The sequence below is a fragment of the Actinoallomurus sp. CA-150999 genome (assembly GCF_050942425.1).
Taxonomy (GTDB): Bacteria; Actinomycetota; Actinomycetes; order Streptosporangiales; family Streptosporangiaceae; genus Actinoallomurus.
The window spans coordinates 1,752,121-1,865,045 of the sequence record NZ_CP192063.1; the positions used below are offsets into that span (position 1 = coordinate 1,752,121).

General features: G+C 71.7%; 107 protein-coding genes (2 of these 107 only partly in view). 49 read left to right on the top strand and 58 right to left on the bottom strand.

Features of this window, described 5'->3' with window-relative positions:
• Positions 1-143, bottom strand: partial view of an NUDIX domain-containing protein gene (locus tag ACQP2O_RS08325; RefSeq protein WP_433181441.1) — the 5' end (the start) only. It extends 364 nt beyond the left edge of the window; the window shows 143 of its 507 coding nt (coding positions 1-143); the start codon lies at positions 141-143; its stop codon lies beyond the left edge, outside the window.
• Between the two features lie 224 nt (positions 144-367).
• Here ACQP2O_RS08325 and ACQP2O_RS08330 point away from each other — a divergent pair, with 224 nt between their 5' ends.
• The gene (locus tag ACQP2O_RS08330) at positions 368-2,335 is read left to right on the top strand and encodes a family 20 glycosylhydrolase (protein WP_433181442.1); all 1,968 of its coding nucleotides are present in this window, start codon (positions 368-370) and stop codon (positions 2,333-2,335) included.
• 170 nt (positions 2,336-2,505) lie between these two features.
• Here ACQP2O_RS08330 and ACQP2O_RS08335 read toward each other — a convergent pair whose 3' ends face one another.
• Positions 2,506-3,408 carry a MerR family transcriptional regulator gene (locus ACQP2O_RS08335; protein ID WP_433181444.1) on the bottom strand — a complete coding sequence of 301 codons (903 nt, stop codon included), beginning with the start codon at positions 3,406-3,408 and terminating at the stop codon, positions 2,506-2,508.
• A gap of 58 nt (positions 3,409-3,466) precedes the next feature.
• The gene (locus tag ACQP2O_RS08340; RefSeq protein WP_433181446.1) at positions 3,467-4,252 is read right to left on the bottom strand and encodes an enoyl-CoA hydratase-related protein; all 786 of its coding nucleotides are present in this window, start codon (positions 4,250-4,252) and stop codon (positions 3,467-3,469) included.
• A gap of 349 nt (positions 4,253-4,601) precedes the next feature.
• On the opposite strand from ACQP2O_RS08340, the gene ACQP2O_RS08345 reads away from it, so the two are divergent.
• Positions 4,602-4,769 carry a DUF3117 domain-containing protein gene (locus ACQP2O_RS08345; RefSeq protein ID WP_360880846.1) on the top strand — a complete coding sequence of 56 codons (168 nt, stop codon included), beginning with the start codon at positions 4,602-4,604 and terminating at the stop codon, positions 4,767-4,769.
• 96 nt (positions 4,770-4,865) lie between these two features.
• Positions 4,866-6,341, top strand: coding sequence for a leucyl aminopeptidase (locus ACQP2O_RS08350; protein ID WP_433181448.1), 1,476 nt, complete (start codon positions 4,866-4,868; stop codon positions 6,339-6,341).
• Positions 6,342-6,356: 15 nt separating this feature from the next.
• Here the strand turns inward: ACQP2O_RS08350 and ACQP2O_RS08355 are convergent, their stop codons facing one another.
• From ACQP2O_RS08355 to ACQP2O_RS08390, 8 genes are all read right to left on the bottom strand, one after another.
• The gene (locus tag ACQP2O_RS08355; protein WP_433181450.1) at positions 6,357-7,493 is read right to left on the bottom strand and encodes a hypothetical protein; all 1,137 of its coding nucleotides are present in this window, start codon (positions 7,491-7,493) and stop codon (positions 6,357-6,359) included.
• A gap of 93 nt (positions 7,494-7,586) precedes the next feature.
• Complete coding sequence (locus ACQP2O_RS08360; RefSeq protein WP_433181451.1) at positions 7,587-8,342, bottom strand: hypothetical protein; 756 nt, start codon at positions 8,340-8,342, stop codon at positions 7,587-7,589.
• 245 nt (positions 8,343-8,587) lie between these two features.
• Positions 8,588-9,322, bottom strand: a complete 735-nt coding sequence (locus ACQP2O_RS08365) for a polysaccharide deacetylase family protein (protein WP_433181453.1) — start codon at positions 9,320-9,322, stop codon at positions 8,588-8,590.
• On the bottom strand, positions 9,319-10,659 hold the full coding sequence (locus ACQP2O_RS08370; protein WP_433181455.1) for a polysaccharide deacetylase family protein: 1,341 nt from the start codon (positions 10,657-10,659) through the stop codon (positions 9,319-9,321). The genes ACQP2O_RS08365 and ACQP2O_RS08370 overlap by 4 nt, the downstream gene beginning before the upstream one ends.
• Before the next feature lie 12 nt (positions 10,660-10,671).
• Complete coding sequence (locus ACQP2O_RS08375; RefSeq protein ID WP_433181456.1) at positions 10,672-12,195, bottom strand: polysaccharide deacetylase family protein; 1,524 nt, start codon at positions 12,193-12,195, stop codon at positions 10,672-10,674.
• A 34-nt stretch (positions 12,196-12,229) separates the two neighbouring features.
• A complete protein-coding gene (locus tag ACQP2O_RS08380) occupies positions 12,230-13,534 on the bottom strand; it encodes a glycosyltransferase (RefSeq protein WP_433181457.1) in 1,305 nt (434 codons plus the stop codon).
• 236 nt (positions 13,535-13,770) lie between these two features.
• Positions 13,771-15,069 carry a nucleotide sugar dehydrogenase gene (locus tag ACQP2O_RS08385; protein ID WP_433181459.1) on the bottom strand — a complete coding sequence of 433 codons (1,299 nt, stop codon included), beginning with the start codon at positions 15,067-15,069 and terminating at the stop codon, positions 13,771-13,773.
• A 291-nt stretch (positions 15,070-15,360) separates the two neighbouring features.
• A complete protein-coding gene (locus ACQP2O_RS08390) occupies positions 15,361-16,785 on the bottom strand; it encodes a sugar transferase (RefSeq protein WP_433190968.1) in 1,425 nt (474 codons plus the stop codon).
• Between the two features lie 216 nt (positions 16,786-17,001).
• Between ACQP2O_RS08390 and ACQP2O_RS08395 the strand changes: the two genes are divergently transcribed.
• The 5 genes from ACQP2O_RS08395 (at position 17,002) to ACQP2O_RS08415 (ending at position 22,147) form a co-directional block, all read left to right on the top strand.
• The gene (locus tag ACQP2O_RS08395) at positions 17,002-18,063 is read left to right on the top strand and encodes a glucose-1-phosphate thymidylyltransferase (RefSeq protein ID WP_433181461.1); all 1,062 of its coding nucleotides are present in this window, start codon (positions 17,002-17,004) and stop codon (positions 18,061-18,063) included.
• Positions 18,060-19,013: a dTDP-glucose 4,6-dehydratase gene (gene rfbB, locus ACQP2O_RS08400; RefSeq protein WP_433181463.1), complete on the top strand. Its 954-nt coding sequence runs from the start codon at positions 18,060-18,062 to the stop codon at positions 19,011-19,013. Before ACQP2O_RS08395 ends, rfbB begins: the two co-directional genes overlap by 4 nt.
• Positions 19,010-19,867: a dTDP-4-dehydrorhamnose reductase gene (rfbD, locus tag ACQP2O_RS08405; protein WP_433181464.1), complete on the top strand. Its 858-nt coding sequence runs from the start codon at positions 19,010-19,012 to the stop codon at positions 19,865-19,867. The genes rfbB and rfbD overlap by 4 nt, the downstream gene beginning before the upstream one ends.
• A gap of 2 nt (positions 19,868-19,869) precedes the next feature.
• On the top strand, positions 19,870-21,081 hold the full coding sequence (locus tag ACQP2O_RS08410) for an MFS transporter (protein ID WP_433181466.1): 1,212 nt from the start codon (positions 19,870-19,872) through the stop codon (positions 21,079-21,081).
• Between the two features lie 70 nt (positions 21,082-21,151).
• Positions 21,152-22,147: a hypothetical protein gene (locus tag ACQP2O_RS08415; RefSeq protein ID WP_433181468.1), complete on the top strand. Its 996-nt coding sequence runs from the start codon at positions 21,152-21,154 to the stop codon at positions 22,145-22,147.
• 7 nt (positions 22,148-22,154) lie between these two features.
• Here ACQP2O_RS08415 and rfbC read toward each other — a convergent pair whose 3' ends face one another.
• Positions 22,155-22,751, bottom strand: coding sequence for a dTDP-4-dehydrorhamnose 3,5-epimerase (rfbC, locus tag ACQP2O_RS08420; protein WP_433181470.1), 597 nt, complete (start codon positions 22,749-22,751; stop codon positions 22,155-22,157).
• A 404-nt stretch (positions 22,752-23,155) separates the two neighbouring features.
• On the opposite strand from rfbC, the gene ACQP2O_RS08425 reads away from it, so the two are divergent.
• The 8 genes from ACQP2O_RS08425 (at position 23,156) to ACQP2O_RS08460 (ending at position 30,648) form a co-directional block, all read left to right on the top strand.
• Positions 23,156-23,779: a class I SAM-dependent methyltransferase gene (locus tag ACQP2O_RS08425; protein WP_433181472.1), complete on the top strand. Its 624-nt coding sequence runs from the start codon at positions 23,156-23,158 to the stop codon at positions 23,777-23,779.
• Positions 23,776-24,960: a hypothetical protein gene (locus ACQP2O_RS08430; protein ID WP_433181473.1), complete on the top strand. Its 1,185-nt coding sequence runs from the start codon at positions 23,776-23,778 to the stop codon at positions 24,958-24,960. Before ACQP2O_RS08425 ends, ACQP2O_RS08430 begins: the two co-directional genes overlap by 4 nt.
• A 17-nt stretch (positions 24,961-24,977) precedes the next feature.
• A complete protein-coding gene (locus ACQP2O_RS08435) occupies positions 24,978-25,679 on the top strand; it encodes a WecB/TagA/CpsF family glycosyltransferase (RefSeq protein ID WP_433181475.1) in 702 nt (233 codons plus the stop codon).
• Positions 25,676-26,932, top strand: coding sequence for a nucleotide sugar dehydrogenase (locus ACQP2O_RS08440; protein ID WP_433181477.1), 1,257 nt, complete (start codon positions 25,676-25,678; stop codon positions 26,930-26,932). Before ACQP2O_RS08435 ends, ACQP2O_RS08440 begins: the two co-directional genes overlap by 4 nt.
• An 85-nt stretch (positions 26,933-27,017) precedes the next feature.
• The gene (locus ACQP2O_RS08445) at positions 27,018-27,740 is read left to right on the top strand and encodes a hypothetical protein (RefSeq protein WP_433181479.1); all 723 of its coding nucleotides are present in this window, start codon (positions 27,018-27,020) and stop codon (positions 27,738-27,740) included.
• Positions 27,733-28,581: a class I SAM-dependent methyltransferase gene (locus tag ACQP2O_RS08450; protein ID WP_433181481.1), complete on the top strand. Its 849-nt coding sequence runs from the start codon at positions 27,733-27,735 to the stop codon at positions 28,579-28,581. The genes ACQP2O_RS08445 and ACQP2O_RS08450 overlap by 8 nt, the downstream gene beginning before the upstream one ends.
• 45 nt (positions 28,582-28,626) lie before the next feature.
• The gene (locus ACQP2O_RS08455) at positions 28,627-29,841 is read left to right on the top strand and encodes a cytochrome P450 (protein ID WP_433181483.1); all 1,215 of its coding nucleotides are present in this window, start codon (positions 28,627-28,629) and stop codon (positions 29,839-29,841) included.
• A gap of 219 nt (positions 29,842-30,060) precedes the next feature.
• The gene (locus tag ACQP2O_RS08460) at positions 30,061-30,648 is read left to right on the top strand and encodes an AAA family ATPase (protein WP_433181485.1); all 588 of its coding nucleotides are present in this window, start codon (positions 30,061-30,063) and stop codon (positions 30,646-30,648) included.
• A gap of 73 nt (positions 30,649-30,721) precedes the next feature.
• Here the strand turns inward: ACQP2O_RS08460 and ACQP2O_RS08465 are convergent, their stop codons facing one another.
• A complete protein-coding gene (locus ACQP2O_RS08465; RefSeq protein ID WP_433181487.1) occupies positions 30,722-31,714 on the bottom strand; it encodes a hypothetical protein in 993 nt (330 codons plus the stop codon).
• 4 nt (positions 31,715-31,718) lie between these two features.
• The gene (locus tag ACQP2O_RS08470; protein ID WP_433181489.1) at positions 31,719-32,345 is read right to left on the bottom strand and encodes a hypothetical protein; all 627 of its coding nucleotides are present in this window, start codon (positions 32,343-32,345) and stop codon (positions 31,719-31,721) included.
• Positions 32,346-32,449: 104 nt separating this feature from the next.
• On the opposite strand from ACQP2O_RS08470, the gene ACQP2O_RS08475 reads away from it, so the two are divergent.
• From ACQP2O_RS08475 to ACQP2O_RS08485, 3 genes are read left to right on the top strand one after another with little or no spacing between them, the layout of a single operon-like run.
• Entirely contained in the window at positions 32,450-33,058 is a 609-nt protein-coding gene (locus ACQP2O_RS08475) for a hypothetical protein (RefSeq protein WP_433181492.1), read from the top strand.
• On the top strand, positions 33,055-34,386 hold the full coding sequence (locus ACQP2O_RS08480) for an O-antigen ligase family protein (RefSeq protein ID WP_433181494.1): 1,332 nt from the start codon (positions 33,055-33,057) through the stop codon (positions 34,384-34,386). The genes ACQP2O_RS08475 and ACQP2O_RS08480 overlap by 4 nt, the downstream gene beginning before the upstream one ends.
• Positions 34,383-36,065 carry a hypothetical protein gene (locus tag ACQP2O_RS08485; protein WP_433181496.1) on the top strand — a complete coding sequence of 561 codons (1,683 nt, stop codon included), beginning with the start codon at positions 34,383-34,385 and terminating at the stop codon, positions 36,063-36,065. Before ACQP2O_RS08480 ends, ACQP2O_RS08485 begins: the two co-directional genes overlap by 4 nt.
• A gap of 27 nt (positions 36,066-36,092) precedes the next feature.
• On the opposite strand, the gene ACQP2O_RS08490 is transcribed toward ACQP2O_RS08485, so the two are convergent.
• The 4 genes from ACQP2O_RS08490 to ACQP2O_RS08505 form a co-directional block, all read right to left on the bottom strand.
• Positions 36,093-36,635: a DapH/DapD/GlmU-related protein gene (locus ACQP2O_RS08490; RefSeq protein ID WP_433181498.1), complete on the bottom strand. Its 543-nt coding sequence runs from the start codon at positions 36,633-36,635 to the stop codon at positions 36,093-36,095.
• A 39-nt stretch (positions 36,636-36,674) separates the two neighbouring features.
• Positions 36,675-37,088: a LysR substrate-binding domain-containing protein gene (locus tag ACQP2O_RS08495; protein ID WP_433181500.1), complete on the bottom strand. Its 414-nt coding sequence runs from the start codon at positions 37,086-37,088 to the stop codon at positions 36,675-36,677.
• A gap of 75 nt (positions 37,089-37,163) precedes the next feature.
• Complete coding sequence (locus ACQP2O_RS08500) at positions 37,164-37,808, bottom strand: alpha-ketoglutarate-dependent dioxygenase AlkB (protein ID WP_433181502.1); 645 nt, start codon at positions 37,806-37,808, stop codon at positions 37,164-37,166.
• Positions 37,809-37,917: 109 nt separating this feature from the next.
• Entirely contained in the window at positions 37,918-39,147 is a 1,230-nt protein-coding gene (locus tag ACQP2O_RS08505) for a hypothetical protein (RefSeq protein WP_433181504.1), read from the bottom strand.
• Positions 39,148-39,308: 161 nt separating this feature from the next.
• On the opposite strand from ACQP2O_RS08505, the gene ACQP2O_RS08510 reads away from it, so the two are divergent.
• A complete protein-coding gene (locus tag ACQP2O_RS08510) occupies positions 39,309-40,823 on the top strand; it encodes a S1 RNA-binding domain-containing protein (RefSeq protein WP_433181507.1) in 1,515 nt (504 codons plus the stop codon).
• Between the two features lie 66 nt (positions 40,824-40,889).
• Here the strand turns inward: ACQP2O_RS08510 and ACQP2O_RS08515 are convergent, their stop codons facing one another.
• The 10 genes from ACQP2O_RS08515 to ACQP2O_RS08560 form a co-directional block, all read right to left on the bottom strand.
• On the bottom strand, positions 40,890-41,975 hold the full coding sequence (locus tag ACQP2O_RS08515) for a DegT/DnrJ/EryC1/StrS family aminotransferase (RefSeq protein WP_433181509.1): 1,086 nt from the start codon (positions 41,973-41,975) through the stop codon (positions 40,890-40,892).
• Entirely contained in the window at positions 41,968-42,606 is a 639-nt protein-coding gene (locus ACQP2O_RS08520; protein WP_433181511.1) for an acetyltransferase, read from the bottom strand. The genes ACQP2O_RS08515 and ACQP2O_RS08520 overlap by 8 nt, the downstream gene beginning before the upstream one ends.
• 53 nt (positions 42,607-42,659) lie before the next feature.
• Positions 42,660-44,084 (bottom strand): oligosaccharide flippase family protein, encoded by a 1,425-nt coding sequence (locus tag ACQP2O_RS08525; RefSeq protein ID WP_433181513.1) that lies wholly within the window; start codon positions 44,082-44,084, stop codon positions 42,660-42,662.
• Complete coding sequence (locus tag ACQP2O_RS08530; RefSeq protein ID WP_433181515.1) at positions 44,081-45,307, bottom strand: glycosyltransferase; 1,227 nt, start codon at positions 45,305-45,307, stop codon at positions 44,081-44,083. The genes ACQP2O_RS08525 and ACQP2O_RS08530 overlap by 4 nt, the downstream gene beginning before the upstream one ends.
• Complete coding sequence (locus ACQP2O_RS08535; protein WP_433181517.1) at positions 45,304-46,392, bottom strand: DegT/DnrJ/EryC1/StrS family aminotransferase; 1,089 nt, start codon at positions 46,390-46,392, stop codon at positions 45,304-45,306. Before ACQP2O_RS08535 ends, ACQP2O_RS08530 begins: the two co-directional genes overlap by 4 nt.
• A 5-nt stretch (positions 46,393-46,397) precedes the next feature.
• Complete coding sequence (locus tag ACQP2O_RS08540) at positions 46,398-47,531, bottom strand: glycosyltransferase (protein ID WP_433181518.1); 1,134 nt, start codon at positions 47,529-47,531, stop codon at positions 46,398-46,400.
• Complete coding sequence (locus ACQP2O_RS08545; RefSeq protein ID WP_433181520.1) at positions 47,513-48,466, bottom strand: NAD-dependent epimerase/dehydratase family protein; 954 nt, start codon at positions 48,464-48,466, stop codon at positions 47,513-47,515. Before ACQP2O_RS08545 ends, ACQP2O_RS08540 begins: the two co-directional genes overlap by 19 nt.
• Positions 48,463-49,494: a Gfo/Idh/MocA family protein gene (locus tag ACQP2O_RS08550; RefSeq protein WP_433181523.1), complete on the bottom strand. Its 1,032-nt coding sequence runs from the start codon at positions 49,492-49,494 to the stop codon at positions 48,463-48,465. Before ACQP2O_RS08550 ends, ACQP2O_RS08545 begins: the two co-directional genes overlap by 4 nt.
• Complete coding sequence (locus ACQP2O_RS08555; protein ID WP_433181526.1) at positions 49,491-54,272, bottom strand: DUF4082 domain-containing protein; 4,782 nt, start codon at positions 54,270-54,272, stop codon at positions 49,491-49,493. Before ACQP2O_RS08555 ends, ACQP2O_RS08550 begins: the two co-directional genes overlap by 4 nt.
• Positions 54,273-54,579: 307 nt before the next feature.
• Complete coding sequence (locus tag ACQP2O_RS08560) at positions 54,580-55,173, bottom strand: acyltransferase (RefSeq protein WP_433181529.1); 594 nt, start codon at positions 55,171-55,173, stop codon at positions 54,580-54,582.
• A gap of 19 nt (positions 55,174-55,192) precedes the next feature.
• Here ACQP2O_RS08560 and ACQP2O_RS08565 point away from each other — a divergent pair, with 19 nt between their 5' ends.
• On the top strand, positions 55,193-56,005 hold the full coding sequence (locus tag ACQP2O_RS08565) for a glycosyltransferase family 2 protein (protein ID WP_433181532.1): 813 nt from the start codon (positions 55,193-55,195) through the stop codon (positions 56,003-56,005).
• A 127-nt stretch (positions 56,006-56,132) separates the two neighbouring features.
• Here ACQP2O_RS08565 and ACQP2O_RS08570 read toward each other — a convergent pair whose 3' ends face one another.
• The 3 genes from ACQP2O_RS08570 to ACQP2O_RS08580 all read right to left on the bottom strand — a co-directional run bounded on the left by ACQP2O_RS08570 (position 56,133) and on the right by ACQP2O_RS08580 (position 58,416).
• Positions 56,133-57,107 (bottom strand): glycosyltransferase family 2 protein, encoded by a 975-nt coding sequence (locus ACQP2O_RS08570; RefSeq protein WP_433181535.1) that lies wholly within the window; start codon positions 57,105-57,107, stop codon positions 56,133-56,135.
• Positions 57,108-57,170: 63 nt separating this feature from the next.
• On the bottom strand, positions 57,171-57,737 hold the full coding sequence (locus ACQP2O_RS08575; protein ID WP_433181537.1) for a hypothetical protein: 567 nt from the start codon (positions 57,735-57,737) through the stop codon (positions 57,171-57,173).
• A 25-nt stretch (positions 57,738-57,762) separates the two neighbouring features.
• Positions 57,763-58,416 (bottom strand): O-methyltransferase, encoded by a 654-nt coding sequence (locus tag ACQP2O_RS08580; RefSeq protein ID WP_433181539.1) that lies wholly within the window; start codon positions 58,414-58,416, stop codon positions 57,763-57,765.
• Between the two features lie 106 nt (positions 58,417-58,522).
• Here ACQP2O_RS08580 and sigE point away from each other — a divergent pair, with 106 nt between their 5' ends.
• The 5 genes from sigE (at position 58,523) to ACQP2O_RS08605 (ending at position 63,172) form a co-directional block, all read left to right on the top strand.
• Entirely contained in the window at positions 58,523-59,149 is a 627-nt protein-coding gene (gene sigE / locus ACQP2O_RS08585; RefSeq protein WP_433181541.1) for an RNA polymerase sigma factor SigE, read from the top strand.
• A gap of 159 nt (positions 59,150-59,308) precedes the next feature.
• A complete protein-coding gene (locus ACQP2O_RS08590) occupies positions 59,309-59,872 on the top strand; it encodes an anti-sigma factor family protein (protein WP_433181544.1) in 564 nt (187 codons plus the stop codon).
• The gene (locus ACQP2O_RS08595; protein WP_433181547.1) at positions 59,869-60,945 is read left to right on the top strand and encodes a sigma-E factor regulatory protein RseB domain-containing protein; all 1,077 of its coding nucleotides are present in this window, start codon (positions 59,869-59,871) and stop codon (positions 60,943-60,945) included. Before ACQP2O_RS08590 ends, ACQP2O_RS08595 begins: the two co-directional genes overlap by 4 nt.
• 170 nt (positions 60,946-61,115) lie before the next feature.
• Positions 61,116-62,753: a S1C family serine protease gene (locus tag ACQP2O_RS08600; RefSeq protein WP_433181549.1), complete on the top strand. Its 1,638-nt coding sequence runs from the start codon at positions 61,116-61,118 to the stop codon at positions 62,751-62,753.
• 92 nt (positions 62,754-62,845) lie between these two features.
• Positions 62,846-63,172: a sec-independent translocase gene (locus ACQP2O_RS08605; protein ID WP_433181552.1), complete on the top strand. Its 327-nt coding sequence runs from the start codon at positions 62,846-62,848 to the stop codon at positions 63,170-63,172.
• 207 nt (positions 63,173-63,379) lie between these two features.
• Here the strand turns inward: ACQP2O_RS08605 and ACQP2O_RS08610 are convergent, their stop codons facing one another.
• The 7 genes from ACQP2O_RS08610 to ACQP2O_RS08640 all read right to left on the bottom strand — a co-directional run bounded on the left by ACQP2O_RS08610 (position 63,380) and on the right by ACQP2O_RS08640 (position 69,809).
• Positions 63,380-64,186, bottom strand: coding sequence for a glycoside hydrolase family 16 protein (locus ACQP2O_RS08610; RefSeq protein ID WP_433181553.1), 807 nt, complete (start codon positions 64,184-64,186; stop codon positions 63,380-63,382).
• Between the two features lie 278 nt (positions 64,187-64,464).
• Entirely contained in the window at positions 64,465-65,601 is a 1,137-nt protein-coding gene (locus tag ACQP2O_RS08615) for an Mrp/NBP35 family ATP-binding protein (protein ID WP_433181555.1), read from the bottom strand.
• Between the two features lie 20 nt (positions 65,602-65,621).
• Positions 65,622-66,194 carry a DUF1003 domain-containing protein gene (locus tag ACQP2O_RS08620; RefSeq protein ID WP_433181556.1) on the bottom strand — a complete coding sequence of 191 codons (573 nt, stop codon included), beginning with the start codon at positions 66,192-66,194 and terminating at the stop codon, positions 65,622-65,624.
• Positions 66,191-67,546 carry a magnesium transporter MgtE N-terminal domain-containing protein gene (locus ACQP2O_RS08625; protein WP_433181559.1) on the bottom strand — a complete coding sequence of 452 codons (1,356 nt, stop codon included), beginning with the start codon at positions 67,544-67,546 and terminating at the stop codon, positions 66,191-66,193. Before ACQP2O_RS08625 ends, ACQP2O_RS08620 begins: the two co-directional genes overlap by 4 nt.
• Positions 67,547-67,646: 100 nt before the next feature.
• Positions 67,647-68,159, bottom strand: a complete 513-nt coding sequence (locus tag ACQP2O_RS08630) for a hypothetical protein (protein ID WP_433181561.1) — start codon at positions 68,157-68,159, stop codon at positions 67,647-67,649.
• A gap of 119 nt (positions 68,160-68,278) precedes the next feature.
• Complete coding sequence (locus ACQP2O_RS08635; RefSeq protein ID WP_433181563.1) at positions 68,279-68,965, bottom strand: hypothetical protein; 687 nt, start codon at positions 68,963-68,965, stop codon at positions 68,279-68,281.
• Between the two features lie 427 nt (positions 68,966-69,392).
• On the bottom strand, positions 69,393-69,809 hold the full coding sequence (locus tag ACQP2O_RS08640; RefSeq protein WP_433181565.1) for a hypothetical protein: 417 nt from the start codon (positions 69,807-69,809) through the stop codon (positions 69,393-69,395).
• 216 nt (positions 69,810-70,025) lie between these two features.
• Here ACQP2O_RS08640 and ACQP2O_RS08645 point away from each other — a divergent pair, with 216 nt between their 5' ends.
• The 3 genes from ACQP2O_RS08645 (at position 70,026) to ACQP2O_RS08655 (ending at position 72,544) form a co-directional block, all read left to right on the top strand.
• Positions 70,026-70,970 carry an HpcH/HpaI aldolase/citrate lyase family protein gene (locus tag ACQP2O_RS08645; protein WP_433181567.1) on the top strand — a complete coding sequence of 315 codons (945 nt, stop codon included), beginning with the start codon at positions 70,026-70,028 and terminating at the stop codon, positions 70,968-70,970.
• A gap of 85 nt (positions 70,971-71,055) precedes the next feature.
• Entirely contained in the window at positions 71,056-71,676 is a 621-nt protein-coding gene (locus ACQP2O_RS08650; RefSeq protein WP_433181568.1) for a DUF6758 family protein, read from the top strand.
• Positions 71,677-71,683: 7 nt separating this feature from the next.
• Complete coding sequence (locus ACQP2O_RS08655) at positions 71,684-72,544, top strand: PHP domain-containing protein (RefSeq protein WP_433181569.1); 861 nt, start codon at positions 71,684-71,686, stop codon at positions 72,542-72,544.
• Positions 72,545-72,675: 131 nt separating this feature from the next.
• Here the strand turns inward: ACQP2O_RS08655 and ACQP2O_RS08660 are convergent, their stop codons facing one another.
• Positions 72,676-73,272, bottom strand: a complete 597-nt coding sequence (locus ACQP2O_RS08660) for a TetR/AcrR family transcriptional regulator (protein WP_433181571.1) — start codon at positions 73,270-73,272, stop codon at positions 72,676-72,678.
• A gap of 74 nt (positions 73,273-73,346) precedes the next feature.
• Here ACQP2O_RS08660 and ACQP2O_RS08665 point away from each other — a divergent pair, with 74 nt between their 5' ends.
• Positions 73,347-74,255, top strand: coding sequence for an alpha/beta fold hydrolase (locus ACQP2O_RS08665; protein WP_433181573.1), 909 nt, complete (start codon positions 73,347-73,349; stop codon positions 74,253-74,255).
• Between the two features lie 159 nt (positions 74,256-74,414).
• Here the strand turns inward: ACQP2O_RS08665 and ACQP2O_RS08670 are convergent, their stop codons facing one another.
• Together ACQP2O_RS08670 and ACQP2O_RS08675 are read right to left on the bottom strand one after the other, a co-directional pair.
• Positions 74,415-75,032: a LysE family translocator gene (locus tag ACQP2O_RS08670; RefSeq protein WP_433181575.1), complete on the bottom strand. Its 618-nt coding sequence runs from the start codon at positions 75,030-75,032 to the stop codon at positions 74,415-74,417.
• A gap of 236 nt (positions 75,033-75,268) precedes the next feature.
• Entirely contained in the window at positions 75,269-75,787 is a 519-nt protein-coding gene (locus tag ACQP2O_RS08675; RefSeq protein ID WP_433181578.1) for an Lrp/AsnC family transcriptional regulator, read from the bottom strand.
• A 152-nt stretch (positions 75,788-75,939) separates the two neighbouring features.
• Here ACQP2O_RS08675 and ACQP2O_RS08680 point away from each other — a divergent pair, with 152 nt between their 5' ends.
• A complete protein-coding gene (locus ACQP2O_RS08680) occupies positions 75,940-76,632 on the top strand; it encodes an MBL fold metallo-hydrolase (RefSeq protein ID WP_433181581.1) in 693 nt (230 codons plus the stop codon).
• Between the two features lie 4 nt (positions 76,633-76,636).
• Positions 76,637-77,518 (top strand): RecB family exonuclease, encoded by an 882-nt coding sequence (locus tag ACQP2O_RS08685; protein WP_433181583.1) that lies wholly within the window; start codon positions 76,637-76,639, stop codon positions 77,516-77,518.
• A 210-nt stretch (positions 77,519-77,728) separates the two neighbouring features.
• Here the strand turns inward: ACQP2O_RS08685 and ACQP2O_RS08690 are convergent, their stop codons facing one another.
• Positions 77,729-78,628, bottom strand: a complete 900-nt coding sequence (locus ACQP2O_RS08690) for an oxygenase MpaB family protein (RefSeq protein WP_433181586.1) — start codon at positions 78,626-78,628, stop codon at positions 77,729-77,731.
• Positions 78,629-78,813: 185 nt separating this feature from the next.
• On the bottom strand, positions 78,814-79,683 hold the full coding sequence (locus tag ACQP2O_RS08695) for an alpha/beta fold hydrolase (RefSeq protein ID WP_433181589.1): 870 nt from the start codon (positions 79,681-79,683) through the stop codon (positions 78,814-78,816).
• A gap of 91 nt (positions 79,684-79,774) precedes the next feature.
• Here ACQP2O_RS08695 and ACQP2O_RS08700 point away from each other — a divergent pair, with 91 nt between their 5' ends.
• On the top strand, positions 79,775-80,500 hold the full coding sequence (locus ACQP2O_RS08700; RefSeq protein ID WP_433181591.1) for a glycerophosphodiester phosphodiesterase: 726 nt from the start codon (positions 79,775-79,777) through the stop codon (positions 80,498-80,500).
• Positions 80,501-80,576: 76 nt separating this feature from the next.
• On the top strand, positions 80,577-82,577 hold the full coding sequence (locus ACQP2O_RS08705; RefSeq protein ID WP_433181594.1) for a protein kinase domain-containing protein: 2,001 nt from the start codon (positions 80,577-80,579) through the stop codon (positions 82,575-82,577).
• 142 nt (positions 82,578-82,719) lie between these two features.
• Here ACQP2O_RS08705 and ACQP2O_RS08710 read toward each other — a convergent pair whose 3' ends face one another.
• Complete coding sequence (locus ACQP2O_RS08710; RefSeq protein ID WP_433181596.1) at positions 82,720-84,516, bottom strand: DEAD/DEAH box helicase; 1,797 nt, start codon at positions 84,514-84,516, stop codon at positions 82,720-82,722.
• 407 nt (positions 84,517-84,923) lie between these two features.
• On the opposite strand from ACQP2O_RS08710, the gene ACQP2O_RS08715 reads away from it, so the two are divergent.
• The 3 genes from ACQP2O_RS08715 to ACQP2O_RS08725 all read left to right on the top strand — a co-directional run bounded on the left by ACQP2O_RS08715 (position 84,924) and on the right by ACQP2O_RS08725 (position 88,116).
• The gene (locus tag ACQP2O_RS08715; protein WP_433181598.1) at positions 84,924-85,568 is read left to right on the top strand and encodes a ferritin-like fold-containing protein; all 645 of its coding nucleotides are present in this window, start codon (positions 84,924-84,926) and stop codon (positions 85,566-85,568) included.
• A gap of 276 nt (positions 85,569-85,844) precedes the next feature.
• On the top strand, positions 85,845-87,701 hold the full coding sequence (locus ACQP2O_RS08720; protein ID WP_433181600.1) for a serine/threonine-protein kinase: 1,857 nt from the start codon (positions 85,845-85,847) through the stop codon (positions 87,699-87,701).
• A gap of 238 nt (positions 87,702-87,939) precedes the next feature.
• On the top strand, positions 87,940-88,116 hold the full coding sequence (locus tag ACQP2O_RS08725; protein WP_433181602.1) for a hypothetical protein: 177 nt from the start codon (positions 87,940-87,942) through the stop codon (positions 88,114-88,116).
• 46 nt (positions 88,117-88,162) lie between these two features.
• Here the strand turns inward: ACQP2O_RS08725 and ACQP2O_RS08730 are convergent, their stop codons facing one another.
• The 7 genes from ACQP2O_RS08730 to ligD (ACQP2O_RS08760) all read right to left on the bottom strand — a co-directional run bounded on the left by ACQP2O_RS08730 (position 88,163) and on the right by ligD (ACQP2O_RS08760) (position 93,417).
• Positions 88,163-88,339 (bottom strand): hypothetical protein, encoded by a 177-nt coding sequence (locus tag ACQP2O_RS08730; RefSeq protein WP_433181604.1) that lies wholly within the window; start codon positions 88,337-88,339, stop codon positions 88,163-88,165.
• Between the two features lie 200 nt (positions 88,340-88,539).
• Positions 88,540-88,767, bottom strand: coding sequence for a DUF3107 domain-containing protein (locus ACQP2O_RS08735; RefSeq protein ID WP_360881007.1), 228 nt, complete (start codon positions 88,765-88,767; stop codon positions 88,540-88,542).
• Positions 88,768-88,888: 121 nt separating this feature from the next.
• The gene (locus ACQP2O_RS08740; protein ID WP_360881009.1) at positions 88,889-89,509 is read right to left on the bottom strand and encodes a TetR/AcrR family transcriptional regulator; all 621 of its coding nucleotides are present in this window, start codon (positions 89,507-89,509) and stop codon (positions 88,889-88,891) included.
• A gap of 239 nt (positions 89,510-89,748) precedes the next feature.
• Positions 89,749-89,928, bottom strand: coding sequence for a hypothetical protein (locus tag ACQP2O_RS08745; RefSeq protein ID WP_433181607.1), 180 nt, complete (start codon positions 89,926-89,928; stop codon positions 89,749-89,751).
• Positions 89,929-89,948: 20 nt separating this feature from the next.
• The gene (locus ACQP2O_RS08750) at positions 89,949-91,292 is read right to left on the bottom strand and encodes a dihydrolipoyl dehydrogenase family protein (protein ID WP_433181608.1); all 1,344 of its coding nucleotides are present in this window, start codon (positions 91,290-91,292) and stop codon (positions 89,949-89,951) included.
• Between the two features lie 149 nt (positions 91,293-91,441).
• Positions 91,442-92,338: a non-homologous end-joining DNA ligase gene (ligD, locus tag ACQP2O_RS08755; RefSeq protein ID WP_433181610.1), complete on the bottom strand. Its 897-nt coding sequence runs from the start codon at positions 92,336-92,338 to the stop codon at positions 91,442-91,444.
• 113 nt (positions 92,339-92,451) lie between these two features.
• A complete protein-coding gene (gene ligD / locus ACQP2O_RS08760) occupies positions 92,452-93,417 on the bottom strand; it encodes a non-homologous end-joining DNA ligase (RefSeq protein WP_433181612.1) in 966 nt (321 codons plus the stop codon).
• Between the two features lie 254 nt (positions 93,418-93,671).
• On the opposite strand from ligD (ACQP2O_RS08760), the gene ACQP2O_RS08765 reads away from it, so the two are divergent.
• The 7 genes from ACQP2O_RS08765 to ACQP2O_RS08795 all read left to right on the top strand — a co-directional run bounded on the left by ACQP2O_RS08765 (position 93,672) and on the right by ACQP2O_RS08795 (position 101,728).
• Positions 93,672-94,622, top strand: coding sequence for a Ku protein (locus ACQP2O_RS08765; RefSeq protein WP_433181614.1), 951 nt, complete (start codon positions 93,672-93,674; stop codon positions 94,620-94,622).
• 289 nt (positions 94,623-94,911) lie between these two features.
• Complete coding sequence (locus ACQP2O_RS08770) at positions 94,912-96,423, top strand: DEAD/DEAH box helicase (RefSeq protein ID WP_433181616.1); 1,512 nt, start codon at positions 94,912-94,914, stop codon at positions 96,421-96,423.
• A gap of 608 nt (positions 96,424-97,031) precedes the next feature.
• Entirely contained in the window at positions 97,032-97,946 is a 915-nt protein-coding gene (locus ACQP2O_RS08775) for an alpha/beta fold hydrolase (RefSeq protein ID WP_433181618.1), read from the top strand.
• Between the two features lie 105 nt (positions 97,947-98,051).
• Complete coding sequence (moeZ, locus tag ACQP2O_RS08780) at positions 98,052-99,230, top strand: adenylyltransferase/sulfurtransferase MoeZ (RefSeq protein ID WP_433181620.1); 1,179 nt, start codon at positions 98,052-98,054, stop codon at positions 99,228-99,230.
• A 188-nt stretch (positions 99,231-99,418) separates the two neighbouring features.
• Positions 99,419-100,240 carry a hypothetical protein gene (locus tag ACQP2O_RS08785; RefSeq protein WP_433181622.1) on the top strand — a complete coding sequence of 274 codons (822 nt, stop codon included), beginning with the start codon at positions 99,419-99,421 and terminating at the stop codon, positions 100,238-100,240.
• A complete protein-coding gene (locus ACQP2O_RS08790) occupies positions 100,228-101,424 on the top strand; it encodes a S8 family serine peptidase (protein ID WP_433181624.1) in 1,197 nt (398 codons plus the stop codon). The genes ACQP2O_RS08785 and ACQP2O_RS08790 overlap by 13 nt, the downstream gene beginning before the upstream one ends.
• On the top strand, positions 101,414-101,728 hold the full coding sequence (locus ACQP2O_RS08795) for an MGMT family protein (protein ID WP_433181625.1): 315 nt from the start codon (positions 101,414-101,416) through the stop codon (positions 101,726-101,728). Before ACQP2O_RS08790 ends, ACQP2O_RS08795 begins: the two co-directional genes overlap by 11 nt.
• A 14-nt stretch (positions 101,729-101,742) precedes the next feature.
• On the opposite strand, the gene ACQP2O_RS08800 is transcribed toward ACQP2O_RS08795, so the two are convergent.
• Together ACQP2O_RS08800 and ACQP2O_RS08805 are read right to left on the bottom strand one after the other, a co-directional pair.
• The gene (locus tag ACQP2O_RS08800; RefSeq protein ID WP_433181627.1) at positions 101,743-103,323 is read right to left on the bottom strand and encodes an FAD-dependent monooxygenase; all 1,581 of its coding nucleotides are present in this window, start codon (positions 103,321-103,323) and stop codon (positions 101,743-101,745) included.
• Between the two features lie 48 nt (positions 103,324-103,371).
• Complete coding sequence (locus tag ACQP2O_RS08805; RefSeq protein WP_433181628.1) at positions 103,372-104,268, bottom strand: LysR family transcriptional regulator; 897 nt, start codon at positions 104,266-104,268, stop codon at positions 103,372-103,374.
• Between the two features lie 136 nt (positions 104,269-104,404).
• Between ACQP2O_RS08805 and ACQP2O_RS08810 the strand changes: the two genes are divergently transcribed.
• Both ACQP2O_RS08810 and ACQP2O_RS08815 read left to right on the top strand, forming a co-directional pair.
• Positions 104,405-105,232 carry an inositol monophosphatase family protein gene (locus ACQP2O_RS08810; RefSeq protein ID WP_433181630.1) on the top strand — a complete coding sequence of 276 codons (828 nt, stop codon included), beginning with the start codon at positions 104,405-104,407 and terminating at the stop codon, positions 105,230-105,232.
• Positions 105,233-105,273: 41 nt separating this feature from the next.
• Positions 105,274-105,870 carry an NADPH-dependent F420 reductase gene (locus ACQP2O_RS08815; protein WP_433181632.1) on the top strand — a complete coding sequence of 199 codons (597 nt, stop codon included), beginning with the start codon at positions 105,274-105,276 and terminating at the stop codon, positions 105,868-105,870.
• Between the two features lie 135 nt (positions 105,871-106,005).
• On the opposite strand, the gene ACQP2O_RS08820 is transcribed toward ACQP2O_RS08815, so the two are convergent.
• Together ACQP2O_RS08820 and ACQP2O_RS08825 are read right to left on the bottom strand one after the other, a co-directional pair.
• Positions 106,006-106,302, bottom strand: coding sequence for a hypothetical protein (locus ACQP2O_RS08820; RefSeq protein ID WP_433181633.1), 297 nt, complete (start codon positions 106,300-106,302; stop codon positions 106,006-106,008).
• A gap of 7 nt (positions 106,303-106,309) precedes the next feature.
• Positions 106,310-107,314: an SPFH domain-containing protein gene (locus ACQP2O_RS08825; protein WP_433181635.1), complete on the bottom strand. Its 1,005-nt coding sequence runs from the start codon at positions 107,312-107,314 to the stop codon at positions 106,310-106,312.
• Positions 107,315-107,536: 222 nt separating this feature from the next.
• Between ACQP2O_RS08825 and ACQP2O_RS08830 the strand changes: the two genes are divergently transcribed.
• The gene (locus ACQP2O_RS08830; RefSeq protein WP_433181637.1) at positions 107,537-108,316 is read left to right on the top strand and encodes an alpha/beta fold hydrolase; all 780 of its coding nucleotides are present in this window, start codon (positions 107,537-107,539) and stop codon (positions 108,314-108,316) included.
• A gap of 513 nt (positions 108,317-108,829) precedes the next feature.
• On the opposite strand, the gene ACQP2O_RS08835 is transcribed toward ACQP2O_RS08830, so the two are convergent.
• Positions 108,830-109,786: a type IV toxin-antitoxin system AbiEi family antitoxin domain-containing protein gene (locus ACQP2O_RS08835; protein WP_433181639.1), complete on the bottom strand. Its 957-nt coding sequence runs from the start codon at positions 109,784-109,786 to the stop codon at positions 108,830-108,832.
• A 252-nt stretch (positions 109,787-110,038) separates the two neighbouring features.
• On the bottom strand, positions 110,039-110,524 hold the full coding sequence (locus ACQP2O_RS08840) for a VOC family protein (protein ID WP_433181641.1): 486 nt from the start codon (positions 110,522-110,524) through the stop codon (positions 110,039-110,041).
• Between the two features lie 145 nt (positions 110,525-110,669).
• Here ACQP2O_RS08840 and ACQP2O_RS08845 point away from each other — a divergent pair, with 145 nt between their 5' ends.
• Positions 110,670-111,206: a hypothetical protein gene (locus tag ACQP2O_RS08845; RefSeq protein ID WP_433181643.1), complete on the top strand. Its 537-nt coding sequence runs from the start codon at positions 110,670-110,672 to the stop codon at positions 111,204-111,206.
• Positions 111,207-111,215: 9 nt separating this feature from the next.
• Here the strand turns inward: ACQP2O_RS08845 and ACQP2O_RS08850 are convergent, their stop codons facing one another.
• A complete protein-coding gene (locus ACQP2O_RS08850) occupies positions 111,216-111,986 on the bottom strand; it encodes a rhomboid-like protein (RefSeq protein ID WP_433181645.1) in 771 nt (256 codons plus the stop codon).
• Positions 111,987-112,163: 177 nt separating this feature from the next.
• On the opposite strand from ACQP2O_RS08850, the gene ACQP2O_RS08855 reads away from it, so the two are divergent.
• A protein-coding gene (locus tag ACQP2O_RS08855; protein WP_433181647.1) for an ATP-dependent helicase crosses the window boundary here: on the top strand, positions 112,164-112,925 show its beginning. 2,454 nt of this gene lie beyond the right edge of the window; the window shows 762 of its 3,216 coding nt (coding positions 1-762); the start codon lies at positions 112,164-112,166; its stop codon lies off the right edge, out of view.

Sequence of the window (112,925 nt, forward strand, 5' to 3'; positions counted from 1 at the left end):
GGGAAACCCCAGTACGGACGGTAGTTCGGCTTGACGAGCAGAACCCGCCCGGCCGGGTCGGTGATGAGGCCGCCCGCCGCGACGTACACGGACGGAAGCGAGGCGTACCAGTCCTCGGCCGACAGCCATTCACGTTGCGTCACGTAGCCGACGCTAACGCCTCCCGGCCGGGCGGGATGCCGGAACCGGCCAGGATCGCCGCGAGCTTTTTCCGGCCAGGTCACAACCCCTACGGAGGGCGCGCCGGACTCACCCGTGTTCCCGGTGATCTGGAAGTCCTGCGCAAAGCTGCTTACCATGCCGGGGAATCGATCACATTAGAGCAACTCCCGGGGGTGAGTCGCTCACACGTCGTGGAGGCGATGCCGTGCGCCGGTTCGTCGGAACACTGACCGGAGTCATCCTCGCCGGGGCGCTGGTGCCCGTCGTACCGGCGGCCGGAGCGCCGAGCGGCGCAGCGAATCCCCGCATCGCGGCGCCGAGCAGCGCCGCGAATCCGGCCCCCGTCGTCGTGCCGGGCCTGCGCGAGTGGCACGGCGCGACCGGGACCTGGCGGCCGCGCCAGGGCAGCCGGATCGTCGTCGGGCAGTCCCGGCTGCGCGCCCTCGCGACCCGGTTCGCGAGCGAGCTGCGCGCCGAGTCGGGCGTACGCGTGCCGGTCACGAGCGGCCGGTCCCGCGCCGGCGACGTCGTCCTGTCGCTCGGCTCCGCCGACGCGCAGCTCGGCGACCAGGGGTACGCGCTGAGCGTCGGCAACACGGCGGCTGTACGCGCCCGCACCGAGACCGGCGTGTTCTACGGCACCCGTACGATCCTGCAGGCACTGAAGGCCGGATCCATCCCCCGGGGCGACGCCCGCGACTGGCCGAACCTCCCCGAACGCGGGCAGATGCTCGACGTCGGCCGCAAGTACTTCCCGGTCTCCTACCTCAAGCAGCAGATCCAGCGGATGGCCTGGTACAAGCTGAACCTGTTCCACCTGCACCTGTCGGACTGGAACGGCTTCCGCATCGAGAGCAAGAGGTTCCCCGGGCTGGCGGCCAAGGAGCACTACACCCGGCAGGAGCTGCGCGACCTGCAGGACTACGCCCGCCGCTACGACGTGACGATCGTCCCGGAGATCGACCTGCCCGCCCACTCCGTGGCGATCAGCAAGTACGACCCGAGCCTGGCCTTCACCTGCGACTCTCTGTCCAAGCCGGACACCGGCTGGGAGGGCCACGACGCGGGCGGCTGGACCCTCGACGTCACCAAGGAGCACACCCGGACGTTCATCCACGAGCTCCTCGACGACATCATCCCGATCTTCGACGGGCCGTACTTCCACATCGGCGGCGACGAGATCCCGCTCGACCCGGCCAAGAACGCCTGCCCCGAGCTCGTCGCCTACCAGAAGGCCAAGGGGTACACCGCGCCCGGCGACATCTTCACCGCCTTCGCCAACGAGCTGGACAAGCAGGTCCGCGCGCACGGCAAGACCACCCAGATGTGGCAGTGGTGGGACTACAAGCAGGCCCACGGCGTAGAAGCGAACAAGGACATCCAGGTCAACGAGTGGCTGAGCAGCCCGGTCGCCCGCGCGCAGGCCGGCTACCAGGTGATCGGCTCCCAGGACGGCCACCTGTACGTCTCACCCGGCTTCTCCACCTCGCCCGGCGGCTACGGGTACGCCGACCCCCGTCACATCTACGGCGAGTACGACTTCGTCGCCGCGCCCGGCATCCACGGCTACAAGATCTCCCGGTGGTCGGACAAGGCCGAGCAGAACCCGCCGGAGTGGTTCGACTTCTTCGCCCGCCGCCCGATCGCCGCGCTCGCCGACCGTGCGTGGGGCGCGCCCCGCGACGGCGACTTCAAGGCCTTCCTCGACCGGTACGACCAGGTCGGCCTCCCCGGCGACCGGCCGGCCCTGTCCCAGAAGGGCTGGAAGCTGGTGTCGGCCTCCAGCCAGGAGACCGCGCACGAGAACGGCGCCGCCGCGAACGCCTTCGACAACGACCCGTACACGATCTGGCACAGCGACTGGTCGGCGAAGCTCCCGCAGGAGATCACCATCGACACCGGGGCCGCCCAGCGCCTCGGCGCCTTCCGGTACATGCCGCGACAGGACGGCGGGATCAACGGCCGCGCCGCCTCGTACGAGCTGTACGTGAGCGCCGACGGGCGGCACTGGGGCGCGCCGGCGGCCAAGGGCACGCTGCCCGACACCCAGCTGGAGACCACCGTCCCGTTCAAATCGGTCACCGGCCGCTACGTGCGGTTCCGCGTGCTGAGCGAGCACGGCCCGAGCAACACCTACGCCTCGGTCGCCGAACTCGACCTCTACCGCGGCTGACCGTCCCACGGCGGGGACGCCGGGGCCCGCGACGTCACGGGCCCCGGCATCGGTCACCAACCTCCGGAACCGGTCGGGGGCTCGGAATCGGTCGCCGGCCCCGCGACCAGCCGTCGACCTCCGGAACCGGTCACCGGCGTCCGATCTCCGGCACCGCGCGGCCGTCTTCGTCAGCTGTGGGCGCGGAGGGCTTCGATCAGCCACTCGAACGCCGGGACCGCCGCGGGCTGCGGGGTGCGGCCCTGGACGATCGCCAGCAGCTGCCAGTACCGCTCCACCCGTGCGTCGGTGAACGTCTCGAGCTGTTCGAGGATCCGAGCGCGGTGGGCGGGCGGCGTCTCCGGGGCGACGATCCGGTCGAGGACGGTCCGGCCGGCTGCCGAGCCGGGGGCGACCCCGTCCGCCAGGGCCCGGCTGGCGTGCTCGGCGACCCGGTGGTAGTCGGGGCCGTACTCCAGTTCGTCCGCGCCTTCTCCCGCGACCGCCATCGCGCGGACCCGCTGCCGGAAGTCCTCGTCCTGGACGAGCTCCGCCAGCTCCACCCAGGCGTCCACCTGCTCCGGCGCCGGGTCCTCCGGCAGCTCGGCGGGCAGCTTCCGCATGCTGCGGGCGATGCCCATGGCCGGGGAGTCCGTGTCGATGCCCTCGGTGACGTGGTCGACGAACTCGTCGATGAGTTCCTGCCGTTCCCGTGCGGACAGGCGGGCGAGCCGGTGCATCAGTGCCATCTCCTCGGTCGTCGTCCCCCGGGCCGCCGCCGCGCGCAGCACGGCGCGGCGGAGCCGGAGGGTGCGGATCTCCGCGTCCAGCGCCCGGGCGTGCACGTCCGCGATCTCGGCGAGGGTGGTCCGGCGGCGGAGCACGGCCTGGATCGCGTCCAGCCCGAATCCCAGCTCCCGCAGGGTGCGGACCAGGTCGAGCCGGGCGACGGCGGTCGCGTCGTACAGCCGGTACCCGCCGGCCGAGCGACCGGCGGGCGTCAGCACCCCGGCGTCGGACCAGAAGCGGATCGTGCGCACCGGCACGCCGGTACGCCGAGCGAGGTGCCCGATCGTGAAGAGCTCCTCACTCATGCGAAGACCATGAGGCTTCCAGCGGCTGGAGAGTCAAACCGGATATCGAACACGCAGGTCAGCGGCCTTCGAAGACGGGCTGTTCCTTCTTGAGGAAGGCCTTGGTGGCGTTCGCGTGGTCGGCGGTCGCGGCGCAGGCGTCCTGGAGCTCTGCCTCCTTGGCGAGGGCGTCCGCGAGGCCGGCGGTGGCCGCGTGGTCGAGGGCGGTCTTCACCGCGCCGTACGCGGCCGTGGGCCCGGCGGCCAGCCGTTCCGCGAGCTCCCGTGCCTCCGCTTCGAGCCGGTCGGCGGGCACGACGCGGTTCACCAGGCCGAGCTCGAGGGCCTCGGCCGCCCGTACGGGCTCGGCCAGCATCAGGAGCTCGGTCGCCCGGGCCCGGCCCACCAGCCGCTGCAGCGTCCACGACAGGCCGCTGTCGGGGGCCAGCCCGATCCTGGTGAACGCCGTCGCGAAGGACGCCTTCTCCGACGCGATCCGGAAGTCGCAGGCCAGGGCCAGGGAGAATCCCGCGCCCGCCGCGACGCCGTTGACCGCGGCGATCACCGGCTTGGGCATCTGGGCGATCGCCAGCACGGTCGGGTTGTAGTGGTCCTGGATGGTGCCGGCCAGGCCACGGCCCGCCTCCAGGTTGGCGGCGTGCTCGCGCAGGTCCTGCCCGGCGCTGAACGCCCGGCCGCTACCGGTCAAGATCACTGCCCGCACGGCCGAGTCGTCCCGGGCCCGCTCCACCGCCGCCCGCAGCGCCGTCTTGGTCTCGGCGGTCAGGGAGTTCATCGCGTCGGGGCGGTTCAGGCCGATCGTCGCAACGCCGTCCACCAGGTCGTACCGCACGCTCTCCGCCACGTTCGGCTCCTTTGCCTGCGCCCGGCACCGGGGCGCTCCGTCATCCGAATCCTCCAGGCAACGATCGACGACGCCGGAGGCACCGGGCAAGAGCCGCGCCGGAGGTCGTGGAAATCGGGCCGACCGGCCCCTGGATCCGGGCCCACCGAACCCCCGGATCCGGGCCGCCGTCGGCCGTGGAGACGGTCCCCCGGCAGGTCTCAGCATGATCTCGAAGCTGATCGTTACCACTTAGCGCCCGGAAAACGGGATAATGGACCACCACCAGTTGACTTGAAGCGGCAGACGGGTCAGCGGCCAAAGAAGCCCGGCGGTCCCGCGCGGCCCTAGGCAGGAAGGGGATTCACGCATGGCGGCGATGAAGCCGCGGACAGGCGATGGTCCGCTCGAAGTTACCAAGGAGGGGCGCGGAATCGTCATGCGTGTCCCGCTCGAAGGCGGCGGGCGGCTCGTTGTCGAACTGTCGGCGGACGAGGCAGGCGAGCTCGGGGACGCGCTGAAGAACGTCGTCCCCTAGGACGACGTCCCACCCTGTTCATAGAGGTTTCGCGAAGGCCCCGGCGGACGAGCGCCGGGGCTTCGCTGTCCGTACCGAACCCGTACAGGAGAGACCTTGCCGGTCAACACCCAACTGCACAGCGTCGACGGCACGATCCGGGACTTCGCGACGACCGCCGAGGTCGTCGCCGTGCCGGTTCAGGCCGGTCCGGAGATCGACCCGGCCTACGCGGACGAGCTGACGGGCCTGTTCGCCCTCGGCGCGGCCGACCTGCTCGCTCATGAGGAGGCGAAGGGCGGTCCCGGGGAGATCGTCGCTGCTCCGCTCCGGCTGGGTGACGGCATCACCGACCTGCTGCTGTACGGCGTCGGGGACGGCTCCCCGGCGGCGCTGCGCCGGGCGGGCGCCGCCGTCGCGCGGCGCGGGCGGGGCTGCGCGCACGTCGCCGCGGCCGTGCCGTCCGGCGCCGGCGAGGAGGGCCTCGCGGCGTTCGCCGAGGGACTGCTGCTGGCCTCGTACGACTTTCGCGTCGGCGGCTCGCCGAAGAAGCCGGCCGCCGAGAAGATCACCCTGCTCACGGACGCCGGGGCCGCCGTCGAGCGCGGCGCCACGGTGGCGGGCGCCGTGGCGATCGCCCGCGACCTGGCCAACACGCCGTCCCGGGAGAAGACCCCGCAGTGGCTGGCCGAGCAGGCCGAGCGGCTCGCCGCCGAGTCCGGCCTGACCGTACGGATCCGCGACGAGCGGGAGCTGCGCTCCGGGGGCTTCGGCGGGATCGTCGCGGTCGGCGCCGGGTCGGCCCGCCCGCCCCGCCTGATCGAGCTGACCTACGAGCCGGACACGCCGGACGCCTCCGCGCGGCACGTCGTGCTCGTCGGCAAGGGCATCACGTTCGACTCCGGCGGCCTGTCGCTGAAGCCGAACGAGAGCATGAAGGCCATGAAGACCGACATGGCGGGCGGCGCGGCGGTCATCGCGGCCATGACCGCGCTGCGGGCCCTGCGCGTGCCGGTCCGGGTCACCGGTCTGGTCGCGGCGGCCGAGAACCTCCCGTCCGGGTCGGCCATGCGTCCCAGCGACGTCATCCGGCACTACGGCGGCACCACCTCCGAGGTGCTCAACACCGACGCGGAGGGCCGCCTGGTCCTGGCCGACGCCCTCGCCTACGCCGACGCCGAGCTCGACCCCGACGCGCTCGTCGACATCGCCACGCTCACCGGTGCGGCCAAGATCGCGCTGGGCACGCGGCAGGGCGCGCTGTACGCGACCGAGGACTCCCTGGCCGCCGAACTGCTCGGCGCGGGCGCGGAGAGCGGCGAGCCGTTGTGGCGCATGCCGCTGACCGATGAGTACCGCGAGGCCATCGACTCCGACGTCGCCGACGTCGCGAACGTCGGCCGGGGCGGCTTCCGCGCGGGTTCGATCGTCGCGGCGCTGTTCCTGCGGGAGTTCACCGGGCAGCGGGCGTGGGCGCACCTCGACGTCGCCGGGCCCGCCCGCGCCGGCTCCGACGACGCCGAGATCACCCGGGGCGCGACCGGCTACGGCGTCCGCCTCCTGCTCCGCTGGCTGCGCCCCGACGCGGCCTGAGCGCGCCGCGGCGGGTCACTCCGACCGGCGGAGCGTGTCGAGCGTCCGTAGCGCCGTCGCGTGCTCGTCGGCCGCGTCCCGCAGCTCCTCGACCGACTCGCGAAGGACGCCGAATCGGCGATCCTCGGCAAGGCGGCTGAGCAGGTGCAGCGGGACCACGATCGCCCGGAAGGCGGCCGGCGTGTCGGACCGGATCAGCGGAACCCGGCCGTACAGCGAGTCCGCCATGTCCTGGTAACCCCAGTGGCCCGGCGCCTGCCGGATCAGGGTCTCACCCAGGTAGCGAGCCGCCCCCACGACGAACGGGTCGTCGGCGGCCGAATGGACCGCGTTCCAGTCGGCGAACCGATGGAGGACCTGCCGTTCCAGCACGTCCAGGGAGTCAGCGGTGAAGTCGAAGGGAAAATCGTCGGGCAGGAACCGGGCACGCCACCCGTCGAGCGCGTCGGCCATGTCGGACAGCCATCTGTCCAGGAAGACCCTGGCCGGTTCGGTCATGTTCCGCCGGTCGTCCTGCATGTACCACTCGGCCGTGCCCGGCTCCGCCGTCGGTGGCTCTCCGCGCCGCGGCCGGTCCGCGTCCAGCCCGTGGAAGTCCAGGCCGAACTCGTCCCGAAGCGCCCTGGCCTGCTCCGGCGAGGCGAGGACGTACACATCGTCCTGGCAGGTCTCCCGCTTCTCCCGGAGCAGTTCGTAGAACACGCGCGGATCATCGCCGCCCGGGTCCAGATCGTCGATCTGGTCCGACACCGCCACCTGGTCCACGTAGTCGTCGGACTGGTGCTCGACGTGCCACCAGACCGACTCGCCGTTGCGCAGGAAGTGGAGGTACTCGGCGCCGTCCTCATCGTCCTCGTCGCGCACCAGCACGACGTCGGTGACGACCACCGCACCACCGGTGCACGCCGTCACCTCGTCCGCCAGCAGATACCCGTAGTAGCTCGCCACGTCGTCGACGTCCTCGCCGTGCACCGAGATGGCGATGCCGAACTCGGGGAGCCAGCCGAACAGGTCACCCTCGCTCAGGTCCTCGTCCAGGTGGTCTTCCCGCCACTTGCCGATGTCGGCCAGCACCGCGGCGGCCTTCTCCTCCGTCAGCATGCCCAGCCCGACCATCCGGCCGGCCAGCTCTCGAAGCGTTCTCCTCGCCATAGCGCGGCATTGTGGCATCGTCCGCCGACAGCCCGGCCGCGAGCGTGACGCCGGTTCCGGGGCCGGTGCGGCGTTCCGGCCCCGGAGCCGGCGTCACGCCCGGGTGACGCGGAAGCCGGTGAACTCGAAGTCGCAGTTGTCGCCGCGCAGCCCGACCGCGCCGGGGGCCAGGATCGCCGCGCCCTCGCCGCCGTCGTCGGTGGCGGACAGCACCTCCCGGCCGTTCCGCGCGACGGTGATGGTCACGAGCCCGCCGCCGGACGTCGCGATCCGGACCCGGAACGCCTGCCACCGGCCGTACGGGACAAGGGAGGGGACCTGGCCGAGGGTGACGTACGTACCGCCGTTGGCCTCGCCGCCCGGCAATTTCTTCTTGACGACGATGAGGCCGTCCCGGCGGTTCAGCGAGACGACGTAGAGCTTCTCGGGGCTCTGCCAGCGTAGGAAGACGTGCACGCCGTCGATCTCCGACGCCGCCGCGCGGCCGGCGCCGGTCAGCCCCAGGTTCCGCAGGCGCAGGGAGACCGCCACGTCGCCGAAGTCGCGCCGGCGCGTGGTCATCCGGAACACGCTCGACCCGGTGCTCCGGGACGACCCCGCGTCCGGAACGGTGGCGTCCGGCACGCCCGTCCACGCGACGTCCCGGTGGACGAACAGCGACCCGCTGGTGACGTCCCAGTCCCGGGAGACGTGGGTGCCGGGCGTGCGCGGGTTCCAGTGCGCGAACTCGTTGGTCACCAGGCGGTCCGGCCCGGACAGCCGGGGCGCGAACAGCGCCGGACGCGGCCGCATCAGGACCGCCGACGTGGCCGCCGCGACGACCGTGACCACGACGCCGATGAACACCACCCGGTGGCTCCGCCGGGCCCCTCTGCCCGGGGCGGCCACTCGGCGCGACGGGCGCGCCGCGCCGAGTGGCCCCCCTCGATCCACATGAATGGCGTCTTCCGCACCCCCGTCGTGCCGGTCCGCGCGGACGGCGTCGGACCTGTCGTGCCGGTCCGCGCGGACCGCGTCGGACCCGTCTTGTCGATCTACTCCGAGGGCGTTTCCCGTACGCCCGTCGTGCCGATCCATCGGCGCGTCCTTCCTGGTCAGTCGGTGGCGAGGGCGGTGCAGAACCCGCGTTCGCGGAGCCCGCGGATCACCGTGGGCAGCGCCTGGACGGTGGCGGCGGACTGGCGTACCCCGTCGTGCATCAGGACGACGGAGCCGGGCACCGCCTGGTCGAGGACGGACGCGGCGATGTCGCCGGGCTCGCGGCCCCGCCAGTCGTCGGTGTCGATCGACCAGCGGATGACGCGCAGGCCCAGCAGCTTCGCCTCCCCGTCCACGGTGGCGCTGGTGTTGCCGAACGGCGGCCGGATCAGCGTCGGGGCGGGCGCGCCCGCCGCGGTGATCGCCTGCTGGGTCGCGGCCAGCTGCCAGTCGATCTGCGCCTGGTCGAGGTCGGCCAGGTGCGGGTGATTCCAGCTGTGGTTCTCCACGAGGTTCCCGTCCGCGACCTCGGCCCGGATGAGGTCCGGTCGGGCGGCGGCCTTCTGGCCCATGACGAAGAACGTCGCCCGGACCCGGTAGGCGCGCAGGACCTTCAGCACCTGCGGCGTGTAGATGTCGGGCCCGTCGTCGAAGGTCAGCGCGACCCGTCCCCGCGTGCAGCGGTTGTCGGTCCGCGCCGCCTGCAGCATCGCGTTGGTGACGACCGTACGGGCCTTCTCGGCGCCCGCCCTGCGCGGCGGGGACAGCACGTCGACGGCGAGACCCGCGGTGAGGGCCAGCAGCCCGACCCCCACCCCGAGCTCCGCGAGTGTCCTCTTTGTGAGACTCATGGGTTCGCCGGGTCCGTGATGTCGTAGTCGTCGGTGTAGACGGTGCCGGTGCCCGCGAGCGAGAGGCCGATGCTCAGGCCGGTGGCGCCGGCGGGCACGGCCGGGCTGGTAAAGGCGGGGGTCTTCGTCCAGGCGTTCGTCGCGGGCAGGGCGGGGCCGCTCGTCCAGTACGCCCACGTGCCGGCGGTGGTCCGGTAGTACAGCGTCAGCTTGACCTGCGTGTCGGCCGGCCAGGTGCCCTTGTACCAGACCGACGCGTTGTAGACGTGGCCCGGCGTGGCGACCGGCGCGCAGGTGTTCGCGTCCTGCTTGGTGACGAGTTTGCGGTCGCCGCTGGTCCAGGCCGTGACGTCGAGCTGCTGGGCGTACGAGCCGGTGTGCGCGTCGGTGGTCCGGGTCCAGGTGTAGGTGTTCGTGCCGTATCCGCCGTACTGGAAGCAGGCCGGCAGCCCGCCCGTGGCCGACTCGAGCGACGGGTTCTGGACGAGGTTGCCGTGGGTCGGCGGGTTCAGCGGCGGGCCGTTCACGGGCGGCTGCTGGGCGCCGCCGATCACCTGGTCGACGGTCTTCACCGTCGTGCCGTGCAGCAGCCTGCGCGGGGCGAGCCAGTCGAGGAAGTCCGAGAGCGTGCTCGGGCTCACCGAGTAGGTGTCCGTGCAGGCGTCGCAGACGTGGTGGAAGACGAGCTGCACCCAGCCGCCGCCGTGGTTTTCGGCGTTGGTGACGTAGCCCTTGATGGTCGCCAGGCTCGTGTCGGATTTGATCGAGTCGGGGGTCTGCGTGTTGTACATGTCGGCCGGCGGGATCGTCTCGGCGTACCCGCAGCCGTCGCAGGAGCCGGGCGAGACGACGCCGCCGACGGTCCGGGCGCTGTTGTACCCGCAGTCGTGCGCGATCTGCTCGACGGCGGCGTTCGTCGCGCCGTACGGGTAGGCGAAGTTCTTGACGGCGAAGCCCCAGTTCAGCAGGGTCACCCGGTCGTTGCAGATCTCCCGCTTGGCGTCGTCGGAGGACAGGGTCGTCAGGTCGGCGTGGTCGACGGTGTGGCCGCCGATCTCGTTCCCGTCCGAGGCGAGCGCCGCGATGTCGGCCTGCGTCATGTAGTTGGTGAGGTTGGTCTGGCCGCTGTTGATGTAGAAGACGCCGTGCATGGCGTGGGCCTGGAGGATCGGCCGCGCGTTGGTGAACTGGTCCTTGACACCGTCGTCGAAGCCGAGGGTGACGACGGTCGTCGTCGCGGCGTGCGCGGTCGTGGCGCCGGGCACGGCGAGTGCCGCGCACAGCAGGACGAACAGCGCCGCGAGGCGCGTCGTCGGCGGAGGGGATATGGGGGGCATCGGTCCTTCTCTCTAGGGTTGCGGGGTGAGTGTCGGGGCGGAGTAGACGACGGTCCGGTGGCCGCCCTCGGCGGCGATGGCGAACTTGACCCCGCCTTCGTGGAGCCGAGGGTCGAAGTCCACGCGCAGGCGGCGCCCGTCGACGGTCACGTCGGCGGTGTCGCGGCGGACCTGGATCCGTACGGTCCGGCCGGTCCCGCCGGGTGGGAGGGCGGCCTTGGCGAGCACGACCCGGGCCGCGTCGCCGATCTGCTGGCGGACCACGACCGAGCCCTCCCCGATGAGGACCTCGACCCGGCCGCGGTGGCCCGCGCCCGCCCCGTCCCGTACGGCGATCACGGCGGCCGCGTGGCGGTCCACGCCGGTGAGGCGCGTGCGCAGCGTGTAGTCCACCCACTGGCTGGTGTTGACGTCGCCGAGCATGCAGGTCCCGTAGCCGTCGCTGCGCACGGCGAGGGCACCGGGCCGGTGGGAGCAGGCGGCGAGGTCGCCCATCCAGTGCAGCGGCGCCAGGTCGTGGGGCGGTGCGACCGGCACCGCGCCCCGGACCATCTCCAGCAGGTCGGACACCGACGTCGTCGCCCGGACGCCGATGCGGTCCAGCGTCCAGCGGGGCGACCGCGCGCTGACCGCGTTGACGTGCTCGGTCGGGACGTTCTCGCCGACGAACGCGACGCCGAACCCGGCGGCCCGCAGCAGGCCGGGCAGCTCCCGGGCGAGCGCCGGGGAGTTCCCCGTGCTGCCGGTGTCGCCGAACGGGTACGAGAAGGCGCTCGCGGGCCGCCCGAAGACGTGCCGGAAGAACGCCTGGCTCTTCGCGAGGTCGCTGCGGACGCGGGACCGCCACGCGGACGGGGACTCCAGCCGCCCGTGCACGAGGACCCGGTTGCCGAGCGACGGCGCGAGGTCGCCCGGGACCGGGACCTGCTCGTGCAGCGCGTGCGAGTGCGAGCCGAACTCCCAGCGGCCCGTCGCGCGCAGCGCCTGCAGCTGCCGGGTCGACAGGTAGTACGACGGGGTGCCGGCGGCGACCATCTTCGACGTGGTCAGGAAGGCGACCGCGGAGAAGTGGTACCGCTTCAGCATCGGGTCGACCGTCGTCCAGTCGGTCAGCGTCCCGTCGTCGAACGTCAGGAGCAGCGCCCTCGGCGGCAGGCTGACCGGCTGGTGCGCGATGAGCCGCTCCACGTCGGCGAGCCGCACCGTGCGGTACCCGGCGGCGGCCAGGGCGGCGAGGTGCTCGCCGAACACCCGCCGGGTCAGCGTGCTGCCGGCGTGGTCGTCGTCGGACACCGCGTGGTACGTCAGCACGACCACCGACCCCGGATACCCGGGCAGAGCGGCGGCGGCCCGCGCGGTGGCCGCGTCCAGCCGTACGGGGACCGGGCTCTGCTGCGGCGGGTCGAACGGGCGGCTCGCCGCGACCCACACGACGAGCACGAGGGCGAGGGCGGCCGTGAAGACCGCGCTGTTCACGGCGGAGGTCAGTCGCCCGACCGCCCCGCGACCGGCCGCCGGGCGTATCGCCTCAGCCATCCTGCACCGTCCGCGGCCTCGGCTTGATCCGTGGCTACGGCGGCCGGCGCCGGTCCACCGAACGGGTGCCCCATTTCCCGTCGCGAATGCGGGCGATCGCCCACAACAACTGCGGCGAGAAGGAGATATAGAAGAACGTTCCGAGAAAGGCGTACAACCACAAGCCGTCCTTTCTCAGCATGCGGTACACGAACGCGTACGCCATCGAGACGAGATAGAGGCCGAGGAAATAGATCAGCGGCGAATGCCCTTCCACGACGGCTCGGGCGACGGTGAGGAAGATGACGATGGGGCTGAGCAGCCCGGCGCACGTCTGCACCAGGACGGACGGCAGCGCGCGGGTCCGGCTGCGCCAGATGTGCGCCAGCAGCAGCGGCCCTTCCCGGCTCCAGGACTTCTTCCAGCGCAGTTGCTGCCGGAAGAACTTCCGGTAGGCGTCCGGGACGTCGGTCCACGCCTCCGCCCGTGAGTCGTACCTCGTCACCCAGCCGGCCTTGATGACGCGGTTGGTCAGCGCCCGGTCGTCTCCGTAGGTGCACTGCGTGCCGAGGAACCGCTGGTTCTCCCAGGCGTCGAGGAGGGGTTCGACGGCCGCGCGACGGTAGGCCGCGAAGCAGCCGGAGCAGCAGGTCACCGCGCCCAGGACGGACTCGGCGCTCTTGAGCAACTGGAACGAGACGTAGTAACGCGCCGCCTGCATGCGCGTCAGCGTGTTGGTGTCGGCGTTGCGCGCGTAGGTGAGGCCGGAGATGGCGCCGACCTTCGGGTCGGCGAACCCCTGGACGAGCTTGCGCACCGCGCCCGGGGCCGGCATCGAGTCGGAGTCGACGAAGACCAGGATCTCCGCCGACGTCGCGCGGATGCCGGCCGCCATCGCGGCGCGTTTTCCCTGGTTGTTCCCCAGGTCGACGCACTGGACCGACCCGAGGGGATGGCGGGCGGCCGCCCGCAGCATGTGGTCCCAGGTGTCGTCGCTCGACCCGTCGTTGACGACGACCAGCTCGAGCCGGTCCCGTGGGTAGTCCAGCGCCATGCAGGAGTCGATTGTGCGGGCGACGGCCTCGCCTTCGTTGAAGGCGGGCACGATGATCGCGACCGTGGGCGTGATCCCCGCGTCGCGCGGCGGCCGGTAGAAGGCCGCCAGCAGGAACCGGCTCAGCACGTAGCCGCTGACGGCGATCGTGTACGTCGGGGTGAACGGGTCGCCGCGCAGGAAGGCGACCTTGATTCCCACGTGCCAGCCGATGACCAGGCAGATGACGGTGACGCCGACGAACGCCCCGAGGGACGCGAGCCGCCCAGGCCGGGCTCGGTCCCCTGGGAGGGGTGGCGTGGTCACGAAAGCTCTCCTCATGCTCGAAGGGCAGGGCAGGGCAGGGCAGGGCAAGGCGGGACTGAGCGGGGCAGGGCACGAGACGGCGCCGGCGGTCCGGCTCCGCGATTCGGTGGAGGACGGTCGGGGACGTGATCGCGAGGGCGTGCCGCCCCGCGGCGGTCAGAGGGGGACGCGGCCCGCGCCGGTCAGGCGGTCGGGATTCGGGGAGCGTGATCGCGGCGACACGCCGCCCGCGGCGGTCAGAGGGGGACGCGGCGGCCCGCGCCGGTCAGGCGGTAGGTGGCGTCCAGGACGAGCTGGTCCTCGGGCAGCCAGGACAGGTCCAGGGCCCGGTGCGTGGTGTGCGCGACGACCAGGTCGGGGGTGTCGCCGGGCGGGTCCACGCTGCCGAGGAGACGGCCTCCCGGCAGCCGGAGCTCCGGGACGAGCGGGTCGTGGTACGCGACGTCGGCGCCGGCGGCGAGCAGGCCATCGATGATCTCCAGGGCGGGCGACTCGCGGACGTCCTCGACGTCCGGCTTGTACGTCACGCCCAGCAGCAGGATCCGTGCCCCCGCCAGGCCGATCCCTGCCTCGGACAGCACCTCGCGGACGCGTTCGATGACGCGGCGGGGGCGGCCCGCGATCGCGAACATGGCTTCGGTGACGAGGGGAGTGGGCAGCCGGCTCTTGCGCAGCTGCCACAGCAGGTAGTGAGGGTCGCAGGGGATGCAGTGGCCGCCGGCACCCGGGCCGGGGAAGAAGGGCATGAACCCGTACGGCTTGGTCGCCGCCGCGGTGATGACCTCCATGACGTCGAGGCCGAGCGTCCGGCTGATCTCCGCGATCTCGTTGGCCAGGGCGATGTTGACGGCGCGGAAGGTGTTCTCGAACAGCTTGGTCATCTCGGCCGCGCCGGAGGAGGACACCTCGTGCAGGTTGCCGGTGCAGTGGGCGAGGACCTTGACCGCCTCGGCCGTGCACTGCGGCGTGGTGCCGCCGACGACCCTGGGCACCACCTCGTGGGCGTACCGGTCGTTGCCCGGGTCGATCCGCTCCGGGCTGAACGCGACGAAAACGTCCCGGCCCACCCGGAGCCCGCGCCGCGTGAGCGGCCCGGCGAGCAGGTCGTCGGTGCAGCCCACGTAGCTGGTCGAGGTCAGGATGACGACCTGCCCGGGGACGGCGTGCAGGACCGCCGCCGCGCAGGCCCCCTCGACGGCGGACAGGTCCGGGGTGAGGTGGGCGGTGACCGGCGTCGGCACGCAGATGACCACGGCCCGCGCCCACGACGCGTACGACGGGTCGGTGACCAGCGCGAACGCGTCATCGGTCAGTGCGGCCTCGAGGCGCCGGTGGTCGGAGTCGAGCAGGTCGACCTGGCGCTCCCGGATCCGGGCGAGGCGGTCGGCGCTGGAGTCGATGGCCAGTACGCGGGCGCCCGCGGCGTGGAACGCCAGGGCCGTCGGCAGGCCGACGTAGCCGAGGCCGACGATGGCGACGTCGTACGCCCCGGACGCGGGAGCACGAGAGTCGACGGCCGGTGCGGCGGCGTTCATGCGGTGGTCTCCGCATGGTGACCGACATTTCCGATTAATGCCGCGCGAATCGCCGGCGAGAAAGGTGACGTTCCTCTGATATCCATCTTTCGCCTCACTGAGGGGGTGATTGCCGAAAGGGCGGCAGAAGGCATGTTGTCGTGCCTGATGCCCGGAGAAACCCCGCAAAGGGGTGAGGCGCTCTACGTCACCCGCCGACGTTGCAAGTGCTTGTTCGTGCTAAGTGAATGACGTTAATTAGTGCAAGATGGATAAATCGCCCGCGCGGCCGAGGGAAGCCCCCGGTCCGGGTCAGTAGGCTCCCGAGCCGCGGACCACCGCGGAGAGGGTCTTACAGAGGATCTGCATGTCCAGGGTGAGGGACCAGTTCTCGACGTAGCGCAGGTCGAGCCGGACGGCCTCGTCCCACGACAGGTCGGAGCGGCCGCTGACCTGCCACAGCCCGGTGAGCCCCGGCTTGACCGCGAGGCGGCGGTACACGTCGCTCTCGTACCGCGAGACCTCCTCCGGCAGCGGCGGACGCGGCCCGACCAGCGACATGTCGCCGTGCAGAACGTTGATCAGCTGGGGGAGCTCGTCGAGCGAGTACCGGCGTAGCCACGCGCCGATCCGCGTGACCCGAGGATCTACTTTGAGCTTGAAGAGGACGCCGTCGCCGTCGTTGCTCCCGAGAAGCGCGGGCCGGAGCTTCTCCGCGTCCTTCACCATCGTGCGGAACTTCAGCATCCGGAACACCTTGCCGTCCCGGCCGATGCGCCGCTGGACGAACAGCGCGGGACCGGTGAACCGCAGGAGGGCGGCGATCACGACCAGCGCCGGAGCGAGGACGAGGAGGGCGAGCCCGGCGACCAGCCGGTCGAACAGGCTCTTGACCACCCGTCGGCCGCCCGTCAGTTCGGGGTGGTCGACGTGGAGCAGCGGCAGGCCGGCGATCGGCCTGATCGTCGTACGTGGCCCGGCGACGTCCATCAGCGCCGGGGCGACGAAGAGATCGGTGTCGCCCTTCTCCAGTTGCCAGGCGAGGCGTCGCAGCCGCGCGGCGTCGATCTCCGGGCAGGCGAGGACGGCGACCGTGTCGGCACGGCACACGCCGATCACCCGGACGACATCCTCGAATCCGCCGAGTACCGGAACGCCGTCCAGATCGTCCTTCCCGCTCCCAGGGGGGAGGCAGGCGGCGACGATGTTCAAACCGTGGAACGGTGTCCGCCTGAGTTCGCGGATCAGTTCGGTGACGGCGCTGCGATGGCCGACCACGACACTGCGCCGCATGCACGCGCCGCGGGCGCGCAGGCGGTGCAGCCGCCTGCGCAGGAGATAACGCCCGGTGAGGTCCAGGAAGATCATCAGCGGCAGCGTCACAAGGGCGAAGCCCCGAGCGACCTCCGCCTTGGTGACGTAGGACAGGTTCGTCACCGCTGCGCTCAGTAACAGGCCGACGTTGAGCACGCGCCGGAATTCGTCCGATCCGACGCCGAAGAATCGTGGCTCGTACGCGCGTCCGGCGGCGATGGAGAGAATCCAGATGAATGGCAGACAAATCCCTAGAGCGGCGTCCGGCCAAGGCGTGGATACGGCACCCCAGAAACGTGCGATAAGGCCGACCGCGCTGGCGGTAATGGCGCTGGAGACGTCGATGATGACGAGCCAGCGAATATACGGCGGAATCCAACCATGGCGACCGGTCAGCCGAAAACTTTTTTCTCGTAGGCTGATGGTATCCGCTTGCTCGACAGTCGTCACGACCAGGCCCCGCGATCTTGGTGCGATGTGTTCCTGGGCTGGAGAATGTCAAGCGATGCGGTAGATAGGAAGGGTTTACATCGAGGCCGCATGTGGCCGAGTGTCGTTATCGTGGCGGTTTGCCGTGGCACTGGCCGGACGTGGCCGCGCGCTCGCTTATTTCCTGTTCGGGTATCTAGGTTCACTCTCGTGAAAGCCCTTGTGTTGGCCGGGGGATCGGGCACGCGGTTGCGGCCCATTACCTATACGTCGGCCAAACAGTTACTGCCGGTCGCGAACAAGCCGGTTCTCTTCTACGGGCTGGAGGCGATCCGTGACACCGGGATCACCGAGGTCGGCATCGTCGTCGGGGACACGGCACCGGAGATCCAGCGCGTCGTCGGCGACGGCTCGGCCTTCGGCCTCGACGTCACCTACATCCGGCAGGACGCCCCCCTCGGCTTAGCCCACGCGATCCTCGTCTCCCGCGGCTACCTCGGCGACGACGACTTCGTGATGTACCTGGGCGACAACTTCATCGTCGGCGGGATCACCCCCTTCACCCGGCAGTTCCACCGGGACCGGCCGGCCGCGCAGATCATGCTGACCCGGGTTCCGGACCCGCGCGCCTTCGGCGTCGTCGAACTCGACGCCGCCGGGCGCGTCGCCGGCCTGCAGGAGAAGCCCGAACACCCCAAGAGCGACCTGGCGCTCGTCGGCGTCTACCTGTTCACGCCCGCGATCCACGACGCGGTGGCCGCGCTGAAGCCCTCCTGGCGGAACGAACTGGAGATCACCGAGGCGATCCAGTGGCTGGTCGACACCGGCCACGAGGTCTCCTCCGCCGTCATCTCGGGCTACTGGAAGGACACCGGGAACGTCGAGGACATGCTCGAGGTCAACCGCCTCGTGCTCGAGGGGCTCGAGCCGCGCGGCACGGTCGATGACTCCTGCGAGGTCATCGGGCGGGTCGTGGTCGAGGAGGGCGCGATCGTCACCGGATCGCGCATCGTGGGCCCGGTCATCGTCGGGCGGGGCTCGCGGGTGACCGGCTCCTACCTCGGCCCGTTCACCTCCATCGCCGAGGACTGCGTCATCGCCGACAGCGAGATCGAGTACTCCATCGTCCTGCGCGGTGCCTCCATCAGGGGCGTACGACGGATCGAGGCGTCGCTGATCGGGCACGAGGCCGACGTGACGCTCGCGCCGAAGGTCCCGAACGCGCACCGGCTCGTCCTGGGCGACCACAGCAGAGTGCAGATCTCCTCATGAGGGTGCTCGTGGCCGGAGGCGCCGGCTTCATCGGGTCGCACTACGTGCGGACGCTCGCGGGCGGTGGCTATCCGGGATTCGAGGACGCCGAGGTCACCGTTCTCGACAAGCTCACCTACGCGGGCAACCGCGCCAACCTCGCAGGCGCCCGCTGCACCTTCGTCCACGGCGACATCGGCGACGCCGAACTCCTCGCGAAGGTCCTCCCGGGCCACCGGATGGTCCTCAACTTCGCGGCCGAGACCCACGTGGATCGGTCGATCGCCGACGGCTCGGACTTCGTGGCCACGAACGTGGCCGGCACGCACACGCTCATGCGGGCCTGCGTGGACTCCGGGGTCGAGCGGGTGGTGCAGGTCTCCACCGACGAGGTCTACGGCAGCATCGAGACGGGCTCGTGGACGGAGGACGCCCCGCTCGCGCCGACCTCGCCGTACGCCGCGGCCAAGGCCGGCGGCGACCTGATCGCGCAGTCCTATGCCCGGACACACGGCCTGGACGTCGTCATCACCCGATGCTGCAACAACTACGGGCCCTACCAGTTCCCCGAGAAGGTCATCCCCCTGTTCGTCACGAACCTCCTCCGGGACCGGACGGTTCCGCTGTACGGCGACGGCGCGAACGTACGGGGCTGGGTGCACGTGGACGACCACTGCCGGGGCATCCAGCTCGTCCTGGAGAAAGGACGGACCGGCGAGGTCCACCACATCGGCGGTGACGCCGAGCTGACCAACACCGAGCTGACCGAACGCCTCCTCGACGCCTGCGGGGCGGGCTGGGAGAGCGTGCGGACCGTGGCGGACCGGAAGGGACACGACCGCCGCTATGCCCTGAACGACGACCTCCTGCGCGGCATGGGCTACCGGCCACGGATCCCCTTCGACGCCGGCCTCGCGGCGACCGTGCGCTGGTACGCCGAGAACCGTGCCTGGTGGAGGGCCCTGATATGAGCGCGTGGCTGGTCACCGGCGCGTCGGGCATGCTCGGCGGCGAGGTCGTGAGCCTGCTGGCCGCGGAAGGCGAGACGGTGACCGGGCTCGACCACGCCGGCCTCGACGTCACCGATGGCGACGCCGTACGCGCGACGCTGCGGGCGGTGCGCCCGGACGTCGTCGTCAACTGCGCCGGATGGACGGCGGTCGACGCGGCCGAGGAACACGAAGAGGAGGCGCTGCGCGTCAACGGCGACGGAGCGCGCAACCTCGCCCTCGCCTGCGCGGCGATCGGCGCCCGCCTGGTCCAGGTCTCCACCGACTACGTCTTCGACGGGACCGCCCGCGAGCCGTACGCCGAGGACGCGCCGCCCGGCCCGATCGGCGCGTACGGGCGGACGAAGCTCGCGGGGGAGCGAGCCGTGCTGGCGGAGCTGCCCTCGGCCGCGTACGTGGTCAGGACGGCGTGGCTGTACGGCCGGGGCGGGCCGAACTTCGTCGCGACCATGCTCCGGCTCGAGCGCGAGCGCGAGAAGGTCGAGGTCGTCGTCGACCAGCGCGGGCAGCCGACCTGGACCCGTGACGTGGCCGGGCGCGTCCTGGCACTGGTGCGTTCCGGCGCGGAGCCCGGGATCTACCACGCGACGAGTTCCGGGCAGACCACGTGGTGGGGGCTCGCCCGCGAGATCTTCCAGCTGCTCGGCGCGGACGAGCAGCGGGTGCTGCCGACGACGGCCGACCGGTTCGCGCGTCCGGCGCCACGTCCCGCGTACGGCGTGCTCGGACACGGGTGCTGGGAGCGTGCCGGGCTCGAGCCGATCCGCGACTGGCGGGCCGCGTTGCGCGCGGCGCTGCTCGACGGCCTGGGCTGACGGTGTACGTCTCGGCGGGGCTCGGGAACGCCGCCCGCGCGATGCGCGTCTGGCGGCTCGTCGCGCCCAACATCATCGCCCTGGGAGCGGTCAGCCTCGTCACCGACGTCTCGTCAGAGATGATCACCGCGGTCCTGCCGCTCTACCTGGTCCTGTCGCTGGGCCTCACGCCCCTGCAGTTCGGCGTCATCGACGGCATGTACGCCGGGGTGACCGCGCTGATCCGGCTCGCCGGGGGACGGCTCGCGGACCGGTCACAGCGCCACCGGCTCGTGGCGGGTCTCGGCTACGCCCTGTCGGCGGCGTGCAAGGTGGGCCTGCTCGTCACGGGGAGTTCTCCCGTGGCCCTGGGAGCGGTGCTGGCCGCCGACCGCACCGGCAAGGGACTGCGCACGGCACCGCGGGACGCCCTCATCGCGGCGAGCAGCGCGCCTCGCGACCTCGGGCTGTCGTTCGGGGTCCATCGGACGATGGACACGGCCGGCGCGCTCGCCGGGCCGCTGGCCGCCTTCGCCGTGCTGTGGGCGGCTCCGGGCGCCTACGACGCGGTCTTCGTCGTCAGCTGCTGCGTCGCGGTGTTCGGCGTGGTCCTGCTGGTGGCGTTCGTCCGGGATCCACCGATGCGTGCCCTGCCCCGCGCCGCGATGTCGCTCAGGCCGCTGGGGCGTCCGGGGTTCGCCCTGATGTGCCTGGCGGCCACGCTGCTCGGCGTCTGCACCATCAGCGACGCGTTCGTCTACCTGCTGTTGCAGCGGCGGCTGGGCATCGCGGCCGGGTACTTCCCGTTGCTGCCTTTGGGAACGGCGGCTTCCTTCCTGATCCTGGCGGTCCCGTTCGGCCGCCTGGCCGACCGCGCCGGGCGCCGGGTGGTCTTCCTCGGCGGGCACGTGCTGCTGCTCGGCGCGTACCTGCTGCTGCGCGGGCCGCTGGCCGGAGCGTCGCTGCTCGCCTGCGTGCTCACGCTGCACGGCGCCTTCTACGCGGCCACCGACGGCGTGCTGATGGCGGCGGCCGGCCCACTGCTGCCCGGCCCGGTGCGGGCCAGTGGCATGGCCGTTCTGCAGACGGCGCAGGCGCTCGCCCGGCTGCTGTCCTCGGTTCTCATCGGCGCCGCGTGGACGGCGTGGGGCAGGCCGGCGGCGGTGACGGCCGCGACCGCCGGCCTGGGCATGGCGATCGTGGCGGCGTGGCCGCTGCTCCGGGAGGTCCGATGAGCGAGCCGAAAGGGCGCGACGAGGGAAGGCCGCGTCTGAAGGCGCCCTGGAGGCTGAGCGGGGGGCACGGATGAGCGCGGGAGGGAGTGCCGTCGGCGGGCGTCGTACGTGGGTGGTCCTCGCCGCCGGGGCGCTGCTCGCGCTGGCCGCGACCGCGTACGTGCTGCGGGCCGCCGGCCGGGGCGGTGCGGCGACGGCCCGGCCGGCGGCGATCCGGCTCGATGACCACGGTCGGCTGCTGTTCCGCAACGCGGGCTCGAACGGCGTGCTGGCGTCGGTGCCCCTCGCCCATCCGGGCGGGTCTCGCGTGCTCAGCGGGCTGAACTGCGTGCGGCTCTACGCCTCGGCCGGCACCGGCGTGTGCCTTACGGTGCGGCGCGCCGCCGTTCCCAAGATCTACGCGGTGATCCTGGACCGCGGGCTGCACGAGGTGCGCCGCGTCCAGTTGCCCGGAGCGCCGAGCCGGGCGCGCGTGTCACCGAGCGGGCGCATGGTGTCCTGGACGGTCTTCGTCAGCGGCGACTCCTACACCAGCCCCGATCTGTCGACGCGGACCGGGATCCTCGACCTGCGCACCGGGCGGGTGATCGCGAGCCTCGAGGACTTCACCCTTCTCAAGGACGGGAAGCCCTACCGATCGCCCGACGTGAACTACTGGGGGGTGACGTTCGCCGCCGACGACGACCACTTCTACGCGACCGTACGGACGAAGGGCCGGACCTACCTGGTCGAGGGCGACGTCGCCGCCCGGACGATGCGCACGCTGCGCGAGAACGTCGAATGCCCGTCGCTGTCCCCGGACGGGACCCGTCTGGTCTTCAAGAAGGCGACCGGCGATCCGTCGCGGCACTGGCGGCTGCACGTTCTCGACCTGCGGACGATGGGGGAGATCGCCCTGGCCGAGACGCGGAGCGTGGACGACCAGGCGGTCTGGCTCGACGATCACACGGTGCTGTACGGACGGCTGGACGGCGGGACGACGGACGTCTGGGCGGTGCCCGCGGACGGCACGGGCGCCCCTCGCCTGCTGCTCAGGAACGCCTTCTCGCCGGCCGTGGTGCGCTAGATCGTGCTCACAGGGAGCGGAGTTTCTCCTCGTAGGCCAGGCAGTCGGCGTAGGAAGGGAGGAGGCCGGCCCGTTCGGCCTCGGCCAGGGACGGGGCGGCGGCGTCCTTCGGGGACAGCACCGGCTCGACGCCGCGCGGCCACTCGATGCCGAGGGCGGGGTCGAGCGGGTGCACCCCGTGCTCGCGGTCCGGGGCGTACGGCTCCGACATGAAGTAGACGACGACCGCCTCATCGCTGAGCGCGAGGAAGCCGTGCCCGAGTCCTTCGGCGACGTAGACGGCGCGCCGGGTCCGGTCGTCGAGCCGGTTCACGACCGAGCGGCCGAACGTGGGGGAGCCGGTCCGGATGTCGACGACCACATCGAGGACCGAGCCCCGCAGGCAGGTGATGTACTTGGCCTGCCCCGGCGGCACGTCGGCGAAGTGAACGCCCCGGAGCGAGCCGCGCCGCGACACCGAGCAGTTGGCCTGTCGCATCGTCAGCCGATGACCCACGGCGACGGAGAACCCGGCGTCCTGGAACCATTCGAGAAATGATCCGCGTTCGTCGCCATGGATCTGTGGAGTGAAGAGCCATGCGCCGGCGATGCCGATCGGATCCACTCTGGTTCCCCGTTTCGCAACTTGTGCTGAGGTTTCCGGAATTCGACATTGGCTTATCGGTGCGGCGCTGTCAACGGATCCGTCAGTGAATTCCAAATCGAGCGGAATTCTGGTGAGTCGTTGACGTGCGACTGCCCTCACTGAGCGTGAGTGACTGTCTCGACATCGGATTGTGTTACCTGGTGGGCTGGCCGATCTCGGCCACTATTTCATGCGTTTGTCGTATATCGCCGTACATGTGGCGAAGGAGAGGATGAGCGCGTTCATTTGTCCACCGCTTCGCTGGATCGAGCGATGCCTTTGGCATGCCTTTCGGCTGCCATAAATGTATTAAGGCATGCCCGAATCCCCGGTGCGGGACGGGAGTTCGCGTGGGCCGCCTGCACGAGTTTCGGACCAGTTTTGTGGACGCCCCGAATTCCCTCGGGGCGCGCTACCGGGCCCGCCGATGGGACTGGCTGAAGGCCACGTTTCCGCTGATCGGCCAGATGTCCGTCATCGATCTCGGCGGCACGGCCGACGCGTGGCTGCGGGCGCCGGTGCGCCCGGCGCACGTTCACCTCGTCAACCTCGAAACGCCCCCCGCGGTCCTGCCCGAATGGATGGAGACCGATCTCGCCGACGCCTGTGAACTGCCGGAGACGATTCTCAAGGGATCGTACGACCTGGTCATCTCCAATTCCGTCCTCGAGCACGTCGGAGGACACGAGCGGCGGCAGCGGTTCGCGGACGCCGTACACCATCTCGCCGACCGGCACTGGGTCCAGACGCCGTACCGGTACTTCCCGGTGGAGCCGCACTGGCTGTTCCCCGGGTTTCAGTTCCTGCCGGCCGCGGCCCGGGCGGTGGTCGCACGGCACTGGCCACTGGTGCACACCCCACCCGCGGACCGCGCGACGGCTCTGCGCGACGCACTCGGCGTGGAACTCGTGAGCCGTACCGAGCTGGCGTTCTACTTCCCGGACTCACGGATCCGGACCGAGCGCATGGCCGGGCTGGTCAAGTCGCTGATCGCGGTGAAGGCGTGAAAGGGCCGTCGGAGGGGTCACGGCTCGACCTCATCACCCGGCGTGACCCGGAGGCGGCCGCCCTCGTACGCCGGTTGCTCGACCTGGCCGTGCCGGGCCTGCGCGCGTCCCACGTCGACGGCGAGTTCGTCTTCACCCGGAGAGGCGAGGACGCGCGGCCCGTCGGGCGGAGCCTCCGCTACGCGGCGATCGCCGCGCTCGGCATCCGCGCGCTGCCCCTCGACGAGCAGCGCGTCATCCTGCACGGGGACACGGTCAACGACCTCATCGACGGCCTCATGCGCCGGCTCGGCCGGCTGACGGGCCTGGGCGACGTGGCGCTCGTCTGCTGGGCGGCCGCCGAGGCGGGACACGCCGACCTGCCCTACGCCCTCGACCATCTGAGGCGGCTCGACGCCACCGGCGCTCCCGTGCTGACCGTCGACGCGGCCTGGGTCGTCTCCGCCCTCGTCGCCGCCGGGGTGACGGACGGGCATCTCGAACGCGCCCGCGCGCGCCTGCTCGCCGGCCGCGACGTCCTGTTTCCGCACGCGCTGGACGGGCCGGGACTGGTCCCGTGGTATCGCGCGCACGTCGGCTCCTTCGCCGACCAGGTGTATCCCATCCAGGCCCTCGCGCGGCTCGGCGACCAGGAGGCGCTGAAGGCCGCGGAGGAGGCGGCGGGGATGATCTGCGCCGCGCAGGGAGACGGCGGCCAATGGTGGTGGCACTACGACGCGCGGACCGGCGCGGTCGTCGAGGGCTACCCCGTCTACAGCGTTCACCAGCATGCGATGGGACCGATGGCGCTCCTCGACCTCGCCGAGGCGGGCGGGACCGCGTATGGCGACGCGATCCGCAAGGGCCTGCTCTGGATGGTCCGCCGGCCCGAGACCGGCGAACCACTGGTGATCGACGAGCTGGCGCTGACCTGGCGCAAGGTCGCCCGAGGCGATCCGCGAAAGCTGGTCCGCGGTGTCCGGGCACTGTCGGCACGGCTCCACCCCGGCACACGGCTGCCGCTCCTCGACCGCATTTTCCGCCCGGTCGTGATCGACCGGGAGTGCCGCCCGTATGAGTTCGGGTGGCTTCTCTACGCGTGGCTCACGGCTCACAACCTGGAGGGGCGATGGAACGGGGAACTCAGCAAGGGGGAGCCCAGCAAGGGGGGACTCAGCAACGGGAGCGGCGCCGAGTCCTAGAACTCTGGCTGGACGCCGTGACCGTCGACCAGGCCGTGGCCCGGTGTGTCACGGCCGTCGAACGCCGGGAACGGATCACGGTGGGCTGCGTCAACGCCGCGAAGCTCGTGCGGATGCGGAGCGACCGCCGGCTGCATGCGGCGGTGAGCGGTTGCGACCTCGTGCTGGCCGACGGGCAGTCGGTCGTCTGGGCGAGCCGGCTCCTCGGGCAGCCGCTGCCCGAGCGGGTGGCCGGCATCGATCTTCTCCTCGGACTGCTCGCCGAGGCCGCGGACCAGGGTCGGCGGGTCTACTTCCTCGGGGCGCGTGACGCCGTCTTAATGCGGATGCTCGCCGAGGTCGAGAAGCGGTACCCGGGACTGCAGGTGGCCGGTGCCCGCAACGGATACTTCTCGGCCGGCGAGGCGCCCGCGGTCGCCGAGGCCGTCCGCGACTCCCGCGCCGATCTGCTCTTCCTCGGGATGTCCTCGCCGAAGAAGGAACTGTTCGAGAAGGAGTGGGGGCCGCGCACCGGAGCGTTCGTCATCCACGGCGTCGGCGGGTCCTTCGACGTCCTCGCGGGCGAGGTCCGCCGTGCTCCCGTCTGGTGGCGCCGACACGGCCTGGAGTGGCTCTACCGGGCCATCCAGGAGCCGATGCGGCTCGGCCCGCGATACCTCACGACCAATGTCCAGTTCCTGGCCCTCCTGGCCCGCGAACTGCTCCGGGGCACGTCATGAAGGTCGTCGTCGTCGGGCTCGGGTACGTCGGCCTTCCGCTCGCCGTCCGCTCGGCACAGGCCGGCCACCAGGTGGTCGGGTACGACGTGGACGGGGACCGGGTGAAGGCGCTGGCAGCGGGCGAGTCCTACATCGAGGACATCGGGCCCGAGGATCTGCGGGCGGTGCTCGACGCCGGTACGTTCCACCCGTCCGCCGAGGCGCGGGCGTGCGGTGGCTTCGACGTCGCACTGATCGCCGTGCCGACGCCGCTGCGCGAGGGGCTGCCCGACCTCAGCTACACCGAGGGCGCGGCCCGTACGCTCGCCCGGTACCTGCGCCCGGGAGCCACCGTCGTCGTGGAGTCGACGACCTATCCGGGCACCACCGAGGAGCTCGTGGCGCCGCTCCTGGAGGACGGATCCGGTCTCATCGCCGGCACGGACTTCCATCTCGGCTACAGCCCGGAGCGCATCGATCCCGGCAACACGACCTGGACCCTCGTCACCACACCGAAGATCGTCTCGGGTATCGACGAGGCGTCGCGGGAGGCCGTGCGGGGCTTCTACGACACGATCGTGGAGACGACGGTGCCGGTGCGGTCGCCGCGTACGGCCGAGCTGGCCAAGCTGCTGGAGAACACCTTCCGGCACGTCAACATCGCGCTGGTCAACGAGATCGCGATGTTCGCCCACGGGCTCGGCGTCGACGTGTGGGAGGCGATCGACGCCGCCTCGACCAAGCCGTTCGGATTCATGCCGTTCACCCCCGGACCCGGGGTGGGCGGGCACTGCCTGCCGATCGACCCGTCGTACCTCTCGTGGCGGGTGGAACGGGCCCTCGGCCAGAACTTCCGGTTCGTGGAGCTGGCCAACGACATCAACGGCCACATGCCCGACTACGTGGTCCAGCGGATCAGCACGGCGCTCAACGCCCGCCGCAAGCCCGTCAACGGATCCGGCGTCCTGCTGCTCGGGCTCGCCTACAAGAAGAACACCGGAGACGCACGCGAGTCGCCCGCCGTACGCGCCGCCCAGCTGCTCACCGCCATGGGCGCGCGCGTGAGCGGAGCCGACCCGCACGTCGTCGAGGCCACCCCCGTGGACGGCATCGTCCGCCGGGTCGAGGTCACCCCGGAGGAGCTCGGGGCAGCGGACATCGTCGTGCTGGTCACGGACCACGACGCGTTCGACCTCGACGAGATCGCCCGGCACGCCCCTCTCGTCCTCGACTGCCGGTGCCGCCTGGCCGGCGCCCAGGTGGAGCGGCTGTGACCGGACAACGGCCACGGCCGACGTCCCTTCCACGGCGGACCGTGCCATGGCAAGGTGATGGAGAGCCCGCGACCGTAGGAGACCGATGAGGGTTTTACTTCGTGCCGTCCGTGCCCGGTGGCGGCTCGCGTCGGTCCTGCTCGCGCTCACGGTCGCCGGCCTGGGAGCGGGCGTGGTGATCCTGCCGTGGACCTACGAGGGCGACGCCAACATGGTCTTCCTCTCCTCACGGATCGTCGCCAAGCAGGCCGGCGGCAACCCGTACCTCGTGTTCGCCTCCTCGCTGACGGTGTCCGCCGAGGTCGTGGGACGCCGGTTGATGGACGATCAGACGGTGCAGTCCCTGCGCAAACAGGGATACACCGCCCACTACACGGTCGGCGTCGCCCCCGACTCGGCGGGACCGGTGCTGTCGATCACGGTGACCGGCTCCGATCCCCGCACCACCGGCACGACGCTCAAGGCCCTCATCGCGGCGGTGAACTCCCAGCTCGAGACGCTGCAGAGCGGGCTGAAACCCGACGCGCGCATCACCGCCGACGTCGTCAACTCGACCGACCGGCCGCTCCGTGTCCGAAAACCGAAGATCCAGCTGCTCGGCGAGCTCTTCGCCGTCGCGCTCGGGGTGTCCGCCGGCCTGCTGCTGCTCGTCCAGGCGCTGGCGGATCGCCGCCGCCGCGCCGCCGGCCCGCCGCCCGCGCCGCCACGGTCTCCGGACGTACCGGCCGGGGAGATCGACTACGAGGCCATGTGGCTGGAGAGCCGGCCGGGGGACCCCGGCCACCACAGAGCGGACGACCATGCGTAACCCGATGCTGCGGCGCGCGGGCCGCACGGCGCGGTCACTGTCCGCCGCCCTGACCCGACCGTCCTGGATGCCGCCCGGGCATTTCTACTCCCCGCTGACGGCGCCGTCCGACGTGCGGAGAGCCCTCGAGTGGCGAGCGTCGCTCGCGGCGCCCGGCGTCGACCTGAGAACCGGCGACCAGCTCGCCCTCGCGGAGGCCCTCGCCCCGATGATGGCCGAGCCCTTCGAGGGGCCGCGCTACGCGCCGGACAACCCGATGTACGGCGCCGCCGACGGGGCGGTCTACCGGGCGATGCTCCGTCACCTGCGACCCGAACGCGTGATGGAGATCGGCTCCGGGCACAGCACGGCCCTCGCCCTCGACACCGCGGACGCCCACCTGCCCGGCCTGGAGGTGAGCTGCGTCGAGCCGTACCCGGACCGGCTGCTGTCGGTGCTGCGCGAAGGCGACCCGGTGACGCTCCTGACCCGGCCGGTCCAGGACGTCCCCCTCACCGCGTACGACGCGCTCGGGGCGGGTGACGTGCTCTTCATCGACTCCACGCACGTCGCGAAGGCCGGATCCGACGTGGTCTGGCTGTACCTCCAGGTGCTGCCGCGGCTGGCGGCGGGCGTCGTGGTGCACATCCACGACGTGTTCTGGCCGTTCGAATACCCCGAGGCGTGGCTGCGCGAAGGCCGCGACTGGACCGAGAACTACCTGCTGCACGCGTTCCTCGTCGGCAACGCCGACTGGGAGGTGCTGCTGTTCTCCTCGTGGCTCTGGAAGGAACACCCGGACCGCATCCCGCCCGCCCTGGCCCGCGAGGAACCCGGCTCCATCTGGCTCCGCCGCGTCTAGGGACCGGCGTGTCTGAAGATTTCGCCGACAGTGAGGACCCTCCCGATGACCGACCAGGGTGAGGCCGGCGTCCAGCAGCCTCTTTCGATCGAAAGGCTCCCGGTGAGCGAGGACCGGGACACCGCCTACGCCAAGATTCGCGAGCGGGGACCGGTCACCGAGATCACCACCGGGACGGCGGCCATCTCACGGGAGACGGTCGAGTACGTCCTGCGGCATCCGGAGCTCTTCTCCTCCAAGCGGGCCTACGACAGTGCGGGCAGCCCGGTGCCGATGCTGCCGATCGCGTTCGACCCGCCCGAGCACACCCGCTACAGGCGCCTGCTCCAGCCCCACTTCAGCCCGCGCAGGATCAGGGCGATGGAGCCCGAGATCAGAGCGCTCGCTGTCAGGCTGGTCGGCGATGTCGCCGAGGCGGGCCGCTGCGACTTCGTCTCGAGCATCGCCGTACCGCTGCCGGCGCAGGTGTTCCAAACGATGTTCGGACTGCCGCTCGCCGACCGTGATCGCCTGATCGCCTGGAAGGACGCCATCCTCAGCTCGTCCCCCGAGTTCGGGGCCGAGGCGCCCTCGGAGGCCGCCGGCAGGGCCGCCCGCGAGCTTTCCGGCTATCTGGTCGAGCACATCGCGGCGCGCCGCGTGGAGAGCGGCGGGACCGACCTACTGGCAGTCCTCCTCGCCGACACCGGCGACGACCGCCTCACCGAGCATGAGCTCCTTGGCATGTGCTTCCAGTTCGTCCTCGCGGGGCTCGACACCGTGACCGACGCCCTGTCGAACGCCTTCGCGATCCTGGCCACCCGGCCGGATTTACGGCAGCAGCTCGTCGACGACCCGGGCATCATCCCCGACGCGATCGAGGAACTCCTGCGCATCGACGGCCCGATCCTGACCCTCCCCCGCGTGGCTGTTGAGGACGTGCAGCTGGACGGCCACCGGGTCACCGCGGGTTCCGCCGTCCATGTCGCCGTCGCGGTCGCCGACCGAGACCCCTCGAAGCATTCCGAGCCCGACACGATCGACTTCCACCGCCGCCAGCCTCATCTGGCCTTCGGTATCGGGCCGCACTTCTGCCTCGGGGCTCATCTCGCGCGGCTGGAGATGAAGGTGGTCCTGGAGGAATGGCACCGCCGCATCCCCGGCTATCAACTCGCCGACGGTGTTCGCCCAGCGGCCCTCTGGCCGGCCGGACTGGTCGGCGTCGCCAGTCTTCCCCTCGTCTACCCGGTCGAGCCGAGAGCAAGCCGACCGACCAGGTAACCAGGCCGGTGTCCAGGAGGGTGTGGGAAGTGGTCTGGCGCGGTGGCTCGTCATCGCCGGACCCGGGCACCTCATGTCAGGGCGTTTACTGAGGCGGAAAATCGTCTAGTCCCAGTAAGCGCCCCTGACAGCGCACCCTCGGCCCGCTCGAGCGATTCGCCCGAATCGCCGACATCCGCCTCGTGGTGGGCCGCTCCAGCGCCCGGCACGATGGGACCTATGGCGAAGAACCCCTCGGAATCGGACGGCGCCGGGCTGACCCGGGTGCCGGCGGGGCTCGTGGTCCTCGTCGGCCCACCGGCTTCGGGCAAGAGCAGCTTCGTGCGCGCCCTGATCGCGCGCCGGCAGATCGACGAGGACGCTGTGGTGTCCAGCGACGAGATCCGCGCGGAGTTCGTCGGCACCTCGCCCACCGAAGCGGACTCCGACGCGGCGGACGGCCGGATCTTCGAGGAACGCGACCGAAGGATCGTCGCCCGGCTCGCCGCCGGACGTACAGCGGTCGCCGAGTCCACCAACGTCACCCCGCAGGCGCGCATCCGCCTCATCGCCATCGCCAGGCGCTTCAACGCCCCGGTGACCATGCTGCGATTCGACCCGGACCTCGGCGCTCTCCTCCAGCAGCACGCCGGGCGAGGCCGCACTGACATCACCGCCGCGGACGTCCGCGCCTACGCCGCGGTCATGGCCCGGCATGCCGGGGCCGACCAACTGCGCTCCGAGGGCGCACACGCCGTCCACGACGTCCCCGGACGCCGTCAAGGAGCGACGCCCGCCGAGGCCGCGGCGCACTTCTCGTTCACCTGACATCCCGCCTCGGCGGCCCGCACGAACTTCCGCGGAGCGGCACCAGCTTGATCTTCAACCCGTCCGGCGTGTCTCACGGCGCGGGGACGGGTTCGCCGGTGTCCTCCCAGGTGTTGTCCTTCCACTGGTTGCCGGGGCCGGAGCCGTCCCAGGTGGTGCCCCACCCGAACGCCCCGCCCTTACGGAAGTAGCGGCGGCTGAAGACGTTGCCGACGAACCGGATGTGGTGCGGTCGGCCGTACTTGCCGGCGCCGCCGTACACCGTGTAGCCGCCGCCGGCGAGCAGGTTGCCCTGGACGGTGACGTCGTGGTTGAGGCCGAAGTCCTGGTAGAGCGCCACGGCGGCGGTCTGGCCGCCCGGATTCAGGATGGCGTTGTGCCGGACGACGAACGTCATGCCCGGACGCGGTCCGCTGCCGGAGGCCACGAGGGTCACGTGCGCGCCGGGGAAGTCCTTCGGGTCGTGGAAGTAGGAGTCCTCGATGAGCCCCTGGCTGGTCTGGACGGCCGACATCATGGCGTGGACGTTCACCCGCCGGACCGTGAGGCCGCCCGCGAAGTTGAGCACGCCGAACTCCAGCGGGCGGCCGCCGCCACCGGAGATCTCGGTGTCCTCGACGGTCAGCCCGCCGCTTCCGGCCTCCATGCGCTGCAGGATCGCCCAGTCGCCGGCGCCGATGACCCGGCAGTTGCGGATGGTGACGTTCCTGGCCAGGACCACGATGTCGCCGTGGACCTCCAGCCCGTCGAGCACGGCGCCGTCCGTCGTGACCTTGATGGTTCCGGTCCGTACCTGGAGCCGGGTGCCCGGACGCGGTCCGGTGGTGGCGGCGTCGGGCCAGCGCGATGAGGTGGGGGACGGCGGTCCCGACCTGACCTGGAGCGACGGCGCCGGGGAGCGCGGCGGTGTCGTTCCCACCGCGGAGGCCTCAGGCCGTGCCGCTCCCGGCCGCGCTCCACGGGCGGACGACGAGCCCCGTGCCGCCCAGGCGACGAGTAACGCCGAAACCGACACGGCGACCGCCGCGATGACGATCGCCGTCGTCAAGCGCGCGCGGCCGGTCACGACGTCACCCGTGGGAGTGGAGGAGGCGGCGGAGGCGGAGTCGCGGATGCCGCTCGGCCATGAGGGCCGCGACCAGCATGGCCAGGAGGCCGGCCGCCCCGATCGCGGCGAGCGCGCGCGTACGGCGGCTGACGAGCGGGATCGGCCGGTCGGAGCTCGCCACCACCTGGGTCGTGATGAGCGCGTCCGGGCGGGCCCCGGCCGCCACCTGCCGATCGCGGACGTCGGCGCGGAGGACGCCGATGAGGACGGCGAGCGTGCGGGACGCCTGGGCGGGGTCGCGGGAGTTGACGATCAACGTCACGTACGGCTGGTCGTGGACCGGCTGCTCGTCGTTCCCCCGGTTGGCGAGCACGACGTCGTAGGCGGCGGTGCCGCCCTGGCGGCGTACGCGCGCCGCGCCGTCCTGCGAGTCGAGTGACAGCGCGGTCACCGCGCCTTCGACCACGAGGCTGATGTTGAAGTTCTCGAAGCCGGTCGAGCCCGGCATCAGGAAATTGACCACCGCGCGGGTCTCATATGCGGGCCGCTCGGTGACGAGATGCAACGCGGCACCGGCCGTGACGAATATCGCCAGCAGGACCACCACCGGGTGCCGCCAGAGCAGGAGGGCGAAATCTTGTATGGTCATCGGCTCCTGCCATCTTCTCATACGAATACGTCGGCGGTCCGATAGCGCGAAAGTCCGGCTAAATCTATTGTGGATGGGTCCATGCGGGTGGGGGAACGGGGCTGATGGATCTACTCGGAACTCTTCGCGCTCTGACGCGATGGTGGTGGCTGACGCTCCTTCTCCTGCTCCTGTCGTTCGGCGGGGTCGCGTTCTTCTACACGGTGTTGCCGTGGACCTATCAGGGCACCGCGAGCGTGCTGTTTTTGTCCTCTCCTATTCAGACAAAAGAGGCTGGCGGTAATCCCTATCAGCAGTTCGCCGATTCGCTGCACGTTTCCGCGGAGGCGGTCGGCCGTGCGGTGATGGACGTCCGTACGGTCGAGAGCCTGCGCAGGCACGGCTTCACCAGCGCGTACACGCTGAGCCCGGCGCCGGTGTACGCGGAGCCGGCCCTGGAGGTCGAGGTCGTCGGCGTGAACCCCCGCAACATCCAGTCGACGCTCGACGCGCTGCTCGCGGAGATCCCCCGGCGCCTCGCGACGATGCAGTCCGGGATGTCCGAGCGCGCCAAGGTGCGCACCCGGGTCATCGCGGTGAGCCAGGAGCCGCGGCGCGTGCCGAAGGAGAAGGTGCGGCTGCTCGTCATGGTCGTCGCCGTGGAGCTCCTGGCCTGTGTCGCGCTTCCCGTCGTGGTGGACACCGTGACCGATCGACGGCGGACCGCACGGTGACGGAGGTCCATCGGCCGCTGGCGCGCACGGCGCCGGTCACGATCCTCACCGCGTACGTGCTCATCCTGCTGCTCATCCCATCGCAGTACGCCATCAGCTCGCTCGGCGCCGCGGGCACTCCCGCGGGCGTCCTCGCCGTGCTCTACTTCCTCTGGTACTGCTTCGCCTGGCTGAGCCCGCGGTCGGCCGTCGCCCGCGAGCGGCAGCCGCTGCGCCTCGCGATCGCTGCCTTCCTCATCGCCGTGCTGCTGAGCTACGTCATGGCCATGACGAGGCCGCTGCAGGTGCTGGAGGTCAACGGCGCCGACCGCGGTCTCATCATCGCCGCCGGCTGGGCCGGCATCGCCCTGCTGACGGCGGACTGCGTCGAGCGTGTGGACAATCTCGAGGTGCTGCACCGCCGCATGTCCACGATCGGCGGGCTGCTGGGCGTCGTCGGGATCACGCAGTTCTTCACCGGCCTCGACCTGGCCCGCTATGTCCGTATCCCGGGTCTGGTCCAGCAGGTGCACATCTTCTCGTCCGTGCCGCGCGACGAGTTCAACCGGCCCGCCGGAACGGCCATCCATCCGATCGAGTTCGGTGTGGTGCTCGGGCTGCTCCTGCCGCTGGCCATCCATGGCGCGCGGTACGCGCCGGAGGGACGCCGGGGGATCCGGTGGACGCAGGTCATCGTCATCGCCGCCGCGATGATGATGACGGTCTCGCGGTCGGCGGTGCTGGGCGCGTTCATCGCGCTGGTGGTGATCCTGCCCACGTGGGACGCCGGATCCCGGCGCCGCGCGTACGCGGTCATCGTGTGCTTCGGCGCGGCGCTGTACGTCCTCACGCCGGGGCTGCTCGGCACGATGAAGTCGCTGATCACCCACATCGGCAACGACAGCAGCACGAACTACCGGACGCACGACTACGACGCGGCCGCGCACTACTTCGCGCGCAGCCCGTGGTTCGGGCGCGGATTCCAGACGTTCCTGCCGCAGTTCTACCGGATCTTCGACAACCAGTACCTCGTCACGCTCGTGGAGATGGGGGCGGCCGGCGTGCTCGCCCTGCTCGGCCTCTTCGGCACGAGTTGGTGGCTGGCGCGGCGGGCCCGTGCGATGAGCGACGATCCGCGGGTCCGGCACCTGGCCCAGTGCCTGGCCGCGTGCGTCGCCGTCGCGGCCTTCAGTTTCGGAGTGTTCGACGCCGGGTCGTTCCCGATGACCTGCGGCCTGACCTTTCTCATCCTGGGCTGCTGCGGCGCCCTGTGGCGGTTGCTGCGGCCGGGGTCCGCGGCGGAGCCGTCCGCCGCCTCGCGGTCCGAACTCACCCGGAGCACCCAATGATGATCACATGCGGCGCGTTCCTCGCGGTCTCCGGCCGGACGGCGGAGGCCCCTTTCGGACCGGAGTCGGCGAGGCTGCCCTTCCCCGGCGGCGTCGTCTGGGCCACGGGCGAGCCGCGCCCCGGCACGGGCATCGCGCTGTCCCTGGGGCCGCGGGACCACGCGAAGGGGGCGCTGGCCTCGGGTGATCTCGCGGACCGGCTGAGGTCCGGGGACGGCCTCGGCGACATCGCGGCGCCGTACGCCGCCGTGCTCGTCGACGGGGGCACCGTCACGGCCGCCACCGACCATCTCGGACTTCGCCACATCTACGGGGTGCGCGGGGAGGGCTGGGCGGCGATCTCCACCTCGGCACGGCTGCTCGCCCGGATCGCCGGGGCTCCGCTCGACCTTCGGGCACTGGGGGCGTACCGGCTCATCGGCCACCATCTGGGCGTCGCGACGCCGTACGAGGGGGTCACCAAGCTGCCGGCCGCCCACCGCTGGCGGCTCACCGGCGGGCGGCTGCACGAGGAGCCCTACCCGGTGCCCGTCTCCGAACCGGCGGCCGATCCGGTCCGGAACACGGCGCGCGTCCTCCGCGACGACGTGGAACGCGGGCTCGACGAGCATCCCGACGCCGTGCTGCAGCTCTCCGGCGGCCTGGACTCACGCGTGCTCCTCGCAGCCGTCCCGCCGGACCGCCGGCGCGGGCTGCGGGCGCTGACGCTCTCCTCGGCCGAGAGCCGGGACCACACGGTCGCCACCCGCCTGGCGGAGGCGTACGGCCTGCGGCGCGACGTCATCGACCTCGGCGGCCTGGCCACGCTCGACCCCGCGGAGGCGTACGACCTCGTGCACCGGGCGGCGCTGCGCAGCGACGGGCTCGGCAGCCCGATCGCGTTCGCCGTGCTCGACTGGGCGGAGGCGCAGGCCCCGGGTGAGCCGCGGATCAACGGTTTCGGCGGGGAGACGGCCCGCGCCTTCTACTATCCGGCGCAGCGGCAGCACCATCGGCCCACCCCGGCGCTGGTGGAGCGGCTGGCGAGGTGGCGCGTCTTCACCCTCGAACCGGCCGACCCGGCGATGTTCGCCCCAGAGTGGGCGGCCGAGACCGAAGCGGCCACGCTGGCCATCCTCCGGGACGTGTTCGCCGCCTACGACACCGACTGGCTGACGGCCACCGACGAGTTCTACGTACGGGAACGCGCCCATCGCTGGGTCGGCGCGACGCTCACGGGAGCATGCCTGCGCTACGTGACGCTCAGCCCGCTGCTGCACCCCGAATTCCTGGCCGCCGCCCGGTCGCTGGCACCGGAGGACAAGCGCGGGTCGCGGTTCAACGCGCGCGTGCTGATTGAACTCGACCCCGAACTCGCGAGGATCCCCCTCGACACGGGGATCCGGCCGGACACCCTGCCGTCGCGCGGCCCGCTGCGCTCGTCGTACGACTTCGCGCGACGGGCGAGCCGCAAGGTCGGCCAGCGCGTCCGGAACAGCGGCAACCCCGGTGTCGGCGTGCCGACCGTCACCGAACTGCTCGTCCGCCACTGGCGGGACAATCCGGACCTGCTGGAGCCGGTCGCCGCCACCGGCCTCATCCGCGCGCAGTGGCTGGAGGAGATGCTGAGCGGCACCCGCCGCCCCGGCGAGGCCACCGCCGCGTTCCTCGCCATCCTCGAGATCGCGGCCCGCCCCTGACCGACCCAGCCTGGGGCGGAGAGGTCCTCACCACCGTCGGTGCACGGCTGCCTTGGTGCCGGTCACCAGGCTTGCGGGCGGAACGTCATCGGCGACGACCGCGCCGGCGGCGACCACGGCATCACGGCCGATGCTGACGCCGGGCAGGATCGTGGCGCCGGCACCGATCCACACGTTCTCCGCCACGTCGATGGGCGCACCGGTGAGGTACAGCCGCCGCTCCTCGGGATCGACCGGATGGCCGCTGGTGATGAACGTGACCTTCGGGCCGACCATCACGCGCTCGCCGAGCCGGATGCCCGCGTAGTCCAGGAACGTACAGTTCTGGTTGATGAACACGCGCTCGGCGAGGTCGAGGTGGAGGCCGTGGTCCGTGTAGAAGGGCGGATAGATCGTGACTCTCGCCGGCAGCGGCTTGCCGAGGATTTGTTGGAAAAGTTCTGCTTTGCCCGCTTTGTCCTCGAAGGGGAGAACGTTCAGGCGGGAGGTGAGCTCGGTGACCCGCAGGACCCTCTCGGCCATGGCCTGGAATTCGGCGCTGTGGATGCGCATGAGACGGTCGCTGGACATGCCACGATCCTTTCTGGTGTACCGGTAACTGGATAAGACTCACGCGGCGCCGATGCGGTCGCGTGCCCCGACGAGCGTGGCCACGTCCGCGGAGTCCGCGAGGGTGTCCAGGAGTACTTCGTCTCCGAAGTGCGGGCCTGCCGCGTCGATGCGTAGGTCGAAGTCGGTGGCGAGCTGATCGTAGAACTCCGCCCATTCGCTTCGGGGCGCGATCCCCGGCACCCATATCCGGTGCTGACGCAGCTGCGGTGGCGTCAGTCTTCGCGCGGACGCGAGCGGATGTCCGGGGCCGACGAGAAGTTCCAGCGGGGAGTCGAACGCGTGGATCATCTGCACGTCGGGCGGCAGTGTGGCCGGGTCGGTGACGGTACGGAACGAGGCGTCGACATCGCCTGCTTCGACGGCGGCGACCGCCACCCGTTGTGGCTTGCCGACGGTCGGTTGTTCGACCACGCTCCAGCATGGCCGTTGTGATTCAAGCACCCAACCATCGGTTGTCGCGAGGAGTCAATTCAAAAGCCCACAAGGTCAGGCGGGCGGCATCAGATCGCTCTCGCTGATGGTGTACGTCAGCATGGGGTAGATGAAGTCCGTTTCATTGTTCTCACGGCGCCGTAGTCGGTAAAACTCGCGCCTCTGCTCATCGTCGGCCGAAATGAGGCGCGCACCCTGCGGGAGGTATGCGTGTCCGTCGCGAAACCGAACGAGGGTCTTTGACGTTCGAAAGGTTACGCCCAGCCATTGGTTATCTGCCGTCCGGCCGGGCGTGTCCAATACGATTTTATGCCTGAGTCGCCGATTCGAGTCGACAGAGAACGCGACGACACTGTTGTGGGCGAGGGGGATCTCGAACTTCTCGCCATCGGACCCCTTTGATTCGAAGATCAGCTTCCTCGGCGGGCCCGCTTCGGGATGTTGGTAGCAGGAGAAGACGGCGATGAACGACTCGCCGGCCAGATCGAGGGCTTGGTCGGAATGGCTGCCCATGGTTTTGTAGGCGTTCGTGTAGTTCTCTATGAGGGCGTTGTTGAAGCCGACCGAAAGTGCCGCACGTTCTTGAATCTGTTGCGCCAGCCGTTCGTGCACCGACCGGAAACGCTGCGTCGGGCTGCTGTATCGAGTGGTAGTACGTACGAGAGGCACACCACCCGCCTCGTCGATCTTGGTAAGCACGGCGCCTCGCCGGCCTTTTCCTACGTCTTCCAAGTGGGCCGACGCGGACAGCTCCGCAAAGAGATCCTCCTCGGTTGGAAAAGCGCACGAGAGGATCTCATCCGAGATCCTAGGCTCGGGGGGCAACGTAGTCTCCCGTGTTCATGCTGAAGAGGAATTCGTCGCCGTAGTCAATGAAGGACGAGGTCCTGTTCTCCTCGGCGTACAGCCTGCGCAGCTCGTTCATGCCGGCCGGTGTGGGCGGCTCCATCTTCACCAAATCTCCCGCCACCTTGAGGAACGTGTGGCCGTTCTTGTGAACGGCTTCGGCGCTCGAACAGCGCACCACGTATCCCAGGCGGGTCGGGAGCAACTCGGCGTCCAACGTTGAGGGCCGGATTTCGTGTGTATACCGGCGGTTGGTGGACAGCGGCATGAAGAACACGGAGCCGGGGTAGAGGGTCAGGGTGAACTGCGAGGGGAGCGCGACCCCGTCGCGTTCTTCGGTCGGCTCCTTGAGGCGAAAGTGGAGTTTGGTCAGCCCGCTGGCACTCTTCACACCGTAGTCGAAGGCGTCTTCGGCCAGGGGCTGCAGCTTGTCAAGCCGGTCATAGAAGGTGCAGAAGGCCATGATGCCATTGACGGGCATGTCCTTGGTCTTGTCGGCATGGGCCGAGATCTTGGCCTTGGACTGCTTGCGCTCGGCCGTGGCAGGGGTGTTGTGGTAGATCTGAGCGAGGACATGATTCAGCGGTGCCTGGTCCCGGAAGACGGCGGCGGCCTCGCGGTTCAGAGCCTCGACGATGTGCGTGTCGGTCGGGCCAAAGCTCTCGGTCGGGCCCGAGAGATTCGTGGAGCACCGGAGCAGGCGGAAATGTAGTTCGTCACCGTTTTGTGTGACGGGCGTCAGATAGATTCCGCTGCGATGGGCTGTTCCGGGCTTGGTGGACTCCGTCAGGGACTGGAACGCGTGCTCCGCACGGATCCGTCCGAAGTGATCGGCGTCGAGTCCGAAAAAGCGGCGGTAGTACACGCCGACGCCGTGTACGCGGAGGGGAACTCGGCCGAGGTCGACGAGGGTCCAAGGTTCGTCGACGTCCTCGCGGTAACCGTGTGATAGCTCCCGGATAACGAATACCCGGGCAGCCTCATGCAGTTGGCGGCTGCTGATCCCGGATATATCGCCACACAGATAGACGGTCTTCTGCGTGAGGTCGGGCGAACCAGAAGCAAGGTCTTCTGGCGTGATCGTGGACCCGAAGAATTCTCTGATGAAGTAATTATCCTGCAAGGTCGAAGGCGCGACCAAGATGTTGCGCGCATCCTCGATGCAGGCTTCTTTTGGCTCTGTTGTGTACATCAAACCGTGATGCTCTCACGGGGCTTGACAGCGGGCAACGGGTTCTGCTGTACGCGCGGTGTGTGGAGTTGCTCGGCGTCTGTAGGCTGCGCGCATGATCGCTTCCCTCGTCGACCCGCGACCGGCCCTTGAGGCGACTTTGAGCCGCGCGGGGCGCTGACATGGCGCCCTTCGTGTACCGGATCACCCCATACGCCCCCGCTGAGTGGGAGGAGACGGACCGCGGCAGATCGGTCGTCCCGTATCACTCACGGGAACGCATTGCCGCCGCCTGTGTCGCGGCGGCGGCCGGATTCGCGCTCGACGCCGGTGTCGACCAATTGGCGATCGACAACCCGATGCTCGGGGGCTTCTTCTCCTTCTCCGTCCGGGCGGACAGAGGAAGGCACGGCCTGTCCGGGCTCTTCCCCCACGGCTTGGCCGGCTACCACGACGGTGCGCGCGTCCCGCTCGCCGCCGGGCTCGGGCTGCTGCGCGCCATGGTGCTGCGGGACGGCGCCTGGTGCCGACTGCACACGGAGAACAGATTCTTCCTCCACGTCGGCGACAAGGACGACGTCTACGTCGGCAGTGATCGGCCGCAGGACGACGCCGTGGTGCGCACCCGCGCACTGGGGTTGTTCACCGAACCGGTCGTACGGTCCCCCTACGACCCGGCCTTCGACGAGACGGACATTCAGCGGCCCGCAGATGACGCCTTCTGGGGCGAACTGGACGGCCTGGTCGCCGAGCACGGCGAGGTTCTGCTGGAAGAGCTGTACATCGGCAACGCCCGCCGCTGGCATCGCCTGACCAGCGCAAGAGAGGTCAGGGCCGTCCGCCCGGGGCTGACCCCACGGGCCCGGCTGACGGTGTGGCCGGGCCTCACCGAGGACATCGAGGCGATCCGTGCCGCCGTCGTGGGCGGCGAGCGCCTCGAACTGCTCGTCGAGCAGAATCCCGACGGAGGCTTCGGCCCGGTGCGCATCGCCGAGCCGTGGATGGGCAGGTCCGATGCCGCCTACCCGGCGATCACGGCCGGGCCGGGTCGGCGGGCCGCGCTGGTCCCGCTGGATCCGGGCGAACGCCGCCCGCTGCTCGCCGGGGTGCTCCCGGACGCCGACGGCGTCCTGCGGGCACGGTGGCGCACCAACCGCACCCAGGCCGACGAGCGGCGGTCGCTGCTGGACTCGCTGCGGGTCGGGGACGTCGTCACCGGCACCGTCGCGACAGGCCTGGACGACGTCGGTGTGCACGTGGACCTGGACCATGAGCTGGGTCGCGGTCTCGGCTTCCTCCGTGTCCCCGAGATGTCCTGGGAGCACTTCGACTCGGTGGACGACGTCGCCCCCATCGGCCGGAAGATCCGCGCCGAGATCCTCGACATCGACTGGGGGCGGGAGCGGGTGAGCTTGTCCCTCAAGGCGCTTCAGCCTGATCCCTGGCGGCTGTACGCGGAGGTTCATCAGGTCGGCGAGACGGTCCCGGGCACCGTCACCAGGCTGGTGCCGTTCGGCGCGTTCGTCCGCGTCGCGGAAGGCGTCGAGGGCCTGGTCCATCTCACCGAGCTGGCCGACCACGGCGTCGATGACCCCGAGGAAGTGGTGGCGACAGGCGACGAGGTCATCGCCGCCATCCTCGCCATGGACCTGGATCGCCGCCGCATCAGCCTCTCCCTCAGAACTCACAGAGAGTGAAGATCCAGCCGGTGCCAACGAGGCGTCCGGACGTAAGGAAACGGTGGGCGCCTTACGGCGCGGGCGCTACAGGGCCTTGCGGAGGGCGGTGGCGACGTGGTCCTGCTGTTCCTCGGTGATGTGCGGGAACATCGGCAACGAGAGGATCTCCGTCGCCGCCGTCTCGGTGACGGGGAAGTCTCCGGGGGCGTGTCCCAGGTCGCGGAAGGCCGGCTGCAGGTGGAGCGGAACGGGGTAGTGGATGCCGGTCCGGATCCCCATTCCGGCCAGGGCCCGCGCCACCTCGTCGCGGCGGGGCACGCGGATGACGTACAGGTGCCAGACGTGTACGTTCCCGGTGGCCTCGGCGGGCAGCGTGACGTCGGAAAGGCCGTCCAGCAGCGCGGCGTAGCGCGCCGCGGCGACGCGGCGGCGCTCGTTCCAGTCCGCGAGGCGGCGCAGTTTCGCGCGCAGCACGACCGCCTGCAGGGTGTCCAGGCGTGAGTTGAAGCCGAGCGTCTCGTGGCGGTACTTCACCTCGCTGCCGTGGTCGCCGAGGAGCCGCACCGCGCGGGCCAGGTCGGCGGAGTCGGTGAGCACGGCTCCCGCGTCGCCGTACGCGCCGAGGTTCTTGCCGGGGTAGAAGCTGGTCGCGGCGAGCCGGCCGAAGAGGCCGCGGCCGTCTTGGGACGCGCCCTGGGACTGGGCCGCGTCCTCCACGACGGGGATCCCGTGCGCCGCGATGGCGGCCATCGGCGGCAGCTGGCCGTACAGGTGCACCGGCACGATCGCCGCCGTCCGCGGCCCGATCGCCGAGCGCAGCAGGCGGGGTTCGAGCAGCAGATGATCGACGTCGACGTCGACGAGGACAGGACGCGCGCCGGTTCGGACGACCGCCTCGGCGGTCGCGACGAACGTGTTCGCCGGGAGGACGACCTCGCGGTCCGGGCCGCACCCCAGCGCGCGGAGCGCGAGTTCGAGCGCGTCGGTGCCGTTGGCGACGCCGACGCAGTGGCCCGCGCCGGAGAAGGCGGCGTACTCCCGCTCGAAGGCGCCGACGTCGGGCCCCTGGACGAACGCGGTGGTGTCGAGCACCCGGTCGAAGCCCGCCCGGATCTCGCGCGCGACGTCGGCGTGCGCGGCGGCGAGGTCGACGAAGGGGACGTCAGGCATGACGGTGCTCCTCGGAGACGTGGCGCAGGTAGCGCGCCGGATTGCCGGCCCAGACCTCTCCGGCCGGTACGTCGCGCGTGACGACCGCGCCCATGCCGACCAGGGCGCCTTGGCCGATCGTGCGGCCCTCCCGTACGAGCGCGCCGGCGCCCAGGTAGGCGCCTCGCCCCACGTGCACGCCTCCGGCGAGCCGGACTCCCGAGGCGATGGTGACGAAGTCCGCCACGACGTCATCGTGCGTCAGGGTGACGTGCGGCATGATCGCGACGTGCGCGCCGACGCGCACCGACGCGGTGAGCACGACCTGCGCGAGCAGCACCGAGCCCGGGCCGACCCGCGACGACGCCGACACCCAGGAGGTCGGGTGCACGAGCGTGGCGTAACGCTCGGGCGGCAGGCCGAGCCGGTCGACGAGGCGCGCCCGGACACCGTGGTCGCGCGGGCTCCCGACGCACACGACGACCTGGGCGCCGGGCGGGACCTCCTTGGTCCCGCCGAGCACCGGGACGCCGTCGATGTCCGTGCCCTGCTTCGCCGGATCGTCGTCCAGGAAGCCCAGCAGCCGGTCGCCGGCGAACTGCGCGGTCTCGCGCGCGAAGCCGCCCGCACCGACGATCACCAGATCACGCATGTTCGGTTCCTCGCACTTCCGTGAGCACACCCAGCATTCGGTCGCCCAGGAGATCACGCATGTTCGGCTCCTCGCAGCTCCCTGAGCGCGCCCCGCATCCGGTAGACCAGCAGCCCGGTCGCGGCGACCGCGACGGTGCCGGCGACGGCGAGGGCGAGCAGGTCGAAGGGGATCGCGCGGTGGACCAGCACGGCGGCCGGCCCGACGACCGAGGCGACCAGCACCGCCGGCGCGACGCGGGCGCCGACCGCGCGGACGCCGATGCCCACCCGGCGCAGCTGCGTCAGGTACAGCGGCAGCGGCACGAGCGCGGCGACGGCGGCGTGCGCGGCGGCGGCCCCCGCGATGCCGTCCAGCCGCGCGCCGACGATCAGCGCCGGCACCAGGACGGTCAGCCAGACGACCTGGATCGTGAACACCGCGCGGGTACGGGCGAGGACCACGAAATAGTCGTACATCAGCTCGAAGAGGATCCGGAGCCCGCCGAGCAGCGCCAGCCAGAACAGGGCCGCGGCGGCGGGTTCCCACCGGGGCCCGTACACGAAGCGGACCAGCGGCCCGGCCGCCCCGCCGAGGAGCAGGCACACCGGCAGGGTCACCGCGGTGAGCAGCCCCGCGGTGGACAGGAACGTGCGCCGCATCGCTGGGGCGTCGTGCTGGAGGCGGGCGAAGGCCGCCGGCGCGACGCTGCGGACCGGTTGGGAGAACATGCCCACCGGCCAGTTCGACAGGTTGAAGGCCAGCACGTAGAAGCCGAGCGCGGTGGGGCCGAGCACGTCGCCGACCACGAACTGGTCCACGCCACCGACGGCGAAGACGACGACGCTCGACCCGGCGAGCGGCAGCCCGAACCGCAGCAGCCTCCGCGCCACCGCGCGGTCGAAGCCGAACCGCGGCGGCTCCGGAGAGAACGCCACCAGCAGCACGCCCGAGCCGACGGCGCCCGCGAGCCGCCCGACCGCCAGGCTCATCGCTCCCCAGCCGGTGAGGGCGAGCACGACGGACACGGCCGCCCCGCCCCAGCTGTTGACCTGGTCGGCGATCATCTTGCGGTCCTGGCGGAAGGCCCGCTGCAGCATGGCCGCCGGGGTGGCGACCAGGCCGTCGACCAGCACGCTGAGCGTGAGCAGCCGGATGACTCCGGTGGCGGCGGGCGCGCCCATCGCCGCCGCGAAGGCGGGCGCCCCGGCGAAGCAGCCCGCGTAGACCAGCCCGCTGGAGATCACCGAGATGGTCGCCACGGTCGGCGCGATCTCCCGTGGCTCGCCGGGCCAGCGCACGATCGCCAGGCTCACGCCGAGCTCGTTGAAGCTCAGCACCGCGAGCAGCGCCACCATCGCGACCGCGAAGACACCGAACTCCTTCGGGCCGAGGACCCGGGCCAGCAGGATGCCGATGGCGAGTGTGCCGAACCGCCCCAGCATCGTGTTGAGGAAGCTCCATCCGAGGGCGCGGGACGCCTGCCGGAACAGCGTCATCGCGCGCCCACGGGCGAGCCCTGCCCGCTCCCCGCGACCGCGTTGAAGTCGTCGCGCGCGGCCGTGCCGCGCAGCCGCCGGTAGCGGCGGCGGAGCTTGTACGCCAGCACCCGCCCGGCGGTGCTCGCCGGCTCATGGGCGAGTGGGTGCCAGGCGAGGGCATCGCGGTAGATCTGCTCCTGGACGCGCGCCGCCCGCCGGAGCCCGAAGCGCTGGACGACCAGGTCCCGGCCGTACGCGCCCAGCTTCGTGCCCCGTTCCGGGTGGGCGACGAGCTCGCGAAGGATCGTCGCCAGCCGGACGGACCCGTTCCCGTCGCCGAGGCCGTACCAGCCCTGCTTCAGGAACCGGCCGCACGACTCCGGCGTCAGCAGCTCGAAGAAGCCCCGCTCGCCCTGGACGATCAGCGGGCGGGCGAAGGCGAGCGCCCGTAGCGCCGAGCCGCCCATCGCCAGCGCGACGGACGCCGCGGCGTACGCGGGGCGTGGATCGTCGAGCCGCCCGGTGAGGACGACGGCGCGGCGGCCGAGAGCGGCGTTGACCCGCGCCGCGCGGGCCTCGACGGCCGGCCGGGCCGGGCCGTCGCCGACGATGACCAGCCGGATCGGCAGCTCCCGGCCGAGCTCGCCGACGACGTCGACGGCCGTGAGCACCCCTTCGAGCTTGAGCTCCTGGACGAGCCGGCCGACGACCACCACGTCGAACTGGTCCTCATCGAGCGCGAACCGTGCCCTGAACTCCTGCGCCGGGTGCCCCGGCGCGTTGGCGTCCACGTCGATCGGCGGCTCGATGAGATGGACCGGGCCCGGCCGCCCTCCGGCCGTGCGTTCGCGGAGCTCGTGCGTGCCCACCACGAGCGGCAGCGACGCCGGCAGGAACGGCGCGACGGACATCGACATCACCGTGCACACGGCCGCCGCCCGCCGGCCCGCCGCGTAGAACGCCTCGATCCCGGGCGGCCACTCGTACCCGTGGACGACGTCGTACCCGCGCTCGGCGACCAGCCGGCGCAGGAGCCGTACGGTCGCCGGGGAGGGCCGTCGCCGGCCGGCGTCCAGGGGCAGGTGTTCGAGGCCGAGCGAGCTCACCCGTTCGACCAGCGGGCCCGGCTCCGCGATCACGGCGACCTCGTGGCCGAGGTCGCGGACCGCGGCGGCCAGTTCGATCGCGTTCAGCTGGCTGCCGCCGATCTCCATCGCGTGCGGGTAGACCAGGATCTTCACCGCGCCTCCGCGATGACGGAGACGACCCGGTCCTGCTCGGCGTGGGTCATCTCGTGGAACAGCGGAAGGATCAGGGAACGCCGCGTCAGCCGTTCGGTCACCGGGAGATCGGCGGTCGTGCCGGCGTAGGCGGGCTCGAGATGGGCGGCCATGATGCCGCGCCGGGCCGAGATCCCCTCCTCGGCGAGCCGGGCCAGCAGGGCGTCGCGGCCGATGGGATGGTCGTCGGGCAGCACGATCCAGAACGACTGGTAGTTGGTCTCGCCGTACGCCGGGTCGCGTGCGGTTTCATAACCGGGCAGCAGTTCCTGGTATCGCGCGGCCAGGGCACGCCGCCGCGCGATGATCTCGTCGAGGCGTTTCAGCTGGACGAGCCCGATCGCCGCCTGGATGTCGGTCATCCGGTAGTTGAAGCCGGTTTCGGAGTACTCCTCGACGATGGCCGTCCGGCTGGCGTGCCGTTCGGCGGCGCTCACGCTCATCCCGTGCTCGCGCAGCCGTCGCGCCCGCCGTGCCCGGTCGCCGGAGCGCGTGGTGAGCATGCCGCCCTCGCCGGTCGTGATCAGCTTGCGCGGGTGGAAGGACCAGGCGGCGATCTCGGCCCCCGCGCCGACCGGCCCGCCGCGATAGGTCGAGCCCGCCGCGCAGGCCGCGTCCTCGATCACCGGGACGCCGAGCGCGGTGATCTCGTCGAGGTCGCACGGCACGCCGGCCTGGTCGACGGCGATCACCGCGCGGGTCCGTGCGGTGATCGCGGTCTCGACGGTCTTGGCGGTGACGTTGCCGGTGGCCGCGTCGACGTCGGCGAATACCGGGGTGGCGCCGCAGTACCGCACGGCGTTCGCGGTGGCGATGAACGACAGCGACGGCACGACGACCTCGTCCCCGGCGCCCACGCCCACGAGCAGGAGGGCCAGGTGCAGCGCGGTCGTGCACGACGACGTGGCCACGCCGTGGCCGGCGCCGACGCGGCCCGCGAACGCGCGCTCGAACTCCGCGACCCGTGGCCCCTGCGCCACCCAGCCGGACCGTACGGCCTCGGCGGCGGCCGCCGCCTCCTCGTCGCCCAGTACGGGCCTGATCACCGGTATCAATCGTTCTCCAATCCGAGCAGGGCGGCGAGGTCGCGAGCCCGCCGGGACCAGGTGTGCCGCTCCGCGAAGCCGCGTCGCCGCGCCTGGAGCTCCGGTGTCCGGGGCACGGCGAGCTCCTTCTCGACGGCGGCCGCGAAGCCGTCGTGGGTCGCCGTGCGCACGAGGTCCGTGCCGAGCCATGCCGTCGCCGGCAGGTCGGTCGAGACCACGCCGCGGCCGGCGGCGAGATAGTCGAGGGTCTTGATCGGGAAGCTGGCCCGGTTGAAGTCGCTGGTCGCGTACGGTGTCAGGCCCACGTCGATGACCTTCAGGTACGACGCCAGCTCCTCGGCGGGCTTGCGCCCCGTCCAGCACACGTTCGCCCGCGCGACCAGGGCCGCGAAGCGCGCCGGCTGGTACGACGGGTCGTGCGGGCCGACGAGTAGCAGCGGGCGTCCGGAGCCCGCGACGGCCTCCAGGAGCGTGAGGTCGATCCGCGCGTTGATGTGCCCGACGAACCCGGCGACCGGTCCGGTGAAGGACCCGGGCACGTCGCCGGGCCACGGCGCCGCGTCGGCGTCGACCGGTGTGCAGCCGTTGGGGATCACCACCGCTCCCGCGAGCCTCTCCCGCAGCACGGGGGAGACGACCGCGACCGCGTCGGCGCGGGCGAGCTGCCGGGCCTGTGCCGCGCGCAGGTGCCGCGCCGACTGGCCCAGCAGCGCCGCGCCCGCCACGAGGTCGTCGGTGGCGTAGTACACGGCACGCGCACCCGGCACGGCGCCGAGCAGGTCGCCGGGGCCCGCGACGACCACGGCCGGCACGCGCATCCCGAGCCGGGCGGCGGCACGACGGGCCGCCCGGCGGATGAGCGCGTCGGTGACGTGGCGCATGCCGGGGCGCTGGGCACCGGGCAGCACGCGCGGGGTGAGCCACCACAGGCCCGCGCGCACCTCACGCAACGCCGGACCGCGCAGCGACGCCGCGAGGTGCGGGTGGATCAAGGGGGTCAGCACCGAGCGCGGCGGGTCGACGTACAGGACGGGCGTCAGGGCGGCGAGCTCATCGGCCATGCGCCGATCCGTGCCCGCGACCCCGTCGTAGCCGGTGCCCCCGAAGTAGACGACCAGGCTCACCGCTGCGACCGCCACCAGCGGACGAGCCGGCGCAGGCCCTCGTCCAGGCCGATCTCGGCCTTCCAGCCGAGGCGTTCCTCGGCCTTCGACACGTCCGCGAGACGCCGGGTCACCGCGTTGACGGTCCGGGCCGGGCCGAACTCGAGCCCGAGGTCCGCGTCCATCGCCCGCAGCAGCGCCTCGGCCAGCTCACGGAGGCTGGTCTCGGTGCGGCTGCCGATGTTGAACACCTCGTCGGTGACGTCGCCCTCGGCCGCCAGGAGGTTCGCCCGCGCGATGTCCTCGGTGAAGACGAAGTCCATGGTCTGGGCGCCGTCGCCGAGAATGAGCGGCGGCCGGCCGGACTCGATGCGCTCCATCCAGCGGATCAGCACCTCGGTGTAGAGGCCGTGGATGTCCATCCGCGGGCCGTACACGTTGAAGTAGCGCAGGGCCACGTAGTCGAGGCCGTGCGTCGCGTGGAAGCTGCGCAGCAGTCCCTCGTTGAACGTCTTCGCCGCGCCGTACAGCGTGTCGTTGGCGTACGGGTGGTGGCGCTCCGGCGTGGGGAACTCCTCCGCGAGGCCGTACACGGAGGCCGAGGAGGCCGCGACGACCTTCCGCACCCGGCGCTCGGCCGCCGCCTCGACCACCTCGTAGGTGCCATCGACGAGGACCTGCAGCGCGAGCCGCGGCTCCTCCGCGCACTGGGTGATGCGGATCGCGGCCTGGTGGAAGACCACGTCCACGCCGTCGAGCAGCGACCGTAGGAGCGCGCCGTCACGGATGTCGCCGTCGACCACGCGTACCCGGCCGCTCTCCCGCGCGCCGGCGAGGTTCTCCGGCCGGCCGCGGACGAAGTTGTCCAGGACGACGACGTCCGCGCAGCCCGCGGCGACGAGCTGGTCGACGATGGTCGAGCCGATCGTCCCGGCCCCGCCGGTGACGAGACAGCGGCTACCTTCGATCACGCGTTCTCCTTCGTTGGGATGGTCGCGCCGCCGCTCGCGATGCTGCGCGACGCCGCCTCGAGCAGGGTGATCACGCGGAGGCCGGCGCGGCCGTCGGTGAGCGCCGGCCGGGACTCGTTGATGGCGGCCGCGAATTCGGCCATCACCCCGCGCAGCGCCTCCTGTTCCGGCAGGGCGGGAACGTGGATGTCACCCAGCCGGTAGGAGATCAGCGCCTCCCGGCGCTGGTCGGGACCCTGGGGGACGCGGTCCACGCCCCGGTCGTGCACCGAGACCCGGCGCAGCGGGTCCAGGTCGTCCCATACGACCGTGCGCCGCGACCCGCCGATCACGGTGGTGCGGATCTTGGTCGGGCTGAGCCAGTTGACGTGGACGTGGGCCATCGCCCCCGACGTCAGCCACAGCGTCAGGTGCGCCACGCAGGCGCGGCCCGCGTCGATGGGGTCGCTGGCGTGGGCGGCGACGGCGGCGATCCTCTCCGGGAGCACGAAGTCGAGGATCGACAGGTCGTGCGGCGCGAGGTCCCACAGCACGTCGATGTCGGACTGCACCAGCCCGAGGTTGATGCGGACGGAGTCGACGAACTGCACGTCGCCGAGTTCACCGCCGTGGATCAGCTCGCGGATCCGCCGGACCGCCGGGGTGTAGCAGTAGGTGTGGTCGCACATGAGCACGCGGCCGGTCCGGTCGGCCAGGTCGACGAGCTTGCGGCCCTCGGCGGCCGACATCGTGAGGGGCTTCTCGACGAGCACGTGCTTGCCCGCTTCGAGCGCCGACCGTACGAGGTCGAAGTGGGTGGCCGCCGGTGTCGCGATCGCGACGGCGTCGACCGCGGGATCGTCTAAGACCGCTTCGTAGGACGTCGTGACCCGGACCGTCGTGTAGGCGCCGAGCACGGTGCGCGCCCGCTCCTCGTCCAGGTCGCACAGCCACTCCAGCCGCAGAGCCGGGGTCGCCTGGGCGGTCCGCACGAGATTCGGCCCCCAGTAGCCGGCCCCGATGACCGCCAGTCCCACTGCGTCCGTCAACGGTGTTCTCCTTCGCGTGGTGTGGTCGACAGCGTGGGCGCCGGCGGCGTCGGCGTCGGGCCGTTGTCCGGAGTGCCGGCCCGCCGCGCCGCCGACGGCGCCGTCGTGGTGAAGACGACGTCGACCCAGTAGTTCGCGGTGCTCGCGTTCGGCGGGAAGCCTCCGGCGCCGTACCCGTAGAGGCCGCCGGACTGCAGGGCGTGCAGCGGCGGGGCGTCGACGCCCGCCCCGGCGAGCGCGGCGGAGTCGGCCGCGTAGTGGCCGTTCGGCGCGAGGTAGGACACCACGTAGGTCGTGTTCGCGGCGATGGAGACCGCGGTGGAGAAGTGCGCCTCCTGCCAGCCCGCCGCCGACTCGCCGGAGAACGTCACGGTGGCCAGCCGGGTGCCGTCGGCGGCCCACAGGGTGCCGGTGTGCGTGCCGGTGTTGCCGGGACCCTTGTAGAACCGGACGCCGGTGACCCATCCGGCGGTGTCGGAGGTGAATCTGACGCCCAGCTCCACCGAGTTCGGGTCGTCCACGTCCGGGACCTGCGGGATCGCGCTGTCGGCCCAGATCGAGCACGGGCACGTGCCCGGGGTCGGCTGCCGCGCGGTGGTGAACGACCAGGTGTACGCGGCCGTCATCGTGTTGCCGGCGACGTCCTTGGCGCCGGTGACCTTCACCGTGTACGCGGTGTTCCAGGCCAGGGCACCGGTCGGCTGGAAGGTGGCGGTCCTGGTCGCGGAGTCGTACGTCACGGTGCCGGTCACGGACGGGGTGACCGCGAACTGGACGGTGCCGCCCTGCACCGCCTCGTCGAACGTGGCGGAGATGCCGGTGCCCGGCGGCACGCTCGTCTGGCCGTCGACCGGGTTCGCCGTGTCGACCGTCGGCGGTGTGACGTCGCCCGGCTGGGCGGTCGAGAAGACGGGGTCGATCCAGTAGTTCGACGCGCCGTAGGACTCGTTCGGGAAGCGCGTGCCCGAGCCGTAGGAGTACAGGCCGTTGCCGCCCGACGCGTCGCTCGCCGGAGCGTGCAGCGGCGCGTTGTCCAGGGGGTTCCAGAAGTAGCCGCCGTCCGCCGCGTAGTGGCCGTTCGGCGCGTGGTACGAGGCGACGTATGGCGTGCCGGCCGTGACCTGCACCGGCCCGGAGAACGCCAGGGTCTGCCAGCCCGACGCCGTCTCGCCGGTGAAGGTGCCGGTGGCCAGCCGCGTGCCGCCCGTGGTCCAGAGGCTGCCGGTGTGCGTGCCGGTGTTGCCGGCTCCCTTGTAGAAGCGCACCCCGGAGATCCACCCGCCGGTGTCCGGGGTGAACCTGACGCCCAGCTCGACCGAGCCGGCGTCGCCGGCCGAGGCCGTGACGGGCGCGGCGTCGCTCGGGAAGAGCGTGCACGGACACGATCCGCTCGTGGTGAACGACCACGTGGTCGTCCCCTGCATCGCGTTGCCCGCGACGTCCTTCGCCCCGCTGACGCTCGCGGTGTACTTCGTGCCCGCCGCGAGCGGGCTCGACGGCGTGAACGTGAGGACCCTGGACGCGGCGTCGAACGCGGTGCTGCCGGCGATCGCGGTGCCTCCGGGATTCTTCAGCGTGAACGCCGGTGACGAGGGCTGCACGGCCTCGCTGAAGGTGACCTTCACCGGGGCGCCCGCCGGAACGCTCGTCGCGTTGTTCGAAGGGTTCGTCGACGCGACGGCCGGGGGCGTGGTGTCGGGCGGCAGGGTGAAGACGACGTCCACCCAGTAGTTCGTGGTGTTGTAGCTCTGATTGGGGAAGGCGTGCGCGCCGTAGGCGAACACGCCGTCGGCCCCGTCGGCGACGGTGTGCAGCGGCGGGTCGTCGACCGCGCGGCTCAGGCCGCCGCCGTCGGCGGAGAACCAGCCGGTCGTCGTGTGGTACGACGCGACATAGGTCGTGCCCGCCGTCACCGCCACCGGCGAGGAGAAGCGGACCTCCTGCCAGCCGAGCGTCGACTCGCCGGAGAACGTGGCCGTGGCGAGCTGGGTGCCGCCTGCGGTCCAGAGCGTGCCGGTGTGGGTTCCGGTGTTGTCGCGTCCCTTGTAGAACCGGATCCCGCTGACGAAGCCGTTCGTGTCCGGAGTGAACTTGACCCCGAGCTCCAGCGCGTTCGGGTCGTTCACGCCCTCGACGGACGGCGCGGTGTCGTCGGCCCAGATGCTGCACGGGCACTGACCTGCCGCCGGTCGTGGCTTCGCGGTCGTGAACGAGTACGAGAAGGACGTCATCGTGTTCCCGGCGGCGTCCTTGGCACCGGTCACCGTCGCCGTGAACGTCGTCCCGGCGGGCAGCGAGCCGGTCGGCACGAACGTGAGGCCGGTGCGCGCGGAGTCGAGGGAGGTGCTGCCGGCCACGGCGGTGCCGCCGGAGTCCTTGAGGGTGAACGACGCCGGCCCTGTCTGTACCGGCTCGCCGAACGTGACCGACGGCAGGACGGCCGTCGGCACGCTGGAGGACCCCGTGTAGGGCGTCGAGTCGATCACCCCGGGAGGCGTCGTGTCCGGCGGCTCGACGGTGGCGAACACGACGTCGACCCAGTAGTTGCCGCCGTTGTAGGTGGTCGTGGGAAAGCCGGCCCCGCCGGCGTGGTAGACGCCGTTGCCGCCGTCGGTGCCCGCCTTCAGGCCGGTGAGCGGCGGGGAGTCCTTGGGCTGGTAGGCGAAGTACGCGGCGTCCGCGGCGTAGTGCCCGGCCGGTGCGAAGTAGGACGCGACGTAGGTCGTGCCGGCGGTGACGTGGATCGGCACCGGGAAGGTGACGGACTGCCAGCCGGTCGAGGTCTCGTTCGTGAACGTCGCGGTGGCGAGGCGGGTGCCGTCGGCCGTCCACAGACTGCCGGTGTGCGTGCCCGTGTTGCCGGTGCCCTTGTAGAAGCGCACGCCCGTGACCCAGCCGTCGACGCCCGCGCGGAACTTGACGCCCGCCTCGAGCGGAGTGGCGTCGCTCTCCGCCGGGGTCGCCGGAGTGGCCGACTGCCCGAACAGCCCACAGGGACACGTGACGTTGACGGTCCGCCCGGAGCCCGGCGTCTCGATGTTGCCGCTGTCATCGGTCGCGCGCGTCCTGATCGTCACCGGGCCGGCGCCGGTCGCGTCCCACGAGTAGGTCCAGGTGGCGCGGCCGTTCGCGGGATGCCAGGTCGTCCCGCCGTCGGTGGACACCTCGACACCGCCCACCTGCCCACCGACGTCGGAGGCGGTGCCGCTGATCGTGACGGTCTGGCCGTTGGCGATGCTCGCGTTCGCGGCCGGAGCGGTGACCGTCGAGGTCGGCGCCGTGTGGTCGGTGGAGGCCGTGGCCGCCTTCAGGTCGCTCTGCAGCGTCAGCGGCTGGACGTTCATGTCGGCCAGCAGGTTGATCGTGGCCTGCCGCATGCTCGGGTCCGGGGCCGTGGGCGCGCCGTCGGGGCCGTCGTGGACGGCGTCCAGCCCCCACGACCACTGCACGGTCCCGCCGCCGAAGACGAGCGCGCCGCTCGGCGCGCGGTAGAGCGTCAGGTGGTGGGTGGCGGTCCCGGGGGCGACGTTGACGCCGAAGTCGACGAGCTTCTCGGGTACGTCGGCCGTCGTGGAGGACATGTCGATGAGCCCCGCCGGCCGGGATCCGTTGTCCAGGTCCTCGTCCCACTCGTAGCCGAGCGTCAGGTCGGGCAGGGTCAGGGTCGCGCCCGAGGACTGGCTTCCGGCCGGGGTGTTCCGCCAGAACCGCATCTTCCCGTCGGCCGCCGGCACCTTCATGGCCACGCCACAGCAGTTGACCGTCCAGATCGTGCCCATCAGGCCGTTCTCCGGGCGGCCGCCGTCGGCCGGCGGGCTGAACCGCGGATCCCGCCAGCTGCCCGTCCAGGTCCCGGTGGGATCGGTCTGCGCGTTGTCCCTCGTCGACTTGTACGTCACCAGGGTGCGGTACGGCGTCGAGGTGCCGTCGGTGCTGGGTTCCCAGCGGGTCTTCCAGAACACCGAGTTGCCGCTGAAGAACCCGAGGTGCACCCCGGCGTCGCGCGCGGCCTCGACGTTGGCGCGCTCGCCGGCGGACCAGTACTCGTCGTGCCCGACGGACAGGAAGACCTTGTGGTTCTTCAGGAGCGAGCCGCGCTGGTCGGCGTCGATGCTGCTCAGATACGTGACGTCGTACCCCTGGGCCTCGAGGAACCGCACCATCGGGTACTCGTTGGCGAAGACGAAGTCACGGCCCCAGGGGGTCGACTCGCGCGTGTTGAAAGGGCGGTTGTAGCTGACCTTGACCGCCCGGCCCGGCGCGGCCGTGCTGTCGCCGGCGTAGAGGCTGTTGCCGCCCCAGCTGTTGTACGCCTGCCAGGTGGTGTCGGAGGTCTTGAAGACGACGTCCGAGTGGCTGGCGTCGTTGCGGACCACGAACACGATGTGGTTGTCGTCGTCGGTCCCGTCGGTACGGGAGATGTGCGCGAAGTAGATCCCCGAGACGGCGGTGGCCGGTACCGGCCAGCTCGCCGAGACCTTCCAGCTGCCGCAGTCGATCAGCCCGGTGGCGTCGTCACTGAGACACGATGGCTGCGGCTGCGGGAGGGAGGCCGACGGGGTGATGCTGGCGATCTTCCGGGCGCCGTCGCCGCCGTAGTAGCCCATCCGGTAGATGTCGATCGAAAAGCTCCGGGCCGGGGTATTGACCTTGAAGTGCACGGTCTCCCCGGCGTTCACGCTGAATTCGGCGGCGTAGCCCTCGATCGTCTGGCCGCCGCCGGAGATCTTGTCCCACTCCGTGCTCGGTGACCCTTGTTTTGTATTCTCGCAGGCCACGAGATTTCCGCCGGAATCGCATGGGCCGGCCGCGTGCGCCCTCGATTCGGTGATCGCCATGATGAGAAACGCCGCGGCCGCGAGGAGCAGTCCTCTGACTAACAGCCTCAACCCTGAACTGGCCATGATTTCCCCCGGCTGAGCGGAAGCCAAAAAACGGATTCCTTAACCTCCGAAACCCGCGTCCGCCAACGCCGCGCGGTCAGATCGCCAAATGAAGCAGTCCTCGGTAATGCGACTCCGAATATACGGTGGAAAGCGAGGCCTGGGTTGTCCGCATTCGGCCTTGGCGCAGTGGAGCGCCGGGTCATCCTTCCGCGGGGCTGAGGCGTCCGTCGCTCTCCGTGTAGTGATCGCCCGTACGCGGGCACCGCCAGCGCCCGCCGCCTTCGTCTTCCAAGGGCTCACCGGCGTGCCCGACCCAGCCGATCCGGCGCGCCGGCACGCCCGCCACCAGCGCGAAGTCGGCGACGTCCCGTGTCACGACCGCGCCCGCCGCGACCAGCGCCCACCGGCCGATGATCCGGCCCGCCAGGACGACCGCCCGCGCGCCGACGGCGGCGCCCTCCTTGACGATCACTCCATGGGCCTCCCAGTCGTCCGGGCGCTTGAGCCTGCCGTCCACGTCGGTCGAACGAGGGTAGGGATCATTGGTCAGAACGGCGGCGGGCCCGATGAAGACCCCGTCCTCCAGCTCCGCCGGTTCGTAAACGAGCGCGTAATTCTGCAGCTTGACGCGGTCGCCGATACGCACGCCCGGCCCGACGTACGCGCCCCGGCCGACGATGCAGTCCTGGCCGAGGCGGACGTTTTCCCGGATCTGGGCGAGGTGCCAGATCGTCGTGTCCGCGCCGATGTGCGCCGTGCCGTCCACATCGGCCCCTGGGTGAATGCGACTCATGCGCGCCATAATCGCTTCTGTGGTGAGCGTCGTCATCCCCGCGCACGACGAGGCGCGGGTCATCGGCCGGTTACTCGCGCGCCTCGCGGGCTCCGGCTTCGACATCGTCGTCGTGCCCAATGGCTGCACCGACGGCACCGCGGACGTCGCCGCGTCCTTCGGTGTGCGGGTGGTCACGTCGCCGGAGGCGTCCAAGGCGGAGGCACTGCGCCTCGGCGACCGCGCGGCCCGCGGGTTCCCCAGGCTGTACGTCGACGCCGACGTCGAGCTGGGAGCCGATGACGTGCGGGCCCTGGCGGCCGCTCTCGACCGGCCGGGTGTGCTCGCGGCGGCGCCCGCGCGCGTGCTGGACCTGACGCGACGGCCGTGGCCGGTCCGCTGGTACTACGACGTCTGGACCCGGCTCCCGGAGGTGCGGCGCGGGCTCTTCGGCCGCGGCGTCATCGCGGTCGGCGCCGACGGGCACGCGCGCCTGGCGCGGCTGCCGGGCGTCATCGCCGACGACCTCGCCGCCTCCCTCGCGTTCGCCGCGGACGAGCGCGCCGTCGTCGAGACGGCCCGCGTGCTGATCCACCCGCCGCGCACGTGGGGCGACCTGCTGCGCCGCCGGACCCGCGCCGTCACCGGCGTCGCGCAGCTAGAGGAGGCGGCACTCGACCAGGCGGGCGGCTCCGCGCGGACGAGCGTGCGCGACCTGGCGGCGATGGCGGCACGGGATCCGCGTCTCCTGCCGCGCCTCGCCCTCTTCCTCACCGTGACGCTGCTCGCCCGGTGGCGCGCCCGGCGGGCCGGCGCCGCCACCTGGCAGCGCGACGAGAGCAGCCGGGAATAGGGATGTCTCCCAGAGCGGGGCTGTGAGACAGGCCGCGATCGGGCCGCGCGCCGCTACGGGCGGGACCCCGAACCGGGCCGGCCGCCAGTCCGCGCCGTCGGGCGGCCCTGTCTCTACGGCCGGGCGGCTACGGGCGGGACTGCGAACCGGGCCAGCCGGCGGTCCATTCGCGGCGCGCCGCCCACAGGCCCCGCCAGTCCGCGCCGGTGGCCGTCGGGCGGCCCTGCCGCTGCGGCCGCGCGGAGACCAGGCGACTCAGCAGCGCGCGTAAGAGCACACCGAGCGTGAGGAGGCGCACGCCCGCGCCGCGCCGCCCGTACGGCAGGTGGCGCCGCAGCACGGTGACCTTCCCGGTGAACAGCAGGACGAGCTTGCGCACGCTCGACGACGAGGCGCCGACCTCGTGCCGGTACTCGGCGCGCGCGGTCACCATCGGCCGGAAACCGGCCTTCCGCGCCCGCAGGCACAGGTCGGCGTCCTCGCCGTACATGAAGATCGACCGGTCGAAACCGCCGAGCTCATCCCAGAGAGCGCGGTCGACGAGCATGAATCCGCCGGTGACGATCGGCACCTGCCGTTCCTCGTCCGTCCAGGGGCCGGGCACCTCGGGGTCGAACACGCGACTGCCCGGGAAGGCCGAGCCGAGAAGGAGCGCGAAGCACAGCGTGGACCAGAACGTCGGGCGGCCCCACCAGGAACGCGGGTCCGGCGTGCCGTCCGCGAGCATGCTCCGGCCGCCGACGATCCCCGCCCGCGGATTGCGGCGCGCGCACGCGAGGAGGGCCGCGAGGCTTCCCGGGGCCGGTACGGCGTCGGGGTTGACGAACCACAGCAGCCGGCCGCGCGCCCGGGCGACGCCGGCGTGGCAGGCGTAGGCGAAGCCGCCGTTACGGTCGTTCTCCACGACCATCGCGTCCGGCGCCGCGGCACGGGCCGCGTCCGCCGTGCCATCGCCCGAGGCGTTGTCCACGATGATGAGCTCGGCGGAAACGCTGGCCGACGCCTTCCGTACGGCCTCCGCGCACTCGCCGATGTACGCGGCGCTGCGGTAGGTCACGACGATGATCGAGACGTCCGGGTCGGAGTGAGGAGCACCGGCCATGCCAACCCTCCCGGGATGACGCGGTCGCGCATCCCTGCCGACGGGAGCGTACCGCCGTGGTGTTCACCGCGACCGGACGTCGGCGGTGGGGACGCCGCGACGGTGGATCTCGGCGAGGATCGTCGCCAGGTCGGTGTCCCAGCCCGGCGAGACCTCGACCGACCAGTGGAGAGTCGCCACTCCGGGGACGTCGTCCAGGCCCATGGCCAGCAGTTCCGCGCTCGGCGGGGGCGAGGAGCCCTCGGCGCGCTCTTCGGTGGGCAGGAAGGTCACGTGCTGCACCACCCGCTGCCGGCCGCGCGGAAGTTCCCGGCTCCACACGACCACCGCGGCCACCTCCGGCCAGGGGAGCCGACGGTCCCGCGAACGGGACCACGGCCACGCCGCCGGCAGGCGCACCCCCGCGTCGTTGACCTCCAGCACCGGGCGGCCGCTCAACGCTCGCCCGGCCGCGACCACGAGCCCCCCGCCGAACAGCGCGATCCCCGCCACGCCGACGGCCAGGGCGATCATGCCGCCGACGGCCGTCACGTCCCGCGCCCCGCTCACCGCGAACGCCACCGACACCGCCACCAGGACGAGCGTCCCGGCCGCCGCGACGACACCCTGGGCCGAAGCCCGCGACCGCACCGCGATCACGACGGCGGGAGCGCGGTCACCGGCTCTTGACGGCGACGAGGAGACCGTCCCCGACCGGCAGCAGCAGCGGCACGAGGCGGTCGTCGTCGCGGACCATCCGGCCGAGCGTGCGGATCGCCACGGTGTCCGGCTCGCGGTTGGACGGGTCGGCCACCCGGTCGCTCCACAGGGCGTTGTCGAACGCCACGACGCCGCCGGGCCGCAGCAGCCGCAGCGCCTCACCCAGATAGTCGGGGTACTCGTGCTTGGCCGCGTCGCAGAACACCATGTCGTACGCGCCGTCGGTGAGGCGCGGCAGCACGTCGAGGGCGCGGCCGGCGATCAGCCGGGCGCGCGAGGTCGGGAAACCGGCCGCGGCGTACGCCTCGCGGGCCAGCCGCTGATTCTCCGGCTCGACGTCCACGCTCGTGAGCACGCCGTCGGGACGCATCCCGCGCAGCAGCCAGATGCCGGACACGCCACATCCGGAGCCGACCTCCACGACCGTGCGCGCGCTGATCGCACTGGCGAGGAGGCGCAGCGCCGCGCCGCCCGCCGGTCCGATCGGGGTCGCTCCGACGTCCAGTCCCCGCTGCCGGGCGTCGCGCAGCGGCTCGTCCTCCGGGAGGTATTGCTCCACGTAGGCCAGGGTGGCCTTGACCGCGTCGATGACTTCCTCCTTGGGACGCATGAGCCTGCAGGGCAAACACTAGTACGGAGGGGGAACTCCGCCGCGTACCGTCACGTTCTTCAGAGGGCGTGGCTACGGCTAGGCGCGAAGGAAGAAACGGGGCAGTATGTCGGTGGCAGAACTCGTACGTGAAAGGGGAGCGCCGGTGCACGACCCCGGCATCGCCTGGACTCCTCCGACGTGGGACGAGATCGTGCGGGAGCACTCCGCGCGCGTCTACCGCCTCGCCTTCCGGCTCACCGGCAACCCCCACGACGCCGAGGACCTCACCCAGGAGGTCTTCGTCCGGGTGTTCCGATCCTTGGCCAACTACCAGCCCGGCACGTTCGAGGGCTGGCTACACCGCATCACCACCAACCTGTTCCTCGACCAGGCGCGGCGGCGTCAGCGGATCCGCTTCGAAGGGCTCGCCGATGACGCGGCCGAGCGCCTGCACGGACCGGAGCCCACGCCCGCCCAGGCCTACGACGACAAGAACCTCGACGCCGACGTCCAGGAGGCGCTCGACTCCCTCGCGCCCGACTACCGGGCCGCCGTCGTCCTCTGCGACATCGAGGGCCTGTCGTACGAGGAGATCGCCGCGACGCTCGGCGTGAAGCTCGGCACCGTCCGCAGCCGGATCCACCGCGGCCGCGCGCAGCTGCGCGCCGCCCTGGAGCACCGCGGCCCGCGGCGCGCCGCCGCCCCGTCCAAACGGCTGGGTCTGGAGCCTCCGACCGAGGAGGCGTCATGAGCGTGCGCATCGCCGGCACGGCGCGTCCGGTCACCCCTCCGGCGCCGGGAGGTCGCCCCGAGTGGGTCGGCCGGGCGAAAAGGGAGGCCCCATGAGTGAGCGGAGCGAGCGAATCGTGAGCGCAGCGCGTCCGGTCACTTCCCCGGCGAAGGAGGCCGCATGACTGGCCACCTTGGGGAGCGGCTCACCGCGCTGATCGACGGGGAGCTGGGCCACGACGAACGTGAGAAGGCGCACCGCCACCTCGCCGGCTGCGCGGACTGCCGCGCCGAAGCGGAGGCGCTGCGCGGCCTGAAGAAGCGGCTCCGGGCGCTGAACGACACGATGCCCTCCGAGGCTCTCCTACGCCGCCTGGAGGCCATGGGTGAGCCGGGGGACCCCCTTCCGCCACCCGTCCCCCGACTGCCCGGCCAGGCCCGGCCTCCGGCCGCCGCCCGGCCCGCCGACATCCGCCCCTCGCGGGCGCGGCCGTCCGACAACCGTCCCCGCCGTGCCGCGGCGACGCGCCGGCGGCTGCCGCGCGGGCGCTACCTCGTCGCGGGCGCGGCCGCGTTCGCCGTCCTCGGCGTCGGCACGGCGGCGTTCGCCGCGGGCGCCGATCCGGACCGCCTGCCCCGCGTCTCCCCGTCCGTCGAGCAGTTCGCCGTCGAGCACGCGTTGACCTCCGGGGACGTTCCGCTCACCGATCCGCGGCCGGCGGTCACGGCCGGCGAGCACCCGTGAACCACCGGGCCTCGCATCGCGCGTGGCTGGCGGGCGGCATCGCCACCGCGCTGCTGATGCTGTGGTTCGTATCCACCGGCGACACCGCGAGCGGCGCCCGGCTGCGCTCCGACCCCGAGGCCCTGCGGCTCCTGCGCGCCGCCGAGGGGGCCGCGAGCGACACCTCGTACGAGGGTGTGCAGTACATCACCTCGTGGAGCCGCAGCGGCATGTCGACGACGTCGCTGGTCAACGTCGCCCACCTGCCCGGCCAGGGCACCCGGATGCGGGTGGAGAGCACCACCGCCGAGCAGGGCGGGCAGATGTTCGAGACCGCCGACTCCCAGCAGGGCCGGGGCGGCCTCACCGGCTACACGCCGAAGATGCTCGACCTGCTCGCCCGCAATTACGCCGTCGTCCGTGCCGGCGAGGGTCAGGTCTGCGGCCGGCCCACGACCATCATCGAGGCGCGCCGTAGCGATGGCACCGCCGCCGGCCGGTTCCACATCGACCGGGCCACGGGCCTGATGCTGCGCCGTGAACTGCTCGACCAGCAGGGCCGCGCGGTGAACCTCACGTTCTTCACCGAGATCCGGCCGTCGCCGCCGAAGACGACGGTCCTGATGGCCTCGGCGGCGCCGCAGACCGTGGAGACGCCGTGGACCCACCGGCTCGCCGGCGCCGACCTGGGCGCCCTGCGCTACCGCGGCTGGCCGGTGCAGTCCACCCTGCCGGGCGACCTCAGCCTGTACGACGCGCGCCAGCTCGACAGCCACGCCCCCGTCGTGCACCTCAGCTACTCCGACGGGCTCTCGGTCGTGTCGGTGTTCGTCCAGCGCGGCACTCTCGACCCCGCGAGCGTCGCACACTGGCACAAGACCACCCGGGGTGGCCGCACCGTCTACCTCCGCGACACCGTCCAGCAGCGCGCCGTGTGGGCCAGCCGTGGCTACGTCTACACGATCCTCGCGGACGCGCCGCCGCCGGTCGTCGACCGCGCCGTGGCGGCCCTCCCGCACGGCGACACGGGCTTCTGGGGGCGCCTCGGCCGAGGACTGAACCGGCTGACATCATGGGCGAACCCGTTTGACTGATCGGTGAAGATCGCGTTTTGTAGGGCGTTCTGGGGGAAGCGGGCACCGGTGGAGCAACACCGCGACGCGGAAGGTTCCCCTTGCCGGGTCGCTTATGCTCGCCACATGCCTCGCCCGCCACTGTGGAGCGCTGAGACGAAGTCCATGCGCGGTACGCAAGGAGCTTGGTGATGACGGATGACAGCCGCGCGCCCGGGGGACCGACGCCGGACGACGGGCGTGCGCTTGGGCCGAACACCGGGGATGACGACACCGCCCCGAGCCTGACGGACAAGCTGCTGGTCTCCGGTCCGCCACGACACGAGGGCATGGCGCCCCCGGACCCGGGAGCGACCTCGCCGTACGGCGCGGAACCCGCGAGCCAGGCCGGTTCGCCGGGCGGCCCGGGAGCGGGCGGCCCGATGAGCCCGCCCACCGTGCCCGCTCAACCGGGCCACAGTGGTCAACCGGGTCAGCCCGGTCAGGGCGGTCAGCCGGGTCCCTTCGGTCAGCCCGGCCAGCCTGGTCAGCCGGGCCAGCTGGGCCAGCCGGGACAGGGTGGCCAGCCGGGTGAGCCGACGCCGACCCGGCCGTATTTCGCGCCGCACCACCAGCCGCACCCGTCCCCGACGCCGTACGCCTGGAGCGCGCAGCCGGGCCCCGGCGGCTCCGGCCCCAACTGGGCGCCCGTGCCCCCCACTCGGCCGAACGAGCGGTCCGGCCCGGTCATGGGGATGTTCCTGGCCGTCTCCTTGGTGGTCGCGCTCATCGCCGGCGCCCTGGGGGCCGGCATCGGCGTGATCGCCACCCGCGGCGACGGCAACAAGTCCGTCGACCTGGGTTCGGGCGCGACCTCGACCGGGGCCAAGAACCGCGATCCGGGGTCCGTGGCCGGGATCGCCAAACGCGTCGTCCCCAGCGTCGTGATGATCAAGGTGGCGAACGGCACCGAAGGCGGTGCGGGCACCGGCTTCATCGTCAACGGCGGCTACATCGTGACCAACAACCACGTGGTCGCCCCCGCCGCCCAGGGCGGCTCGATGCAGGTCGTCTTCAACGACGGCAAGACCACTTCGGCGACCATCGTCGGCCACGATCCCAACTCCGACATCGCGGTGATCAAGCCCGGTTCCCTCGACGGCCGCCCGTCGCTCGTCCTCGGCGACTCCGACGGATTGGCCGTCGGGGACCCGGTCATCGCGATCGGATCGCCGCTCGGTCTGGCGGGCACGGTCACCACCGGCATCGTCAGCGCCCTGAACCGGCCGGTCACCACGAGCGGCGAGGGCGGGGAGTCCGCCTACATCAGCGCGGTGCAGACGGACGCCGCGATCAACCCCGGCAACTCCGGTGGCCCGCTGGTCGACTCCCAGGGACGCGTGATCGGCGTGAACTCCGCCATCGCCACGCTGGGCGGCCAGGACCTCGGCGGCCAGAAGCAGCAGAGCGGCAGCATCGGCCTGGGCTTCGCGATCCCGGCCAACCAGGTCAAGCGGGTCGCCGAGCAGCTGATCAAGGGCGGCAAGGTCACCCACCCGATCATCGGCGCCTGCATGGACATGTCCTACCAGGGCAACGGGGCGCGGATCGCGACGACCGGCTCGAACACGCAGTGCAAGGGCGGAACGATCACCCCGGGCGGCCCGGCGGAGAAGGCCGGGCTGAAGCCGGGCGACCTCATCACGTCCTTCGCCGGGAAGCCGATCGGCGGGGCCGACGAGCTGATCGTGGCCATCCGCAGCAAGTCGCCCGGCGAGACGGTGCCGGTCACCTACGTCCGTGCCGGGCAGAACAAGACCGTCCAGCTGACGCTCGCGGCCGGCAACTGAGGCCGCCCTCGGGGGGAGACCGCCGATCCCGGCCCGGTTAAGCTGGGGTCGGCGGCTCCGCGGACGAGCGGTGGCCACCATCAGGAGGACGGGTGTTCGACGTAGGGATCGGCGAGGCGGCGGTCCTCGTGGTGCTGGCCGTGATCATCTTCGGCCCCGACCAGCTCCCCAAGGTCGCGGCCCAGGCGGGTCGTGCCCTGCGGCAGCTGCGCACGATGGCCAACAGCGCCAAGGAGGATCTGCGGGAGGGGCTGGGCCCGGAGTTCGCCGACTTCGACATCGCGGATCTGAACCCTCGTCGCTTCGTCACCAAGCACCTGCTCGACGACATGAACGACTTCGACGCGCGAGAGTCGGCGGAGGAGGAGCCCTTCCTGCCGTACGGTGAGCGCCCGCCGTTCGACCCCGAGGCCACCTGAGCCACGCCACCGCCCGCAGGCGCGGGCGCCGGGCTCGGACGCGGCGGGCACGATGACCCGCGCGCCGGCGCGAGCGTCGCCGTACGGCGCGTTCAGACTCGGATACGGCGGGCACCATGACTCGCGGGCGCGGCGTCGCCGTGCGGCGCGTTCGGACGTTCCGCCGGGCGGGCGTCACGGCTGACGCGCGGGCGTCCTGCCGCAGGCTCAGCGCATGGCGGCGGGGGCGCGGAACACCCGGACCCAGTCGACCTCCATGGTCACGCGCGGCGGCGTGCTCGCCATGCGGTGGAAGCCGTCCGCGGTCTCGTTCCGCAGGTTGAGGTGCATGTCCGCCCGGTTCGGCACGAACGGCCCCTGGTAGCTCCACACCGTCTTGCCGTCCACCTGGTACGTCAGCCGTCCGGGCAGCCAGTCAACGGCCACGGTGTGCCACCGGGTGAAGTCGACATGGACGATCTTCATCAGCTGCCGGTCGTCCGCGCCGTGGTGGAGGAACAGCCCGCCCGTACGCCGGGTCCCGTCGATGATCTCGGCGAAGTCGATCTCGGCCCACTCCGGGGCTCCGAGCCGCGTCGGCCACAGGAACGCGGTCGCGGAGTACCCGCTGCCGGGGTCGGCCCGGATCCGCGCCTCCCAGCGGCCGTATGTCTGCGCGAGGCGGGAGACGACGCCCGCGGACTGGTCCTTGCCGCCGTAGAGCCCGCCGACGAGCCGCAGGCGCCCGCCGGACACGTGGACGCCGGCGGGCGAGCCGGGGTGGGAGACGGCGTTCGGCGCGTTGTAGACCTGCCACTTACCCGGGTCCAGGCGGTCGCCGCCGAAGTCGTCGGACAGGACGGGAGCACCCCACGGCCCGTACGACCGCCGGGGCGACGGCCGGGTGAGCCGCAGCGCGTCGGTCGAAACGGCCGTCGGCCTCGTCGCGGTGCCGGACGGCGGGACCGCGGTGCCGGCCGGCGAGGCGGCGGGCGGCGCGGCGGTGTGCCCGCGGCCGCTGGACGAGCATCCCACCGCCGCGATCGTTAAGAGCACGACGGCCGTACGGGCGTGACGAGGTGCCATGACCACACGAAACCACGCCGGTACGGCCGGTCAAGCGATGACGCGCCCAATGGCATGAGCGCGGGATCTCGTTCGCGGCGGGGTGCGCTCTGGGCACCGCGCAGCCGGACGGAGATCCGCCGGACGTGCCCTGGGCCGGTCTCGAAGTCCCCGTCCGCGGCGAGCGGCGTCCACCTGGACACCGCGCAGTAGGACAGCGGGGCTTCGAGACAGGCCGTGGGAGCCGGTCAGGCGCGGTTGGGGCTCAGGCCGAGCTGCCGGCCGCGCAGGCTCTTCGCGCGGCCCGAGAGCTTGTCGGCGATGGCCCGCAGCTCCTTGGAGGCCGGGGCGTCCGGGTCGTCCAGCACGATCGGCCGGCCCTCGTCGCCGCCCTCCCGCAGGCGCACGTCGATCGGGACCTGGCCGAGCAGCGGCACGGACGTGCCGAGCGTCCGGGTCAGCGCGTCGGCGACCGTCTGCCCGCCGCCGGAGCCGAACACGTCGACCGGCTCGCCGCAGTGCGGGCAGGGCAGGTAGGACATGTTCTCGATCACGCCGGCGACCGTCTGGTGGGTCTGCGCGGAGATCGCGCCCGCGCGCTCGGCGACCTCGGCGGCGGCCTGCTGCGGGGTGGTCACGACGAGGATCTCCGCCGAGGGCAGCAACTGGGCCACCGAGATGGCGATGTCGCCGGTGCCGGGCGGCAGGTCCATGAGCAGGACGTCGAGGTCGCCCCAGTAGACGTCGGCGAGGAACTGCTGCAGCGCGCGGTGCAGCATCGGGCCGCGCCAGACGACCGGGGCGTTGCCCTCGGTGAACATGCCGATCGAGATGACCTTCACACCGTGAGAGTTCGGCGGCATGATCATCTGCTGGACCTGGGTCGGGCGGCCGGTGACCCCGAGCATGCGGGGCACGGAGTGGCCGTAGATGTCGGCGTCGACGACGCCGACCTTGCGGCCCTGCGCGGCCATGGCGGCCGCGAGGTTGACCGTCACCGACGACTTGCCGACGCCGCCCTTGCCGCTCGCCACGGCGTAGACCTTCGTCAGGGAGTTGGGTTTGGCGAAGGGGATCTCCTTCGGCGCCTGCCCGCCGCGTAGTTTCGTCTGGAGGGCGGAGCGTTGCTCCTCGCTCATCACGTCGAGGTCGACCCGTACGCCGGTGACGCCGGGGACCTTGGAGACGGCGGCGGTGACGTCGCGCGTGATCGTGTCACGGAGCGGGCAGCCGGCGACCGTGAGGAACACGCCGACCGTCACGTTGCCGTCGGCGGCCACGTCGACGCCCTTGATCATGTCAAGCTCGGTGATGGGGCGGCGGATCTCCGGGTCGTTCACCGTCGCGAGCGCCGCGGTCACCTGCTCGATCGTGGGGGAGGCCATGCGTACATGTTATTTAGTGGTCAACCGCCGGGCGAACCCAGCTCGCCCGCGCCGGAGGTTCGGTGATCGCGCCACTCGGGTTCCGGGCGGTGGTGGCCGTCGAGTTCCTTGAGCAGGTGCGCCAGCTCGTCGCGGATCCAGTCGCGGGTGGCGACCTCGTTCATCGCCATCCGCAGGCTCGCGATCTCCCGGGTGAGGTACTCGGTGTCGGAGACGCTCCGCTCGTTGCGGGCGCGGTCCTGCTCGTACTGCACCCGGTCGCGGTCGTCCTGGCGGTTCTGGGCGAGCAGGATCAGCGGCGCGGCGTACGACGCCTGCAGCGACAGGATCAGGGTCAGGAAGATGAAGGGGTACGGGTCCCAGCGCAGCCCGGCCGGGGCGAAGGCGTTCCAGGCGAGCCAGATCGTGATGAACGCCGTCATGTAGACGAGGAACCGCGCCGTTCCGAGGAACCGCGCGATCCGCTCGGAGAACTGGCCGAACGCCTCCGGGTCGTAGTAGAGCCGCGGCGAGATCGTCCGGCGGTACTCCAGCGGCTGGTCGAGACGTCCGAACCGCCGCTCCTCGCGGCTCCTGCCCAGGGCGGTGCTCATCGCCGTTCCACCCTTCGCTCACCGTCGCCCACCGCGCTGCGGAGGGCCTCTTCCTCTTCGTCGGTCTCCTCCACCGGGGCGTCCATGACGCTCTCCCGCCAGTCGTCCGGCAGCAGGTGGTCGAGGACGTCGTCGACCGTGACCGTGCCGAGCAGATGCCCGTCCTCGTCGACGATCGGCACGGAGACGAGGTTGTACGTCGCCAGGTAGCTCGCCACCGTCTCCAGCGAGCGCGACGGCCGCAGCGGGTCCAGCTCGGTGTCGCAGATGGCGCTGACCAGGGTCGGCGGGGGCTCCCGGAGCAACCGCTGGAAGTGGACGGTGCCGAGGTAGCGGCCGGTCGGCGTCGCCGTCGGCGGCCGGCACACGTACACCTGCGCGGCCAGTGCCGGGTTCAGGTCGGAGTTGCGGATGAGGGCGAGGGCCTCCGCGACGGTCGCGTCGGGGGACACGATCACCGGTTCGGTGGTCATCATGCCGCCCGCGCTGTTGTCGGCGTAGGTGAGCAGGCGGCGCACGGGCGCGGCCTCCTCGGGCTGCATCAGGGCGAGGAGCTGCTCGCGCTGCTCGGCGGGCAGCTCGCCGAGCAGGTCGGCGGCGTCGTCCGGGCCCATCTCCTCCAGCACGTCGGCGGCCCGGTCCACGCCCAGCTCGCCGAGGATCTCGACCTGGTCGTCCTCGGGCAGCTCCTCCAGGACGTCGGCGAGCCGCCGGTCGTCGAGCGCGGCGGCGACCTCGACCCGGCGCTTGGCCGACAGCTCGTGCACGACGTTCGCCAGGTCGGGGGCGCGCATCTGCTCGAACGCGGCGATGAGGTTCGCGGCGCCCTGCTTCTCCTCGACCGTCGTCAGGCCGCTGACGGCGTCCCAGTCGACGACGAACGTCTCGCCCCGGCGCCGCCGCAGGCTCAGGCGGGCGCCGTGGCCTCGCCCGGCCGCCGGGCCAACGCGGCGTACGGCCACCTTCGTGATCAGCCAGTCGCGGGTCCGGGTCTGCTCCATGCCCAGATCCAGGACGATCGCCTTCTCGCCGTCCTCCTTGAGTTCGACGGTCCGGTCGAGCATCTCGCCGAGAGCCAGGGTCTCGGACTCGCGTTTCTCGAACCGGCGCATGTTGATGCGCCCGTCGAAGATCACGGCGCCCGCGTCGATGTTGGTCACCCGGGTGATCGGCAGGAAGACGAGACGATGCGGCGGGACCTCGACCACCAGGCCGAGCACACGCGGCGGCCGCGGCGGCGGGCGGAGCGCGACGACGACGTCGCGCGCGCGGCCGATCTGGTCTCCTGCGGGGTCGAACACCGCGATCCCCGCCAGGCGCGCGACGAACACCCGCGACGGCGTTCCGGTCATAGCTCGAAGGCTATCGATACGCGTCCTGTCTCCAGGTAAAGGGCGATCTATTCCCGGGGAGCCGGGAGATGACGCGGGCCGATACGAGCGGATTCGGGGGTCATCGGTCCGGGCGGCGGCGTCGTCCGCCGACCATGAAGGGCGGTTTGCCGACGGACGTCGCGGGGCTGGGCACCGGGCGTACGGCGGCGTAGCCGGCGGGCATCTCCCCGGGCGACTCGGTGACCTCGCCGGTGGGCGTGAGCCGCATGACGAACGCCTCGTGGGCCCAGCGCTCGGTCTGCGTCTCGCCGTCCGGGGCGTTCAGGCGCTCCTTGGCCAGCAGCGGCACCACCGCCTCCCACTCCTCCGACCCCGACTCGACCTCGCTCACGGCGGCGACCCAGGAGACGAGACGGCCGCCCTTGTCCTTGCTGCGAACGGTCACGGTGACGCGCTCGGCCTCCGGCAGGCCCGGCAGCGGCTGCTCGATGCCGCCGGTCACGACGTAGGCCGCCCCGTCGTGCCAGAGGTGCCAGGCGGCGCGCGGCTGGGGGAGGTCGGGCAGGGCGAGCCAGATGAGGCCCGACCGCTTGGTGGCCTCCTCGACGAGCGGGTTGGTGGGATCGCTCATGGACCCCACCTTTTCACGACACGGGGCCCGCTGTCGGCGGGCCCCGTCTCCTCGTTCGGACTCAGAGCTCACACGGAATGGACTGCCGTGCTCGCGGTGCCCATTCCGCGCGCGGGCTCTCAGCCGCGGGTGATCTCCCAGGTGGTGTTGTCACCGTGCTGCTGGGTCCAGAAGATCCGCCAGTCGCCGTGGAACGGGTGCGGGTTCTTGGCCCCGAGGAGCCCGGCGACGGTCGGGTCGCCGTCGGACGTGTGGATACCGGTGATCTCGTTGTCCCCGTCGTTCTGGAAACCGTTGCCCTGCGCGGACAAGGCCGAGTCGACGGTCGCCGACGGGTCGCGGCCCTCCGCCAGGAACCGCACCGGCTGCCGGCCCTTGGCGTAGTCGGCGTTCAGGTCGAACAGGTACGCCGAGTCGAGCAGGCCGCGCTGGGTGTGCAGCGAGTCGCCGGCGTCCTCGACGGCGGCCACGTGGTCCCGGTCGAGGAACGAGATGTTGTCCAGGCCGGTGTGCGCCTGGTCGCCGTTGAAGAAGATCGTCAGCTTGCCCTGGTCCGCGGCGGGGTCGGACTGGCTGAGCTTGTAGATCCCGCCCCAGCCGCCGTACGCGCCGTTGGCCTTGCTGCTCGCGTTCGTGTCGCCGGTCTCGGTGAAGAAGAACTCGCGGAAGTCGACGCCCGGCCGGAACACGCCGTTCTCCGGGCGCTTGAACGGCGTCGCCTTGGCGGCCTTGGCCAGCGCGTTCGCGTCGAACGGGGTGCTGGAGGCGTCGCCCTGGTGGAGCGTCACCCAGCGGGTGTCGAACACCGTCCCGTACGTGTGCAGGTCCTTGGTGTCGTCGGAGAAGATCGCACCGGTCGGGCATTGACGTTTCTGTAGTTAATCGCGTACTCTCCGTTACTGGCCTGAGATGTCCGGTGTGATGTCGGTGTGCGGGGCCCCCGCTCCACCAGAGAGATGGTTCGGGGCCTCTCCGTATGCCGTTGGTCGCACCGGTACGACCAGGTTGCAAGGGAGCCCGCCGCTCTGGAAGTGGACCGCACGCGGGACGTGCGTCGCCGTCCGAAGTTGGAATGCGGGGGACCAGTGCGCCCAAGACCGTTCGGGGCGTGCCGCTGCGCGGGAGCCGCTCGCGCTCAGTGCTGAGGAACGGTTCCACGTCGACCCGTCGAAGGCGGGCAGGTCCGTGCCGTCGGTGGTCTTAGTGGCAGGCAGCGTGACGCGGTGCGCCGCGTCACGCTCCTGGGGCAGGGAGTGCGTGCCGTAGTCGTAGTCGGCCGGCGTCGGCGCCGTGCAGGCCGCGCAGCCGCAGGTAGGTGTTCTTGTCCGGCTCGGTCTTGGTCGCCTCGACGCCCCGACCGGGGGACTGGACGGCGCCGGGCTGCGGCAGCATCGGGCCGTCCGCGTGGTAGCCGTAGTACTGGACCTCCCCGGCGGGGTTCTCCAGCCTGTTCGATCCCTGCGCGACCGCGTGCTCCGTCAGCCCGGGCGAGAGCGCGTTCGGGGCGGCCGTTCCGGCAGCCTTGGCGACGGCGGGCACCGACACCCAGCCGTCGACGCCACTCGCGGCGCTCGCCGCGGTCGCGCCGAGCGCGACCACGGCGCCCATGGCCAGCCCGACCGTGGCGACGCGCCTTGTAACGTGATTCATGGTCCTCGCTCCATCCCGCTCCCCGATGGTGGGGGCGGCCGGAGTCAATCCACGACCGGCGTCATCCCTGTGGCGCGACGGTGTCCCGCCGATGAAACCGGTGAGCCGTGCACCTGTCTGACGGCGAGCAAAAGGCCAGGTCAGGCGTTTTTCCGTCGAGTTCGGCGGTGCCGTGAAGCCGCGTGGGCGGCGGCGACGCGGATACCATCCGGAACCATGCCGACGCGCGCCCGCCGCAGCACCCTCGCCGTGCCCGCCAGCAACCCGCGGTTCATCGAGAAGGCCCGAGGGCTGCCGGTCGACGCGTTCTTCCTCGACCTGGAGGACGCCGTCGCACCGTCCGCCAAGGCGGACGCCCGGGCGAACGCCGTGGCCGCGCTGCGCGACGGCGGGTGGGGCGACCGGGTGCGCGTCGTCCGGATCAACGACGCGACGACCGGGTTCGCCTACCGCGACGTGATCGAGGTGGTGGAGGGGGCGGGAGCCGACCTCGACTGCCTGATGCTGCCCAAGGTCACCTCCCCGGACCACGTCGTGTGGCTCGACGTCCTGCTCACCCAGATCGAGCGGGCGACCGGCCTGCCGGTCGGCCGGATCGGCATCGAGGCGCAGATCGAGGACGCCCGGGGGCTCACGCGCATCGACGAGATCGCCGCCGCGTCCCCCCGGCTGGAGACGCTGGTCTTCGGCCCCGGCGACCTGATGGCCTCGCTCAACATGAAGACGCTGGTCGTGGGCGAGCAGCCGCCCGGCTACACCGAGGGCGATGCCTACCACCACGTCCTGATGCGCATCCTCATCGCCGCTCGCGCCCGTGACCTGCAGGCCATCGACGGGCCGTACTTCAACGTCCGCGACGCGGCGGCCTTCACGCGGGCGGCGCGGCGCAGCGCCGCGCTCGGCTTCGACGGCAAGTGGGTCCTGCACCCGGCCCAGGTGGAGGCGTGCAACGAGGTGTTCTCCCCGGCCCAGGAGGACTACGACCACGCCGAGCTGATCCTCGACGCGTACGACCACGCCACCCGGGTGGAGGGTCGCGGGGCGGCGATGCTCGGCGACGAGATGATCGACGAGGCGTCTCGGAAGATGGCCCTGGTCATCGCGGCGAAGGGGCGGGCGGCCGGATTGCGGCGCACGAAGGAGTTCTCCCCTCCCGCGTAGCATTGAGTAAAGACGCCAGATCACCATTTTTTGGCCGTCCGGAAACCTTGACGTGGCCACCGCGACAGCGGGACCGTGAAACACCATGAGGGCCGCGCCCATCTGCCCGCGGTGCCGCGGGCCCGTCGCCCCGCCGAACGTCTGGTCGAGCGCCTGGACCTGCTCGACGCACGGCGAGGTCTGTCCCCTGCGCCCGCCCCGCCGGCCCTGCCGGGAGGGGCTCGAGGCGACGCGTGCCGAGGCGCGGGTCCCGGTCTGGACGCCCTGGCCCGCGCCGCTCGGCTGGCTGGTCACCGGGTTCGCCGACGCCGGCGACGAGCGGTCCGGAAGCCGGGCCGTCGCGGTCGCGCTGTCCGGCCCGTCACCGGTCGGCGGCCTGGCCGACCTGATCCTCGTCGCCGAGGAGCCCGGCATCGGCCTCGGCGCGTCGTACGCCGGACTGCCCGGCCCGGACCCCGGGCACGGATTCGGGACCTCGGCGCCCGACGCGAAGGTCGACATCGGCGGGCATCCGCTGCCGCTGTGGGCGCTGCCCACCACCGAGACGGCGGCGTTCGCCGGCGAGGCGCTCGGCCACTGGCTCTGGGCCGTCCTGTGGCCCGTCTCGGCGGGGGCGCTCATGCTCGAGGACCTGCGCCTGCGCGACCTGCGCGAAGCCGATCTCGACCTGCCGTACGGAGCCGCGTGTCCCCGGCTGGGTGCATGATCGGACCGTGCGCATCGACCTGCACTCCCACAGCTCGGTCTCGGACGGCAGCCAGCCGCCCGCCGACGTCGTCCGCCGCGCGCACGCCGCGGGCGTCGACGTCCTCGCCCTGACCGACCACGACACCGTCGCCGGCCACGCCGAGGCCGCACGCGCGCTGCCGCCCGGCATGACCCTCATCCGCGGCATGGAGCTGTCCTGCCGCCTCGGCGGGCGCAGCCTCCACCTGCTGGCCTACCTGTTCGACGCCGCCGAGCCGGAGCTCGCGGCCGAGCGGCGGCGCATCCGCGAGGACCGGGCGCACCGGGCGCGCGGCATGGTCGAGCGCCTGGGCCGGCTCGGCGCGCCGGTCACCTGGGAGATGGTCCAGCGCGTCACCGGCGAGTCCGTCCCCGGACGGCCCCACGTCGCCCGCGCGATGGTCGAGGCCGGGGTGATCTCGACCATGGACGAGGCGTTCACCCGCGAGTGGATCGGCGCGGGCGGCCGCGCGTACGTCGACCGGTACGCCCTCGATGCCGTCACGGCCGTCGGCCTGGTCCGCGAGGCGGGCGGCGTCCCCGTGATCGCCCACCCCCGGGCGTCCCGGGGCGGCTACCTGTTCACCGACGAGGAGATCGCGGGCCTGGCCCGCGCCGGACTGGGCGGCATCGAGGCCGGCCACCCGGAGCAGACGGACGCGGACCGCGCCCACCTGCGGGCACTCGCGGCGGACCTGGGGCTGTTCACGACCGGCGCCAGCGACGACCACGGCGAGGCGACCGGCCACCGGCTCGGCGCGGAGACCACGTCGGCGGAGGCGTACGAGGCACTGCTCGCCCAGGCCACCGGCGCGGGCCCCGACGTGGGAGGACGCGGAAGCTCGTGACCATCGGCGGTCGCCGCGCGCCTGCCGGCCCTCCTCGCGCGGCGTACGCCGGGGTCGCGCTCTCGCGCTGGAGCCGAGCACCCGGCCGACAGTGACTGGGCCACCGCCCGAGCGGTCGCCGCGTCCTGTGATCACGTCGTCAGCCGGGCGAGCTGATGGTCGAGGGTGTTCAGGGCCTGGTCGGCGGAGCCGTGTCCCAGGAGCAGGGTGGTGGTCAGCCCGCTCACGAGGGCGAGGAGGATGTCCGCCTCCGTCTCCGCGTCGAGGTCCGGCCGGAGCTCCCCGTCGCGGACACCGGCCCTGATCTGGTCGGCCACCGCCGTGACCAGCAGGGCCTGGCCTCGCCGGTAGGTGGCCGCGAGGTCCGGATCGCCCAGCGCCCGGATGAACACCGCGATGCCCACCAGGGACTCCGTCCGGCCTTCGGGCTCCAGCGGCAGCAACGCGACGAGGACGGCGCGTAGCAGTCGTCGCGGGGTGTGCGGCGGCGGGGTTCTCGCCACACTCCGGCGTACGCGCTCCTCGATGCGCTCCCGCAGGCGCCCGACGGCGAACCCGACCAGGTCGTTCTTGTCGCGGAAATAGTGCTGCACCAGGCCGATCGACACGCCCGCCTCGGCGGCCACCTCCCGCATGCTCACCGCCTCCAGGCCGCGATCGGCGGAGATCCGCCACAGCGCCTCGGCGATCTGCCGGCGCCGCTGATCGTGGTCGACCTGTTTCGGCATGCCGAATCCTCCCCGGGGTGTCGCCGGATATCACCTATCGTTACGATACGATCATATTGCGAAAGGTGGTCCGGATGTCCCGCGACAAGGTCGGCGGCTTCACCACGCCCGAAGGCCGCAGCCGGTTCGACCGGGTGTACGACGAGGGGATGCGGCTGCTGCCCCGCCCCGCGGAGGTGCACGACGTGCCGACCGCCTTCGGGCGGGTGCGGGCGTACCGCTTCGGCGAAGGCGGGGGCGGGGGCGCCCCCATCGTGCTGCTGCACGGCACGGGAGGAACGAGCGTCATGTGGCGGCCGAACGTCGCGGCCCTGGCCGAGAAGCGCAGCGTGTACGCGATCGACCTCCTGGGGGAGGCCGGCCGCAGCGAGCAGACGGCGCCCATCCGGGGAGCCGGCGACCAGGCCGCGTGGCTCGCCGCCGTTCTGGAGGGGCTCGACATCCCAGCCGCTCATCTCGTGGGCGTGTCCATCGGCGGCTGGATGGCCTGCAACCAGGCCGTACGCGCGCCAGAGCGCGTCGCGTCGATCGGTCTCCTCGACCCGATCAACACCCTGGCACGGATGTCCCTCGGCCTGATCCTCCGGACGATCCCCGTCGTCCTGCCGCTCACGTCGGGATGGGCGCGGCCCAGGTTCCTGAGCTGGATCGACGGCCAAGGGCAGACCCCCGAGGACGACCCCGTGGGACGGGTGATCAGTGCCGGCATGCGGGACCACCGCGCCGCCATGCCCACCCCCGCCTACTTCACCGACGAGGAGCTCCGCTCCATCGCCGTGCCCGCGCTCGTGCTCGTCGCCGGACGCAGCGCCGTGCACGATCCGCAGCGTGCGCTCCGCCGCGCCGAGACCCTCATCGGCGACGTCCAGGCCGAGCTCTGGCCGAACGCCACCCACGCCATCTCCGGCCAATGCGCCGACGAGGTCAACGCCCGGGTGCTGCGCTTCGTCGACGACGTCGACGGACGGTCACCCGGTTCCTGAGCGCCGGAACACGGACCCGAGGGCGCGATCCGCCCAGGCCGGCCGCCGCACTCCCTCCGCGTCGGCCGCTCGCGGGGCGACAACCGCTAGCGGGGCGAGAACTGCTCGCGAGGCGGCGGCCGCTTACGAGGTGGCGGGCGCTTACGAGGCGGCGGGCGCTTACGAGGCGGCGGCGCGGGCGAGCATCAGCGCCGCGAGGACGGCGAACAGCGCCGCGGACAGGCCGGTGAACGCGCCCTGCCCGCGGTGGCCGAGACGCCGGCCCGACCGCGCCACCACCAGCGCGACGACCGCCTCCAGGCCGGAGGCGACCACGAACCAGGTGACGGTGAAGACCACCAGGCCGGACGGGTCGGCGAGGTGCTGGGCGCGAAGCATCGCCGGCGTGCCGGTGGCGAGCCAGAACGTCCACGTCAACGGGTTGGCCAGGTTCGCCGCGACGCCCTTCCAGAACGCCCACCCCTCGCCTTCCGGCACCGTCTCCTTCCGCCACAGGCGGACGGCGTCCCGTCCGGCGCGGCCGGCGAGCCAGAGGAAGAACGCCGCGCCGACGAGCGCGACCCACAGCGTGGCCTGGGCGACGGCGGCGATCACCCACGCGAACGCCAGCGCCGGCAGCAGGAGGACGACGTCGGCGACCGCGGAGCCGAGGATGACGCGGAACGCCGGGCCGAAGCCGCGCGTGGCGGCCTCGTTCAGGATCGTGACGAAGATCGGCCCGACGGACAGCGCCGCGCCGGCGCCGAGCAGCACCCCGAGCCAGATGACCTCGCCCATCAGCGCTCCTTCGCCGCGTCGGTGACGAGCGGGTTCCCGAGCCAGATGACCTCGCCCATCAGCGCTCCTTCGCCGCGTCGGTGACGAGCGGGTTCCCGAGCCAGATGACCTCGCCCATCAGCGCTCCTTCGCCGCGTCGGTGACGAGCGGGTTCCCGAGCCGGACGACCTCGCCCATCAGCGCTCCTTCGCCGGGTTGGTGCCGAGCAGGGTTCCCGGGCCGGACGATCTCGCCCATCAGTGGTCCTCCGTCGCGTCGGCCGTCCGGCCGGAGTCCCGGGCCTCGGCGACCGGGCCGAGCACGGCGGTCGCCGTCACGTCCTTCACGGTCTCCAGCGCGATGGACGACACGGTCCGCGTGACGCCCGGGATGCCGCGCAGGTCCGCCAGCAGGCGACGCAGGGTCTGCGGTGACGCCGTCCGCACCTTCAGGATGTAGCTGTCCTCGCCGTCCACGTCGTGGCACTCCAGCACCTGCGGATCGGCCCCGACGATCGACTCGAACGGCTGCTGCTCGTCCGCGGACGCCTTGAGGCTCACCCGGACGATGGCGACGAGCCCCTGGTCGAGGGCCGTCGGGGCGATGAGGGCGGTGTAGCCCTGGATGATCCCCTCCCGCTCCATGCGCTTGATCCGCGCGTACACCGACGGCCCGGTCAGGCCGACGGTCTTGCCGATGGCGGCGTGCGTGGCCCGCCCGTCGGCCTGCAGCCGCCGCAGGATCGCCAGATCCGTCTCGTCGACCGAATCGTTCACAGATCAACTCCTTCGCGAATGTTCAATAGAGTCCGCAGCATAGATCGGCAATGTTTCATTGGCGTTTCGCGGTGTATCGCCGACGGCTCTATGCGGAGCCCGGATCGGCCGCGTGCCGCACACCAGGCCCGGGAAGTCGGTAAGGTTTCGGTGTGGACGCGCGTATCGACAAAGTGGTGACGTCGGGCAAGGTCACCGTTGACGACAACGAGTACGACGTCGAGAGCAACACCTACATCGTCGGAGACGACGACGAGGTGATTGTGATCGACCCCGCCAACGACGCCGAGGCGATCCTTAAGGAGATCGGCGAGCGGGAGGTGATGGCCGTCATCTGCACCGACGGCCGCGATCATCACCTGGGCGCCGTGCTCGAGATCGCCGAGGCCGACGAGGAGGAGGCGGCGCCGATCGGCGTGCACTCGCGGGACCGCCTCCTGTGGCGTCAGTACTTCCGGGCCCTCGCCAAGAAGGAGGAGGACTCGGAGTTCAAGGACCTCCAGCCCGACATCGACATCGAGGACGGCGGCATCTTCGAGATCGCCGGCGCCCAGCTCGAGGTGATGCACACGCCCGGGCACACCCCCGGCAGCATCTGCCTCTACAGCGAGCAGCTCGGCGTGCTGTTCTCCGGCGACACCCTGCACAAGGGCCGCCCGGGTCGGGTCGGCGAGGAGTACCACGACCTCCAGGAGCAGCTCAACTCCATCGGGTCGCTGCTCGGGCCGCTGCCCAAGGACACGCGGGTGCTGCCCGGCCAGGGCGACGAGACGACCGTCGGCGACGAGGACTCCCAGTGGGAGAGCTGGTTCGCGCTCGCGCAGGAGCCGAGCTCCGAGGACTGACGCCATGGCGGCCGAGCAGCTCGGTTTCGAGGGGATGCCGAGACGGCTCTACCCCTGCACGCCCTCCCGCCTGAACACCTGGCTCGACTGTCCGCGCCGCTATCGGATGACCTATCTCGACCGGCCCAAGCCGGAGAAGGGTCCGCCGTGGGCGCACAACAGCGTCGGCGCCAGCGTCCACAATGCCCTCGCCGGCTGGTGGCGGCTACCGCTCGACGAGCGTACGACCGAGGCCGCCGGCCGGCTGCTCGACCGGGCCTGGCTGAGTGACGGCTTCCGGGACGACGCCCAGGCCGCCGAATGGCGGCATCGCGCCCGGGAGATGGTGCTCCGCTACGCCGCCGGGCTCGACCCGGCGGACGAGCCCGTCGGCGTCGAGCGCACGGTCTCGATGAAGACGCACGTGATCACCGTTCAGGGGCGGATCGACCGCCTCGACCGGCGCGGCGACGAACTCGTGGTCGTCGACTACAAGACCGGTCGCCGGCCGCTGACCGCCGACGACGCCCGCACGTCCCTGGCGCTCGCGCTGTACGCCGCCTCGGCGCGCCGCATGATGCGGACCCCGTGCCGCCTCGTCGAGCTCCATCACCTGCCGACCGGCGAGGTCGCGGTCTGGGAGCACACCGACGACTCCCTCGACCGCCACCTTCGGCGCGCCGAGCAGATCGCCGAGGAGTGCGGCGAGGCGGACGAGTGGTTCCGCGCCACCACGCGGCCGGCGGACGTCGCGATCCCGCCGGAGCGTCGCCACGAACGGTTCGACGAGAGGTTCCCGCCCCAGCCGGGACCGCTGTGCGCTTGGTGCGACTTCGCGCGCCACTGCCCGGAGGGCCGGGCCGCCGCCCCCACCCGCGACCCCTGGTCCGCGCTCGCGTCCGACTGACCTGCGAGAGGCATTACTCCTCAGCGGGTTCATGCGGACCGTGAAAGTACGTGCGGCCATTGATCCGGACGGGGAGGCGCACCGCGTGCGGGCTCGTTGAGGTCCACGGCGTCCCGGTCCACTTCGAGCTCACCGGAGGACGCCTGGCGCAGTGCTTCGTACACGTCGAACGACCTCGGTGGCAGCCCTGGAGCGTACGTGAGACGCGCCCTAGGCGGCGGCGGGGTTGGGCCAGCGGCGGGGGTCGCGGAGGCCCTGCAGGCCCTTGCCGAGGTCGTAGCCCTCGGCGGCGAGGCGCTGCCGGGCGGCCTCGAGCATGTCCTTCGTCGCCTGCTGGAACGACAGGTCGTGGACCTTCTCCGGGAGGGTGTTCATGGCCAGCCGGAACGATCGCAGCGCCGCCGTCACCGCCGGCTGCGGGATCTCCGGCAGGACGCCGTACATCCGCCGGGCCCAGGCGGGCAGCGAGTAGTAGCACAGGGCGCCGAACGGGACGTACATCGGCTTGCCGGCCGACAGCCACCGCATCTCCTCGGGCAGCTTCGGCCACAGCAGGAAGCGTACGGTCGAGCGGGCCTCCGGGGTGACCTTCAGCCGCGGGCGCATCTCCGCGAAGAAGGCCTCCAGCTCCGCGAGACTGCCCGGCACGTCCTCCTCGTGCAGGCCGACGTAGGCGGCGCTGCGGCGCTGTTCGGCGAGGTAGCGGTCGGCCTGCCGGTCGGTGAGCCGCAACCCGGCGCGGCGCGCGACCTCGAGGTAGGAGGAGACCTCCGCACAGTGCACCCACAGGAGCAGCTCCGGGTCGTCGACGCGGTGGAGCCGCCCGGTGTCGGGGTCCTTGATCCGCAGTGAGCGGTGGATGTCCCTGACCCGGCGGCCGAGACGGTCGGCCTCTTCGCGCGTGCCCCACGTGACGACGCCGACGAAGTCGGCCGTGCGCTGGAGCCGGCCGATCGGGTCCTCCTGGAAGTTGGAGTTCTGCCATACCCCGCGCATGGCGATGGGGTGCAGGGCCTGCAACATCAGGCCGCGCACACCGCCGATCCACATCGACCGGTCGATGTGCACCTGCCAGGTGACGCTCTGCGGGGGCTGAACCGTCGCTGCCATGGGGTCAGCGTAAGCGATCAGTTACATGAGACGCCAGGTGTTTCTTGTCTCAAAGACGTGTGATCTTCGCCGAGGGCGCGGAGACGCGATCGTGTTCCCGGCCTCACCGACGCCGCAGGCGGCGCGGGGAGCGCGGCCCCGGCGCGCCCGTCTCGTACCGGCCGATCAGCGGGTACGCGGCACCGTCAGGCGCGCTCGGCCTCGTTCCAGAAGGCGGTCAGCGCGCTCGCCGCGGTCTCCGGGGCCTCGACGGCGGGTGAATGGGCGGCCCCCGGGATCACGACCTTCCGGGCGCCCAGGCGCTCGGCCATCGCGGCCTGTTCGCGCGGATCCCACCCGTCGTCGTCCTCGCCGTACAGCACGAGAACCGGCAGGTCGGCGTCGTCGGCGACCTTGGTGAGGTCGTCCACCCGGTCGGGGCAGGACAGGACCTCCTGGGCCATCGTCATCAGGCCCGCGGGGGAGTTCATGAACATCCGCCGGCGCAGGAACGCGACGATCTCGGGAGGGACCCCCTTGGCGATCACGTCCGGTTCCATGCGGGTCGACCAGATGTGTTCGAGGCCGACCTTGGGCAGCGCCGCGAGCAGCACCCGGCCCTCGACCTCCCGTGAGCCGCCGATCGCGGCCGGTCCGGAGCTCATCAGCGTGTACGAGGCCAGCATCGCCGGATCGGCGATCACCGCCTCGCGCGTCACCAGCCCGCCGAACGAGTGCCCGACGAGGTGGACCTGGTCATCGAAGTACTCGAGGACGGCGACGATGTCGGCGCCGAGCGCGGCGCAGCTGTAGGCCGACGGATCGTCCGGTCCCGGAGTCTCGTGCTGGCCGCGCATGTCGAGCGCGACGACGCGGCGCCCGGCGCCCGCCAGGGTCTGCAACACCGCGATGAAGTCCTCTTTACTTCCGGTGAACCCGGGGACGAGCAGTGCCGGAGACCGCTCGCAGACACCAGAGCCCGGAAGTGCCTCGAGAACGGCGAATGTGCCGCGCGACGTGTGGATCTCCGTGCGACGGACGCCGGGAGGCAGGGTAAGGAACCGGGGCGTACTCACTGGCAGGAGCTTACTTGCCCATGGGGCTATCGACACCATCATAGCGATTTGGGTGGTACTTCGCTGGGTGTCGCAAAGGTACTCTCGTGGCATGACGGCTGCCGTCTCCGCCCACAAGGGCGGATCCGAGGTCGCCCGGGCCGCCACCTGGGAAGCGTATGAGAGCGCCCTCACCACCGGGGCGGAGTACGTCGAGTTCGACATCCGGCGTACGCGTGACGGCGAGTTCGTCGTCTTTCACGATCGGCGGGTCGCGAATCACCCCGTGGGCGGGCTGACCTATGACGAGCTGTGCGCCGTCGCCGGTCACCGCGTCCCCCGGGTCCGCGACGTGATGGCCCTGATCGCGGGCCGCGCGAAAGGCCATCTCGACCTCAAGGAGGTCGGCGACGAGGACGAGATCATCACGCTCGCCCTCGACCTCCTCGGTCCGGACGGTTTCGTCGCCACCACGCTCGAGGACTCCTCGATCGCCCGGATCAAGCGGGAGTTCCCCAACGTCACCGCCGCCCTCTCGCTCGGCCGCAGCCTCCGTGAGGTCTCCTGGCTCTCGAAGGCGCCGACGCGGATCCAGGAGCTGTACCCGCTGCGCCGCATGCGCGAGTGCGGCGCCGACTGGCTCGCGGTGCACCGCCGGCTCGCCCGCGCGACCGTCCTGCGCATGTGCGGCCGGCTCGGCGTCCCGGCCATGGTGTGGACGGTCAACGACGAGCCGCGCATGCGCAGCTTCCTCCGCGACGAGCGGGTGACGGTCCTCATCACCGACCGCCCGCGTCACGCTCTGCGCCTGCGCCAGGCGGGCGCCAACCCGGCCTGATCCGGGGGCCGACGGCCGGTATCTCCACTAACCTGCGTGATCATCGGGTTTCGGGGATACGGAGGGCCGGAAGATCATGCCGCTCGACGACCGGGTCGGCTCTCTGCGGGCGGGTGACCCGGCCGAGCTGGGCCCGTACCGCCTCCTCGGGGTGATCGGCCGCGGCGGAATGGGCACGGTGTACCTCGCCGAGTCGGCCTCCGCCGAGCGGGTGGCCGTCAAGGTGATCAATGGCGACTTCGCGGACGAGCCCTCCTTCCGCGACCGGTTCCGCCGTGAGGTCGCGGCGGCCCGTCGAGTCCGCAGGTTCTGCACCGCGCCCGTGCTCGACGCCCAGGTCGACGGCGATCCGCTCTACATCGTCACCGAGTACGTGGCAGGGCCCGACCTCGCGAAGTTCGTCCGGGAATCCGGCCCGATGAACGGCTCGAGCCTCGACCACCTCGCGGTCGGGGTGGCGACCGCCCTCGGCGCCATCCACGGGGCGGGGATCGTGCACCGCGACCTGAAACCCGCCAACGTGCTGCTGTCCCCGATGGGGCCCCGGGTGATCGACTTCGGCATCGCCCGCGCCCTCGACAGCCTGACCGAGGCCACCGGCACCGGCGAGATCATCGGTACCCCGGCGTACATGGCGCCCGAGGTCATCCAGGGCGAGCGGGCGACGATGGCGTCCGACGTGTTCGCCTGGGGCGCCGTCGTCGCCTTCGCCGGTACGGGCGCCGCGCCCTTCCCCGGCGCGATCCTGCCCGCGGTGCTCTACCGGATCACGCACGGAGCGCCGCTGCTCGACGGCCTGGACGACGCGATACGGCCGCTGGTGGAAGAGGCACTGAACAAGGACCCGGCCCGCCGCCCGACCGCGCAGGAACTCCTCACCGGACTCGTCGGCCCCGCACGGCCCCCGACCGCGCCGCCGCGAACCGACTCGAGCGCCCGCGACACGCCGGGCGATCCCGGGGGCCTCGAGCCCGCCGGTGCTGCGGATGGGGCCCGCCTGTCCCCGGACGGTCCAGGAGGCCCGGAGACCGCCGGTCCCGCGGACGCGGCCCTCCCGTCCCCAGGCGATTCGGGGAGCTCGGAGAGCGTCGGCTCGGGGGATGTGACGCGCCGGTCCCCGGGTGGTCCGGTGGGCTCGGAGGCCGCAGGTTCGGCGGATGCGACGCCTCCGTCCCCCGGTCTTTCCGGAAGTCCGGAGAGCGCCGACCCGGGGGATGCGACGCGCCCGTCCCCTGATGGCCCCGGGAGCTTGGAGACCTCGGCTTCCGCCAGGACTCCCCGTGCGTCGGCCGTGGCGATCGGAGCGGCGGGTACCGGACCGGCGCCGGAAGCGGCCGTACGGGGCTGGTCGCGGTCGCGGCGCCTCGCCTGGATCGGTGGGACCGGTGCGGTGGTCGCCGCCACGGTCGGGTCCATCGCGCTCTGGCCTTCCGATGGCCGGTCCCAGGGAGGGCGGACGAGCCTCGCCGCCGTCTACACCAGCGAGTTCGCGCCGAACGCGCGGACCTGGGACGTCGACAAGGACACCTCCTACGTCGGCGGCCGCTATCGCATGAGGGCCGAGGGCAGGATCGGCAACGATTCCAAGCCGGCGCCGTACCCGTCCAAGAACCTGCCGGCTCGCATGGAGGCGGACGTCGATGCGAAGGTGGTCTCCGGACCGGGTGACGGCATGCTGGGCCTATGGTGCCGGGGGCCGGACTACCGGATCCTCGACGGTTACGTGTTCCTCGTCCGGCGTGACGGTCACGGCGCGTTCATTCGCAAGGTGACCGCCGGGGGCTCTCAGACGCTCGCGCAGGTGCCGCTGGCCACGGGCTACGACACGAAGGACGACGCGGATGAGCGACCGCCGGCGGCGAACCGTTTCGGGGTCCAGTGTGAGTCCGACGGGGCGAAGGTCCGTCTTCGGCTGTCGCTGAACGGAATGTTCACCGTTGAGGCCACGGACACCCATGACCCGTTGGCGCTCGGGCAGACGGGACTGGTGGTGATGCGGGGCAGCGGAGCCCACGGAGGCCGGATGATCGTGGACTTCGACGACTACGAGATCTATCGGATCAGCGGCCCACGCTGAGGCACGTCACCGGCCCGGCCTCCCTCGAAGGGGACGCGTCACCCGATCGGTCCGGTCACCGGACGCGCGCCGCCCGGCCGCCTCGGTCGAGGGCACGAATAAGGGGCGTGACCGATGACCACGCCCCTCTTCAACCGCGCGCTCAGCCCGTCCGGGCGCGCCGCTTCTTCCGGGCCGCCGGGCGGACCGGCTCGGCGAACTCCGGCAGGTCGTCAGCGTCCGCGAGCGCCGGCGGTGCCAGGAACTGCACCATCGGGATGCCCGCCGGGCTGATCAGCACCGGGGCCGCCACCGGCTCGGCCCGCTGCGCGGGCGCCTCGGCGACCGCTGGTACCGGGTCCGGCTCGAACGGAGACACCGGGCTCGCCGGGGTTTCGGGAACATCGGCGGTCTCGTGGTCCACGGCCGGTGCGACGGGCGCCTCCGAGGCGCGCCGGCGAGTGCGGCGCGGGGCCGTGACGGCCTCGGCCGGCTCCGGCGAGACCTCGACCACGGGCGCTGCCACCTCGACCGCAGGCGCCGTCACCTCGACCGTGGGCGTCGCCGCCTCGACCGCAGGCGCCGTCACCTCGACCGTGGGCGTCGCCGCCTCGGCCACCGGTGCCGTCACCTCGGCCGGGTGCGTGGCCGGGTCCGGCTGGCGGCGGGTGTGCCGCCGTGCCGTCTGGGCGGCCGTGGCCGCATCGGCCTCGTGCGGCGTCGGTCGGCCGCCGCGGGTGCGCTGGCGGGAACGGGTGCGCTCCCGGGTGGCACGACGCGGCTCTTCTTCCTGCCGTTGGTGCGACCGGGAACGACCGGTCTCGCCGATGTCCTCGACCTCCTCGGCCTCCAGCCCCGCACGCTCCCGCTGCGCCTTCGGCAGGATGCCGGTGACGTCGGACGGGATGTCGAGCACCTCGTACAGGTGCTCGGAGGTGGAGTAGGTCTCGGCCGGCTCCGCGAAGTCCAGGTCGAGCGCGGTGTTGATCAGCTTCCACCGCTGCAGGTCCGCCCAGTCGACGAGCGTCACCGCGATGCCCTCTTTGCCCGCCCGGCCCGTACGGCCGATGCGGTGGACGTAGGTCTCCGCGGCGTCCGGGCACTCGTAGTTGACGACGTGGGTCACGTCGTCGACGTCGAGGCCGCGGGCCGCCACGTCGGTGGCGACGAGCACGTCGATCTTGCCGGCGCGGAAGGCGCGCAGGGCGCGCTCACGCTGGCCCTGGCCGAGGTCGCCGTGCACGGCGGCGGCGGCGAACCCCCGCCGGGTGAGGTCCTCGGCGACCCGGTCGCAGGCGCGCTTGGTCTGGCAGAACACCATGGTCAGGCCGCGCCCGCGGGCCTGCAGGACCCGGGAGAGCAACTCGGGCTTGTCCATCTGGTGCGCCTGGAAGACGTGCTGCACGACCTGCGGCGTGGTCTCGGACTCCTCGTGCGACTCGGCCCGCACGTTGGTGGGCCGGGTGAGGTACTTCCGCGACAGCGCGACGATCTCGCCGGGCATGGTGGCCGAGAACAGCATCGTCTGGCGACGCTCGGGCACCTTGGCGACGAGACGCTCGATGTCGGGCAGGAAGCCGAGGTCGAGCATGCGGTCGGCCTCGTCGAGGACGAGCACCGAGACCTGGGACAGGTCGAGGTACTTCTGCTTGACCAGGTCGAGCAGCCGGCCCGGCGTGCCGACGACCGCCTCGACGCCGTTCTTGAGGGCGTCGATCTGCGGCTCGTACGCGCGGCCGCCGTACACCGACAGCACGCGGCTGCCGAGCTTGCCGCCGGCGACGATCAGGTCGTCGGTGACCTGGATGGCCAGCTCGCGCGTCGGCACGATGACCAGGGCCTGCGGCTTCTTCCCGCCGTGCTCGATACGCTGCAGCAGCGGGATGCCGAAGGCCAGGGTCTTGCCGGTGCCGGTGCGCGCCTGGCCGATGATGTCGTGCCCGCCGAGGCCGATGGGCACGGCGAGTGACTGGATCGGGAACGGTTCGACAATGCCCTCTGTTTCGAGGGCGTCTGCTATTTCGGGGACAACCCCGAGATCACGAAAGGTCGTCAGGGCCTTCAGCCTCCCAGTGTGCGGGGTCCGCTCAACGCCGCGGGCGCACCGTTACGGTGGCGCGGCGAGCCATCTCGCGGTCGCGATTCATGCGCCGTCTCCGGCAGGGCTCTCGGGCACCCGCCGGTCGTCGCATTCGTTCGCGCCTTCGCGCGGGAGGGACCAGCCGTCAAATTCTTCCTCAGGAGTGACCGGGTATGGGGTCGCGCTCTGCAGCGACCGGTCACAGTTCGCCACGCAGTGTAGCTGGCGGGGGCCGAATTCAAAAGCCCCGCTGTAGTCGTCAACGCCGCCGCGTACGATTTCATTTCATGGTTTCGGCCGGAGCGACGCCTCGATCCCGGTCGGTCGAGCTGTACGGCCTGCTGGCGTGCGTGCGGTTGACCGCGTTCGAACAGCGCGCGGCGGACGCGGGGCGGGCGGTGTCGTACGAGGACACGGTGGTCCTCGCCGGCCTGGCGACCGGCGCGTTCGCGCAGTTCGAACTCCTGCGGGACCGGCTCATCGAGGCGGGTGCGGATCCGTACGAGGCCATGCGCCCGTTCCAGGAGGCGATCACCGCGTTCCACGAGCGCACGCGTCCGGCCGACGCGATGGAGGCGCTGACCAAGGTGTACGTCGCCGACTCCATCGTGGCCGACCTCTACCGCGAGGCGGTCGAGAAGGCCGACTTCGCGACGCGGACGGTGGTCCATGAGACGTTGGCCGATTCCGGCCATGCCGAGCTCCTGCGAGAACGCCTGCGCGCCGCCGCGGAGAACGATCCGCGGCTGGCGTCCCGGCTGGGGTTGTGGGCCCGGAGGCTCGTGGGCGAGACGCTCAGCCAGGCCCACGCGCTCGCGGAGGGGCACCCCGCGGTGGGCGCGCTCTTCGGCGAGGAGGACGTCGCGACGATGTTCGGCCGGATCGTCGACCGGCATCAGGCCCGGATGCGGGCGATCAACCTGCGGGGCTGACGGCCGATCCGCGGAGCCGTTCGGCCTCCCGGCTCCCGGGATCACCGGCGGACGGGCGGGCCGCGTCCGCCGAGCCGGCGGCCTCCGATTCGGTCACTGTGCGTGACCGGGGATGCCCGCTCGCGGGACGGGTTCCGGCACCACGCGCCGCCCTGTGGATCGGCCGATGGAGCCGACCGCGTGGCGTTGCTTCCAGTCACGCTGTGTCTCCAGTACCTTCCCTCCGGGCATAGGAGGACGAATTTGGGCGACTGGGCGCTTCCCGGCTATACGGAAGTGCGTGAGCTTGGGGAAGGCGGCTTCGGCCGTGTGGTGCTCGCGCGACACGAGGACTCCGGGACGCACGTCGCGGTGAAGTACCTGACGGCGAACCTCCTCTCCGATCAGCGATTCCTCACCGGCTTCCGGGCCGAGGCACAGATACTCCGGCATCTGGACAGCCCGTACGTCGCGCGCCTGTACGACTTCGTCGAGTCCCCGCAGGGCGCGGCGATCGTGATGGAGGCGGTCGCCGGGATCTCGCTGCGGGCGCTCCTCAAGGAACACGGCCCGTTCGAGCCTGAGGCGGCCCTGACGGTGCTCAAAGGCTCCCTCCTCGGGCTGAGCACCGCCCACGAGCGAGGCGTCGTCCACCGCGACTACAAGCCCCCGAACGTCCTCGTACGCGACGACGGCCAGAGCAAGCTGATCGACTTCGGGATCGCCCTGCGTACCGGGGAGGTCGGCGACATCCTCGGCACGCCGCCGTACATGGCGCCCGAGCAGTGGCAGGGCGCGCCCGCGACCCCCGCCACCGACGTGTACGCCGCGACGTGCGTCTTCTTCGAGTGCGTCACCGGCCATACCCCGTTCCGCGGCGACAGCACACAGGCGTACCGCGCCCAGCACACCAACACCCAGGTGCCCCTGAGCGACCTTCCGGAGGCCGTACGCGGGCTGGTCGCCCAGGGCATGGCCAAGCACCCGGCCGAGCGCCCGGCGGGCGCGGCGGCGCTCGTGACCGAACTGGAGCAGGCGGCCACGACCGCGTACGGGCCGGATTGGGAGTCCAACGGGCGGCGACGCCTGGCAGAGGCGGCCGCCGGGCTGGCGGCGCTCCTTCCCTTCGCGGCGCTGCTCGCGAGCGGCTCGGGAGCACCGGCGATCGGCGGCGCGGCGAGCGGCGCGGGCGCGGGCGGTGCGGCCGGGGCGGGCGGTGCCGGGTCCACGGCCGGTGGGGGAGCGGCGGGCGCCGGAAGCGGCGCGGGTCACGCCACGGGCATCCTGCAGGGGACGGGAAGGGCGCTGCTGTCGGGGACCGGGGCGAAGGTGGGCGTGGCGATCGCCGGGGCCATCGTCGTGGGCTCGGCCGGGACCGCCGCCGTCGTCGTCGCGGGCGGGGGCCACCCGGCGGCGAAACCGACGCGTCCCGCGGCCGTCGTCCAGCCGGTCCGCGTGAACGTCGCGGCCTCCACGACGACCCTCCGCAAGGGCCGCACCATGATCACGCGGTACGTCCAGGTCAGCGGGCTGAAGAACGCCGCCGTCCAGACCAAGGTCAACAAGGCGCTGAGGACGCAGGTCGACCGCACCATGGCCGGTTTCAAGCCGGCGTTCGTCATGCCGACGAGCCAGTCCGACAGCGCCCCGACCGGAACGCTCCAGTCGGCCGCCACGGTGGGCCTGGGCGGTCCGAAGCTGCTGTCGGTGACCTACACCTTCGACGACAGCAGCGGCGCCAACCGCCTGATCCCCGTGAGCTCCCAGTTCACGCTCGTGTTCGACCTGTCGACGGGCCGGCAGCTGGGAACCGCCGACCTGCTGCTCCCCGCCGCGCGGACGAACACCGGCGCACGGGCCCTCGCCCGGATCATCGCCCCGAGCGCGCACGGAGGGGTCTGCCTCCCCGGCACACCCCTCACCGGGCACGCTCTGGGCGTCGCGCTGGAGGTCGCGCCGACGGCGACCGGCATGACGTTCACGATCCGCAACTGGATCGACCTCGGCTGTCCGCACGCCGACGTGGGCCGGGATTTCAACGTGCCGTACGCGCGCCTGGGAGCGTACGTCCGCCCGGAGATCGTGACGGCCGCCAAGGCATCGAAGCCGGGGACAGGGACAGGGACGGCCTCACCCACTCCGACGCACTCCTGAACGCGGGAGACGGCCGCGCCCGCGCCGATGTGCGCGGCGGGGATGGCCGGCGTCGGCGTGCGCGGCGGGGATGGCCGGCGTCGGCGTACGCGGCGGGGATGGCCGGCGTCGGCGTGCGCGGCGGGGATGGCCGGCGTCGGCGTGCGCGGCGGGGATGGCCGGCGTCGGCGTACGCGGCGGGGATGGCCGGCGTCGGCGTGCGCGGCGGGGATGGCCGGCGTCGGCGTGCGCGGCGGGGATGGCCGGCGTCGGCGTACGCGACGGGGTGGCCCGCGCCGACGTACGCGACGGGGTGGCCCGCGCCGACGTACGCGGCGAGGACGGCCCGCGTCGGCGTGCGGGCCAGGACGGCCGTGCCCACGCGCGCCTGGACGTGCGACGAGGCCCCCGCCGGGGGAGCGGGGGCCTCGTCTGAGGATTCGGTCGGCTGCGTTCGCTGAGGTCGGCTCGGACCGGCTCGGTCAGGACACGCCGCGGCGCGATCCCCAGCGGCCGCGGCTGATCAGCGCGACGCCGGCGGCGGCCACCAGGACCGAGATGATGAAGGCGATGATGCTTCCCGCCCCGAGCGCGTTGGCGATGAGGCCGCCGATGAGGGCCCCGGCGATGCCGATCAGGATCGTGAGGGCGATGCCCATGGGGTTCCGGCCTGGTACGACCAGACGCGCGAGAGCCCCGATGATGGCGCCGATAATGATGAACCAGATTATTGTCATCAGCATTTCTCAGACCACCTCCTGCCGGATGGATTCCGGCGCTTCGGATTCGCGCGGTCTGTATGCCCTCGATCGAGGGACTCATTCCAATCTTTGTGGAAAGTCGGAACGAGCCCGTTCGATCAGTATGAACCGAAGCCGACGCTGCGCGTCTCCGACTCGTCGATCTCCACGTAGGCGAGCTTGGCCGCCGGCACGACGACCCGCGCGCCGTTCTTGCTGCGCAGTGTGAAGACGCCGTCGTCCTCGGCGACCGCGTCGTTCACCGCGCGCTCCACCTCATCGGCGGACAGCGAGGTCTCGACGACCAGCTCCTTGGCCACCGACTGCACACCGATTCGCACCTGCACGTTGTTCCCTCCGTCGGGGGGCGGGGCCACGACCGTCCGTGGCGTACGTCTGGACCGATCCGGCCCACCCGCACTATCGCACGGCCGGCGGGGAGCCGACGCCCCCGGCCGGGGGCCTGGCTCAGGTGGTGCGGGGGAAACCGCCGATGCCGCGCCACTGCAGGCGCGCGATGAGGTGCTCGGCCTGCTCCTTGGAGATCGTGCCCTGCACGGACAGCCAGTAGCGCGCGCTGACCTCCGCCATGCCGACGAGGCCCATCCCGAGCAGGTGGGCCTCGTCGCTGGAGACGCCGGTGTCCTCCTGGATGACCTGAGCGATCATCTCGGCGCACTGTTGGTTGGCGCGGTCCACCCGGGCGCGTACGGGGGCGACGTTGCGCAGATCGGACTCGAAGACCAGGCGGTAGGCCTGGCCCTCGCCGGCCACGAAGTCGTAGAAGGCCTCGATGGTCCGCTGGACCCGCAGCTTGTTGTCCGGTGTGGAGGCCAGCGCGTCGCGCAGGCGCTGGACGAGCCCTTCGGCGTGCTCGTCGAGCAACGCGAGGTAGAGCTCGAGCTTGCCTGGGAAGTGCTGGTACAGCACCGGCTTGCTGACGCCTGCCCGTTCGGCGATCTCGTCCATCGCGGCGGCGTGGTAGCCCTGCGCGACGAATACCTCCTGGGCGGCACCCAGGAGCTGCCGGCGGCGGGCCAGCCGCGGGAGCCTCGTGCCCCGGGGGCGGGCGTCCGGGGTTGCGGTCACCTGAGTTCTCCGATCACCTGTCCGGGCGACGCCGTGGCGCCGCGCACGTTGAGGCCTACCATCCTACGACCGGGTAACGTCGGATCGGCGGAAAGCCGTCACCGGGACTTCCACTTCGGCGCCACGGTGCGTCTCCGGGGTGGCGTCACGGTGCGTCTCCGGGGCGGCGCCGCCGCGGATCTCCGCGGTCGCGCCGCCGTGCGTCTTCACACCTGCTCTCCGAGAGGCCGTTCGCGCCGTCACCGGTAGTCGTCCTCGTCGAGTTCGACCTCGAACCCCTGCTCCGCGGCGTCGGCCTCGTCGACCTCGACCGGCAGCGTCGTGGGCCACCGGCGTTCGCCCTCACGCACCGCGACGTGCTGCTCGGCGGCGTCGGCCTCGGCGGCCTCGAGGCTCAGTTCGATCCCGTCTTCGGACATGGTCTTCCCCCCAAGGAAGCTCAGAGCTGCTCGGCCAGCTCGCGTAGGACCGGTTCGATGGCCTCACCGTACGTCGGGAAGGCGTGGACGACATCGGTCAGAATGCTCAGCGGTGTCTCGGCCCGGATGGCCAGCGTGATCTCGCTCATCCACTCCTCGGCATAGAGTCCGACGGCGGCGGCGCCCACGAGGACGCCCCGCGCCCGGTCGGCGTACACCTCCACCCGGCCCCGGTCGTCGTCCTCCACGGCCGCGCGGGCGGTCCCGGCCAGGTCGTACCCCGCCGCGACGAGTTCCAGCCCGGTCGCGGCCAGCGGGGAGACGCCCACGGCGTACACCGACGGCGTCGTGTAGACCGCGCGGGGGATCGCCCGGTAGTCGGCCTCCCGGCGCTTGCCGAGGACGTTCGAGACGAGCACTCCGGACTGGTAGTTGGCGGCGTGCGTGTAGGGCGCGACGCCGGTCACGTCGCCGGCCGCCCAGACGGTCGTGCCGTCGGTGCTCGTCTCCTCGGTGAGGAGGGCCTTGCAGATGGCGTCGACGGCGATGCCGCGCTCCGGGTCGAACCGGACGCCGACCGTCTCCAGGCCCAGGTCGGCGACGCGCGGGCGGCGGCCTGCCGCGATGAGGATGCGGTCGGCGTCGATGTGGTTGCCGTCGGACAGCCGCAGCCGCAGGCCGGTCTCGGTGCGCTCCGCGTGCGTCGCCGCGACGCCGAGGCGCAGGTCGGCCCCCCTCCGGCGGAGCGCGTCGGCGAGCGTCTCGCCCACGAAGGGCGCCTCGGCCGCCAGCAGCCGCTCGGCCTGCTCGACGAGCGTGACCTGCGAGCCGAACGCGGCGTAGATCTGGCTGAGTTCGCAACCGACCGGGCCACCGCCGAGCACCACCAGCCGTCGCGGCAGGTCGGGCCGGGTCAGCGCCTCGTCACTCGTCCACGTGGGCACGTCGTCGATGCCCTCGACCGGGGGCCGCACCGGCTCGCTGCCGGTCGCCACCACGAGGTCGGTGTAGCCGTACTCGGCGCCGTCGACCTCGACCACACCGGGACGCACGACCCTGCCGCGGCCGCGTACGACGGTCACCCCCGCCTCGGCCATCTGCGCGGCGATGGCCGCGTCGTCGAGATGACGGGTCACCTCGTCGCGCCGCGCGACCGCGTGCTCCCAGGTCTCGCCGAGCCGGGCCGAGTGCAGCAGCGTCTTGGAAGGCATGCACGCGAAGTAGGGGCACTCCCCGCCGACCAGGCGGTTCTCCACCAGCGCGACCGACCGGCCCGCCCGAGCCAGCTCGGCGGCGATGTTCTTGCCGGAGCCCCCGCCCAGTACGACGACGTCGTAGCGCCTGTCCTGCGCGTCGTCCGTCACCTGATCATCCTTCCCATTCCACGCGGCATGCGCGTGTCACCTCCACCGGTGCCCACGGCTTTCCGGTGCCGTGGCCACCGCCCCACGATTGTGGACCCACCGACCAATGGTGACGCACCGGGCACCTTCCGTGTACGCATCCCGAAGGTTCACGGCAGCTTTTGACGAAGCGTCAAGAGCGGTTCGAGGAGGTCACCGTGCCGGTCGACGCGCTCGAGCACCTCATCGGGCCCGAATCGCAGCTCCGCGTCGGACTCGACCTCGTCCCACGTCACCGGCGCGGAGACGGAGGGCTCCTCGGCGGCTCGCAAAGAGTACGGCGCGACCGTGGTCTTGTGCCGGTTGTTCTGGCTCCAGTCGACGAAGACCTTGCCGGATCGAAGCCTCTTCTCCATCCGGCTGACGACGAGGCGCGGGTGCTCCTTCTCGAGTCTGCGGGCCGCCTCCTTGGCGTACGCAGAGGTGCGCCCGTCGGAGGTCTCCTCGATCGGCACGTACAGGTGCAGGCCCTTCTTGCCGCTCGTCTTCGGGAACGACCGCAGCCCGTCGGCCTTGAGGAGGTCGCGCAGCAGACAGGCGACCCGGCGCGTCTCGTCCACCGAGGCCGGTGGGCCCGGATCGAGGTCGAAGACCAGCAGGTCCGGCTCGTGCGCGCCGCCGCGCGGGCCGACACGCCACTGCGGGACGTGCAGCTCCAGGGCGGCCAGGTTCGCGCACCAGACCAGGGCGGGAAGGTCGTCGACGACCACGAAGTTCACGGCCTCGCGGCTCCCGCCGGGCGTCGGCAGGCGGACCGTGCGGACCCAGTCGGGGGTGTGCCCGGGCGCGTTCTTCTCGAAGAACGACTCGCCGTCCACACCGTCGGGGTAGCGCAGCCGCGTCGCCGGACGGTCCTTCAGGTGAGGCAGGATGACCGGCCCGATCCGGGCGTAATAGTCGATGACCTCCCCCTTCGCGAAACCGTGCCGGGGGTAGAGGACCTTGTCGAGGTTGGACAGCGTCAGCCGCACGCCGTCGACCTGGACGCTCGTCTTCGTGCCGCTCACCAGCTCTCCTCGGGTTCGCCGAGCCGATGCGACACCACGTTCGTGCGCAGACTCGCTCAGGGCGATCTCCCCGGCGTCGCGGGTTTCAACCGCGCCTCGGCGCGCCTGCCGTGTCAGGGCTCCGGGTGGACCTCTTCGGGGTTCAGGTCGGGGCGCAGCCCGCGCCATGACGCGTGGAGCAGCATTCCGTCCAGGGTCCAGCGAGAGAACTCCACCTCGCCCACGAGCCAGGGCTCCACCCAGTGCGCCCTGCGGGCGTACTCCCGGGGGACCTCCTCGGCGTACGGGCTGGTGGGCCGCTCCAGCGGAGTGAGGATCTTGTGCAGGTCGTCCAGCGCCGCGTCCGTGAAGCCGGTGCCGACGTGCCCGACGAACCGCAGGCCGCCGTCCGCGTACACGCCGAGCAGCAGCGACCCCACGCCGCCCTCCCGGCGGCCCTGGCCCTCCTTCCAGCCGCCGATGACGACGTCCTGGGTGCGGAAATTCTTGATCTTCCGCCAGTAGTCCACCCGGTGGCCCGGGCGGTACGGCGAGTCGAGCCGCTTGGCGATCAGACCTTCCAGGCCTTGTTCCTTCGTGTAGTCGAGGAGTTCCTGGACCTGGTCGACGGCCGAGCCGGGCAGGTACGGCGGGGCCTCGATCGGCCCGGCGGCCAGCTCGAGCTCGTCGAGCAGGGCACGCCGGTCGCGGTACGGCATGTCGTACAGCAGATGACCGTCCAGAAACGTCAGGTCGAAGGCGACGAAGTGCACCGGGACCTGGCGGATCAGCCGGGCGTCCGGACGGTCGACGTGCATCCGGTGCTGCAGCCGCTGGAAGCTCGGCAGGCCGCGTTCGTCGAAGGCGACGACCTCGCCGTCGACGACGGCCGTCTGGTCGGGCAGGAGATCGGCGAGGGCCTGCAGCTCGGGGTAGCGGCCGGTCGCGTCGAGGCCGCGGCGGCCGACGGCGCGCACCCGCCCGCCGGAGACGTACACCATCGCGCGTACACCGTCCCACTTGAGCTCGAGGCCCCAGCGGTCGGCGTCGTCCGGCAGCTCGCCCGGGGACGCGAGCATCGGCTGGACATTGGAGGGCATGGGGTCACCCATACGATCTTTTCTGCCCATCCGGCCCGTCCCTGACGCCACGGGCCGCCCCGGATTCGCCGATCATTCATCGCCCCGGCCGAGACCGGCCGTGTTCCTCCGGAAGGGGCTGTGGTTTCGTGGAAGAGACGCGAGAACAAAGGTTCCACCACGCGGACGGCGCGGAGCCGGACGTAGATTCGGATCGATCGCATTCCGGGGCGTCGGAGCAGGTAGATCGACACGCCGGAGGGTAAGGACACCTCATGCGCAGCATCTGGAAAGGCGCGATCTCGTTCGGGCTGGTCACGATCCCGGTGAAGCTCTATTCCGCGACCGAGCAGCGCGACGTGGCGTTCCATCAGGTCCACCGTGAGGACGCGGGCCGCATCCGGTACAGGCGCGTGTGCACCAAGGACGGCGAAGAGGTGCCGTACTCCGACATCGCCAAAGGGTACGAACTCCCGACCGGGGAGATCGTCGTCCTGACCGACGACGACTTCGCCGAGCTTCCGCTGTCGACCAGCCGCCGCATCGACGTCCTGCAGTTCACGCCGGAGGAGCAGGTCGACCCCATCTACTTCAACAAGACCTACTACCTGGAGCCGGACGCGCAGGGCGTCAAACCGTACGTCCTGCTGCGCGACGCCCTCGAGGACTCCGGCAAGGTCGCCGTGATCAAGGTGGCGCTCCGGCAGCGCGAGTCGCTCGGCACGCTGCGGGTACGGGACGGCGTGTTCGTGCTCGAGACGATGCTGTGGCCGGACGAGATCCGCGAGGCCGACTTCCCCTTCCTCGAAGAGGACGTCGACGTGCGCTCGCAGGAGCTCCAGATGGCCGCGTCGCTGATCGACACCATGACGGGCGACTTCGAGCCGACCGACTACAAGGACCAGTACCGCGAGGCCCTGGAAGCGGTCATCGAGGCGAAGATCCAGGGCAAGGAGGTCGTCGCGCCCGAGGCCGAACAGGAGGTTCCGGCGGCGGCCGACCTGCTCAGCGCGCTGCGGGCCAGTGTGGAGGCGGCGAAGAAGGGCCGCGCCGACAAGGGCGACGGCGAGCCGCGCAAGGCCGCCGCGAAGTCGGGTTCGCGCGGCGGCGAGGACGGAGCTGCCGCGAAGAGCGGACGGGGGGCGGCGAAGACCGGCGCGGCGAAGAAGACCACCGACACCAAGTCCAAGCCCAAGACGAAGACCGGGACCCGCAAGACGGCCTGACCGAGCAAGGGAGGCTGACCGGACAAGGAAGGCTGACCGGACAAGGAAGGTTGACCGAACAGGGGAGGTTGACCGGACAAGCCGGTCCGGACCCGCGCAAGACGGTCCGACCCGAGCGGAAAAGCGACCCGCCGGGTCGGGAATGAACCGTCCCCGGGGCGTGTTGGGACCCCATGTAAGCTCTGTGATTCCTGTTCAGGCGCGTTCTCGCGCCGACGGCCGGCTTGGAGTCCGCAATCCCCCACTTTGCGGAACCTCTCGAGGCGGGCCATTTCCGAGAGGTTCATTCTTGACTGACGTTTCGTCGACCCTGCCCACTTTCGCCGAGCTCGGCCTGCCGACCCCTTTGGTGTCGGCGCTCGAACGCCGCGGCATCACCGCGCCGTTCCCCATTCAGGCCGCCAGTGTCCCCGACGCCCTCGCCGGGCGGGACCTGCTCGGACGAGGGCAGACCGGATCGGGCAAGACGCTCGCGTTCGGCCTGCCGGTGCTGGCCGGGATCGCCGGCGTGCAGGCCGCTCCCAAGCGGCCCCGCGCGCTCATCCTCGTCCCCACCCGTGAACTCGCCATGCAGGTCCAGGACGCCCTGGCCCCGCTCGGCCGCAGCCTCGGGCTGCACGCCAAGACCGTCGTCGGCGGCATGTCGATGCCCAAGCAGATCCAGGCGCTGCAGCGCGGCGTCGACCTGCTGGTCGCCACGCCCGGACGGCTCACCGACCTCATCGAGCGCGGCGCCTGCTCGCTCCAGGACGTGCGGATCACCGTCCTCGACGAGGCCGACCACATGTGCGACCTCGGCTTCCTGCCGGCGGTCTCCAAACTGCTCGACATGATCCCGTCCGACGGGCAGCGGATGCTGTTCTCGGCCACCCTCGACGGCGACGTCGACAAGCTCGTCCGCCGTTACCTGCACGACCCGGTGACCCACTCGATCGCCCCGGCCGCCGCGCCGGTGGAGACCATGGACCACCACCTGTTCATCGTCGACCGCGCCGACAAGCAGAACGTCATCGCCGAGGTCGCCGGCCGCGAGGGCCGTACGATCATGTTCGTCCGCACCAAGCACGGCGTGGACGCGCTGGCCAAGAAGCTGGCCCGGGTCGGCGTCCGTGCGGGCGCCCTGCACGGCGGCAAGACCCAGTCGGCTCGCACCCGCACGCTGGCGGACTTCCGCGAGGGCAAGGTCGGCGTGCTGATCGCCACCGACGTGGCCGCCCGCGGCATTCACGTCGACGACGTGAGCCTCGTCGTGCACGTCGACCCGGCCGCGGACCACAAGGACTACCTGCACCGCGCGGGCCGTACCGCCCGGGCGGGCGAGCGCGGCACCGTCGCCACGCTGGTCGCCCACAACGAGGTGCGCAACACCGAGCGCATGATGCGGCGTGCCGGAGTCCGGGCGCTGCGGTCCAAGGTCGTCGCCGGCGACGAGGCTCTCGTCCGGATCACCGGGGCGCAGCCGCCGAGCGGCATCCCGGTCGAGCCCGACCCCGAGCCGCGGCCCCAGCGCCGGGGCCCGCGTCCGGGTGGCCGTCGTGACCGGCGCCCCGGCGGGCGGTTCGAGAGCGGTGGGAGCTCCCGGCAGGGCGGCCGCTTCGAGGGTGAGCACCGCGAGGCGCGCCAGGGCGAGCACCGCGACGGCGAACGCCGCGAGGCGCGTCACGGCGGGTACCGCGACGGGGAGCGCCGTGACGGCGTCCGGCAGCGGCGGGACGGCCGTTCCGGCGGCCCGGGCGGTGCGCGTTCCGGCGGCGTCCGGAGCGGGTCCGTACGCCATGATGGGAGCCGCGCCGGCGCCTGACCGCACGACCGCCGGCACCTGACCGGTACGACGACCTCCGGCCCGCGCCCGGCAACGGCGCGGGCCGGAGGTGTCTGTTGACGGGCCCGCTCACTACCGCCGTACGCCCCGGGCCCGGCAGTGAGGTCGCTCGCGAGCCCGACCGCCGAGCCCAGCCGCGACGCTCGCCAGGCGCCGCAGTGAGCCCGAGCCCGAGCCCGAGCGTGACGTTCGCCGGGCGTCGCAGTGAGGTCGATCCCGACCGCGACGCTCGCCGGGTGCCGTAGTGAGCCCGAGCCCGAGCGTGACGTTCGCCGGGTGCCGTAGTGAGAAGGCTCACGCAGGTTCGGTGGCGCAGCGCTCACCGGGTCCCGAGCCAGGACGCTCACCAGGCCCGATATCGCAACGCTCACGAGGCCCCGCACCGAGCACGGTGCGGGGTCTCGTTCCTTAAGATCCGGTCAACTCGGGCGAGGGCCCCGATCGGCCGCGGGTATCGTTCACAGTGATTTGACCTTCTCCCGTCGCTGGACGGGAGATTTCTACTCCTCGCGCAGGAGGGCAGAAGAGAGGAGGCAGCGGCGGCTCCTCTCCGACCTACGGCCGGAGGCTCCACGCCGCGTGCAGGGATGACCACACCGATCCCGAAGTGGCCGGGTGAGCTGTTCCGGCTGGGCGACCGCGAAGTTTTCGTGCGTACGGCGACGCCCGGCCGCGACGACGCCGAGCCGGGCCTGTTCGTGCACGGACTGGCGGGCTCCTCGGCCAACTGGACCGACCTGATGGGGCTGTTGTCCGACGAGGTCGCCGGAGACGCCGTCGACCTGCCCGGATTCGGGAACTCGCCGCCGCCGCCCGACCGCGACTACTCCGTCGATGCCCACACGCTCACCGTCGCGCGACTGATCGAGAAACGCGGCCGCGGACCGGTCCACCTGTTCGGGAACTCCCTCGGCGGGGCCATCGCGACCCGTCTCGCGGGCACCCGCCCCGACCTGGTGCGCACCCTCACCCTGATCTCGCCCGCGCTGCCCGACCTGAGGCCGAGGTCCGGTCCCGCGCGGATCCTGGCCGCCACCATGCCCGGAGTGGGGCCGTGGGCGGTCCGGCGGCTGGCCGCGCTGCCCGCCGAGCAGCGGGTGCAGGGCACGCTGGACATGTGCTTCGCCGACCCGACCAGCCTGCATCCCGACCGGGTGATGGAGCTCGTCGAGGACGTACGCCACCGGGACGGGCTGCCCCACCACGCCGAGGCGCTGCTCGCGTCGTCGCGCGGCATCGTCACCGCGTACATGCGGCGCTCGCTGTGGCGCTACGCCGCGCGCGTCCTCGCGCCGACACTGGTGATCTACGGTCGGCACGACCGGCTCGTCGACCCGCGCATGGCGGCCCGCGCGGGCCGGGTGTTCAAGCGCTCCCGTGTGGTCGTGCTGCCCGACGTCGGCCACCTCGCGCAGGTGGAGCGCCCCGAGGCCGTGGCGCGGGAGTTCCGGGCGCTGCTGGACGACGCCCACCTGCGCCTGCCCGACATCGCCGCGGGCTGATCCGGGTTCGGCCGTTCCGCGGGAATGCGGACGGGCATGACAGAGTTGTCATCAGTTCAGGACGACGGCGTCCGCACCGAAACCCAGCACGCGCAGGAGACAACCGTGTCGTTGCCACCCCTGGTAGAGCCCGCGAGCGAGCTCTCCGTCGACGAGGTCCGGCGCTACTCGCGTCACCTGATCATCCCGGACGTCGGGATGGCCGGGCAAAAGCGGCTGAAGAACGCCAAGGTGCTGTGCGTGGGCGCGGGTGGTCTCGGCTCCCCGGCCCTGCTCTACCTCGCCGCCGCCGGCGTGGGCACCCTCGGCATCATCGACTTCGACGTCGTCGACGAGTCCAACCTGCAGCGCCAGATCATCCACGGGCAGTCCGACGTCGGCCGGCCCAAGGCCGAGTCGGCCGCCGCCTCGGTCCGCGAGATCAACCCGCTGATCAACGTGATCGTCCACAACGAGGCGCTGTCCAACGACAACGTCATGGACATCTTCAGCGGCTACGACCTGATCGTCGACGGCACCGACAACTTCGCCACGCGCTACATGGTCAACGACGCGGCCGTGCTGCTCGGCAAGCCGTACGTCTGGGGCTCGATCTACCGGTTCGACGGTCAGGCGTCGGTCTTCTGGGCCGAGCACGGGCCGTGCTACCGCTGCCTCTACCCCGAGCCGCCGCCGCCCGGCATGGTGCCGTCGTGCGCCGAGGGCGGCGTGCTGGGCGTGCTGTGCGCGTCGATCGGCTCGATCCAGGTGAACGAGGCGATCAAGCTGATCGCCGGGATCGGCGAGCCGCTCGTCGGGCGCCTGATGATCTACGACGCCCTGGAGATGACCTACCGGAGCGTCAAGGTCCGCAAGGACCCCGAGTGCCCGCTGTGCGGCAAGAACCCCACGATCACCGAGCTCCTCGAGGACTACGAGGCGTTCTGCGGCGCGATCTCCGACGAGGCCGCGGACGCGGTCAAGGACTCCACGATCACGGCGACCGAGCTGAAGGGCCTGCTCGACACGGGCGACATCTTCCTGGTCGACGTCCGTGAGCCGAACGAGTACGAGATCGTCAACATCCCCGGCGCCACGCTCATCCCGAAGGGTGAGTTCCTGTCCGGCGCGGCTCTCGAGCGGCTGCCCCAGGACAAGCGGATCGTGCTGCACTGCAAGTCCGGCGCCCGCAGCGCCGAGTGCCTCGCGATCGTCAAGGACGCCGGCTTCTCCGACGCCGTCCACCTCGGCGGCGGGGTGCTGGCCTGGGTCAACCAGATCGAGCCGGCCAAGCCGACGTACTGATCCACAACCGGGCGGCACCGCCCGGTGAGCCGGTCCGCAGGCGGCGACGCCGCCTGCGGACCACGCCGATCTCCGGCCGGTGGAACGCCCAGGCGGAGCGCCGTCGGGATGTTCCCCTTGGCCTCACTGGGCCACCCACGCCTCGGTTCTGACCAGATGCGAGGGATGGGCCAGTAACCTTTTCAGATATGGCGCGAACCTCCGATCCGAGCTGGCCGACGACCGGGCCCGGCGGATGGGGGGCATGGCACGGGCCGGACGAGCCTCCGCCCGAACCGGTGCCCTGGTACGCCCGTCGCCGCCTGTGGCTGGTGGTGGCGGTGGTGACGACGGTCGGCTATCTCGTCGTCGGAGTCCTCTCCACCGCCCGGGTCTACTGGGAGTTCCACCGCAAGCCGACCCAGTGGGAGCTGTACCGCGCGGCCGGCGAGGAGGTCCGGAACCGCTGGCGCACCTGGTCGGCCGAGAAGATCTTCCCGGCCTCCGTCCCGTACACCTCCGAACAGGGCGGGATCGAGCACGCGAGCCGGGTCGGCATCGCCCCCGAGACGGGATGCGCCACCGGCATCGACGCCGCCCCCGCCGCCGTCCTCGCCAAGTACGGCTGCCGCGCGCTGCTGCGGGCCACCTACGTCGACGAGATGCAGGGCATCATCCTCACCGTGGGGATCGCCGCGCTGGACGACGAGCGGGCCGCCGGCCTGGCCGACGAGGCCCTCGCGCCGCCGGACCCCGGCAAGCCGGGTCCGTTCCTGCACGCCCTGGCGTTCCCGCGGACGATCGCCGCCCGGTTCGACGACCCCGCGCGGCAGTTCGCCGCTACGGGCCGGGCCGGGCCGTACGCCGTGCTCACGGTGGCCGGGCAGACCGACGGCCGGCCCGTCGCGGCCGTCCGCAAACCGCACACCGGCTGGTTCCTGCTCGCGCCGGAGATCGGCCGCAACATCGCCGGCGCCCTCGCGCTCCCCGTCCAGCCGGACTGCTCCGAGAAACGAGAGTGGAAGTGCTGAGGGCCGCGGCGGCGGCCGCCGTGGCGCTGACGGTGGCCCTGCTCCCCGCCACGGGGCGCGCCGACTCCGTACGCGACCGCGAGCAGTGGGTGCTCGACGCCCTCGGCGCGCCGCAGGCCTGGCAGACGACCAAGGGCAAGGGCGTCACCGTCGCCGTCCTCGACACCGGCGTCGACGGGTCCCACCACGACCTCACCGGCACCGTGAACGCGGGCCCCGACTTCATCAGCGACGTGGCGCCCGACCCGGGCCGGCTCCACGGCACCTGGATGGCCTCCCTGATCGCCGGGCACGGGCACGGCTCGAACGCCGGGGTGATCGGGGTGGCCCCCGAGTCGCGCCTGCTCTCCCTGCGGGTCATCGCCGACCCGAGCGAGAAGGGCTACAAGTCGTTCCGCGACAGCCCGGAGTACCGCGCGGCGCTGCCCAAGGCGATCCGCTACGCGGCGGATCACGGCGCCGACGTGATCAACATGTCCCTCGGCGGGCCGAGCGCCGGCCGCGAGGAGCGCTCCGCCATCGCCTACGCGATCTCCAAGGGCGTCGTCGTGGTCGCCTCGGCCGGCAATGACGGCGACCGCAAGACCGACAAGGACGGGTTCACCCGGCTGTCCTACCCCGCCGCGTTCCCCGGCGTGATCGCGGTGGCGGCGATGACGCGGCGTGGCGTCCCGGCGAAGTTCTCCGACCGCAACGCGAGCGTCCAGGTCGCGGCGCCGGGGGCCGACGTCGTCGGCGCCGGCCCCGGCAACAGCTACTGGATCGGCGAGGGCACGAGCCAGGCGGGAGCGCTCGTCTCGGGCGTCGTCGCGCTGATCCGGTCGCGCTACCACGACCTGCCGCCCGCGCTGGTCGCCCAGGCGATCACCGCGAGCACCAAGGGCCGCCCGGCCGCCGGGTACGACGCGTCGGTCGGCTTCGGCGAGGTCAACGCCGCGGCGGCGCTGACCGCCGCGGACCGGCTGCAGGGCTACCAGGTCACCGGAGGCACCAAGACCGGCCGGTTCGACGACGGGCCGACGCAGCCGGTGCAGGTCGAGCGGCATCCCCCCGGCCTGGTCATCCTGGGCGGCTGGATCGGCATCGCCGCGATCTTCGGGTTCGCCGGGGCCCTGGCGACCACCGTGCTGTACGTCCGGCGCGTACGGGCCCGGCAGCAGTCGGAGGCCGACGGTGCACGGTGACCCCACCGAATTCGCCGAACGCGTCCTCGACGTCGTCGAGCGCATCCCGCCCGGCCGCGTCATGACGTACGGCGACATCGCCGAGTTCCTGGGCGAGGGCGGACCACGGCAGGTCGGCCGCGTGATGGCCCTGTGGGGCGGCGGCGTGCCCTGGTGGCGCGTCATCCGGGCCGACGGCTCATTCCTGCCCGGCCACGAACAGCGTGCCCTGAAGCACTACCGCGCCGAGGGCACGCCGCTGCGCGACACCCGCGTCGACATGCGCCTCGCCCGCTGGACCGGCGAGCCCGCCGAGGCGGACTGACCGCCCGCGCTCGATCAACGGGTGGGCGTCGCGGGCGAGAGGTCGCTGGGCTCGGCGGCGCCGAACCACCGCTCTGCGGCGGCGTCCAGCGCGTTCCTCTCCTCGGAGTCGAGATCGGCGGACTCCGACGCCCACGCCACATGGCAGTCCGGCCGCAGCAGCAGCACGGTGACGCCGGCGTGGGGGCCCGAAGGAGAGCCGGTGACGATGTCGATCCGGGGCCGCCGGTGCGCCAGGGTCCGGGCCGCCGACGCGTGTTCGGTCAGGTCCACCAGCAGGGGGCGCGCGGTCCTGGTCAGCTCGGCGAGCCGCACCGTCCCATCGGGGGTGTGCACGTCGAGGTCGGGAGCGAGCCGGCCCACGAGCGGGTGGGGTGCCGTATCGCCCATGTCGTACGCCAGGTCGTCGCCGGCGATGAGACCGGCGACGCGGCCCACGGCGCCGGGGTCGCCCAGCAGTTCGGCGAACAGCCCGCGCAGTGCCGTGACGTCGTCGCCCGGGGCGGTCAGCGCGCCCTGGGCCTGACCGGCCGTGATCATGCGTTCGCACGCGGGACGCCGTTCGGTCTCGTACGTGCCCAGGAGCCCCTCCGGGGCCCCGCCGCGGAGTTCGGCGGCGAGCTTCCAGGCGAGGTCGACCGCGTCCTGCAGGCCGAGGTTGAGCCCCGAGCCACCGGAGGTGTTGATGTGCGCGGCGTCGCCGGCGAGGAAGACGCCCCGGTCGCGGAAACGGGTGGCGACGCGATTGTGACCGCCGTTCAACCGTCGCAGCACGTGCGGCCCCGGACCGGCGGGCGCGGCGAGCGGCACGTCGACGCCCAGGACGCGGCGGATGCTCGTGCGCAACTCGTCGAGGCTCATCGGATCGTCGTGCTCCGGCCGGTCCCATTCCGCGGTGCTCACCAGAGGCGGGTGCCCGGGGAAGGGCGCGTAGGAGAACGTCCCGTGGTCGGTCCGGTGGGCCAGGAACGGCGGGACCGCGCCGTGGCCGGGGATGTCGAGGCCGCCGGTCGCCGGATCCACCCACGCGTCCGGAACGGTGGCGTGGGCCGTCCGCGTGGTCACCCGGTCGTAGGTGATGCCGGGGAAGTCGATGCCGGCCAGCTTGCGGGTCGCGCTGTGCGCTCCGTCCGCGCCGACCAGGTACCGGGCCCGCACCTGGTAGGTCCCGCCCGGGCCCGCCACGTCGGCGGTGACCGCGTCGTCGTCCTGCGCCAGTCCGACGAGCCGGTGCCCGCGCCGGATGTCCACGCCGAGTTCGGCGGCGCGTTTCTCGAGCACCTGCACGAGGCGGTGCTGCGTCACCGGCAGGCCGTAGACCGAGTGATCTTCCAGCACGCTCAGATCCAGGGGCAGCGCGGCGAACATGAAGGCGGGGCTCGGTCGCGGCGGTCCCGGCCGCCCCGACAGCGGCTCGTACAGGCCGCGGTGGTCGATCATCCGCACCACCTGGCCGAGCAGCCCGTTCGCCTTCGGCTCCGTGCTGGGCTCCGGCAGGACCTCCAGCACCACCGGACGGACCCCGGCCAGACTCAGCTCACAGGCGGCCATCAGCCCGGTGGGACCGCCGCCGACGATGACGACGTCGATGGACATGGGAGTACTCCCTCACATGCGAAAACAAGGTACGGTACGTACCGTACCTTATATTTCGGCCAACGCGGTTCGCGCCAGGTCGCGTAGCCAGACGTGTGCGGGGTCGGTGTCATAGCGCTGGTGCCATGACAGGAACACCGGGGCCGGCGGAAGGTCGAGCGGCAGTGGGAGCAGGGCCAGACCGAGATCCGCGGCCACCGAGCGCGTCGTGGACTCGGGGGCTGTGACGAGGAGGTCGGAGCCCCTCACGAACTCGAGCGCGGCCGCTTCGGTGGGTGCGGTCGCCACCACACGTCGGGTGAAGCCGAGGCGTTGGAGGGCGTCGTCGAGGGCGCTGTGAAGCCTTCCGCGCCGTGAGACGGTGATGTGCTCGGCGGCGGCGTACCGCACGGCGGTGACGGTCGTGACACGGGTGAGCGGGTGGCCCCGCCGTACGACGACGACGTGATGGCTCTCGGCCACCCGATCGGCGCGAATCTCGGGTGCGGTCGGGCGGTCCGCGTTCGCGGCGAGGTCGACCTCGCCGCGACGCAGCTCGGGGGTGTCGATGCTCGACTCCGCGATGAAGCGCAGACGCACCCCCGGCGCCTGTTCGCGCACGGCCGCGAGAAGCGGGGGCCCGCTGTGGGCGACGAGTGCGTCGTGCCAGCGGAGTGTGAAGGTGCGCTCGAGTGTCGTCAGGTCGAGTTCCCGGCTCGGCGCCAGCACGCCCTGGACCTGCTGCAGCAGGTCGTGCACCTGTTCCCGGACGGCGATCGCGTACGGCGTCGGAGTCATCGTGCGCCCTGTGCGCACCAGAATCTGGTCGCCCGTCGTGCGCCGGATCCGGCCGAGGCTCCGGCTCATCGCGGGGGCGGTGACGTGCAGGCGCTCGGCCGCTCCGGCCACGCTGCCCTCCTCCAGGAGAGCGTCGAGCGCGGCGAGCAGATTCAAATCCAATTGCATGAGAGTCATGCTAGGCATGCTTTACATGCACTTGAAGTTAATGGTGGGTCCTCCTACCGTCGAGACGCGGGTGCGAAAAGGCCCGCGGCTTCCCGTAGTTCGGCCACATCCCCCCAGCTCAGATGGGAGTACCGCCATGCCCGAGTCGATTCAGAACCCCGGTATCGCCGCAGCCGCCGCGTCCGATGCCGACCTGCTCGCGCAGACCACGAACGCCGTACGCGCGGCGGGTTCGGCGCTGCGGGAGCGCTTCGGCGACGTGGCCCACCACCAGACCCGCGAAGAGCTGATGCGTGCCCTCGCCGCCAACGACGCCGTCGCCCTCGACATCCTGCGCCCCCGCCTCGCACCCCTGCGCCCGGACGCCCGCTGGGTGGACGAGGAGCTCGCCGGCGGGGCCCTGCCCCCCGGCGAATGGTGGGTCGTGGATCCGGCAGAGGGCAACGTCAACCACCTGCACGGCCTGCCGGAGTGGGCGGTGACCGCCACCCTCGTACGCGAGAACCAGCCGGTGCTCACCGCGGTCCACCTGCCGTTGACCGGCGAGACCTACACCGCGCTCGCCGGCGCCGGCGCCCACCTCGACGGCTGGCCGCTGCACGTGTCCCAGACCGCCGACCTCGGCCTGGGCCTCGTGGCCACGAGCCAGGCCAGGCCGGACGAGGACGAGAAGGTCGTGCGGCGCATCGGCTCCTCGATCACCGCGATGCTCCTCGACGCGCTCGTGGTGCGCACCTCTGTGCCCGCCACCCTGCACCTGCTGAACGTGGCCGCGGGCCGGATCGACGCCTTCTGGCAGTTCGCCGGGGCCCGTGCGGACCTGCTTCCCGGGGCACTGCTCGTCGCCGAGGCCGGCGGACGGATCTCCGACGCCGAGGGCCATCTCTGGACCCCGCGGAGCGAGAGCTTCCTGGCCACCGCGCCCGGCGTGCATGCCGACGCCGTCGCCACACTCTCCCGATGACCACCCACGACGACCACACGCACCAGAAGGACTGACGCAGCATGACCAAGATCACCGTCCTCGGCAACGGCCGCGTCGGCGGCAGCCTGGCCACGGCTCTCACCCGGGCGGGGCACGAGGTGACCGTGGCGGACCGCTCGCCGGGTTCTGCCGCCGACGCCGCCCGGACAGCGCAGATCGTCATCAACGCCACGCCGGGTGCCGGCTCGCTGGAGCGGCTCGGCGCGCTGCGCGAGGAACTGCAAGGCAAGATCCTCGTGGATGTCTCCAACGCCACCGTCGACGGACCGGACGGACTGCCCGCCGACCTGCTCTATCCCGGATCAAGCCTCGCGGAGCAACTCCAGGACGCGCTCCCCGACACGCGCGTCGTCAAGACGCTCAACACGATGCTCTACCCGGTGATGACCGCGCCCGCCACGCTCGCCCAGACGCCGACCGCGTTCCTCTCCGGCAAGGATCCGGAGGCCAAGCAGGTCGTCCGCGAGCTTCTCACGGACCTCGGCTGGCGCCAGGAGTGGATCACGGACCTCGGCGGGATCGAGACGGCGCGGGCCGCCGAGGCCATGATCCTCTTCGTACCGCACGTGATCCGATCCAGCGGATTCGCGCCCTTCGCCATCTCGATCGCCCGTTGACAGCCCGACGCGCCTCTGCGGCGTCGTGCGCCGACGCAAAGCCACTGTTGGCCCTCATGACCTGCGCTACGACTCCCCGGTGCAGGCGTTCACCCGCGTGGTGACCGCCGACGTCGAGGTCGATGACGTCCGTGCTCAGTCGGCCTCGCTGTGCAGGGCGGCCGCCCGGGATCGGGCGGCCGCCATGGCCTCGTGGTAGCGCGTCTCCCAATCGGGGGCGTCCGCCGGGATCTCGGCGACGACCTGACGGCCCAGCTCCCGCCCGCCGGCGACGTGCCGGACGAGCACGACGGTGACGCCGTCCCGCAGTTCCGTCGCGGGCTCCCAGTCCGGTCCCCGATCCGGCTCGGGCCGGCGGAACGCGGCGATGAGAAGCGCGGCCAGCAGGACCGCGAGCAGAAGCACGACGGGGAGTGCCAGGACGCGCATCATGAGCCTCCTATCCGGTCGGGATCGCCACCCGGTTGTTCCCCGGGGCGTACACCGTGATGCCCTTGGGCAGCGCCTTCAGCTTCTCGATGTCGGCGCACGTCGGGCACTTGTTGTAACCGTCCTGGCGGGCCCGGTTGGCCTCCGCCTCCGCGCGGGCCTGCGCGACCTGCGCCTGCGACTCGGTCACCTTCGCGAACGCCGCCTGCGCGCTGTCCACGGCCTGCTGCACCGAGGCGGGCAGCGTGATGCGCGCCAGGTTGAAGTGCAGGTTGGTCAGGAAGGGGAACCCGAGGGTCTGCTGCAGATCCTGCTCCAGGCTCGTGTTGATCGCGTCCTGCACCTTGGCGATGTTGGCGTTGTTGCTCTGCGCCTTGAGAGACGTCTGCTGCTGCTTGCCGCCCGAGTTGTTCTGCACGAGCGCGCAGGAGGACACCAGCTCGGCACAGCGGAAGCTGTTCACCTGGGTGCGCAGGTCGTTCTCGATCACGGGCCGGATGATCTGGTCGAGGAACGCCGACCATCCCTGATCGCCGTCATAGGCGTAGCGGGCCTTCCCGTCCGCGCCGGTGAACTTCCGGGTGCCGAACTTGTCGTCGAACTTCCGCAGCGTCGCGTGGTCGAGGTTCAGCGTGAAGTAGAGCGTGCCCTCGATCCCCATGTTGACGCCGTCGCTGCTGGGCACCGTCACGACGTCCACGCCCGTACGGTCCCCGCGTCCCGAGTCGGAGGTGATCGTGTAGAACCGCTGCTGCGCCGGGTACTTGTGCATGTGCGACCACCACCCGATCCACGTCAGGCCCGACCCCGGGTCGACGATCTGGCGGATCTTGTTGTTGTCGAACATCCCGCCGTTGCGGACGACCGCCACCTCGCCCCCGGAGGTGCGCTCGAACGACCCGAAGAAGCCGTTGAGCGTCGGCACCGCGACGACGAGGAGCACCACCGCTGCCACGATCGCCTTCGGACGGCTGACGCGTCCGGAGGGCCGCGGAATCTTTTTCGAACCGGCCACCGACACTCCTGCACAAAGCTGGAAACGGAATAAATGCGCAACTAAGACGTACCGCCCCAGACCGCGGTTCCGAAAGGTGCCCTCCAGCCCCCGGCGGGCAGGGGTGAGCGCATGACCGCTTGTGGCCTGAGTCAGCCCATCCACCTCGGGGTGTCTTCGATGATCAACGGCCGGTGCGTTGGGAGTCTGGCTACGGCATGGAGATCGAGAGACAGGGGCGTCATGGCGGTCACAGTTACCCGTGACGGTTTCACGCTGTGGTACGAGGTGAAGGGCGACGGTCCGGCCGTCATCTTCCCGTCGAGGATGCGCAGCGAGCACGTCACGCTCGCGGACGCGCTGGCGACAAGTGGGTATCGGGTGGTGCGCTACAAACCCCGGCAGGTCGTCGGCGTGATGGAACCCGAGAACGAGGCAGGCGGCCCGTGGGAGCCGACGAAATGGGACCGCTTCCCTACGGACGTCGAGATCGCTGACTTACATGCCGTGGCGGACGCAGCGGACGTGGGTGATTTCGTGCTGGCCGGGTACTCCGGCATGGCCGCGCTGGCGGGTTTCCTGGTGGGCGCCACTGATCGGGCGGTCGGCCTCATGGTCGGTGGTTTCCCGCTGCTGGCAGGAGCGGACTACTGGCTCGGCTATGTCGAGGGTGCCCGCACGGCCCTGATGCAGGCCGGGCTGCAGGACAAGGCGGACGAGCATCACCTGGGCATCTTGATGTACCGGGAATGGGCTAATCGTGATGATGCCGAGGTTCTGGCGGCCCTCAAGGGGCCAAAGATCGTCTGGTACGGCTCCGCAGACGGCGAACCCGGATGCCGGATGTATGACTACGTGGGAGGCAGTGCCATCGCACGCCGCGTCCGCGACCGTTCCGTAGAACTGCGTCAGGCCGGGTTCGAGGTCATCGAGTTCGAGGGGCTGGACCACATCGCCGGCTTGGCCGAGGCACACCTGGTCGCCCCACGGCTGACGGCCGCGCTGGCTACGACGGCCTGGTAAGACATCCGGCGCGGCCGGCCATCGCCCCCGGCGGGTCAGCGACCTGCGCCGCTGGGGGCGGCGGCCATCCGCGCCGCCACGGTGTTGACCGAGACGCGCCATGTCGGCCTTCAGCCCCGCGGCTGGGCCAGTTCCTCACGCTCGGACTCGCTCAGCCCGCCACCACGGCCCCGTACGACCATCACCTCGCCGTCGTTCTTGACGTCGCAATGCGGAGCAACCGGGCAATATCCGGTCGCTACCGGCGGCGAGGTGTCCATGTCGACGGCAATGTGGCAATGGTGGACGGCCGCTGACGGCCGTCCGCGTCGCAAGCGAAAACACGGTGACAGCGGGGTCGCCGCCGCGTAGGTCGCGGACCGAGGGGACGCCGGACGCGCCGGGGGTGCGAGGCGGCGTCCCTGGAACCACGCGCCGCGTCGGAGGCGGCTTGACCGGCCGCGGCGACGACGGCGGCCCGCTCACCAGGGAGAGCCGACCGATGATCGCGGCGCGGAGATCTGAGACCGCGCGTCACCGGCCGGGTCGGGACCGTTCGATGCGCGCGGTGCTTCGAGCGAAGGCGCGGCGGATACGGGCGGCGCATTCCTGCGGGTGTTCGGTGACCTGCCGCCAGGTGAGGCGTACGACCGTGAAGCCCATCTCCTCGAGGCGTTCCTGCTTGAGCTTCTCCGCCCGCAACCTGTCCGGAGCGGTGTACGTCAGCAGGCCGTCGGCCTCGGCGATCGTGCGGGTGTCCGCCCAGAGGAAGTCGACCTCGGTGAAGATCTCATCGTCCTCGCCGACCAGGACACCGACCTCGGGCGGCGGCAGCCCCTGCTCGGCGAACATCACCCGGGTGATCGACTCGAACGGGCTCCGTGCGCGGGGATTCGCGAAGTCGAGAACGGCTCTGGCCCGCTCGATCCCCGGCCACCGCCCGCAGTCCCCAACGATGCGGCCAAGCCCCTCCTTGGTGGCCCGGCCAAGGAAGAGCGCCGAGTCCGCGACGACGACTCCCTCGCGGAACCGCAGTGTGCGCGCCAGGTCCACCACCGTCCGCGCAGGTGTCGTCAACCGGACTCCCCGCACGAGCCGCAGGTGATCGGGCGGAAGGCCACAGCGCTCGACTTGGATGCCTCTGGTCTCGCCCCGGCCGGGCGCGTCTGGCGGCCGGGTCAAACTGACGACGTCGAGCGGTGCTTCCACCATCTCGATGCCGTGGATCCTGGCGGCGGAATGGTGACTTCCGGCGGCGTCCTGCCGGCGGAACGACAGGATCGCCGCCGCGACGTCGATGGTGTGTCGGCCGATGGAGTCGGCGGCCTCCCAGCGGGCCCTCGTCACGTAGACGCCACGCCGGCGACCGAGCCAGATGCCGGAGGTGAGCCGATCGCGGATCGCCCGCGGGCCGTACCCGACCGCGAGCGCCTGCCGCCGGGTGAACACCCCACCCTGTGCCGCGGCCAGCGCCGCCAGTTCCTCACGCACCTCCGCAGCATCACCCCGGACAGAAGGCTCCGGGGGGGCGGAGGAACGGAAATGTGGACGACCACCCGGTCCCGGCCCGGCAGCCACCCGCGCCGGCGGGCTCTGCCGTCGGTGTTGCCGTCACAATCCCGTCGAAACGGGCCGCGTGGGGGCTACACCGACGGCAATGAGTCGATGCCGACGGCGAGGTGACCGCGGCGACGGCAAAGGTGGGAACGAAGCCAGGACCGGCTGCTCGCGTCCGGTCGGCGGTTACAAGACCTTGGTGCCGTACATCTCGCCCAAAGGGTCGGCTAGCAGTTCGATGCGGGCGCCGTCGGGATCGCGGAGGTAGAGGGACGAGCCGCTCTCGGCCTGGTACGGGACGCCGGCGGCGTCGAGCCTGTCGCGGAGGCGTTCCCACGTGGGGCGGTCGACGGAGATGGCGAGGTGGTGCAGGCCGCCCAGCACCTCGGCGTACGGGCCGAGGTCGAGGCCGGGGAAGTCGAAGAAGGCCAGCAGATTGCCGTTGCCCAGGTCGAAGAAGAAATGGGTCGAGCCCTGGTAGTCGCGGTTCTCGATGACCTCCGTCAGCGGGAACCCCAGGATCTCCTGGTAGAAGCGGACGGTTGTTTCGACGTCCGAGGACAGCAGCGCGACGTGATGCACGCCGGACGCCGCACTGGCCGCCCGGTCGGCGTGCAGGTACGCCTCGCGGATCCGCGCCCGTTCCGCCTCGATCGCGGCCAGGTCGACCATCGTCCACCTCACACGTTGAGAACTTCCACCATCGAGCGATCTACCCGGAGCCGTCCACCGGACACACGCCTTTGGGGTGTCCGGTGGATCTTGTTCGTGGCGCAGCCGGACGAAGATCCACCGGGCACCCCCTAAAATCCGGCGTATGCGGCGGACGAGCAGCACTGTGGTCGTGGTCGCGGGGGAGGGCGCGGACAAGGTCGTGTCCGGGCTCGCGGCCCTGCACAACGTACGCGCCCTCGTCGCGGGGGACCGTTCACCCGCCGAGCTGGCCCAGGCCATCTCCGGCGCCGGGACGACGTATGTCGTGCACGACGCCGATCCGCTCGCCGAGGTCCGCGACGCGTGGGTGGACTTCTTCGATCAGGCCGCTCCGCACGGCGGTCTCGAGGTCGCCATCGAGTCCACGGTGAGCGGCCTGGCCGCCGAGCGGCTGCTGCTGCCGGACTACTACATGGTCCTCGACCCCCAGGCGATGTCGCCGACCCGGCGGCACTGGTGGCTGGGCGTGCTCGCGGGCGCGGCGCCGAGCCGGGTGGTCCCGGCCGACGCGTCCGTCACCGCGGTGAGCGACGCGCTGGCGCACCTGTCCGCGGGCCGCTGGTGGCCCGCGGATGTTCCCGGGTGGCTGCGCGGCCTCCCGAAGGTCGTTCCCGACCGGGTGGGCCTGCCCTCGACGTGACTGACCCGATCACTCGGTGGTGACGGCGGCCGGCTCCCGCAGGCAGGGGCGGAGGTCGCGGGGTGATCTGACGCCGCCGAGGAACACCGCGAGGGCGGCGACGAGGAGCCCGCACAGGGTGGCGAGCAGGTGGCCGAGGGCCCAGATGGTGTGGTTGGAGATCACCGGCCAGACCACTCCGATGGCCAGCGCCGTGATGCCGGCGACGAGCCACCAGCCGCGCATGAGCAGCACCGCCGCGACGCAGCCCGCCACCATCATGTAGCTGACCCCCACATCGGTGGTGTGGGCCAGCCGATGCGGCGCCCGCCCCGACTCGATCGCGTGGAGCTCCACCAGGGCGGTGAGCAGGGTGCCGAGGACGTGGCCGGAAATGCAGATGAGGATGATGCGCGGCGGGCCGTACCGTCGTTCGGCCCAGGCGACCACGGTGGCGAATACCAGGACGTACAGCGAGAGTCCCGCACCGCGGTTCGCGACCCACAGGGCGCTGTCGGCGAGCACCGACATCGGGGTGTGGCGCAGGCGGGACAGGCTGGTGCTGTTCACGCGGGTGAGCACGTCGATCAGGCGCGGCGGGGTCGTCTGCTGCACGAGCGTGAACGCCGTGAAGATCGCGATGTAGGTGAACGTCGCCGGCGCCGACAGGATCCAGGCGTGCAGCCATCGCGTGTACGGGGACAGGCGGGCCACGGCCCGGCGCGGACCGTCCCCCAGCAGGCTCAGCCAGCACAGGAAGTACCAGGCCAGCGCCAGGATGAGCGCGACCAAGAGGATCATCGGTGACACCCCCTCCGTCCGCCGGACCGCCGGCGGAACCCGTCTCCCCGCCCCAGGGTCTCGCAGGCAAGCGCCGTCCCGGGAACGGGGTCGGCGACGGGCCGGGAGCGCGGCCACATGCGCGACATGCCGCAACCCTGTCACGATCACCCCCGATGATCTGCTGCAATCACATATGTGTCAGCAGCGTCCTATCGCCTCGTGCGCCGCGCGGGTCCCGCGCAGTCGCCGCCCCCGGTGCTCGACGAGCACCAGCGGCGGGTCGTCGCGCACGCCGACGGGCCGCTGCTCGTGCTGGCCGGGCCGGGCACCGGCAAGACGACCACGATCGTCGAGACCGTCGTCGACCGTATCGAGAACCGCGGGGTCGACCCGGAGCGCGTGCTGGTCCTGACGTTCGGGCGCAAGGCGGCGGGGGAGCTGCGGGAGCGCATGACGGGCCGGCTGCGGCGCACCACCCGGACGCCGCTGGCGCTGACCTTCCACTCCTACGCGTTCGCGCTGTTGCGCCGCCAGGCCGCCCTGGACGGCGATGAGCCACCGCGGCTGCTGTCCGGCCCGGAGCACCTCCTCGAGGTCCGCCGGCTGCTCGGCGGCGAGGTCGCCGACGGCGCGCGGGACTGGCCGGCGCGCCTGCACGAGACGCTGAAGACACGGGGGTTCGCCGAGGAGCTGCGGGACTTCATCCTGCGCGCCGCCGAGCGCGGTCTCGGGCCGTCCGACCTGGTCACGCTGGGGCGCGGCCACCACCGGGACGACTGGTACGCGTCCGGGCGGTTCCTGCACCGGTACGAACAGCGCTTCGACGTCGACCCGATCATCGCCTACGACTACGCGGAGCTGGTCCGGGCCGCCGCCGGGCTGCTCACCGACGAGGACGTACGACGGCGGGAGCGCGCGGCGTACGACGTCATCCTGGTCGACGAGTACCAGGACACC

What these genes read in the sequence shown, in the direction of transcription:
- ACQP2O_RS08645 (WP_433181567.1), top strand. Translation starts at nt 70,026, where the DNA reads ATGCCGACGCGCGCCCGCCGCAGCACCCTCGCCGTGCCCGCCAGCAAC.
- ACQP2O_RS08715 (WP_433181598.1), top strand. Translation starts at nt 84,924, where the DNA reads ATGGTTTCGGCCGGAGCGACGCCTCGATCCCGGTCGGTCGAGCTGTAC.
- ACQP2O_RS08515 (WP_433181509.1), bottom strand. Translation starts at nt 41,975, where the DNA reads ATGCCTGACGTCCCCTTCGTCGACCTCGCCGCCGCGCACGCCGACGTC.
- ACQP2O_RS08670 (WP_433181575.1), bottom strand. Translation starts at nt 75,032, where the DNA reads ATGGGCGAGGTCATCTGGCTCGGGGTGCTGCTCGGCGCCGGCGCGGCG.
- ACQP2O_RS08475 (WP_433181492.1), top strand. Translation starts at nt 32,450, where the DNA reads ATGGATCTACTCGGAACTCTTCGCGCTCTGACGCGATGGTGGTGGCTG.
- ACQP2O_RS08455 (WP_433181483.1), top strand. Translation starts at nt 28,627, where the DNA reads ATGACCGACCAGGGTGAGGCCGGCGTCCAGCAGCCTCTTTCGATCGAA.
- ACQP2O_RS08490 (WP_433181498.1), bottom strand. Translation starts at nt 36,635, where the DNA reads ATGTCCAGCGACCGTCTCATGCGCATCCACAGCGCCGAATTCCAGGCC.
- ACQP2O_RS08485 (WP_433181496.1), top strand. Translation starts at nt 34,383, where the DNA reads ATGATGATCACATGCGGCGCGTTCCTCGCGGTCTCCGGCCGGACGGCG.
- ACQP2O_RS08730 (WP_433181604.1), bottom strand. Translation starts at nt 88,339, where the DNA reads ATGGGCATCGCCCTCACGATCCTGATCGGCATCGCCGGGGCCCTCATC.
- ACQP2O_RS08705 (WP_433181594.1), top strand. Translation starts at nt 80,577, where the DNA reads ATGCCGCTCGACGACCGGGTCGGCTCTCTGCGGGCGGGTGACCCGGCC.
- ACQP2O_RS08850 (WP_433181645.1), bottom strand. Translation starts at nt 111,986, where the DNA reads ATGATCCTCTTGGTCGCGCTCATCCTGGCGCTGGCCTGGTACTTCCTG.
- rfbD (WP_433181464.1), top strand. Translation starts at nt 19,010, where the DNA reads ATGAGCGCGTGGCTGGTCACCGGCGCGTCGGGCATGCTCGGCGGCGAG.
- ACQP2O_RS08745 (WP_433181607.1), bottom strand. Translation starts at nt 89,928, where the DNA reads ATGTCCGAAGACGGGATCGAACTGAGCCTCGAGGCCGCCGAGGCCGAC.
- sigE (WP_433181541.1), top strand. Translation starts at nt 58,523, where the DNA reads ATGTCGGTGGCAGAACTCGTACGTGAAAGGGGAGCGCCGGTGCACGAC.
- ACQP2O_RS08805 (WP_433181628.1), bottom strand. Translation starts at nt 104,268, where the DNA reads ATGCAATTGGATTTGAATCTGCTCGCCGCGCTCGACGCTCTCCTGGAG.
- ACQP2O_RS08415 (WP_433181468.1), top strand. Translation starts at nt 21,152, where the DNA reads ATGAGCGCGGGAGGGAGTGCCGTCGGCGGGCGTCGTACGTGGGTGGTC.
- ACQP2O_RS08590 (WP_433181544.1), top strand. Translation starts at nt 59,309, where the DNA reads ATGACTGGCCACCTTGGGGAGCGGCTCACCGCGCTGATCGACGGGGAG.
- ACQP2O_RS08525 (WP_433181513.1), bottom strand. Translation starts at nt 44,084, where the DNA reads ATGACGCTGTTCCGGCAGGCGTCCCGCGCCCTCGGATGGAGCTTCCTC.
- ACQP2O_RS08470 (WP_433181489.1), bottom strand. Translation starts at nt 32,345, where the DNA reads ATGACCATACAAGATTTCGCCCTCCTGCTCTGGCGGCACCCGGTGGTG.
- ACQP2O_RS08800 (WP_433181627.1), bottom strand. Translation starts at nt 103,323, where the DNA reads ATGTCCATCGACGTCGTCATCGTCGGCGGCGGTCCCACCGGGCTGATG.
- ACQP2O_RS08725 (WP_433181602.1), top strand. Translation starts at nt 87,940, where the DNA reads ATGGCCGGCGTCGGCGTACGCGACGGGGTGGCCCGCGCCGACGTACGC.
- ACQP2O_RS08785 (WP_433181622.1), top strand. Translation starts at nt 99,419, where the DNA reads ATGGCGCGAACCTCCGATCCGAGCTGGCCGACGACCGGGCCCGGCGGA.
- ACQP2O_RS08600 (WP_433181549.1), top strand. Translation starts at nt 61,116, where the DNA reads ATGACGGATGACAGCCGCGCGCCCGGGGGACCGACGCCGGACGACGGG.
- ACQP2O_RS08625 (WP_433181559.1), bottom strand. Translation starts at nt 67,546, where the DNA reads ATGACCGGAACGCCGTCGCGGGTGTTCGTCGCGCGCCTGGCGGGGATC.
- ACQP2O_RS08840 (WP_433181641.1), bottom strand. Translation starts at nt 110,524, where the DNA reads ATGGTCGACCTGGCCGCGATCGAGGCGGAACGGGCGCGGATCCGCGAG.
- ACQP2O_RS08620 (WP_433181556.1), bottom strand. Translation starts at nt 66,194, where the DNA reads ATGAGCACCGCCCTGGGCAGGAGCCGCGAGGAGCGGCGGTTCGGACGT.
- ACQP2O_RS08560 (WP_433181529.1), bottom strand. Translation starts at nt 55,173, where the DNA reads ATGAGTCGCATTCACCCAGGGGCCGATGTGGACGGCACGGCGCACATC.
- ACQP2O_RS08520 (WP_433181511.1), bottom strand. Translation starts at nt 42,606, where the DNA reads ATGCGTGATCTGGTGATCGTCGGTGCGGGCGGCTTCGCGCGCGAGACC.
- ACQP2O_RS08690 (WP_433181586.1), bottom strand. Translation starts at nt 78,628, where the DNA reads ATGGCAGCGACGGTTCAGCCCCCGCAGAGCGTCACCTGGCAGGTGCAC.
- ACQP2O_RS08450 (WP_433181481.1), top strand. Translation starts at nt 27,733, where the DNA reads ATGCGTAACCCGATGCTGCGGCGCGCGGGCCGCACGGCGCGGTCACTG.
- ACQP2O_RS08505 (WP_433181504.1), bottom strand. Translation starts at nt 39,147, where the DNA reads ATGTACACAACAGAGCCAAAAGAAGCCTGCATCGAGGATGCGCGCAAC.
- ACQP2O_RS08365 (WP_433181453.1), bottom strand. Translation starts at nt 9,322, where the DNA reads ATGAGTCTCACAAAGAGGACACTCGCGGAGCTCGGGGTGGGGGTCGGG.
- ACQP2O_RS08820 (WP_433181633.1), bottom strand. Translation starts at nt 106,302, where the DNA reads ATGATGCGCGTCCTGGCACTCCCCGTCGTGCTTCTGCTCGCGGTCCTG.
- ACQP2O_RS08510 (WP_433181507.1), top strand. Translation starts at nt 39,309, where the DNA reads ATGGCGCCCTTCGTGTACCGGATCACCCCATACGCCCCCGCTGAGTGG.
- ACQP2O_RS08660 (WP_433181571.1), bottom strand. Translation starts at nt 73,272, where the DNA reads ATGCCGAAACAGGTCGACCACGATCAGCGGCGCCGGCAGATCGCCGAG.
- ACQP2O_RS08685 (WP_433181583.1), top strand. Translation starts at nt 76,637, where the DNA reads ATGGCGGCCGAGCAGCTCGGTTTCGAGGGGATGCCGAGACGGCTCTAC.
- ACQP2O_RS08615 (WP_433181555.1), bottom strand. Translation starts at nt 65,601, where the DNA reads ATGGCCTCCCCCACGATCGAGCAGGTGACCGCGGCGCTCGCGACGGTG.
- ACQP2O_RS08700 (WP_433181591.1), top strand. Translation starts at nt 79,775, where the DNA reads ATGACGGCTGCCGTCTCCGCCCACAAGGGCGGATCCGAGGTCGCCCGG.
- ACQP2O_RS08815 (WP_433181632.1), top strand. Translation starts at nt 105,274, where the DNA reads ATGACCAAGATCACCGTCCTCGGCAACGGCCGCGTCGGCGGCAGCCTG.
- ACQP2O_RS08355 (WP_433181450.1), bottom strand. Translation starts at nt 7,493, where the DNA reads ATGGCGAGGAGAACGCTTCGAGAGCTGGCCGGCCGGATGGTCGGGCTG.
- ACQP2O_RS08370 (WP_433181455.1), bottom strand. Translation starts at nt 10,659, where the DNA reads ATGCCCCCCATATCCCCTCCGCCGACGACGCGCCTCGCGGCGCTGTTC.
- rfbB (WP_433181463.1), top strand. Translation starts at nt 18,060, where the DNA reads ATGAGGGTGCTCGTGGCCGGAGGCGCCGGCTTCATCGGGTCGCACTAC.
- ACQP2O_RS08845 (WP_433181643.1), top strand. Translation starts at nt 110,670, where the DNA reads ATGCGGCGGACGAGCAGCACTGTGGTCGTGGTCGCGGGGGAGGGCGCG.
- ligD (WP_433181612.1), bottom strand. Translation starts at nt 93,417, where the DNA reads ATGCCCTCCAATGTCCAGCCGATGCTCGCGTCCCCGGGCGAGCTGCCG.
- ACQP2O_RS08385 (WP_433181459.1), bottom strand. Translation starts at nt 15,069, where the DNA reads ATGAACGCCGCCGCACCGGCCGTCGACTCTCGTGCTCCCGCGTCCGGG.
- ACQP2O_RS08765 (WP_433181614.1), top strand. Translation starts at nt 93,672, where the DNA reads ATGCGCAGCATCTGGAAAGGCGCGATCTCGTTCGGGCTGGTCACGATC.
- ACQP2O_RS08810 (WP_433181630.1), top strand. Translation starts at nt 104,405, where the DNA reads ATGCCCGAGTCGATTCAGAACCCCGGTATCGCCGCAGCCGCCGCGTCC.
- ACQP2O_RS08460 (WP_433181485.1), top strand. Translation starts at nt 30,061, where the DNA reads ATGGCGAAGAACCCCTCGGAATCGGACGGCGCCGGGCTGACCCGGGTG.
- ACQP2O_RS08335 (WP_433181444.1), bottom strand. Translation starts at nt 3,408, where the DNA reads ATGAGTGAGGAGCTCTTCACGATCGGGCACCTCGCTCGGCGTACCGGC.
- ACQP2O_RS08345 (WP_360880846.1), top strand. Translation starts at nt 4,602, where the DNA reads ATGGCGGCGATGAAGCCGCGGACAGGCGATGGTCCGCTCGAAGTTACC.
- ACQP2O_RS08650 (WP_433181568.1), top strand. Translation starts at nt 71,056, where the DNA reads ATGAGGGCCGCGCCCATCTGCCCGCGGTGCCGCGGGCCCGTCGCCCCG.
- ACQP2O_RS08665 (WP_433181573.1), top strand. Translation starts at nt 73,347, where the DNA reads ATGTCCCGCGACAAGGTCGGCGGCTTCACCACGCCCGAAGGCCGCAGC.
- ACQP2O_RS08830 (WP_433181637.1), top strand. Translation starts at nt 107,537, where the DNA reads ATGGCGGTCACAGTTACCCGTGACGGTTTCACGCTGTGGTACGAGGTG.
- ACQP2O_RS08375 (WP_433181456.1), bottom strand. Translation starts at nt 12,195, where the DNA reads ATGGCTGAGGCGATACGCCCGGCGGCCGGTCGCGGGGCGGTCGGGCGA.
- ACQP2O_RS08775 (WP_433181618.1), top strand. Translation starts at nt 97,032, where the DNA reads ATGACCACACCGATCCCGAAGTGGCCGGGTGAGCTGTTCCGGCTGGGC.
- ACQP2O_RS08580 (WP_433181539.1), bottom strand. Translation starts at nt 58,416, where the DNA reads ATGCGTCCCAAGGAGGAAGTCATCGACGCGGTCAAGGCCACCCTGGCC.
- ACQP2O_RS08640 (WP_433181565.1), bottom strand. Translation starts at nt 69,809, where the DNA reads ATGAATCACGTTACAAGGCGCGTCGCCACGGTCGGGCTGGCCATGGGC.
- ACQP2O_RS08445 (WP_433181479.1), top strand. Translation starts at nt 27,018, where the DNA reads ATGAGGGTTTTACTTCGTGCCGTCCGTGCCCGGTGGCGGCTCGCGTCG.
- ACQP2O_RS08440 (WP_433181477.1), top strand. Translation starts at nt 25,676, where the DNA reads ATGAAGGTCGTCGTCGTCGGGCTCGGGTACGTCGGCCTTCCGCTCGCC.
- ACQP2O_RS08630 (WP_433181561.1), bottom strand. Translation starts at nt 68,159, where the DNA reads ATGAGCGATCCCACCAACCCGCTCGTCGAGGAGGCCACCAAGCGGTCG.
- ACQP2O_RS08570 (WP_433181535.1), bottom strand. Translation starts at nt 57,107, where the DNA reads ATGGCCGGTGCTCCTCACTCCGACCCGGACGTCTCGATCATCGTCGTG.